The organism is Psychrobacter vallis, assembly GCF_904846715.1.
GTDB lineage: Bacteria > Pseudomonadota > Gammaproteobacteria > Pseudomonadales > Moraxellaceae > Psychrobacter > Psychrobacter vallis.
In genome coordinates this window covers 1-115,343 of sequence record NZ_CAJHBU010000001.1, presented here as the reverse complement: position 1 = coordinate 115,343, position 115,343 = coordinate 1, and the positions used below count along the sequence as shown (strand labels likewise).

General features: G+C 43.0%; 99 protein-coding genes, 1 other RNA gene and 1 pseudogene (1 of these 101 running past the window's edge). 56 read left to right on the top strand and 45 right to left on the bottom strand.

The annotated features are described in order from the left end of the window. The 8 genes from miaA to radA form a co-directional block, all read left to right on the top strand. Nucleotides 1-906, top strand: partial view of a tRNA (adenosine(37)-N6)-dimethylallyltransferase MiaA gene (gene miaA / locus JMY02_RS00500; RefSeq protein ID WP_201594107.1) — the 3' portion only. It extends 276 nt beyond the left edge of the window; the window shows 906 of its 1,182 coding nt (coding positions 277-1,182); its start codon lies beyond the left edge, outside the window; its stop codon occupies nucleotides 904-906. A gap of 445 nt (nucleotides 907-1,351) precedes the next feature. Next, entirely contained in the window at nucleotides 1,352-1,879 is a 528-nt protein-coding gene (gene hfq, locus JMY02_RS00495) for an RNA chaperone Hfq (protein WP_201594105.1), read from the top strand. Nucleotides 1,880-2,113: 234 nt separating this feature from the next. After that, entirely contained in the window at nucleotides 2,114-3,106 is a 993-nt protein-coding gene (locus JMY02_RS00490; RefSeq protein ID WP_201594103.1) for a KpsF/GutQ family sugar-phosphate isomerase, read from the top strand. 36 nt (nucleotides 3,107-3,142) lie between these two features. Continuing rightward, complete coding sequence (locus JMY02_RS00485; protein WP_201594101.1) at nucleotides 3,143-3,709, top strand: KdsC family phosphatase; 567 nt, start codon at nucleotides 3,143-3,145, stop codon at nucleotides 3,707-3,709. Then, entirely contained in the window at nucleotides 3,706-4,290 is a 585-nt protein-coding gene (gene lptC / locus JMY02_RS00480) for an LPS export ABC transporter periplasmic protein LptC (protein ID WP_201594099.1), read from the top strand. Before JMY02_RS00485 ends, lptC begins: the two co-directional genes overlap by 4 nt. A 191-nt stretch (nucleotides 4,291-4,481) precedes the next feature. Beyond that, nucleotides 4,482-4,970 (top strand): lipopolysaccharide transport periplasmic protein LptA, encoded by a 489-nt coding sequence (gene lptA / locus JMY02_RS00475; protein WP_201594417.1) that lies wholly within the window; start codon nucleotides 4,482-4,484, stop codon nucleotides 4,968-4,970. Between the two features lie 192 nt (nucleotides 4,971-5,162). Continuing rightward, nucleotides 5,163-5,873 (top strand): LPS export ABC transporter ATP-binding protein, encoded by a 711-nt coding sequence (lptB, locus tag JMY02_RS00470; RefSeq protein ID WP_406947703.1) that lies wholly within the window; start codon nucleotides 5,163-5,165, stop codon nucleotides 5,871-5,873. A 332-nt stretch (nucleotides 5,874-6,205) separates the two neighbouring features. Then, nucleotides 6,206-7,642 (top strand): DNA repair protein RadA, encoded by a 1,437-nt coding sequence (gene radA / locus JMY02_RS00465; RefSeq protein ID WP_201594095.1) that lies wholly within the window; start codon nucleotides 6,206-6,208, stop codon nucleotides 7,640-7,642. Nucleotides 7,643-7,796: 154 nt separating this feature from the next. On the opposite strand, the gene JMY02_RS00460 is transcribed toward radA, so the two are convergent. Both JMY02_RS00460 and rodA read right to left on the bottom strand, forming a co-directional pair. Next, on the bottom strand, nucleotides 7,797-8,411 hold the full coding sequence (locus JMY02_RS00460; RefSeq protein WP_131656047.1) for a septal ring lytic transglycosylase RlpA family protein: 615 nt from the start codon (nucleotides 8,409-8,411) through the stop codon (nucleotides 7,797-7,799). A 734-nt stretch (nucleotides 8,412-9,145) separates the two neighbouring features. Beyond that, nucleotides 9,146-10,288, bottom strand: coding sequence for a rod shape-determining protein RodA (gene rodA / locus JMY02_RS00455; RefSeq protein WP_201594093.1), 1,143 nt, complete (start codon nucleotides 10,286-10,288; stop codon nucleotides 9,146-9,148). A 273-nt stretch (nucleotides 10,289-10,561) separates the two neighbouring features. Between rodA and JMY02_RS00450 the strand changes: the two genes are divergently transcribed. Both JMY02_RS00450 and JMY02_RS00445 read left to right on the top strand, forming a co-directional pair. Next, entirely contained in the window at nucleotides 10,562-11,539 is a 978-nt protein-coding gene (locus JMY02_RS00450) for a D-Ala-D-Ala carboxypeptidase family metallohydrolase (RefSeq protein ID WP_201594091.1), read from the top strand. 217 nt (nucleotides 11,540-11,756) lie between these two features. Further along, the gene (locus JMY02_RS00445; protein ID WP_201594089.1) at nucleotides 11,757-12,317 is read left to right on the top strand and encodes a hypothetical protein; all 561 of its coding nucleotides are present in this window, start codon (nucleotides 11,757-11,759) and stop codon (nucleotides 12,315-12,317) included. Between the two features lie 146 nt (nucleotides 12,318-12,463). On the opposite strand, the gene JMY02_RS00440 is transcribed toward JMY02_RS00445, so the two are convergent. The 3 genes from JMY02_RS00440 to JMY02_RS00430 all read right to left on the bottom strand — a co-directional run bounded on the left by JMY02_RS00440 (nucleotide 12,464) and on the right by JMY02_RS00430 (nucleotide 16,129). Further along, nucleotides 12,464-14,032, bottom strand: coding sequence for a M16 family metallopeptidase (locus JMY02_RS00440; RefSeq protein ID WP_201594087.1), 1,569 nt, complete (start codon nucleotides 14,030-14,032; stop codon nucleotides 12,464-12,466). A gap of 246 nt (nucleotides 14,033-14,278) precedes the next feature. Further along, complete coding sequence (locus tag JMY02_RS00435) at nucleotides 14,279-15,763, bottom strand: M16 family metallopeptidase (RefSeq protein ID WP_201594085.1); 1,485 nt, start codon at nucleotides 15,761-15,763, stop codon at nucleotides 14,279-14,281. 207 nt (nucleotides 15,764-15,970) lie between these two features. Next, nucleotides 15,971-16,129, bottom strand: a complete 159-nt coding sequence (locus JMY02_RS00430) for a hypothetical protein (protein WP_201594083.1) — start codon at nucleotides 16,127-16,129, stop codon at nucleotides 15,971-15,973. Nucleotides 16,130-16,835: 706 nt separating this feature from the next. Here JMY02_RS00430 and ftsY point away from each other — a divergent pair. Both ftsY and JMY02_RS00420 read left to right on the top strand, forming a co-directional pair. Then, on the top strand, nucleotides 16,836-17,888 hold the full coding sequence (gene ftsY, locus JMY02_RS00425) for a signal recognition particle-docking protein FtsY (protein ID WP_406947702.1): 1,053 nt from the start codon (nucleotides 16,836-16,838) through the stop codon (nucleotides 17,886-17,888). A 72-nt stretch (nucleotides 17,889-17,960) separates the two neighbouring features. Then, complete coding sequence (locus JMY02_RS00420) at nucleotides 17,961-18,533, top strand: methylated-DNA--[protein]-cysteine S-methyltransferase (RefSeq protein ID WP_201594081.1); 573 nt, start codon at nucleotides 17,961-17,963, stop codon at nucleotides 18,531-18,533. A gap of 256 nt (nucleotides 18,534-18,789) precedes the next feature. On the opposite strand, the gene JMY02_RS00415 is transcribed toward JMY02_RS00420, so the two are convergent. Beyond that, a complete protein-coding gene (locus JMY02_RS00415; protein WP_201594079.1) occupies nucleotides 18,790-19,539 on the bottom strand; it encodes a YebC/PmpR family DNA-binding transcriptional regulator in 750 nt (249 codons plus the stop codon). Between the two features lie 317 nt (nucleotides 19,540-19,856). On the opposite strand from JMY02_RS00415, the gene JMY02_RS00410 reads away from it, so the two are divergent. Next, on the top strand, nucleotides 19,857-20,687 hold the full coding sequence (locus JMY02_RS00410; RefSeq protein WP_201594077.1) for an ion transporter: 831 nt from the start codon (nucleotides 19,857-19,859) through the stop codon (nucleotides 20,685-20,687). Between the two features lie 49 nt (nucleotides 20,688-20,736). Here JMY02_RS00410 and JMY02_RS00405 read toward each other — a convergent pair whose 3' ends face one another. Both JMY02_RS00405 and aroQ read right to left on the bottom strand, forming a co-directional pair. Continuing rightward, the gene (locus JMY02_RS00405; RefSeq protein WP_201594075.1) at nucleotides 20,737-22,038 is read right to left on the bottom strand and encodes an ABC1 kinase family protein; all 1,302 of its coding nucleotides are present in this window, start codon (nucleotides 22,036-22,038) and stop codon (nucleotides 20,737-20,739) included. Between the two features lie 180 nt (nucleotides 22,039-22,218). After that, nucleotides 22,219-22,755: a type II 3-dehydroquinate dehydratase gene (gene aroQ, locus JMY02_RS00400; protein WP_201594072.1), complete on the bottom strand. Its 537-nt coding sequence runs from the start codon at nucleotides 22,753-22,755 to the stop codon at nucleotides 22,219-22,221. Nucleotides 22,756-23,195: 440 nt separating this feature from the next. On the opposite strand from aroQ, the gene JMY02_RS00395 reads away from it, so the two are divergent. After that, nucleotides 23,196-23,411 (top strand): cold-shock protein, encoded by a 216-nt coding sequence (locus JMY02_RS00395; protein WP_011513806.1) that lies wholly within the window; start codon nucleotides 23,196-23,198, stop codon nucleotides 23,409-23,411. Nucleotides 23,412-23,672: 261 nt separating this feature from the next. Next, nucleotides 23,673-24,827: a DEAD/DEAH box helicase gene (locus tag JMY02_RS00390; protein ID WP_201594070.1), complete on the top strand. Its 1,155-nt coding sequence runs from the start codon at nucleotides 23,673-23,675 to the stop codon at nucleotides 24,825-24,827. A 215-nt stretch (nucleotides 24,828-25,042) separates the two neighbouring features. Here the strand turns inward: JMY02_RS00390 and JMY02_RS00385 are convergent, their stop codons facing one another. The 8 genes from JMY02_RS00385 to ilvA all read right to left on the bottom strand — a co-directional run bounded on the left by JMY02_RS00385 (nucleotide 25,043) and on the right by ilvA (nucleotide 31,675). After that, the gene (locus JMY02_RS00385) at nucleotides 25,043-25,897 is read right to left on the bottom strand and encodes a sulfite exporter TauE/SafE family protein (protein WP_201594067.1); all 855 of its coding nucleotides are present in this window, start codon (nucleotides 25,895-25,897) and stop codon (nucleotides 25,043-25,045) included. A 21-nt stretch (nucleotides 25,898-25,918) separates the two neighbouring features. Further along, nucleotides 25,919-26,215 (bottom strand): cbb3-type cytochrome oxidase assembly protein CcoS, encoded by a 297-nt coding sequence (gene ccoS / locus JMY02_RS13600; protein ID WP_227678345.1) that lies wholly within the window; start codon nucleotides 26,213-26,215, stop codon nucleotides 25,919-25,921. Nucleotides 26,216-26,343: 128 nt separating this feature from the next. After that, nucleotides 26,344-27,054 carry a YdcF family protein gene (locus JMY02_RS00375; RefSeq protein WP_227678344.1) on the bottom strand — a complete coding sequence of 237 codons (711 nt, stop codon included), beginning with the start codon at nucleotides 27,052-27,054 and terminating at the stop codon, nucleotides 26,344-26,346. A gap of 79 nt (nucleotides 27,055-27,133) precedes the next feature. Then, complete coding sequence (gene murB / locus JMY02_RS00370; RefSeq protein WP_227678362.1) at nucleotides 27,134-28,240, bottom strand: UDP-N-acetylmuramate dehydrogenase; 1,107 nt, start codon at nucleotides 28,238-28,240, stop codon at nucleotides 27,134-27,136. 128 nt (nucleotides 28,241-28,368) lie between these two features. Beyond that, nucleotides 28,369-28,866 carry a low molecular weight protein-tyrosine-phosphatase gene (locus tag JMY02_RS00365; RefSeq protein WP_201594061.1) on the bottom strand — a complete coding sequence of 166 codons (498 nt, stop codon included), beginning with the start codon at nucleotides 28,864-28,866 and terminating at the stop codon, nucleotides 28,369-28,371. A gap of 231 nt (nucleotides 28,867-29,097) precedes the next feature. Continuing rightward, a complete protein-coding gene (locus JMY02_RS00360; RefSeq protein WP_201594059.1) occupies nucleotides 29,098-29,520 on the bottom strand; it encodes an RNA-binding S4 domain-containing protein in 423 nt (140 codons plus the stop codon). A gap of 81 nt (nucleotides 29,521-29,601) precedes the next feature. Beyond that, entirely contained in the window at nucleotides 29,602-29,931 is a 330-nt protein-coding gene (locus tag JMY02_RS13680; RefSeq protein ID WP_265087928.1) for an excalibur calcium-binding domain-containing protein, read from the bottom strand. Between the two features lie 190 nt (nucleotides 29,932-30,121). Next, nucleotides 30,122-31,675, bottom strand: a complete 1,554-nt coding sequence (gene ilvA / locus JMY02_RS00350; RefSeq protein WP_201594055.1) for a threonine ammonia-lyase, biosynthetic — start codon at nucleotides 31,673-31,675, stop codon at nucleotides 30,122-30,124. A 403-nt stretch (nucleotides 31,676-32,078) separates the two neighbouring features. On the opposite strand from ilvA, the gene JMY02_RS00345 reads away from it, so the two are divergent. The 5 genes from JMY02_RS00345 (at nucleotide 32,079) to rpiA (ending at nucleotide 35,902) form a co-directional block, all read left to right on the top strand. Beyond that, the gene (locus JMY02_RS00345; protein ID WP_201594053.1) at nucleotides 32,079-32,447 is read left to right on the top strand and encodes an ArsR/SmtB family transcription factor; all 369 of its coding nucleotides are present in this window, start codon (nucleotides 32,079-32,081) and stop codon (nucleotides 32,445-32,447) included. A gap of 88 nt (nucleotides 32,448-32,535) precedes the next feature. Next, a complete protein-coding gene (gene arsC, locus JMY02_RS00340; protein WP_201594413.1) occupies nucleotides 32,536-32,943 on the top strand; it encodes an arsenate reductase (glutaredoxin) in 408 nt (135 codons plus the stop codon). Next, entirely contained in the window at nucleotides 32,930-33,721 is a 792-nt protein-coding gene (gene arsH, locus JMY02_RS00335) for an arsenical resistance protein ArsH (RefSeq protein WP_227678343.1), read from the top strand. Before arsC ends, arsH begins: the two co-directional genes overlap by 14 nt. A gap of 68 nt (nucleotides 33,722-33,789) precedes the next feature. Then, nucleotides 33,790-35,100, top strand: coding sequence for an arsenic transporter (locus tag JMY02_RS00330; protein WP_201594051.1), 1,311 nt, complete (start codon nucleotides 33,790-33,792; stop codon nucleotides 35,098-35,100). A gap of 142 nt (nucleotides 35,101-35,242) precedes the next feature. Next, a complete protein-coding gene (rpiA, locus tag JMY02_RS00325) occupies nucleotides 35,243-35,902 on the top strand; it encodes a ribose-5-phosphate isomerase RpiA (RefSeq protein ID WP_201594409.1) in 660 nt (219 codons plus the stop codon). Nucleotides 35,903-36,170: 268 nt separating this feature from the next. Here the strand turns inward: rpiA and argF are convergent, their stop codons facing one another. From argF to dnaB, 3 genes are all read right to left on the bottom strand, one after another. After that, on the bottom strand, nucleotides 36,171-37,094 hold the full coding sequence (gene argF, locus JMY02_RS00320) for an ornithine carbamoyltransferase (protein ID WP_201594049.1): 924 nt from the start codon (nucleotides 37,092-37,094) through the stop codon (nucleotides 36,171-36,173). A 184-nt stretch (nucleotides 37,095-37,278) separates the two neighbouring features. After that, nucleotides 37,279-38,388 (bottom strand): alanine racemase, encoded by a 1,110-nt coding sequence (gene alr / locus JMY02_RS00315; RefSeq protein WP_201594047.1) that lies wholly within the window; start codon nucleotides 38,386-38,388, stop codon nucleotides 37,279-37,281. Between the two features lie 191 nt (nucleotides 38,389-38,579). After that, complete coding sequence (gene dnaB, locus JMY02_RS00310) at nucleotides 38,580-39,983, bottom strand: replicative DNA helicase (RefSeq protein WP_201594045.1); 1,404 nt, start codon at nucleotides 39,981-39,983, stop codon at nucleotides 38,580-38,582. Between the two features lie 304 nt (nucleotides 39,984-40,287). Here dnaB and pdxA point away from each other — a divergent pair, with 304 nt between their 5' ends. The 4 genes from pdxA (at nucleotide 40,288) to JMY02_RS00290 (ending at nucleotide 44,281) form a co-directional block, all read left to right on the top strand. Then, nucleotides 40,288-41,373: a 4-hydroxythreonine-4-phosphate dehydrogenase PdxA gene (pdxA, locus tag JMY02_RS00305; RefSeq protein ID WP_201594043.1), complete on the top strand. Its 1,086-nt coding sequence runs from the start codon at nucleotides 40,288-40,290 to the stop codon at nucleotides 41,371-41,373. A gap of 124 nt (nucleotides 41,374-41,497) precedes the next feature. Beyond that, the gene (locus tag JMY02_RS00300) at nucleotides 41,498-42,262 is read left to right on the top strand and encodes a hypothetical protein (RefSeq protein ID WP_227678342.1); all 765 of its coding nucleotides are present in this window, start codon (nucleotides 41,498-41,500) and stop codon (nucleotides 42,260-42,262) included. Nucleotides 42,263-42,452: 190 nt separating this feature from the next. Continuing rightward, nucleotides 42,453-43,316, top strand: coding sequence for a 16S rRNA (adenine(1518)-N(6)/adenine(1519)-N(6))-dimethyltransferase RsmA (gene rsmA / locus JMY02_RS00295; protein ID WP_201594041.1), 864 nt, complete (start codon nucleotides 42,453-42,455; stop codon nucleotides 43,314-43,316). 128 nt (nucleotides 43,317-43,444) lie between these two features. After that, a complete protein-coding gene (locus JMY02_RS00290; RefSeq protein ID WP_201594039.1) occupies nucleotides 43,445-44,281 on the top strand; it encodes a symmetrical bis(5'-nucleosyl)-tetraphosphatase in 837 nt (278 codons plus the stop codon). Between the two features lie 330 nt (nucleotides 44,282-44,611). Here the strand turns inward: JMY02_RS00290 and JMY02_RS00285 are convergent, their stop codons facing one another. The 8 genes from JMY02_RS00285 to JMY02_RS00250 all read right to left on the bottom strand — a co-directional run bounded on the left by JMY02_RS00285 (nucleotide 44,612) and on the right by JMY02_RS00250 (nucleotide 59,025). Further along, nucleotides 44,612-47,053: a site-specific recombinase gene (locus tag JMY02_RS00285; protein ID WP_201594037.1), complete on the bottom strand. Its 2,442-nt coding sequence runs from the start codon at nucleotides 47,051-47,053 to the stop codon at nucleotides 44,612-44,614. A gap of 266 nt (nucleotides 47,054-47,319) precedes the next feature. Continuing rightward, nucleotides 47,320-49,104 (bottom strand): acyl-CoA dehydrogenase C-terminal domain-containing protein, encoded by a 1,785-nt coding sequence (locus JMY02_RS00280; RefSeq protein ID WP_201594035.1) that lies wholly within the window; start codon nucleotides 49,102-49,104, stop codon nucleotides 47,320-47,322. Nucleotides 49,105-49,429: 325 nt separating this feature from the next. Then, nucleotides 49,430-51,223 (bottom strand): acyl-CoA dehydrogenase C-terminal domain-containing protein, encoded by a 1,794-nt coding sequence (locus JMY02_RS00275; RefSeq protein WP_201594033.1) that lies wholly within the window; start codon nucleotides 51,221-51,223, stop codon nucleotides 49,430-49,432. Between the two features lie 390 nt (nucleotides 51,224-51,613). After that, complete coding sequence (locus JMY02_RS00270) at nucleotides 51,614-53,326, bottom strand: putative bifunctional diguanylate cyclase/phosphodiesterase (protein ID WP_201594031.1); 1,713 nt, start codon at nucleotides 53,324-53,326, stop codon at nucleotides 51,614-51,616. A gap of 58 nt (nucleotides 53,327-53,384) precedes the next feature. After that, nucleotides 53,385-54,260, bottom strand: a complete 876-nt coding sequence (locus JMY02_RS00265; protein WP_201594029.1) for a 16S rRNA (uracil(1498)-N(3))-methyltransferase — start codon at nucleotides 54,258-54,260, stop codon at nucleotides 53,385-53,387. Between the two features lie 209 nt (nucleotides 54,261-54,469). After that, on the bottom strand, nucleotides 54,470-55,318 hold the full coding sequence (locus JMY02_RS00260; RefSeq protein ID WP_201594027.1) for a methylenetetrahydrofolate reductase: 849 nt from the start codon (nucleotides 55,316-55,318) through the stop codon (nucleotides 54,470-54,472). A 13-nt stretch (nucleotides 55,319-55,331) separates the two neighbouring features. Next, nucleotides 55,332-56,756 carry an adenosylhomocysteinase gene (gene ahcY, locus JMY02_RS00255; RefSeq protein WP_201594025.1) on the bottom strand — a complete coding sequence of 475 codons (1,425 nt, stop codon included), beginning with the start codon at nucleotides 56,754-56,756 and terminating at the stop codon, nucleotides 55,332-55,334. Nucleotides 56,757-57,084: 328 nt separating this feature from the next. Then, nucleotides 57,085-59,025: a TonB-dependent receptor plug domain-containing protein gene (locus JMY02_RS00250; protein WP_201594023.1), complete on the bottom strand. Its 1,941-nt coding sequence runs from the start codon at nucleotides 59,023-59,025 to the stop codon at nucleotides 57,085-57,087. Nucleotides 59,026-59,415: 390 nt separating this feature from the next. Here JMY02_RS00250 and JMY02_RS00245 point away from each other — a divergent pair, with 390 nt between their 5' ends. Beyond that, nucleotides 59,416-61,377 carry a mechanosensitive ion channel family protein gene (locus tag JMY02_RS00245; RefSeq protein ID WP_201594021.1) on the top strand — a complete coding sequence of 654 codons (1,962 nt, stop codon included), beginning with the start codon at nucleotides 59,416-59,418 and terminating at the stop codon, nucleotides 61,375-61,377. Nucleotides 61,378-61,428: 51 nt separating this feature from the next. On the opposite strand, the gene JMY02_RS00240 is transcribed toward JMY02_RS00245, so the two are convergent. From JMY02_RS00240 to JMY02_RS00220, 5 genes are all read right to left on the bottom strand, one after another. Next, a complete protein-coding gene (locus JMY02_RS00240; protein ID WP_201594019.1) occupies nucleotides 61,429-62,061 on the bottom strand; it encodes a DNA-3-methyladenine glycosylase family protein in 633 nt (210 codons plus the stop codon). Nucleotides 62,062-62,181: 120 nt separating this feature from the next. Then, complete coding sequence (locus JMY02_RS00235) at nucleotides 62,182-62,913, bottom strand: Smr/MutS family protein (RefSeq protein ID WP_201594017.1); 732 nt, start codon at nucleotides 62,911-62,913, stop codon at nucleotides 62,182-62,184. A 69-nt stretch (nucleotides 62,914-62,982) separates the two neighbouring features. After that, complete coding sequence (gene trpC, locus JMY02_RS00230; RefSeq protein ID WP_406947701.1) at nucleotides 62,983-63,852, bottom strand: indole-3-glycerol phosphate synthase TrpC; 870 nt, start codon at nucleotides 63,850-63,852, stop codon at nucleotides 62,983-62,985. A 78-nt stretch (nucleotides 63,853-63,930) separates the two neighbouring features. After that, a complete protein-coding gene (trpD, locus tag JMY02_RS00225; RefSeq protein WP_201594013.1) occupies nucleotides 63,931-65,052 on the bottom strand; it encodes an anthranilate phosphoribosyltransferase in 1,122 nt (373 codons plus the stop codon). Between the two features lie 95 nt (nucleotides 65,053-65,147). After that, on the bottom strand, nucleotides 65,148-65,771 hold the full coding sequence (locus JMY02_RS00220; protein WP_201594011.1) for an anthranilate synthase component II: 624 nt from the start codon (nucleotides 65,769-65,771) through the stop codon (nucleotides 65,148-65,150). Between the two features lie 662 nt (nucleotides 65,772-66,433). Here JMY02_RS00220 and glnA point away from each other — a divergent pair. Continuing rightward, nucleotides 66,434-67,843, top strand: coding sequence for a type I glutamate--ammonia ligase (gene glnA / locus JMY02_RS00215; protein ID WP_201594009.1), 1,410 nt, complete (start codon nucleotides 66,434-66,436; stop codon nucleotides 67,841-67,843). A 208-nt stretch (nucleotides 67,844-68,051) separates the two neighbouring features. Next, a complete protein-coding gene (locus JMY02_RS00210; protein ID WP_201594007.1) occupies nucleotides 68,052-68,786 on the top strand; it encodes a DUF4124 domain-containing protein in 735 nt (244 codons plus the stop codon). 277 nt (nucleotides 68,787-69,063) lie between these two features. Here the strand turns inward: JMY02_RS00210 and JMY02_RS00205 are convergent, their stop codons facing one another. Further along, nucleotides 69,064-69,777 (bottom strand): SIMPL domain-containing protein, encoded by a 714-nt coding sequence (locus JMY02_RS00205; RefSeq protein WP_201594005.1) that lies wholly within the window; start codon nucleotides 69,775-69,777, stop codon nucleotides 69,064-69,066. Between the two features lie 261 nt (nucleotides 69,778-70,038). Here JMY02_RS00205 and ffs point away from each other — a divergent pair. From ffs to msrB, 13 genes are all read left to right on the top strand, one after another. Beyond that, nucleotides 70,039-70,135: signal recognition particle sRNA small type (gene ffs / locus JMY02_RS00200), an RNA gene on the top strand. A gap of 211 nt (nucleotides 70,136-70,346) precedes the next feature. Further along, the gene (locus tag JMY02_RS00195) at nucleotides 70,347-70,943 is read left to right on the top strand and encodes a LemA family protein (protein ID WP_201594003.1); all 597 of its coding nucleotides are present in this window, start codon (nucleotides 70,347-70,349) and stop codon (nucleotides 70,941-70,943) included. 40 nt (nucleotides 70,944-70,983) lie between these two features. Then, a complete protein-coding gene (locus JMY02_RS00190) occupies nucleotides 70,984-73,896 on the top strand; it encodes a M48 family metalloprotease (RefSeq protein ID WP_201594001.1) in 2,913 nt (970 codons plus the stop codon). Nucleotides 73,897-74,136: 240 nt separating this feature from the next. Beyond that, entirely contained in the window at nucleotides 74,137-75,018 is an 882-nt protein-coding gene (locus JMY02_RS00185) for a hypothetical protein (protein WP_201593999.1), read from the top strand. Between the two features lie 115 nt (nucleotides 75,019-75,133). Then, nucleotides 75,134-76,279 (top strand): 3-phosphoserine/phosphohydroxythreonine transaminase, encoded by a 1,146-nt coding sequence (serC, locus tag JMY02_RS00180; RefSeq protein ID WP_201593997.1) that lies wholly within the window; start codon nucleotides 75,134-75,136, stop codon nucleotides 76,277-76,279. A gap of 248 nt (nucleotides 76,280-76,527) precedes the next feature. Next, the gene (locus JMY02_RS00175; RefSeq protein WP_201593994.1) at nucleotides 76,528-77,421 is read left to right on the top strand and encodes a LysM peptidoglycan-binding domain-containing protein; all 894 of its coding nucleotides are present in this window, start codon (nucleotides 76,528-76,530) and stop codon (nucleotides 77,419-77,421) included. Between the two features lie 445 nt (nucleotides 77,422-77,866). Next, the gene (locus JMY02_RS00170) at nucleotides 77,867-79,654 is read left to right on the top strand and encodes an extracellular solute-binding protein (protein WP_201594405.1); all 1,788 of its coding nucleotides are present in this window, start codon (nucleotides 77,867-77,869) and stop codon (nucleotides 79,652-79,654) included. 77 nt (nucleotides 79,655-79,731) lie between these two features. Then, nucleotides 79,732-80,511, top strand: coding sequence for a hydroxyacylglutathione hydrolase (gene gloB, locus JMY02_RS00165; protein WP_201593992.1), 780 nt, complete (start codon nucleotides 79,732-79,734; stop codon nucleotides 80,509-80,511). Nucleotides 80,512-80,565: 54 nt separating this feature from the next. Next, nucleotides 80,566-81,633, top strand: a complete 1,068-nt coding sequence (yejB, locus tag JMY02_RS00160; protein WP_201593990.1) for a microcin C ABC transporter permease YejB — start codon at nucleotides 80,566-80,568, stop codon at nucleotides 81,631-81,633. Then, entirely contained in the window at nucleotides 81,633-82,706 is a 1,074-nt protein-coding gene (locus tag JMY02_RS00155; protein ID WP_201593988.1) for an ABC transporter permease, read from the top strand. The genes yejB and JMY02_RS00155 overlap by 1 nt, the downstream gene beginning before the upstream one ends. Before the next feature lies 1 nt (nucleotide 82,707). Further along, nucleotides 82,708-84,378, top strand: coding sequence for an ABC transporter ATP-binding protein (locus JMY02_RS00150; protein WP_201593986.1), 1,671 nt, complete (start codon nucleotides 82,708-82,710; stop codon nucleotides 84,376-84,378). Between the two features lie 327 nt (nucleotides 84,379-84,705). Then, nucleotides 84,706-86,016, top strand: coding sequence for an iron-containing alcohol dehydrogenase (locus JMY02_RS00145; RefSeq protein WP_201593984.1), 1,311 nt, complete (start codon nucleotides 84,706-84,708; stop codon nucleotides 86,014-86,016). Nucleotides 86,017-86,179: 163 nt separating this feature from the next. Further along, nucleotides 86,180-87,400, top strand: coding sequence for a peptide-methionine (R)-S-oxide reductase MsrB (gene msrB, locus JMY02_RS00140; protein WP_201593982.1), 1,221 nt, complete (start codon nucleotides 86,180-86,182; stop codon nucleotides 87,398-87,400). A 205-nt stretch (nucleotides 87,401-87,605) separates the two neighbouring features. On the opposite strand, the gene folE is transcribed toward msrB, so the two are convergent. Next, the gene (gene folE, locus JMY02_RS00135) at nucleotides 87,606-88,202 is read right to left on the bottom strand and encodes a GTP cyclohydrolase I FolE (RefSeq protein WP_200861771.1); all 597 of its coding nucleotides are present in this window, start codon (nucleotides 88,200-88,202) and stop codon (nucleotides 87,606-87,608) included. A gap of 326 nt (nucleotides 88,203-88,528) precedes the next feature. Between folE and JMY02_RS00130 the strand changes: the two genes are divergently transcribed. Together JMY02_RS00130 and JMY02_RS00125 are read left to right on the top strand one after the other, a co-directional pair. After that, a complete protein-coding gene (locus tag JMY02_RS00130) occupies nucleotides 88,529-89,335 on the top strand; it encodes an enoyl-ACP reductase FabI (protein ID WP_201593980.1) in 807 nt (268 codons plus the stop codon). 109 nt (nucleotides 89,336-89,444) lie between these two features. Further along, nucleotides 89,445-90,140 carry a YoaK family protein gene (locus tag JMY02_RS00125; RefSeq protein WP_201593979.1) on the top strand — a complete coding sequence of 232 codons (696 nt, stop codon included), beginning with the start codon at nucleotides 89,445-89,447 and terminating at the stop codon, nucleotides 90,138-90,140. Nucleotides 90,141-90,213: 73 nt separating this feature from the next. Here the strand turns inward: JMY02_RS00125 and JMY02_RS00120 are convergent, their stop codons facing one another. Beyond that, entirely contained in the window at nucleotides 90,214-90,378 is a 165-nt protein-coding gene (locus JMY02_RS00120) for a hypothetical protein (protein ID WP_201593977.1), read from the bottom strand. A gap of 386 nt (nucleotides 90,379-90,764) precedes the next feature. Here JMY02_RS00120 and JMY02_RS00115 point away from each other — a divergent pair, with 386 nt between their 5' ends. From JMY02_RS00115 to hrpA, 5 genes are all read left to right on the top strand, one after another. Next, nucleotides 90,765-92,186, top strand: a complete 1,422-nt coding sequence (locus tag JMY02_RS00115; protein WP_201593975.1) for an SLC13 family permease — start codon at nucleotides 90,765-90,767, stop codon at nucleotides 92,184-92,186. 131 nt (nucleotides 92,187-92,317) lie between these two features. Further along, entirely contained in the window at nucleotides 92,318-93,112 is a 795-nt protein-coding gene (locus tag JMY02_RS00110) for a metallophosphoesterase family protein (RefSeq protein ID WP_201593973.1), read from the top strand. Between the two features lie 84 nt (nucleotides 93,113-93,196). Continuing rightward, nucleotides 93,197-93,790, top strand: coding sequence for a DUF1543 domain-containing protein (locus JMY02_RS00105; RefSeq protein WP_201593971.1), 594 nt, complete (start codon nucleotides 93,197-93,199; stop codon nucleotides 93,788-93,790). Nucleotide 93,791: 1 nt separating this feature from the next. Continuing rightward, nucleotides 93,792-94,109 carry a hypothetical protein gene (locus JMY02_RS00100; protein WP_201593969.1) on the top strand — a complete coding sequence of 106 codons (318 nt, stop codon included), beginning with the start codon at nucleotides 93,792-93,794 and terminating at the stop codon, nucleotides 94,107-94,109. A gap of 352 nt (nucleotides 94,110-94,461) precedes the next feature. Further along, the gene (gene hrpA, locus JMY02_RS00095; protein WP_201594403.1) at nucleotides 94,462-98,595 is read left to right on the top strand and encodes an ATP-dependent RNA helicase HrpA; all 4,134 of its coding nucleotides are present in this window, start codon (nucleotides 94,462-94,464) and stop codon (nucleotides 98,593-98,595) included. Between the two features lie 135 nt (nucleotides 98,596-98,730). Here the strand turns inward: hrpA and JMY02_RS00090 are convergent, their stop codons facing one another. Beyond that, a complete protein-coding gene (locus JMY02_RS00090; protein ID WP_201593967.1) occupies nucleotides 98,731-99,060 on the bottom strand; it encodes a hypothetical protein in 330 nt (109 codons plus the stop codon). Between the two features lie 155 nt (nucleotides 99,061-99,215). Between JMY02_RS00090 and JMY02_RS00085 the strand changes: the two genes are divergently transcribed. Then, the gene (locus JMY02_RS00085; RefSeq protein WP_201593965.1) at nucleotides 99,216-99,359 is read left to right on the top strand and encodes a hypothetical protein; all 144 of its coding nucleotides are present in this window, start codon (nucleotides 99,216-99,218) and stop codon (nucleotides 99,357-99,359) included. 26 nt (nucleotides 99,360-99,385) lie between these two features. Here JMY02_RS00085 and JMY02_RS00080 read toward each other — a convergent pair whose 3' ends face one another. The 3 genes from JMY02_RS00080 to JMY02_RS00070 form a co-directional block, all read right to left on the bottom strand. Further along, nucleotides 99,386-100,249: a hypothetical protein gene (locus JMY02_RS00080; RefSeq protein ID WP_201593963.1), complete on the bottom strand. Its 864-nt coding sequence runs from the start codon at nucleotides 100,247-100,249 to the stop codon at nucleotides 99,386-99,388. Nucleotides 100,250-100,374: 125 nt separating this feature from the next. Continuing rightward, nucleotides 100,375-100,836 (bottom strand): DMT family transporter, encoded by a 462-nt coding sequence (locus JMY02_RS00075; RefSeq protein ID WP_201593961.1) that lies wholly within the window; start codon nucleotides 100,834-100,836, stop codon nucleotides 100,375-100,377. Nucleotides 100,837-100,841: 5 nt separating this feature from the next. Continuing rightward, a complete protein-coding gene (locus tag JMY02_RS00070) occupies nucleotides 100,842-101,276 on the bottom strand; it encodes a DMT family transporter (protein WP_201593959.1) in 435 nt (144 codons plus the stop codon). Between the two features lie 97 nt (nucleotides 101,277-101,373). Between JMY02_RS00070 and JMY02_RS00065 the strand changes: the two genes are divergently transcribed. Beyond that, complete coding sequence (locus JMY02_RS00065) at nucleotides 101,374-102,309, top strand: LysR family transcriptional regulator (RefSeq protein WP_201593957.1); 936 nt, start codon at nucleotides 101,374-101,376, stop codon at nucleotides 102,307-102,309. A 249-nt stretch (nucleotides 102,310-102,558) separates the two neighbouring features. Beyond that, nucleotides 102,559-103,068, top strand: a complete 510-nt coding sequence (locus JMY02_RS00060) for a BLUF domain-containing protein (protein WP_201593956.1) — start codon at nucleotides 102,559-102,561, stop codon at nucleotides 103,066-103,068. 94 nt (nucleotides 103,069-103,162) lie between these two features. Here the strand turns inward: JMY02_RS00060 and JMY02_RS00055 are convergent, their stop codons facing one another. Continuing rightward, nucleotides 103,163-104,101 carry a DMT family transporter gene (locus JMY02_RS00055; RefSeq protein ID WP_201593955.1) on the bottom strand — a complete coding sequence of 313 codons (939 nt, stop codon included), beginning with the start codon at nucleotides 104,099-104,101 and terminating at the stop codon, nucleotides 103,163-103,165. Between the two features lie 80 nt (nucleotides 104,102-104,181). On the opposite strand from JMY02_RS00055, the gene JMY02_RS00050 reads away from it, so the two are divergent. Beyond that, on the top strand, nucleotides 104,182-104,865 hold the full coding sequence (locus JMY02_RS00050; protein WP_021815323.1) for a DUF421 domain-containing protein: 684 nt from the start codon (nucleotides 104,182-104,184) through the stop codon (nucleotides 104,863-104,865). A 130-nt stretch (nucleotides 104,866-104,995) separates the two neighbouring features. Here JMY02_RS00050 and creD read toward each other — a convergent pair whose 3' ends face one another. From creD to pnuC, 4 genes are all read right to left on the bottom strand, one after another. Continuing rightward, nucleotides 104,996-106,588, bottom strand: a complete 1,593-nt coding sequence (gene creD / locus JMY02_RS00045; RefSeq protein ID WP_201593954.1) for a cell envelope integrity protein CreD — start codon at nucleotides 106,586-106,588, stop codon at nucleotides 104,996-104,998. Between the two features lie 160 nt (nucleotides 106,589-106,748). Further along, nucleotides 106,749-107,273 (bottom strand): TIGR00645 family protein, encoded by a 525-nt coding sequence (locus tag JMY02_RS00040; RefSeq protein WP_201593953.1) that lies wholly within the window; start codon nucleotides 107,271-107,273, stop codon nucleotides 106,749-106,751. Nucleotides 107,274-107,314: 41 nt separating this feature from the next. Beyond that, on the bottom strand, nucleotides 107,315-107,923 hold the full coding sequence (locus tag JMY02_RS00035) for an AAA family ATPase (protein WP_201593952.1): 609 nt from the start codon (nucleotides 107,921-107,923) through the stop codon (nucleotides 107,315-107,317). Next, complete coding sequence (gene pnuC / locus JMY02_RS00030) at nucleotides 107,874-108,635, bottom strand: nicotinamide riboside transporter PnuC (RefSeq protein WP_201593948.1); 762 nt, start codon at nucleotides 108,633-108,635, stop codon at nucleotides 107,874-107,876. Before pnuC ends, JMY02_RS00035 begins: the two co-directional genes overlap by 50 nt. 303 nt (nucleotides 108,636-108,938) lie before the next feature. Between pnuC and JMY02_RS00025 the strand changes: the two genes are divergently transcribed. The 5 genes and pseudogenes from JMY02_RS00025 to dnaX all read left to right on the top strand — a co-directional run. Continuing rightward, nucleotides 108,939-110,084 carry a beta-ketoacyl-ACP synthase III gene (locus JMY02_RS00025; RefSeq protein WP_201593946.1) on the top strand — a complete coding sequence of 382 codons (1,146 nt, stop codon included), beginning with the start codon at nucleotides 108,939-108,941 and terminating at the stop codon, nucleotides 110,082-110,084. 261 nt (nucleotides 110,085-110,345) lie between these two features. Further along, complete coding sequence (gene prfA / locus JMY02_RS00020; protein ID WP_201593944.1) at nucleotides 110,346-111,437, top strand: peptide chain release factor 1; 1,092 nt, start codon at nucleotides 110,346-110,348, stop codon at nucleotides 111,435-111,437. 75 nt (nucleotides 111,438-111,512) lie between these two features. Beyond that, nucleotides 111,513-111,902, top strand: a complete 390-nt coding sequence (locus tag JMY02_RS00015) for a hypothetical protein (RefSeq protein WP_201593942.1) — start codon at nucleotides 111,513-111,515, stop codon at nucleotides 111,900-111,902. A gap of 51 nt (nucleotides 111,903-111,953) precedes the next feature. Beyond that, a complete protein-coding gene (gene lysS / locus JMY02_RS00010; protein WP_201593940.1) occupies nucleotides 111,954-113,486 on the top strand; it encodes a lysine--tRNA ligase in 1,533 nt (510 codons plus the stop codon). A 438-nt stretch (nucleotides 113,487-113,924) separates the two neighbouring features. Continuing rightward, nucleotides 113,925-115,179, top strand: a pseudogene (gene dnaX, locus JMY02_RS00005) (DNA polymerase III subunit gamma/tau); the annotation flags it as partial. A 58-nt stretch (nucleotides 115,180-115,237) separates the two neighbouring features. On the opposite strand, the gene JMY02_RS13760 reads toward dnaX, so the two are convergent. Beyond that, nucleotides 115,238-115,297: a hypothetical protein gene (locus JMY02_RS13760; protein ID WP_406947700.1), complete on the bottom strand. Its 60-nt coding sequence runs from the start codon at nucleotides 115,295-115,297 to the stop codon at nucleotides 115,238-115,240. Nucleotides 115,298-115,343 lie beyond the last annotated feature (46 nt).

The following is a 115,343-nucleotide window of genomic DNA, read 5'->3' as shown; positions in this document are numbered from 1 at the left end:
TTTGTCAGTGACGTTGCACGCTTGATTGACCGTTGTCACCAGAATGGCAAAATACCCTTGCTCGTGGGTGGCACCATGATGTACTACATGGCGCTACTGGATGGATTGTCTCCTGTGCCTGATAGTGATGACAGCGTGCGCGCGCGAGTTGAGCAGTGGCGACAAGAGGAGGGCATTGGTACATTATACGACTATCTCGGTAAAGTAGATTCAATCAGTCATCAGCGACTCAATGCCACCGATACCCAGCGCATCACCCGCGCTGTGGAAGTGTATCTGCAAACAGACATGCCAATAAGTGACTGGCAGCGCCAGCCCAAACAAGCATTGGCTCACAATCCAAACCAGCAATGGCACGCATTGGCGGTCATGCCCGATCGTCTATGGCTGCATGAGCGTATCGAGCAGCGTTTAGACATCATGTGGGATGAAGGTTTGGTGGATGAAGTCGTTCATTTACTTGAGCAGTATCCGTTGACACCTAACTTGCCTGCTATGCGCTGCGTTGGTTATCGGCAAGTATTAGAGTATTTGGTTCATATTGACCATCCAGTATTTTCCCAACCACATTTGGATAAAGCGCAATTTTATAGTGCCTTTGGCACGCTTGATGAGTCAGTCAATAAAAAAACAAAGTCAATTACCGCGTTGCAGACAGAATCTATCAGATCTGCGACTCAGACAGAGGCACTTGCTTGTCAGCAAATGCAAAATAAGGCATTATATGCTACGAGGCAGTTGGCGAAGCGCCAGCACACGTGGTTACGCAAAGTCATGCAATTGCCTAATACGCCTGTCGTAATGCCAATGGAATCTGATTTACGCAATAATAATAACTCTGTAAATAATACTCTGACGATACGAGATTTTTCTACCATGGTTCAAGCAAGAGAGTATCTGCAATAAAGGGTATCTACAATAAAAAATCATACTATTAGAAGTATTCTGTATAAAAAATGCGGTATCAAAAATCTAAGAAAATTTCATAAGCACATGAATAAGTAATGACAATTAGTTTCAAATGATGATGAAGATAGCTGTTATAATCTTACATCTATTAAAGCATTAGGCATAATGTCAGCCCAATTTCTACCTAATAGCTATTGCTTGATGGATATTTGTTGGCAAAAAATATTTATAAAACAAATCAATGAAATAAATAGTTACGTAATGACTGACAATAATAATTTATTCACGGTAAAGTGAGTCACTTAACAACGATAAGTGTTTATTTAGATACATTTTAAAAAGAAAACTTATTATTCTATCTACCTTTAGCCATTATAATTGAATCAACACTTAGAATAATTGGCGCTTAAAATATAACTATATAATATTTAGGAGAGATTTCATGTCAAAAGGACAAACTTTACAAGATCCGTTCTTGAATTCGCTGCGTAAAGATCGCATTCCTGTTTCTATTTTTTTGGTCAACGGTATCAAGCTGCAAGGTCAGATTGAGTCGTTTGATCAGTATGTGGTACTGCTCAAAAATACTGTCAGTCAAATGGTTTATAAGCATGCCATTTCAACTGTTGTACCAGCTCGTAACCCGCGAAGCAGCACAACAAGTACTGGTGCTCAAGCTCAAAGTGCCGCCCCAACAGGTTATCAGGGCAGTGGCTTTGAACGTGGTAGCAATCCTGCTGCTGGCGGCGGTTTTGAAGAGCGCGGTTTTGCGGCCAACCGTAGTGGTTTTAATCGTGGCGGCTTTAGTCAAGGTCAAGAGCGTGGTTTTGATCGCGGCAGTTTTGGTCAAGGTCAGGAACGTGGTTTTGAGCGCGGTGGTTTTGGTCAAGACCGTGGTTTTGAAACACCAGCAGAGAACACCGGCTTTGAAGACAAGTCAAACGATGACACTAATGATAGCAATGATTAAACATTAGACTGCATGATTGAGAATGCATCGTTGAGACATGAGTGATTCGATCAAGACCTGCTTCTATAGTGGGTTTTTTTTGTCTAAATAAATGTATGTAAAATCATTAGCTGACATAAAGTGTCAGGTCGGCTGTAATCACATTACTTGCTATAGCTTTGACGGATTATTATTAATATTAGGCATAGTATAGTAAAATACTATCTTGATTCATTATAAAAATAGAGTGGATTCATGAGTAATACCCAAATCAATTTGACCTATGAGCAGTTTATAAGTACAGCTATCGAAGCGATTAATACAGAGATATCAGCGTTGTCATTACTGACAGAGCAGATAGATGATAGGTTTGCGCAGGCTTGCGATATTATTTTGGCTTGCCAAGGTCGAGTCGTGGTCACTGGTATGGGTAAATCAGGATTGATTGGCCGTAAAATAGCAGCGACATTTGCTTCTACGGGCACGCCTGCATTTTTTATGCATCCTGGTGAAGCAGGGCATGGTGACTTGGGTATGTTGGTAAAAGGCGATGTATTGCTGGCAATCTCCAACTCTGGTGAATCAGATGAAATTAAAATGTTATTGCCCGTTGTCAAACGTCTGAATATACCGCTCATCAGCATTAGCCGTGATAAGCGCGGCATGCTACCCCATGCGGCAGACATTGTATTGACACTTGGTAAGTCGCAAGAGGCTTGTCCACTTAACCTTGCGCCAACGTCTAGTACCACAGCGACGTTAGCACTTGGCGACGCCTTGGCTGTGGCGTTGGTACATGCCCGCAACTTTACGTCAGAAGATTTTGCTTTGTCGCATCCAGCAGGTGCATTGGGTCGCCAGCTGCTGACGCGAGTTGAAGACTTAATGCATACTAATTATGATGAGTTACCTATCATTCATCAAAACGCACCGTTGCAAGAAGCGCTCTTTACCATGTCTGCTGGACGTTTGGGTATGACAGTGGTGATTGATGATAATGATAAGGTCGTCGGCGTGTTTACAGATGGTGACCTGAGACGCAATCTAGAAAAAGGCATTGATCTGCAAACGCCAATGCGCGACATGATGGTTCGCAATCCGCGCCACGTTAGTAAGGCCATGCGTGCGTCAGATGCGCTGAGTGTCATGAATGAAAATAGCATCAATCAGTTATTAATTATTGATGACGAGAATCATTTAGAAGCTATTATTACGGTACATGATTTGCTGCAAGCTGGTGTAAAATAGTCGCATAAAAAAACAGCCTTTAAGAAGAGACCACGGATGCAAGACTTAATCAAAAAAGCTGGACAAGTAAAGCTATTAGTAATGGACGTTGATGGTATTTTATCAAATGGTCAAATTATTTATGATGCCAATGGTACAGAGACCAAAGCATTCTCAGTTCATGATGGCGTTGGCGTCAAGTCTTTAGCGCGTTATGGTATTTTGACGGCAATTATAACTGGTCGTAGTAGTGCCATGGTTGATAAGCGTGCCGCAGAAATGGGTGTCAATTATGTGATACAAGGTCGCGATGACAAGTTAATGGCTTTTAACGAGCTGTTGTCTATCCTTGATCCAGCACTTGGTATCACTGCCGCTGATTGCGCCTATATGGGTGATGATTTACCAGATATCAAAGCGATGCAAACGGTGGGATTTTCTGCAACAGTGCCTAATGCGCACGCAGAAGTCATCAATCGCAGTGATATGATTACCACGCGTGCTGGCGGTACTGGTGCCGTACGTGAAATATGTGACCTTATTTTAAAAGGTCATGGTCACTATCAAGACTTTATCGCACACTACACGCTTGATGAAGCCAAAAATCAGGATGATTTGTCGTGAATACTCGTGTTTTAATCGTCCTCGCCCTGATTATTGCTGGTATTGCTGGCTGGTTTTTTCAGCAGCAAGGGGAAGTTGCGCCGCCCGTTAGTATGGAGACGACTGATGTCGATTATGAAGCGACAGATATCAAGGCCGTACAGACGAATGAGAAAGGTGAGACTGAGTATGAGCTCACCGCTGAATCTTTGACGCACAACCCAGAGACCAATTTAGACGAGATGTCAGGTATTACCATGAATTGGGAGCCGTCAGCTGAGCAGCGCTATCGTATCGAAGCGGGTAGTGCCGCTATTAGTCAGCAAACGGGCCAGCTTAGTTTGTCGGGTGGTTTTTCATTGGTCAGTGAAGGCAATAAAGGTGCACCTGACATTGAACCCATTAAGGTGACTGGGAGTACGCTCAAAGGCAATACCAAGTCAGGGCAGGTATATAGCGAAGAGCCTGTTAAGATTGAACAGGGTATGAATCGCTTTGAAGCCTCCAGCATGAAAGCGAACCTTGAAACAGGTGAGTATGAGTTTGGCCAAGTGGCAGTCGCCTTTACTCCAGCCGAACGCCAAGATAAAGCATTATTCTGATTAGCATTGCCTTTATTGACTATTATACTAAAAATACATGATGACACGCCCTAGCATGAAGTGCGCAAATCCTATTACCCCTTATACAACGAGTGATTTTTATGAAATATAAATCTTTGCCTGCTTTGCGCTCATCATTGATACGCTCAAATCTAATACCACACAGCTTGCGCCAATCACGTGCGTTGCCGATGGTTTTGCTGTTGGCGTTACCACTTTATAGCCATGCGTTACCATCAGATGCCAATCAAGAAATCAAGCTATTGGCTGACAAAGCCACTTATAGTGAGCGTACAGGCGTCACCAGTTACTCGGGCAGCGTCATTATCACTCAAGGTACGTTTAAGATGACCGCCGATAATATCACGGTCAATTTATCGCAGCAGCGCAGTATTAATTCTGCTGTCGCAACTGGACGCCCAGCAACCATGCAACAGGTTGTCACGCAAGAAAAAGGCTTAGCAAAAGGTCAGGCCAATAAAATTGATTACAATGCGGTGACTGGTATTGTTACTTTGACGGGCAATGCCAAACTGGTTCAAAACGGCGCAAGTTTTGCGGGTAACGTCATTCGTTATAGCCTAAAAGCAGGAGATGTTGAAGCCACTGCTGGCGGTAATCAGCGAGTAGAGCTGGTATTTCCGCCCAGTAATAGTAGCAGCCAAACTGGTATACGCTAAGCGGTGATACCGTTCATTTATCAGTATACGAATGTCTCTAAACCCCTTTATATGAAGACATTGATATGAAGGGGCTCGTATAAATATATCAGTGCTTGAATTTTGCAACAGTATGAGTCAGTTATGAGTGATAGTAAAAATATAGACCCCTTAGTAACCACCAATGAGACCTCGCCTATCGCACGCTTATCTATGCAAAATTTAGGTAAGCGTTATGGCAAGCGCTGGGTGGTCAAAGACGTCTCTTTTTCTGTGGAACAAGGACAAGTCGTTGGCTTGTTAGGGCCAAATGGTGCCGGTAAAACGACCAGCTTTTATATGGTGGTAGGGCTGGTCAATATGGATAAAGGACGTGTGACCCTAGGAAAAATGGATTTATCTAAATATGCGATGCATGAGCGTGCTCGTGCTGGTATTGGTTATTTGCCGCAAGAAGCCTCTATTTTTCGTAAATTGTCTATCGAAGACAATATTTTGGCTATTTTGCAAACTCGTAAAGAACTGAGTGCAAGTGAGCAGCAACAAGAGCTTGAAAAATTGATTGGCGAATTTCATTTAGAGCACGTACGCAAATCACTGGGTATGAGTGTCTCAGGTGGCGAGCGTCGCCGTTGTGAGATTGCCCGTGCGTTGGCCGCCGACCCCAAGTTCATACTATTGGATGAGCCTTTTGCAGGCGTTGACCCGATCTCTGTTGGCGATATTAAAGATGTTATCTTAACACTAAAAAATCGTGGCATCGGTGTGTTGATTACCGACCATAACGTCCGTGATACTTTGGCCATTTGCGAAAAAGCATATATCGTTTCAGAAGGCGCTATTATTGCTGAAGGCACTGCCTCTGAAGTCTTAGAAAATGAATTAGTGAAGTCTGTCTACTTGGGTAAAGACTTTCAAGTTTAATATTTAAGTACAGCCAGTACGTCAAAATATGTCTCGGGCTTATATCTACGTTGGCTACTGGTACAAGGCTTTTAATCAAATCCTCACGCTGGCAATTATGAGCTTTCTTTGATTTTGGTTTTTCTGATATGTACCAGTTTCAGATCACGATGTCATGTATCCATTTTACCCAGTATCGATCATAGCCTTACTCTTATCCCTTCTATAAAAAAAGGTCTGTCACCTTAAAGAGTGATCTGTCTTAAAAATGACGCCCAAATTAACGCTTATAAAGGCGTCACTATATTCTATAAAATCCCCTTGATTGAACACCTGAATAAGGCTCGTAAGTTATGGCAAAAAATAAGAGCAGTTATGTCTGTCAACACTGCGGCGCGCATTTTGGTAAGTGGGCAGGGCAGTGTACCGATTGCGGAGAGTGGAACAGCCTAGTTGAAGCACCAAATGTCAGTATGCCGCATCACAATAAAAGCACTGCCAAACCTAATGCCAGTCGACCCGCTACTCGTGGTGCTAATGCGCCAGCTGGTAATTATTCAGGCACTCATAGTGCTGTGATGCCGCTCAACGCAGTCAGCGTAACGCTAGACACGCGCTTGCCGACAGGTATCAGTGAATTTGATCGCGTCCTTGGTGGTGGATTGGTAGCGGGTTCGGTGGTGTTGATAGGGGGCGATCCTGGTATTGGTAAGTCGACTATTTTACTGCAGACAGCGACCAATATGGCGCGGGCAGATTCCTTGGCAGGTAGTGCGCTGTATGTGACGGGTGAAGAGTCACTCGCACAAGTTGCCATGCGTGCTAGGCGCTTAGATTTGCCTGCTGATAGGCTTCGAGTATTGGCCGAAACTAATGTAGAGACCATTTGTGCTGCGTTGACTCAAGAGCAGCCTGCCATTGCTATTATTGATTCTATTCAGACCATTTATACAGACGCGATTAATTCAGCACCAGGTGGCGTCAGTCAAATTCGAGAGTCGGCCGCGATTTTGACTCGCTATGCCAAGCAGACGGGCACCGCTCTTTTTTTAGTGGGTCATGTAACCAAAGAAGGCACGCTGGCAGGACCTCGCGTGCTTGAGCACATGGTTGATACCGTGTTGTACTTTGAAGGTCAGTCTGATTCTCGTTTTCGGATGATTCGCGCGGTCAAAAACCGTTTTGGAGCGGTTAACGAATTAGGTATTTTTGGGATGACAGATATGGGACTCAAAGAAGTTGCCAATCCATCTGCTATATTCTTAAGCCGTTATGACAAGCCTGTTGCTGGCTCTGTTGTTATGGTCAGCCGTGAAGGTACGAGGCCATTACTGGTCGAGGTGCAAGCGTTGGTTGATGATTCACAAGGACAACCAAGACGCATGGCATTAGGGTTAGATTTTCAGCGTTTATCGATGCTGTTGGCAGTGATGCATCGGCATGGGGGAATTCACACCAGTGGGCAGGATGTATATGTCAATGTGGTTGGTGGTGTCAAGGTCATAGAGACAGGGTCTGATTTGGCGGTGTTGCTCGCTTGTGCCTCAAGTATCAAAGAAAAAGCATTACCATCATCATTGGCGGTGTTCGGTGAAGTCGGGTTATCTGGCGAGATTCGCCCCGTACCCAATGGTCAGGAGCGTTTGAAAGAAGCAATGAAGCATGGATTTAAACATGCCATTATCCCAAAAGCCAATGCGCCCGCCAAAGACTCCCCGCAGTTTAAAGGTATCAATGTGATTGCTGTAGAACGTCTTGATGATGCGATTGAAAGCGCTTTTGAGTTATAAAATACGGTAATTGCTTACGACTCTCGTTTTTTATAGAGATAAAATCTCGATGCTTTTGTCAAATGAATAAGCTTGAGCCATAAAAAAGCGCCTAACTACTGAGTTGAGTTAGGCGCTTTTTATTTAATTTGGTAGCACGATAGCTGATTTAAAACTAAGGACCAGATACGCGTTCAATGGCAACGTTACCGACGCCTTTACTGGTAATACCTAGGCGTTTGGCAGCACCATAAGATAAATCTAACACACGGTTACCATGGAATGGGCCGCGATCATTAACTTTTACCACAACGCTCTTACCATTGGTCTTGTTAGTGACTTTGACATAACAGTTCAAGGGCAGTGAGCGATGTGCAGCAGTTAAGCCATTCATGTCAAATGTTTCGCCACTGGCTGTTTTGCGGCCATGAAACTGACGACCATACCAAGAAGCCAAACCAGTCTGCTTAAATTTGCTGACTGAGTTAGAGGCGACAGCTGTCAGGCGTTCTAATACATCTTCATCATTGCTAACTTGTGCGGTATCACTGGCTAACAGCGAGCTGCTAAGTGCTAATGAAGTCGGTTGTCGTGCTGATTTAACTAAGCTTGATGCACCATCATGTTGACGGCTAAGCTCACCAAGGACACGATCAATATGGGAGGCGTTATCTTGTGAAATCATCGCAAGAGAGGTTTTTGCTTCTGCAGCGTTCGCAGTAGTAGCGACTGCAGAGCCAGCAAATAATACTGCTGACATAGTAAGTAAACCAGATAAACGCTTATTCATAGATACCTCTATAACTTATACATTAAAACCTAACTCTAATAATGTTAGATTGAGTGTGACCGTATTAGACCAATCTAACCGTGTCTCGTACTCTAAAGCCCAATTATCAATCCGTTATCTATATAATGATTGATATCAAAATAAGGCTTTTGTAGATTTTAATATATGGTAATTTTTCATTACATTGTCATAAGTAAACAACGGTAATATAACCGGCGGTACTTATGAAACGCTCAAATGATATTGGTAGCGTGCACGATTTAAAATTAAATATGCGTGCCCCTGCATATTGTGTTCACAGACTTTCTAACATTGCTAAATCAATAAAGGTTTTAAAGACTGTTAAGTATTTATTTGTTATAAACCGTTAATTAAGTAGTGTATTTGAAAGTCTGAAATCTACAAGATGCTAACTATACGGCTAAGCTATAACCAAAATATAATTAAATGCAAAGTTTTTTAGCAGCTATGTACGGGTTATGTATCAAACTACAGTAAAACGAGGTTAACGCAATTATTTGTAAATAACAAGGACTAAAATATTTCCGTCCCAATTGAAGATGGCTTAATTTTAGCAAAGACGCTTCATATCTTAGTCTGAAATAATGAATGCTCCACGTTTTTTGTTTATTACATCTGAGTTATTTATATGAAACGGTGACTTAAGTAATTTACATTTAAAACATTGTTTGTTTAATTTAAGGGGTTGATTTAAGAGGTTTTTAGATTTTGAATTAGTTGGGTTTATGAGTATGAATGGACATCAGCAGCCCAAATCCAGCCATCAAAGTGACGATGGCAGTACCACCATAGCTGATAAAAGGCAAAGGCACACCAACCACAGGTAAAAGGCCACCAACCATACCGACATTGACGAATATATACACAAAGAAAGACATGGCGATGGCGCCTGCTAACAATCTGCTATAAACATCAGGGTGGGTAAAAGCAATATATAGTGCGCGCAGCAATAAACAGGAATAAATAAACATCAATAGCATCACGCCTAACAGACCGAATTCTTCTGAAAAAGCAGCAATAATAAAGTCTGTATGGCCTTCTGGTAGGAAGTGCAGATGCGATTGTGTGCCTTCCAGATAGCCCTTTCCGGTGAGACCGCCTGCGCCAATGGCTGTCTTTGACTGGATAATATTCCAGCCAGCACCTTGTATGTCCGCTTCAGGATTGAGCAGTGTTAAGACACGCGTACGTTGATAGTCGTGTAATAAAAAATTCCAAGCAATGGCGATAAGAGGCACGGCCAAAATTGCAGCAGCCGAAATCAATCGCCAAGAGAGGCCGGCTAAAAAAAGCACGAAAAGGCCACTGGCTGCGACCAAGATTGATGTACCAAGATCGGGTTCTTTGGCAATCAGCAAGACAGGGACAATGATTAATGCCAAGGTTATCGCGATGCTGGAAGCGGTGGGTGGTAGATCGCGTTTGGATAAGAACCAAGCACACATCATTGGCATGCCAAGTTTCATAAACTCTGAAGGCTGAACGCTGCCAAATCCTGGTAAGTTAATCCAGCGCTGAGCACCCATACGTACTTCACCGATGATATCGACCAAGACGAGTAGAATTAATCCCATTACATAAAATACCGGAGTAAAAGTGCGATAAATGCTGGGCGGTATCTGTGCCATGGTGAACATAACAGTAAACGCCACACCATAACTGACCATTTGGCGTAATACCATACCGACGTCTTGGCTGGCCGCACTATACAAAATGGTTAAACCAATGCAGCAGACTGTTAATAAAAGAAGGGTCAACCACGGGTCTATATGAACACGTTGCCATAGCGTCGGTGCATGACCTTGACCTAAGTGATGGCTCTGACGTGAGAAACGGTATTGCGGATTAGAGGACATAGGCAAAGGGTGTCTGACAATTGGCGTAAAAGAACATTGTGGTCTAAAAACATGATTTTAGAAACCGTAATTTTAGAAACCATGATACGGTAGCGATACTAATGAAGTGTCGCAGACAAAATAACATATAAGTAATAAAGTCACGTAATTATAAAAATTATAAGGATAAGTGTTAATTACGAATATTCTGCCTGCGATTAGAGGCGATAGTTTAGCCTGCTTGTCAAAAATTTGATAGTATCGATAAAACGTTTTTAGTGGTAGTTTCTTGCAATGATAAATACAAAAACCCCTAGCTATAGGCATATACACAAGCCTATTATTGCATTACTCCTGTGCGCCAGTAGTATCCCCATTCATGCCGCTATCATAACTGATAATAGTGAACGGCGTATTCAAATACGTCATGGTAGTAGCGCTGATAGTAGTAGCAATGCTTACATCAGTCCTTCTGCTACAAGTGGCTCGAATCACAGTTCAGGCGTTACGATGCTGAGCGGCGCAAATAATAAAAATGGCGATAGTATGCAGGGATTGATTGCCCAAAAACAGCGCGATTTTGCATTTGATGCCAGTCTGTCTATCGAAGAAAACAAAAAGGTCAACGTCAATCGACGAACGCCTGTTTATAATACGACTTACAGCAATAATAGATACAATACAGCGAGCAACACTTATAATAGCGCTGCCAGCGATGTTAGTAATATAGATTTTAATGCTTGGTTAAACCGTAATAGCTACCGTGCTCAGCAAGTGGCAGAGTATCAGCGTTATCTGATATCAAGAATTGGCGCACAAAATGTCCCACCATTGTCTCAACTACTGACCACTGCTCGTAGCTGGGATAAATGTGGCTATGAGCCTTATCAGCTACCACCGCAAGAGTTATGGGCAAACATAGTACCGACCTTACGTTTGTATAGTGAGCTTAAGCATCAAGGCGTTTTGCCTACCAGTAGTGAGATACGCTCAGTGTATCGCAGCCCTGGCTTAAATAATTGTGCGGGCGGTGCTGATAGCAGTAAGCACATGAATGGTAGCGCCATAGACATTTGGGTGCCGGAGTACGAAGACAATGTATGGCGGCTTAACACCATGCAAGACGGTCTGTGTCAATTCTGGCAATATCAGGGACAGGCTCATAATTTTGGTTTGGGACTATATTCTACAGGTGCCATTCATCTAGATACGGATGGTTATCGCAAATGGGGCTTTAATCATGCCAGTAGCAGCTCTTCCTGCCGTTATTAAACCATAGTCCTTATAATATAGTTAGAATATACTCAGGTAAATATAAAAGAGACACAGCCAGACCGATACAAATTTTCCTCAAGCGTAGCAGTTTGACGCATAAGTCATCAAAAAGTTTCTGGCAATGCCAAATTATGTTTTAATGATAAGTCTGTGATTCGGCTTTATATCATTTGATTTATAAAGTAAAAAATAGCGTTTATGATAAGTAGGATGTATGAAAAAGCGGTATTCAGAAAATGCTGATAAATTAAAAAAAGGGTTGCTGCGATCAAACAACACTTATGTGGCTTTATTCGCTTCCGTCTTTGTGGTTCTTTTATTTATCAGTGCGGTCAGTTCAGAGCCATCTTCTGAAAAAATTTTGCTGATGGAAGAGAAGTCTACGGCCCAATTTGATAAAAGATTGCAAAATGCTAAAGACATTGAAGAAAATATCATAAACTCTTATGCTAGGCTGGCAGGCAAGCGTTCTGACATTTGTCCAAAATTGATCCAAGAAGAAATAGGCCGTCAAGTTATTGAACGTAGCGCAGAAGTCATGGTAGATAATTATTGTGATTATTTTTTATATCCGCGAGAGGGTCAACAGATTTCGGTTAGCGTGAATGACAGTCAAATTGAAGCCTTGCTAATAGTACCGATGTTACATGACTTCGCTAATGGCAATTACCAAGTAGAATCTTACGACAAGCATGTGATTCGATTGGCCTATAAAGGCGTAACTTACAAACCCAAAAACCTCGTTTATGACGTCGCAGTAACTGTCGCTAGCTAAACGGCGACTCGTTTATTTATTGGCTCTGTTGTTAATGGTACTTATAGTGAATAAGGGGCAATGCTACTGAGCATTGCCCCTTATTTTTATGGAACTTATCATTCGTATAGTAACTGTAGTCACTTTTTACAGAGATTTCATCACCACTATTTTTTAGTTTTTTCGTCCTTCCAAGGATCGTCCTGACCAACAGTGACGATCAAAAAATCCTCAGGGTTTAGTGTATTGCGTAGGGTTTGATTGACGCCTGCTAGTGTTACTTGATCAATACGATCGATATAATCTGTCAAGTAGTTGTCTGGCAGTTGATAAAAATTCATCATGCCCAATAAGCCATTAATTCCTGTATTGCTCGCAAAACCCATAGGAAAGCTATTTTTGAGATTGTCTGTTGTCAGACGCATCTCGGTGCTGGTAATGCCTTTGTCTAAAGTGTCATTGATAATACCCAAACTGGCATCGATGGCAGCGCGCGCCTTGTCATTACGTGTTGCAAAACCAATCTGATAGGGGCCACGCGCTAGCATCGGATTCATAGAACCTGATATGCCGTAGGTATAACCAAGGTTTTGCCTGACCTCAGTCATCAATCGAGCATTAAAATTACCACCAGCCATGACCTCATTACCCACAGCAAAATTGGTTTGCTGCTGCTGATCCTTTGGGTTGGTAGCGCGTTTACTACCCAATTGACCCATTAAGATGGTTGTCTGCGTACTTGGAAACGGGATATGAATGTGCTGGGCCTGATTCAATGGTTTTGGCTCAGGTAAATTCACTGCGGGCTGACCAGTGGGTAGTTCATTGGTGATATTCTCAGCAAGTTTTTTTGCTTGGTTTAAGGTCAGATTGCCGGTCATCGCGATTGAAGCATTGGCTGCGACCAAGTAACGATTTTTAAAATCTATCAGCTGCTGTTTGTCGATACTTGGTACACTTTCAAGAGTACCAGCCGATGGGTGGGCATAAGGGTGCTCGCCATACAGAGCTTGATTAAAAGCAATGCTTGCTAGACTATTGGGATCTTGTTTTTGCTGCTGCAAACCGACCAATAATCGCGCTTTATTGCGTGCTAAAATATCGTCATCAAAAGCAGGTTCGCTGAGCATTTGCGTCATTAAGTCGATGGCAGGCAGTAGATGCTTATCGTCAGATAAGCTACGTAGTGAGACAATAAACATGTCCTTATAGGCACTGCTATTTAGATTAATACCTAAAGTTTCAACCGCCCGAGTAAACGCATTTTCATCTAAGTCTTTAGCGCCTTGTGTGAGCATGGTGGCGGTCATATTGGCAATACCGAACCCTTCTGTGCGTATGCTGCTATCACGAGCGCTACCAGCGTTAAAGCGCAAGTCGATATCGACAATGGGCAGTGTGGTCGTCTGTACAAAGCGTACTGGTACGCCAGATTGAGTTTTGAACGTTTGAATCGTTGGTACGGTGACTTTTAAGGGTGTGGTATCGTCAAGACTGGTCAGTTTCGATAATGCAGCAATGGGTGTACTCGTATCAACGGCCGCGGCAGACCCACGGTACTCCTCAGTATTTGTTGTGTCCGCCTGAGCGTTCATTGCCAACGTTGTCATACCTAACAAGATGCCAATATGGAGATAGGATGGCTTTTTAAAGGTTGGACTTGCTGTTGGCATTGCAATGAGCGTATTGTTTAAAGCGTTTTTTCTTGTTTGCAATAAATCACTGTGTTGAGTCATGGTTTTCTTCTTAGTAATGATGTCTTTATGATTGGCGCTTTTGATGAGTAAGTAATATCAAACCCAAAAATACGAATGGTATGTCAGACCTGTTTAACCTACTATATAGAAACGAGTCAGCGGGACTGGTATAATTTTTTGCAGCATCGAGCTGCGAAGGCACAGCAAGCCAGAAAAATTTATACCAGTTCAGCGTTGGGGTATAAAGTATCTGTTTTATTTAGAATCGACTATAACATCGCCTCATTATTTCTTTTTATCAGCTTGATTTTTGTGCGGTACGATATGCATTACTGTCAAATTGTCTTTTACCAGATACTGTTTGCTAGCAGCTTGTATATCAGCGATCGTCACGCCATCGAGTTTGGCTGGCAGCTCGGCAAGTAGCCTGTCATCAAGACCAATAGACTGTAGTGAGCCAATCATGCGCGCTTGACCTTCCATGCTGTCTTGCGCATAGACGAGACCCGTTACGGTATTGGTTTTGGCACGACTGATTTCATCTAGCGCAATCGGATCGGTTTTAAGCTTTTCTATCTCAGTGATGATCGCTTGCTGTGCCTGCTCTAAACTCACGCCTTCACGCGGCGTCGCCTGAATCAAAAACAGACCATCGCCACGATCTAACAAGTCATAAGAAGTACCTACTGTGGTCAGTAGACCTTGCTCACGTATCAATCGACTCTCTAAGCGTGCAGACAATCCGCCATCTAATACATCTTGAGCCAGCGAGAGTGCATAGGCCTGTTTTTCACCCGCTGTACCTGCTGTCACAAGGCTAGGTACGTTATAGCCCATTAATAACACAGGGACTTGCACCGCTTGTTCAGAGTCCACTTTCTGATAACCACGGAAACCTTTTTGACTGACCGCAGGACGTTTGGGCAAGTCACTTGGCGACAGTTCACCAAAGTAACGTTTGACTTGCGCCAATACCTCTGTTGGCTCGACATCACCCACGATGACCAAAGTGGCATTGTTGGGTGCATACCAAGTCTCGTACCAGTCTTTTAAGTCTGGAAGGGTAATAGATTCAAGCTCATTCATGGGGCCGATAACCGATTCGCCTTTAGGACTATCGGGCAGGGCAAGCAAGCGAAAGGATTCGTAAGCTTTGGCAAGGGGATTGTCGTCGGTACGTTGACGACGCTCTTCCATAACGACTTGATGCTCTTTAGCAAACTCTTTATCATCGAAGGTTAGGTTTTTCATGCGATCTGCTTCAAGCTCTAATGCTAACGGTAGGCGATTGGCTGGGAACAGCTCGTAATAACCGGTGTAGTCGTAGCTGGTAAAAGCATTGTTGACCCCGCCAAATTTGGCAATCAAGCGCTCATAGTCAGCGCTTGAAACGTCAGTAGTCCCCTTAAACATCATATGTTCAAGCAAATGAGAAATACCTCCTTTATCAGTGGGCTCATCGGTAGAGCCAACTCGATACCAAATCTGTGTCATAACCACTGGGGCGCGGTGGTCTTCTTTTACCACTATTTTTAGACCATTTTCTAACTGATATTCGTGTCGACCTGACATATCCATTGTTAATGCGGATGATGACTGAGTTTCTTTGGTCGTTTGATCTTGGTCTATTTTACTGTGGCTTAAGGCATTTTGAGTAGCTGCAGGCTTGGAATCTATCGTAGTGGTTTGGCAGGCGACAAGAGTAGTTGCCATGGCAAGCGCACAAGCAATACGCAGTGAGATAATCGGTAGTGGTAATGACGATGACATAGTAGGTTCTACTTATATAAAATGACAACTTATTACCAGACCCAAAAAATACGATTAGCGGCGTCAAACTCGTTTAGCCTACAATACGTAGTGCTGGTACTTGTTTTCCTTGCTACTCTGATTTTTGAGAGTGGTATTATAAATGGATGAGTGACTGTATCTGTTTGAACAATAGCAATATCAGATTTATAAAGGTTTAATTGGGCTTTATAAAGATGTCTGCGCCCCAACCATCACACTGGCAGTGGGCTTAAACTCTGGCGTGGTGCTGCACCCAGTCACGGATAGAACCGTTAGTAGTAGAGCCGCACTCATAGCGACTGTTTTTTTATCGTGTTTTTTACAATCATTGGCGAGCGTTGACATAGGGTGTTCCTAAAAAGGTAGTTATCAGATAATCCAAAATACGGTTATCGAACAAATAATAGATTGGCAAGTAGAACTTGGTAGAGTAGGCGAAGTTTGATATGTAGAAGGTCAGATTTTTGTGTCCAAATCTTAAGCGAAACTTTCTCAAATCATTATATCGACTTTCAAACTTATAAATTTTGACGCTACTCTGCTTTGCTAAGGGCTAAGCAAGACTCGAATTATGCTAAACTAGGCTAAAAATCGTCAGTCATTCCGATGCTCAAATATGATGATATATAGATTTATTCAAAATAAACAAATAACTGATCGTGATAACTTTTAGGGCAAGCTTATGAATAACCCAAATAACAGCAATCGTGTGGTCATCAATCTGGATGGCGATCTTGATGACTTGGATGATGATGATATTACCTTACCCAGTCTGACAGCGCAATCTGTGCCCATCATCGATGAGACTGAAAATGTTGGCGCAATCCATGACACAAACCTGCCTACTGATAAAAAAATGGCAGAGCCGCAAAAGAGCAACACAGTTAATCAAGATGCCTTAATTACGGATGCCTCAGACAATATCGCTTTGGGTATGCCCATTCAAGTAATAGAAAAGCAAAGTGTCTCTGAAAATTCATCTGAAAGCGCTTCGAGCGGTAAAAGTGCCGATACAAGTACTCATTCCAATACAGTCACTGCCGTTCCTCCTATGCCGTTGCAAGAGCAATTAGGGGATAGGCCAAGCGTCAGTCCAACCAGCAGTAGTACACAAAATTTAAATCATCATGAGTCAGTCATGCAATCACAAGAGTCTCAAGAGACTCAGAAAAAAGGCAGCTGGTTCAACCGTATGAAAACGGGGCTGAGTAAGTCACGTAAAAATCTGGCTGAAGGTATGGTTAGTATCCTTATCGGTGGCAAAGAGATTGATGATGAGCTGCTGGAGGAAGTTGAAGATCAGTTGCTGGTCGCTGATATTGGTGTCACTGCCACCAACCGTATTATCAAGAGTCTAACTGAACAGACAGCACGTGGTGATTTGATTTATGCCCATTCACTATATAAAGCACTACAAAGTGAGCTGGTTGATATTTTAACGCCAAAAGTTGCACCACTCGTGATTGATACCAGCAAAAAACCCTTTGTCATCCTAGTGGTGGGCGTCAATGGGGTTGGTAAAACGACGACCATCGGTAAGCTTGCGAAGCGCTTACAAGGTGAGGGTAGATCAGTCATGTTGGCAGCAGGTGATACTTTTCGCGCGGCTGCCACGGAGCAGCTACAGATTTGGGGTGAGCGCAATAATATTCCAGTCGTGGCACAAGGTCATGGTTCTGATAGTGCTTCTGTGATTTTCGATGCCATGCAATCTGCCAAAGCAAAAAACATCGATGTGCTGATAGCAGATACCGCTGGGCGTTTGCAAAACAAAACGCATTTAATGGCAGAGCTAGAAAAAGTAGTGCGTGTCATGCGTAAAGCCGATCCAAGCGCACCGCACGAAGGGATGATCGTCCTCGATGCTGGCACGGGTCAAAATGCCATTAATCAAGTAGAGTTGTTCAACAAAGTCGTACCATTGACAGGTATTACCATCACTAAGTTAGATGGTACTGCTAAAGGCGGCGTGGTCTTCAATATTGCCGAAACAACGGACGTACCTATTCGTTATATTGGTGTGGGCGAATCGATTGATGACTTGCGTGCCTTTAGTCCGAAGCAGTTTGTCGCCGCATTGTTTGAGACGGATGATAAAGAGTAGCGATATCGCTCGATAGTTGGTTTTAGTCGATGAGTAAGTCTTAAAAATCTAACGATTTAAAAGGAAAAAGTCATGATAGTCACCACCGCAGCTTTTGGATCGAACCAGTTAACGTTAATTGCGAGCATCAATCAACATAGCAGTCCTAAGCTGGTTGAGGTCAACTGGCTGCTGGCAGGTAACTCTTGGCATAGCTCAAAATCTATTTCCAAACTTAAAAAACACTATCATCTTGTTGATAAGAGCTTTACGTTCATAAGTAAAGAAAATTTAAGCAAAAATGAACCGGCTCAGGCTCTATTAATAGAGGCTATAGAACAGTTGGACGAGTATTTTAAAGGTGATCGTCAAGCGTTTGACTTAGCCTTAGATCTGTCTTTGGGTACGCCGTTTCAGCAACAAGTATGGCAGGCATTGCAAGACATCAAGCATGGTCAAACCATCAGTTATGCAACGCTGGCACGAAATGTGGATAATCCTAAAGGCTTTCGCGCGGTTGCAAATGCTAATGGTAAGAATCCTTTTAGCATTATCGTCCCTTGTCATCGAGTTATTGCTAGTGATGGTAAGCTTGGTGGCTATACAGGTGGTCTGGATAAGAAAGAATATTTATTAGCGCTTGAAGGGGCACAGTACAGAACTTAGTGTAAAGAACCTGTAGGATATACTAGATTAAATGTACAGCGTTATAGTTAATTCACTTTAAAAAGGTTACAGTTCTACTGGTGTGAATTTTATGAAGCCTCTGTCGGCGTAGGCACAGCAAGCGAAGAAAATTTATACCAGTAGAATAGAATGAACGTATGTACCACTGTTATTCTGAATTGACTATAATAGACGCATAAAAAAGACCAAACGTTAAAAACGCTTGGTCTTTTTTGTCGCGAATAAACGATGAAAATCATTGCTCAAGCTGAGCCATCACCTCATCTGTAAAGTTTACATTGCTATAAACTTCTTGCACATCATCTATGTCTTCTAGCATATCGATCATTTTCATGATTTGTTGTGCATCGTCGACATCATTGATTTCAGCAATGGTTGATGGTGACATCGTTACTTCGGCATTGTCAGAAACAAGGCCAGCAGCGTTGAGGGCGTCTTTGACATGACCGAAATTTTCCCATTCAGTGATGACAAGTAATGTTTCCTCATCGTTTTCGATATCAAGCGCGCCTGCATCTAATGCAACAAGCATAACGTCATCTTCTAGGCTAACATCATTGAAGGTGATTTCACCGCGCTTATTGAATAAGTAAGCAACCGAGCCTGAGGTGCCAAGATTACCCTCATTCTTAGTAAAAGCGTGGCGTACTTCGCTGACGGTGCGATTGACATTGTCGGTCATGGTTTCGACCAGTACGGCGACGCCGCCGATACCATAGCCTTCGTAGCTAATCTCATCCATATTTTCAGTATCACCGCCACCCGTTCCACGATCGACCGCACGATTAATCGTGTCTCGAGTCATATTGACTGACAATGCTTTTTCGATGACGGCTCGAAGACGTGGGTTCTTGTCAGGATCTGGGTCGCCTTGCTTGGCAGCAGAAACAATTTCACGAATAATTTTGGTAAATATTTTACCTTTTACCGCATCCTGACGGGCTTTGCGGTGTTTGATATTTGCCCATTTTGAATGGCCTGCCATATAATATCCTTAATTTTTGCGTACTATTTGTTATGCTTAAAAAATCGTTAACAACAACCTTCAGTGCGCGATCATGTATTTTTATAATATAATTACTCTGTCTGCTCAAGGTAATAGAGCTATCTATACGTTAACGATTTTTATGTTGTTGAGAGTGCTTTTTTGCTACACTGTGGCAGATTATAGATTGTGTTCGCTGTAGTAAGTGAGCAATATTATAAACCAGTTTTGTGTGTTTTAACCAATTTGGCCTCATTCATCGCATTTTAAGTCATTGAATGCTATCAAGCCATTCATTTTATGAAGTTACGGATTCTATGAAGCAAACAAGCGCTGAAGCCATCACACACTTGCGTAACCGCATTCATATCATTATCGAAGGTACAGATACCCGCTCGGGTAAGCTTTTTGATATTGTATTGCTGATCGCGATTTTGACCAGCGTAGGCGTGGTCATGCTAGATAGTGTATTGTATGTGCGTTTGCAATATGGAACGATATTTTTTTATGCAGAATGGTTTTTTACCATTTTATTTACTATCGAGTATGTTTTAAGGCTGTTTTCGGCACCCAATCGTATTCGCTATATTTTTAGTTTTTTTGGCGTTGTAGATTTACTATCCATATTGCCCAGTTACTTGAGTCTCATATTTGGCGGTGTTCAATATCTCATTGTGATACGTGTTCTACGGATTTTGCGTGTGTTTCGAGTCCTTAAACTCAAAGGTTACATGCAACAAGCGGGTTTTTTGGCGTCTGCCCTTAAAACCAGTCAGCAAAAGATAACGGTGTTTTTCTTATCGCTGGTTCTCTTAGTGACTATTTACGGCTCAATCGTCTATGTGGTAGAGGGGCCAGAAAATGGTTTTACCAGTATTCCGATCTCTATATATTGGGCGGTTGTGACCTTGACCACCGTAGGGTATGGCGATATTTCGCCAAAAACGCCATTGGGTCAGGCCATTGCAACGATGGTTATGATTACAGGTTATGCCGTTATTGCTGTGCCAACGGGTATTTTTACCTCAGAGTTAACACGTAATATGCGTCCACAGCTCAATCCAGTCACTTGCCCAAACTGTGGTAAGTTCGGGCATGCGTTAGGGGCGGAGTTTTGTGATCGCTGCGGGCACGCTTTACACATCTAGCAGCTATTAATGGCTATTCGTCGGCACAAGCATCTATTTTTTATACTTCTTATACTTCAATGTACTCGTCAACGAGTGGGGACAAGTCAATCTTAACGCCCAGATTGACCAAATTCCAATACTGTCCTGATATGGTGCGATCTAGCATCATGGTCGTGGCAGAAGGTTGAAATTGACCAAAATATTTTAAAGAGACACGCATTTGTGCAATGGCTTCGTGATGTACCTGACTGCTGCCAAAATCAAAAGCACCGTCTTGATAAGGCTCAATGGATAACGGTTTTAGCCCGATTGATATCCATTTTTCATAAAACTCTCCAGGAATATTTTTATCATCATCACGGCGAATATCTAGGGCGATCAAATCTTGCTCAAGTGCGGTCACATCGCCTTTGAGAGCATGTTTTGCAAAGCGCCGAAACAGTTGAACTTCGCTGTCACTATAACTGCGAATGCCACCAAAATCATAAGCGACTACGCTGCCATCCTTGCGAAAGGCAAAGTTACCTGGATGGGGGTCACAGTGCATACGGTACAGGCCAAATAGTTGTCCTGCGGTAAAGTGAAACAGACGCTCTGCTATTTTTTGTTTGATCTCATTGTCCCACGTCGCAGCGACGGTCAGCGTCTCTCCCATCTCTTCAGTCAATGTTAAAATTCGTTTGGAAGAGTGGCTGCTAATCACTTTAGGGATGATAAGCCCTTCGTCTTCTGCATGAAACGTACCGAACACTCGTAAGTTATGCGCTTCTTTAGTGTAGTCCAATTCATCATGCAGGCTTTGACGAATCTCATTGAACAATTGCTCTTGTAGCTGTTTGTTCATATTGAGCACGCCAGCGATTTTCAAAGCCATTCGTACTTGTTTAAGGTCGCTATCACAGTTTTCATCAACATCGGGATACTGTACTTTTACTACCACTTTTTGGCCAGATAGCAAGACGGCTTTATGCACTTGACCAATAGAAGCGGCGGCAAACGGTGTTTCTTCAAATTCTTTGAACAACTCTGTCACAGGCGCTTTTAGCTCACGTTCGATTTGCGCCCGTATCTGCGCGTATGGCATGGGCGGTGCATCTTTTTGTAGCTTTTCTAACGCGCTTGCCACTTCAGGCGGAAACACATCTTTATACTGAGAAGCAATTTGCCCCACTTTCATCACTGCGCCTTTCATTTCCCCCAGCGTTTCGGCTATCTGAATACCCACGTCTTGCATCAGCTCGGAGCGCGCTTTCAACCTTTTTTCTTCGTCACTTGAGAGATGTTTAAATGAGTTTTTGGCAGCTTTACCGGCAATACTTGCTGTCATGCCAGCTAGTTTCATAAAGCGCTTTCCAGACGATTTTGCCATTCATATCACCTTATAGTGGGTTGTTTGCTCAGCCGTAATTCTAGTATCTTAATCAAATGATTGCTGTTTAACTAGTGTGCTGATGATAAAGCATATTTTATATGATTTAGTTTTTTTTATTTTTTAACCGATAGCGAACAGTCGTTTCAAAATTACAGCGTCAAGATTTACCATCTATTGTCAGTCACTCGTTTTGATAGCGTAAATATTCTCAAGCCAATAGCCCAATGCCATGTCATACCCCATATGTCCCAAGCCACAAATGACACCGACGGCGATATCGCTCAAATAAGAATGATGGCGAAAAGACTCACGTGCATGAACATTGGATAAGTGTACTTCTATAAAGGGTTTTTGGGTGGCCAATAGCGCGTCACGTAAAGCAACCGAGGTATGGGTGAATGCGGCAGGATTGATGATAATAGCATCTACTTGTGCGGCTGACTCTGCCAATAGTCCATAATGTTGAATATCATCTACCAGCTTACCTTCATGATTTGATTGTATACAGATCAATTCAATACCGTTTATTGCTGCACGTGCAATGAGGCGTTTTTCAATGTCTATAAGGGTTGTATGCCCATAGATTTCAGGCTCACGTTTGCCCAGTAGATTTAAATTGACGCCATTAATCAGCAACACCTTGCGCGTGAGTGCCTTAGCAGTTATTTGAGTAGATGTTTTTACGGCTGATGCGGACTGAGAAGGAGTCGTCATAATGATCTCTATAGGTATTAAACAATAGGGGTGATATATACTTGATGGCAAGGCAGGGTTGTACCTCTTTTCTTTAAGATCAACTATATGATAACAGCTTGATGATAAGGTTATAAAAAAATTACATGAAAAATGAGCCTAAGCGTAAAAAACCATGTTAAAACTCTTTATGTTGCTAAAAACCCATGCTATGATATTTTTTAAGCAATAATTATTGCAAGTTTGTTACTATTGCAATAAAAGACCGATATACAAAAACCTAACTGGGTTTTTAAAGGTGACTGTTTTCTTATAACAGTAATCTGTTATAAAGGTCATGTATGAGTAATCTTCGTTAGGATAGCACTCTTAAGTTTTTGATTTCATAATCTTAGATCCCGTTTGTATGCAATGTTGCAAAGGAATTTGGGGCTAAGCGGACTTTTTTAGGAAGTAATATTATGTCAGCTCGTGAGCAAGGTATCGTGAAGTGGTTTAATGACTCAAAAGGCTTTGGTTTCATTCAACGTGACAGCGGAGAAGATATTTTTGTCCATTTTCGCGCAATTCAAGGTGATGGTTATCGTTCTTTGAAGGATGGCGAAAAAGTCGAATTCAGCGTTGTGGAAGGCGATAAAGGTCTTCAAGCTGAAGAAGTCAGAAAAGTAGAAGAGTAATCTATCCAGTCTTAGAGCGGTTTAGCTATAACGTCTGTATACGTTACTGATATACTACCGAGTCAAGCTCGTCTTATCTTACCTGTGTTGCGTAAAAACCAGCAGGTGAGTGGGTGTCGGGTTTGGCTTTTTTATGCTTGTATATTTATCAGCTATATAGATTTCATATTATTGTCTTTATTGATTAGCCAATACCAAGGTGTATCGAATACTCTGTCATAATCGATAAAGAATAAGCGATTTATTTAAAAGGATATTTTTTTGAGTAATTTTAAGACATTCACTGATTTGCCACTTTCGGCACCGACCTTACGTGCTGTCAATGATCTAGGGTTTACAGAATTAACCCCCATTCAAGCACAAATATTGCCACACACATTGGCAAATCAAGACGCTATCGGTCAAGCGCAAACAGGGACTGGCAAAACAGCAACGTTTTTATTGACGATTATGGAAGCCTTACTTAAACGTCCTTTTGGTGATGATGAAGAGCGCTACTTAGGTGAGCCACGTGCGGTGGTGATGGCACCCACTCGTGAGCTTGCCCAGCAAATATTTGAGGATTGTATTGCCCTGACCAAATACACGTCGCTACATAGCGTTTGTATTATGGGGGGCACCAATTACGAAACTCAGCAGCACGAGCTTGAGCGCCAATATGTTGATATTTTGGTAGCGACCCCGGGTCGGCTGATTGATCTTGCCAATAAAGGCATGGTTTATCTAGATCGAGTGGAAGTGCTGGTATTGGATGAAGCTGACCGCATGCTTGACATGGGTTTTATCCCAGATATCAAGCGTTTAGTAGGCAGAATGCCATCAAATACAGACCGCCAAAGCTTACTATTTTCGGCCACTTTTAACCAAGATGTAATGAATCTTGCTTACCGCTGGTTGCATGAGCCGCAGTTTGTCGAAATTGAGCCTGAGCATAAAACCAGTGAGCTGGTCGATCAGCATTTTTACTTATTGACAGAAGATCAGAAGCTAGAAGCCCTACAGCGTATTATTAGCGATACTGCAGTGGATAAAGTAATCGTATTTGCCAATCGTAAAGACCAAGTCAAACGTCTTTATCATAAGCTGCGTCAAGCCCATAAAATTGTAATGTTATCAGGTGACGTTATTCAACAAAAACGTGAAAAGTACTTACAGCGTTTTAAGGATGGTCATGCGTCTATCTTGGTGGCGACAGATGTAGCAGGTCGCGGCATTCATGTCGATGATATCAGTCATGTGGTTAATTATACTTTGCCTGAACAGCCAGATGATTATGTGCACCGCATTGGTCGTACGGGTCGCGCTGGACAGACAGGCATTAGCATCAGTTTCGTTAGTGAAGATGATGCCTTTAACTTACCCGCATTAGAGAAGCATCTAGAGACCAAGTTCACGCTTGAGCAGTGGCAAGAGTAGTGATTTCTACGACGTTAGTGCGGCTATATAGTTAGAATACTTTAAAGTCGCACCAGCAGTACGTGTTGTATCGATATTAATTTTTACCGACATTATTTTTTACCGACTATAGTGTATAGCTGAAGAAATGATAAAAGCCCTTAACATCAGAAATGATATTAAGGGCTTTTTTGCGAAGAGAAGATCTAGGATTTACACTGAGAGTCTATAAACAGTTATTGAGAATGAGACATAGAGGTCGTGTCATCACCCATATCGTGCATACTATGATCCATCGTATTGTCCATAGCTGGTGTCATGTCGTGATTCATGTGGTTCATATCATGAGCGGTATCTTCGTCTGCCATCATAGCAGAATGGCTGCTATGATCCATTTGTCCACTGCCATGTCCACTGTGCATGCCAGACATCATCATAGGTACGGCGACAACCGCTAAACCAGACAGTACCATAATAGCGCCATTAAGCTGTCTTAAGCGAAAACGCCCAATCTTATCACGCAACCAGCCAACGGCTTCGTGCGTGGCAACCAGCATCGGCACCGTGCCTAAGCCAAAGACAAACATGAGCGCCGCACCATTTAAAGGATTATGAGCGACCACTGCGATCAGTAAAGCGCCATAGACCAATCCACAAGGTAAAAATCCCCAAAGTAGTCCAGCAGTGAGTGCACGTGGGAACGTATTTAATGGAAATACTTTTTGACGAAGTGGGCTCAGATATTGCCAAAAACGCATACCAAAGCGCTCAAGCTTATTTAAAAATGGAGCGCCAAGCATGGTCACACCGACAAATACTAACACCAAGCCCAATAAGATACGTGGCGTACTGTTGCCTTGCATTAATGGCGCTAGCAAAGTCGTGCCAATAAGTCCGGCGACCAAGCCCAATAACGCATAGCTGGTCAAGCGCCCCAGATGATAGGTAGCAACGAGCGCACGGCGTTTGGCTGGACTGACGTCTTTCATCGATAGGCCAAATGCCGTTACAAGGCCGCCGCACATGCCCAAACAATGCGGTGAACCAAAAAAACCCATCAGTAATGCCGCAACGAGTAAGGCTGTGGTCATAGGGGTGTCTCCTAATGAAGGCTAGATTTTTGAGTTTTTATCTACATGAGAATCATTGATGGATTCTCTGTCAGCTGTACGGGCTTGGCTAACTGTTTCAATGTCAGTAGCCACTATGTGGTCAGCCTGCGGAGTGGGCGGGGAGTGCTCATGAGCTTGTATGTTTTGTCGACGCTCTTGACGATCATCCAATATAATACGCTGTGACGCATTGTCCAAATCTTCAAATTGGTTTGACTTTACGGCATATCTTACGGCCCAAATAGCCACCACAAAAAGCATGAGACTTAATGGGATTAATAAAAATATACTGAGCATGGTCACTCTCTTAAATATCAGTTTCTTCTATCATTATACACTCATTGCCACTGCAATAACGGCTTGCAGCGATAAAAGCCCAGTAACAAGCACTGGTAGAATATACCTATACAAGATGACATTCAATCCTACTCATCTGGAGTCTTCGCTGCATTGCCCCTAGGCGTTAACAACTGTTGTGAGGTGATGTCTTTGGCATAACGACAATCTACTTGCGGGCGTATTACATCACGTAAATAGGCGGCAATTTCATAAACGGCACGCCGTGAATGACTTAAGTTTTGCGCAGGTTTCATCCAGTCACGGCTGACGGGTAAAGGAGCTGCAAGCGGCGTGCTATTGATACCATTTAACGCAAATTGTCTACGTGCACGCGCCATGTGGTAGCTATCGGTAATGAGATAAACGTGACGCAGTGGAATACGTTTGGCAGTGAAACGCGCATTTTCGCAGGTATTCATACTGGCGTTTTCGCTTATTAATCCGTCGATACCATGCTCTATAAGCCATTGACTTAACCATGGCGCTTCAGCACCGCTTAGTACGATGGGCAGTGGTAGATCGTGATAAGCACTAGCAGCAGTACGGGCGCGATTGAGACTATAATCATTGAGAATGGTTTGATTGTTATGATCATTGGTGAGTCCGCCACCCAATACCACGTAAGCGGTAGGCGGTGAACGCATTGCTGTGGCGGGCACGTGCGGTAAAGGCAAGAGGCTAAATAAATAAACAATAACTTGAGAAAATAGCGGCGTAAATAAGCTAATAAGCACTAAAATAATAGCCGTTGAGCCAAGTAAAAAAGTAATATTAATGATATGAAAGACCCTCATCATGCGCTCAGCTGACCGTAAATAGTACTGCCATAGTCGCCTAGATAATGGTCGTTTAGACCCTGACTGTGATTTTGACGGTTTACGCCACATGCTCATCATGTCCAATAGAGCCATCGGCATTTACCCAAACTGGCTCACGCGATAACTGAACGCCAAATTTTTCACAGACAGTATCAGCAATATGTCGTTGGGCACTTGCCACATCATCTTGGGTGGCTTGATAAGGTGTGTGATTGGTCAGTACTAGTGCTTGCTGCTGATGCGTGACAATCGGGGCTATACCGCCACCTTTCAAACCCGCTTGCTCAATCAGCCAACCTGCGGCAACCTTCACCATCGCATCAGGCATGGGGTAACCAACGATAGCAGGATACGTTATTTGTAGACTCGTAAACTGTTTTTGAGAAATGATAGGGTTTTGGAAAAAACTGCCACAATTAGGAAGTTGCTTGGGGTCGGGCAGTTTTTGCTGACGAATACTGATAATCGCCTGCATGACATCGGCAGGAGTGACTTGCTGGCGTCCTTTCTCTTTAGCATAGCGTTGAGCTACTGTTTGTACATCACCATAACTGGCGAGAATTTTGTTTGGATCGGTATGTAATCTAAAGCCCACGCAGCTAATTAACCATATATTAGGCGCGCGTTTAAATATACTATCGCGATAGCCAAACTGACAGTCTGCCGTGGTTAAGTGATGCCACGTCTTGGTTGGTAGATGGTAGGCACGTACATACTCTAAACAGTCCTCTAATTGGACACCATAAGCGCCGATATTCTGAACAGGTGCTGCACCAGTAAGACCGGGTATCAGTGCAAGGTTCTCCAGTCCGTACCAACCTTGACTGACAGTATACACCACCAAGTCATGCCAATTTTCGCCTGCCATTACTTCAATATCGACATAATCATCAGTTTGCGTAATTAAATTGATACCGCGCATCTGCGGCTGCAAAACAATCGCTTTTAACTGGGCTGGCAATAATACGTTGCTACCGCCAGACAACACAAATAACGGCAAATCAGACTCTGTACCTTCTGCATGACTTGCCATAAAAGTATCAAGCTGAGCCTCATCAGTTAAAGTGATGACAGCGTCAGCGACACAAGCCAATGCCATGGTATTGTTATGTGCTAAATCGATCAATCGCTTGGGTAATAAACGCTCGGGTAAATGAGTTGTCATGTTAGATTGAGCACTAGAATCAAGGCGTAAAGGGGAGGTCATAACATAGCCTATATGGCAAATAAATCATGCAGTATTTATTATAAAGGATGCAAAATATAAAAGTAGCAAAAAGATAGATTATATCATTAGCACGCTTTCCAGCTTTCAATCCAAGCTTGTGCGCTCGACTCAATACGCTCAATCACTTCTTCAAAATCGTCGCTATCACCTTTATAGGGATCTGGCACATCGTCCCCGCCATAGGTTGGATCTTCTTCACTAAACAAAGCCAGTTTTGCCAAATGGTCTTCTGTGTCTGCCAAGCTGTCTTTGATGGCTTGTAAGTCAGCTAGATTCTGCGAATCCATTGCCAAAATGAGATCAAAATTACGAAAGTCATCGGCATTTACTTGTCGTGCGACCAGCTTATTGATTTGATAACCGTGCGATTTTGCATGACGCTGCGAGCGATCATCAGGTGCGCGCCCAACGTGCCAGTCACTTGTCCCTGCTGAATCTACTTTAATGGATAATCCAGCAATCGCTGCTTGTTGACGGAATACTTCCTCAGCAGTGGGCGATCGGCAAATATTGCCTAAACAAACCAATAATACAGACGATGGCGTACAGGTTTTCATCAGCATAACATGACCTTTTATAACAAAAAAACATGCCATAAAAAACCAGCGTGGTGTGGCTTCTATCCGCATGCAATCGATTGAATAAATCAGATGGCAGAGTAACGGTTAACGCCTTGAATGGCAAGGGCATAGGCTGAACAATATGGTCATTTGATGGCTAATACCAAAAAATAAGATTGGCTGTGGCAAACTCGCTCAGTCTACAAGGCATCGTACGTGCACTTGTCTCTCTTGCTACTCTTGGTTACTCTTAAAACGTTGAAAATCGCGGCGTTCTTTTTTATTGGGCTTATTGTCAGGGCGGGCAAGATTGGCAAGTTTGCGCTGCTCGGCATAATAAGCGCGGCGCACTTCGCTCTCCTTGGTCTCTGAATACAACACTTGGGCAGCGTCAGCATTACCACGTTGGGCAGTTAGTGCTTCGACGACGACTGTTTTTTCCGTCATTGCGGTGGCTGAGCCTTGGCGAATGGTCAGCTCATCACCGACTGAAATCTCTTTGCTGGTTTTGACACGGCTACCACCATAATGTACCCGTCCACTTTCGATGGCTTGCTTGGCAAGGGTGCGCGTCCGGTAAAAACGCGCTGCCCACAGCCATTTATCAAGACGAATTTTAGCTAACGCTTGATTGTTATCATCAATATTGTTTTTCATAAGAGTCACTCTGCATTCGTTTTTATAATAAATAATATTAGGGCATATTTAATATTTGCAAATAGATTTTATGATTGTGGTTTAGTTACACCACTGCTGTTCACAAGGCACACCGTCGTGGTTGCCGTCCATTTTGGTATTAGGACAGTGGTTGCTAAAATAAGTGGCTTCTGCACAAGAAGTCATTTGTGAGCAATGCTGTCTGCCATCACAGACAAAGCTTGGCGCGGCTGGCTGTGTACTTATTACTGGTTTTACCACCGAGGTTGATGCTGTCTCTAGATTGGAATCAACGTCAACGTATGTTGGTGGTATATTATCAACGTCAATAGACGTGAAGTCAGAAACAGTTGAGTTATCAGTCGCAACATTAATGGTAGCATTATTTGTTGAGCTGTCAGGTTGAAGCACCTTATACCCTACAAATACTAAAACTAGCAACATTATGATAATCAATGTGTTTTTCATAACTGATCAGTGCCTGTTGGTAAATGCTGAAAGCCCATAAGTGCCGAAAGCGCACCGTTGTCATCAATTCATTAGTAGCAGTTGTTTAATTGATTAAAAAACTGCTACTAATGATAATTTATACTTGCGCGGCCTATTTCAAAAACAACTGATAGCCAATATTGTCATTGAGCATGGTGCAGTCATAGCCAATATCGAGTAGCGCGTCTTGTAATTGACGAGAATTGCCTTCAGAGGCCTGCAAGCCTACCAACACGCGACCTTCAGCAGCGCCATGATTGCGATAATGGAACAAGGTGATATTAAAGTCGTCACCCAGTTTTTCTAAGAAAGTTAATAAAGCACCTGGGCGTTCTGGAAAAACGACTTTCAATAATTGCTCATTTTCGATATGAGCATGACCACCAATCAAATGACGAATATGCGATTTTGCGATGTCATCATCGGTGAGATCATGGGCTTCATAACCGTCGGCTGCTAACTGTTGGCTGATGGTTTGTCGCTCTTTTTCACCTTCTTTTAAGGCAATACCGACGAAGATGGCCGCCGGCTCCATAGAGTCAGGAGATTTTTTGCTATCAGCGCGGTAGTTAAATTCCGTGATGTTGCGGCCATGTAAGCTACGGCAGAAGTTTAAAAAAGCACCCGTCTGTTCAGGGATTGTCACCCCAAAGATCGCTTCTTTTTTCTCACCAATTTCGGTACGCTCTGCGATATAACGCAAACGGTCGAAGTTCATATTGGCACCACAAATGATGCCGACGCAGTTTTTGCCTTGCAGATTGTGCGCCTTGATATATTTTTTCATGCCAGCCACTGACAAGGCACCCGCAGGTTCGACGATACTACGGTTTTCTTCAAAGATGTCTTTGACGGCGGCACAAACTTCATCATTGGTACAAGTAATGACGTCAGGCTCGACCACAGGGCCTGAGTGATCGCTTTTTTGCATACGTACCACGTCAAAAGGCAGATCGCCAATCTGTGCCACTGCCACACCATCAACGAACAGTCCGACTTGCTCAAGCTTGACGCGCTCACCTGCTTCAAGCGCCGCTTTTAAGCAGGCAGATTGGTCTGCTTCTACAGCAATGACTTTGACATGCGGGGCAACTTCCCCCAAAAATGCTGCGACACCAGAGATGAGACCACCGCCGCCAACTGCAACAAAAACATAGTCCATGTTACGCCATTGCTGGGTTAGCTCTAGACCAATAGTACCTTGTCCCGCAATGACCAATTCGTCATCATAAGGCGGAATGAAGGTCAAGCCTTCGCGCTCAGCGCGGTCGATGGCATAGCGATTGGCTTGGTCAAAGCTATCACCATGCAAATCGACGTTACCACCAAGGGCTCTAACCGCATCTACTTTGATGTCAGGTGTGGTGGTTGGCATGACAATGATATTATTGAGTGATAATTTGCGGGCAGAGTAAGCGACGCCTTGCGCGTGATTGCCAGCTGAGGCACAAATCACCCCACGTGCTTTTTGCTCATCGCTCAATTGGCTAATACGGTTATAAGCACCGCGCAACTTAAAGGATTTGACGGGTTGTAAGTCTTCACGTTTGAAGCGAATGTCATTGGCAAAACGTTGGGTCAACTTGGGTGCCGCTTCAAGTGGTGTTTGAATAGCAACGTCATAGACGGTGGCTTGCAAAATGGCTCGTACCCAATGTGACAGCATAGTAATTCCTAAACAAAATGTAGATGAATTTAAAAAGTATAGTTAAATGTAAAAAATGAAATAGATTAGCCTATGCTGATTTTGCTTGTCTTGCAAGATGCAATTGCAGTTTTTATAGTGATTTGATGGTTTGATGAGCGGTATTACTGCTGACGTTCTTTTATTTTGAACTGACTATAGTGAGTTCAGTATAAAAATGAGTCAGCGGGACTGGTATGAATTTTTCGCAGCCTCTGTCTGCGAAGGCACAGCAAGCAAGGAAAATTTATACCAGTTCAGCGTTGGAATATAATATATCTGTTTTATTTAGAATCGACTATATAATTGAAAATGTGCTAAATTTCTTATAAAAGTTTTGTCTAAAAATCTTGAGTTATTTCCATATGTCTGTATTATTGGACATATGGAAATAACTACTGCTATCGCAAGCTTTGCTGCGCTCTCTCAAGATACTCGTCTAAAAGCCTTTCGGTTGCTGGTCAATCAAGAACCTGATGGCCTGCCTGCGGGTGAAATAGCGCGTCAACTGTCCGTGCCGCACAACACGATGTCAGCGCATTTGTCTGTGTTGGCACGAGCAGGGTGGGTGGTCTCAAAAAGGCACAGTCGGCAGATAATCTATCGCGCCTCGCTATCCCATATGGAAGCTGTGGTTCAGTTTTTATTACAAGATTGCTGTGCAGGACACCCAGAATTGCGTGCGTCGTTGCTTGACAGTTTGAGTGGATGCGAAAGCACGTCATCCAATTGCAATATAGTTAGGTCAACATAACTAAAATAAATTTCATGCCCAATAACTATATTTATCAAACAGACGAAATGTATAAACCAAACGAAATCCATAAAATAAAGAGGTCATGATGAAACCATTGATTTTTCACAATCCTAACTGCGGTACCTCTCGTAATACCTTAGCCATCATGAAAGCGTCAGGTGAGCACCCAGAAGTGGTGGAATATCTTAAAACCCCACCAGCTCGTGAGTACTTGGTTGAGCTATTGGCAAAAATGGCAATCTCACCAAGAGCGCTGTTACGCAGCAAAGAGCCGATCAATGATGAACTGGGTTTGGATGATTCCAATATTTCTGATGATCAAATCATTGACGCGATGATTGCACATCCGATTTTAATCAACCGTCCTATTGTACTCACTGACAAAGGCGCAGCATTATGCCGTCCCTCAGAGCGTGTGTTTGAGTTATTAGAAAACCCTGTAAGCAGCTTTACGAAAGAAGATGGAGAGGTTATTCATCATGCCAAACCCTAAAGATCAAATAGCAAAAGCAAACCTTGGATTGACTGACTTGGAATCAGTAGCGTTAGAAAGTATAAATTTTAATGATTTACCCAATATTGACCCAAATCACATACAACCGATTGATATTGAATCCTTAATTGGTGTAAGTGATCCGCGTCATCCACCCAAGATATTGGTTTTGTACGGTTCTTTGCGTACGCGCTCTTTTTCTAAACTGGCGGCCCAAGAGGCCAGTCGTTTACTACGTTGGTATGGCTGCGAGGTAAAAATATTTGATCCCTCAGGTTTGCCGCTGCCTGACGATGCAGACGCCGAGCATCCTAAAGTGCAAGAGTTGCGAGAATTGGCGCAGTGGTCAGAGGGCATGCTTTGGGTCAGTCCAGAACGTCATGGCAGTATGACCAGTATCATGAAAGCACAAATTGACTGGATACCCTTGTCACTTGGTGGTGTGCGTCCAACGCAAGGTAAAACGCTCGCTGTGATGCAAGTTAGTGGCGGCAGTCAGAGCTTTAATACGGTCAATCAGTTGCGTATTCTCGGGCGTTGGATGCGCATGATTACCATACCCAATCAATCGTCTATTCCAAAGGCTTTTTTAGAGTTTAACGACGACAATCGTATGGATATGTCTCCTTTATATCTGCGTATTGTTGATGTCTGTGAAGAGCTAGTAAAGTTCACATGGCTCACGCGTGGGCGCTCTGCCTATCTGACTGACCGTTATTCAGAACGCGTAGAAAGCGCCGAAGCACTCTCGCACCGCGTCAATCAAAAATCGATTTAGTCTCCTTGCCACATTTGAAGGTTAAGATTGGCCAGACTAGATTGAGTCTGCTCAAATAAAGGTGTTCAATGCTTGCATTTATTATTTTTATTGTAACGTTGGTTTTGGTGATATGGCAGCCGAAAGGATTGGGAATTGGCTGGAGCGCACTTGGCGGGGCATTGGTTGCTTTGGCTTTTGGTGTGGTGCAATGGTCTGATATTGGTGTCGTTTGGGATATTGTTTGGGACGCGACCTTTACCTTTGTGGGACTTATCATCATCTCACTCATTTTGGACAGAGCAGGGTTTTTTGGGTGGTCAGCCTTGCATGTGGCGAGACTGGGTAATGGGCAAGGGCGCTTACTGTTTCCTATGATTGTGATTTTGGGGGCGTTTATCTCGGCATTTTTTGCCAATGATGGCGCAGCCTTATTACTGACGCCCATTGTCATTGCTATCTTGCTACGTCTTAAGTTCTCACCACCCTCTGCGCTGGCTTTTATCATAGCCACTGGTTTCATTGCTGATACCGCGAGTCTGCCATTGGTGACGTCGAACTTGGTGAATATCGTCAGTGCCAACTATTTTGATATTGGCTTTGGGCGTTATGCAGCGGTTATGGTGCCCGTTAATATCGTCTCTGTTATCGCGACGTTGGCAGTGTTGTGGGTGGTATATGCCCGCCACATTCCAAAACAGTATTCAATGGATAATTTGAGTACGCCATCATCTGCTATCGAAGACCCGTTGGTTTTTAAGGCGGCGTTTCCGTTATTGGGCTTATTGCTTATTGCTTATTTTTCCACTGAGTCATTAGGTATTCCTATTTCTTTGGTCACTGGCGCTGCGGCGTTGCTGCTCATGGCAATCGCTGGTCGCTGGTGGCAAGGCGGACGCGGTGCTGTTGTCTCTGTAATTGATGTGGTACGTACCGCACCTTGGCAAATTGTCTTGTTTTCCATCGGTATGTATTTGGTTGTTTATGGTTTGGGCAATGCTGGCCTGACCGAGTATGGCGCACAAGTCTTGAATTGGCTGGGACAGCAGGGCATTGTTATTGCAACGTTAGGTACAGGGTTTTTGTCTGCTATCGTGGCGTCTGTTATGAATAATATGCCGTCGACGTTGGTAGGGGCACTCGCCATCGATAGCGCACAGGTGCCCGACGCGACTAGAGAGCTGATGATTTATGCCAATGTGATTGGTAATGATTTGGGGCCAAAGTTTACGCCTATCGGTAGTCTTGCGACCTTATTATGGCTGCATGTATTGGCCGAAAAGGACTACAAAATCAGCTGGGGGCAGTATATGAAAATTGGGTTACTCATTACGCCACCAGTATTGCTCGCCACACTGCTCGCCTTAGTATTTTGGCTGCCGTATCTATCTGGACTTTAAAAAATTGATAGGATGGCTAACTATTAGAATAGGGATTACGCTGACATCCGGTGAAGTCATCGGTTATAATAGCCGCGCATTTTACTTCTTTTAGCCTTTTACTTCTTTTAAGACGATACGTTTATTTTACCAAGGATTTATGATGAGTGATCAGCAAGCCCAAAAGCAAGCCGCCGCCAAAGCCGCGTTAAACTATATCGAAGATGATATGATACTTGGCGTAGGGACGGGTAGTACGGTCAACTGTTTGATCGAGTTGTTGCCGACACTCAAGCTTGCTGGCGCAGTTGCAAGCTCACAGGTGACAGAAGATAGATTGCGGGCACTGGGTATTGAGATAGTCGATTTGAACTTTGCAGGTACGCTGGATGTTTATATCGATGGCGCTGATGAAGTCAATGCGCATCTGCAATTGATAAAGGGCGGCGGCGGTGCACTCACTCGTGAAAAAATCGTGGCGGCCGCATCAAATAAGTTCGTGTGTATGGTGGATGCCAGTAAAAGTGTCGAGATATTAGGTCGTTCTTTTCCAGTGCCGATTGAGGTGTTACCACAGGCGCGCTCTTATGTGGCGCGGCAATTGGCGCAATTGGGCGGCGAGCCAGTTTACCGTGAAGACTTTGTCACGGATTATGGTAATGTGATTCTTGATACGTATGATTTGGATGTCAGTGATCCAGTAGCGCTTGAAAAAACACTCAACAATATCGTAGGCGTAGTCTGTAATGGTATTTTTGCTGCCAATCAAGCGGATGTATTGCTCAAAGCCAGTAGTAACGGGGTAGAGACATTGCTCCGTTAATCGATGGCTAACGGTTGGATAAACACAAAAAAGGCAGACCACATTATATGTGATCTGCCTTTTTTTATTTGCTGCTGTTTGTTTTTACAACACTATTTTCAGATCGCAATTTTAAAGCAGACAAGATAAATTCAGTAACGCACTACTGGTAAAATTTTTCTTGCTTGCTGTTCGCAAGCATGACAGAGGCTGCGAAACTTCTCGTTTAAAGATAAGCATACCAGTAGCGCTTTCTTCTTTTCAAAACGAATTGATAACAGTTACTCGGTTAAGCTGGTAGCTTAATTTTATCTTTTAACAAAAACTCCATCAAGGCTTTTTGCGCATGTAGGCGGTTTTCTGCTTCATCCCACACCACTGAACGTGGATCATCCAACATGTCATGTGAGATCTCTTCACCGCGATGCGCAGGCAGACAGTGCATAAACACCACTTCAGGATCGGCTTTGTCCAATAATGAAGGCGTTACTTGATAAGGAGCAAAACGGCGAGCGCGGGTATTTTGTTCAGACTCTTGCCCCATACTTGCCCACACATCGGTGACAATTAAATGGGCGTCTTTTGCCGCATCTTGGACGTTTTCGACCAAGCTGACGCAATGAGAGAAACGTTCCATCAGCTTTGGGTCTGGCTCAAAACCATAAGGCGCGGCCACACGTAGCTCGAAACCAAACTGATGGGCCGCCTGCATAAAGGATGAGCACATGTTGTTGCCGTCACCGACCCATGTCACGATTTTGTTTTCGATACTACCGCGATGCTCATAATAAGTCTGCATATCAGCAAGTAGCTGGCAAGGATGAAATTCATCTGTCAGCGCGTTGATAATAGGCACGCTGGAATATTTGGCAAAGGTCTCGACTTTTTCGTGACCAAAGGTACGAATCATGATGATATCAACCATACTGGAGATCACACGAGCTGAATCTTCTAACGGTTCGCCGCGTCCAAGCTGAGTATCATTTGGCGATAAAAAGATAGCACTACCGCCAAATTGACCCATGCCAGTTTCAAAAGAAATACGCGTGCGGGTAGAGGATTTTTCAAAAATCATACCAAGCGTACGGCCAACAAAGGGCTGATATATCTCGCCCGCATGTTGCATCTTGCGCAATTCGCTGGCACGTTTGATCAGAGTTTCTAGTTCTTGTTTGGTTAAATCAGATAAGGTCAAAAAATGGCGCAAACTCATAGTAATCCTAGCAGTCAATCGCAGTCAGTGAAACGTTATCATTCTTCAATAGCATCGCATTAGTGCGCATACTGGGGTGACAACAAACTTTTAGTATAGCGCAATTACTTCCAATGTAAATGTCCAATTTATAAGATTGGTCAGTCAGTTACGCAAGTAGTGATTTCTCTGTATCTGACAAAGATTATGCTTGTATGCGTTTTGGGCGCATGGTCAGGCGACACAATAACTCATAGCTAATGGTGTCGGCATGTACGGCCACCTCATCAATGTGCGGGGCATCACCCCATAACATTACCTTACTATCTAATAAGACTACGTCCTCTGGTACAGTGCTGACATCAATGACCACCATGTCCATTGCCACGCGTCCAATTACAGAACAACGGTAGCCTTGATTGCTGTCAGTATCGATGACAGTGACGTAAGCATCGCCAGTGACCACGCGTGGGTAGCCATCTCCGTAGCCCACGCTCACTAAAGCCGTTTTGGTATCTTGCTGTGCTGTCCAGCGACTACCATAACCTATCGAGTCATTGGCGCTGACCGTCTGTAATGCGATAATCTGTGCGCTAAAATTCATTGCTGGTTGCAAGTCTAACTCATGCGCGCTTTTATCAATGACCGGTGAGCTACCATACAGAATAATACCGGGACGTACCCATTCATGATGATGCTCTGAGAAATTAACAGTGCCAGCAGAGTTGCACAATGACCCTTGAATATCAGCGCTAATGGTTTCTCGCAAAATGGTTAACACGTCCGTGAATCGCTGTATTTGCTTGGCATTTAACGGATGCGTGCGGTTATCAGCATTGGCAAAATGCGTCGCTAGTATCAGCTGATATCCTGCCTCGTGTAGACGCTTGGCTGCTGTCATAACACCTTCGGCGTTAAAGCCTAGGCGATTCATACCTGTATTGTATTTTAGCCAAACCACACGGGTCGCACTATTAGCTGGTGGTATATTGTCTAGTGCCCACTCTAACTGCGGCTCATGATGTATCACACAGCTGACATCGTGTTCGATGGCTTGTTGCCATTCATCAGCGGTAAATGCGCCTTCTACCAAACCAATGGTTTTTTTCCAGCCCAATTGTCTGGCTTCTAGTGCTTCTATAAAGGTAGCAACGCCGATACCATCGGCTTGTTGCAATGCAGGCAATACCGCCGCGACCCCATGACCATAAGCGTTGGACTTTACCATGGCAAGGACTTTGGCCTGTGGTGCCATTTTTTTAACTTGATTAAGGTTGTGAGTGATGGCTGTTGGTTTGATAGTAAGGGTACGCATAATCGCCTTCTTTATTAGCAAAATGTCGAAATTAGCAGAGCTATGGAATGATAGTATGAAAGCATAAAGCCAGTGGTACATCAATCACGCTGATGTACCACTGGCTGTTTTTATAAAAAATTTTCTTATCAGTATTCTTGGCTCGGCTCAGATATGAGCGTTGCTTTTGGCTAGGTATGTATTAGAGCGTATTACTCATCATTCTCAAAACTGACGCCTTGATAGTATTCTGGCGTTAGGTTGATAAAGCGAGTATATTGCCCTTCAAAACCCAAACGTATGGTACCGATAGGGCCGTTACGCTGTTTACCAATGATGATTTCGGCCACGCCTTTGTGGTCTGAGTTCTCATTATAAACCTCATCACGATAGATGAACATAATCAAATCGGCATCCTGCTCAATCGCCCCAGATTCACGCAAATCCGACATGATCGGGCGCTTATTAGGACGATTCTCTAGACTGCGGTTCAGCTGCGATAAGGCAATGACTGGACATTCAAGCTCACGCGCCAGCGCTTTTAAACTACGAGAAATCTCAGAAATTTCTCCGACACGGTTGCCATCTAGGTTCGGTACTTTCATCAACTGTAGATAATCGACTATGATTGCACCTAGACGACCATCGTGGTTTTTGGCGATACGGCGACAGCGTGAGCGCATCTCAGACGGAGGCAGGGCAGTACTGTCATCGATATATAAGTGCTTAGACTGCAAGTGTTGAATGGCGTTCATCATTTTTGCCCATTCATCTTCGTTCATTTGTCCAGAACGCAAATGCGTTTGATTAATCGCGCCCCATGAAGATAGCAAACGCATGACAATGGACTCTGCTGGCATTTCCATCGAAAATACCACCACTGGCAAGTCTTCATTAAACAACACGCCTTCTGCCAAGTTCATGGCAAAGGTGGTTTTACCCATAGAAGGACGGGCGGCCACGATGATTAAATCGCCTGCTTGTAGACCTTGAGTTTTGTTATTCAGCTCAGCAAAGGGCGTTTGTAAACCAATCATGCCATCGGGATTGGATTTTAGCTCTTGGATTTTATCAATCACATTGGTCAATACCGAGGTAATACCAACAGGGCCACGCTGCTCTGCGCGTTTATTGTGCTGCTCATTGATACTGAATATCTTGCCTTCAACGCTGTCTAAAATGTCGCTGACCGTCTGGTCTTTTGGATTGTAGGCAAGCGATAGCATCTCATTGCCAGTGGTAATCAGCTGACGCAAGGTTGATAGCTCACGGACACGCTGCGCATAAGCGGTGAGGTTAAATAAGGTTGCAGGACTTTGGCTCAAAATATCCGCCAAATAACTGTCACCGCCTGCGCCTTTCAGCAGTTTTTGCGCTTCCAACCAGTCATGAACCATGACGGTATCATAAGGCTCATTGACCGCCGCCAAATGCGCAATGGCATCGAAGATGTACTGGTGACGTCCTGCATAAAAATCGTCTTTGGTGACGATGTCTGCAATCTTGTCGTACGCCTCTTCAATACTCATCAAAGACGCCAGCAATGCCTTTTCGATATCGATATTGTGCGGCGGTGTTTGATTGAGTAAGTCGTCAGTTTTGTCGGTATCTGCCATGAGTGCCTAGTGAGTCAAAAGTCAGTATAAAGTATAAAAAGTTACTTGCTGTACACAGGTATTTTAGGAATGGTATCGCACAATCAACGCCCTTCATTATTACGACTCTACGAGAGCAGTATAAAACGGGGTCTCAGGGTGTATCAGTAAATGCTACAATCAAAGGCGAAAGTTTAACATATTATGTGCTTTTTTTAGATGCACTGAAAAACTAAATTTGGAACGATAGGTTTTTATAGATTGAGAAATCATATACAGTCAATCTACCATGAAATAAAATCATAAAAATAAAGGTGTCGCTATTATGCAAAAAAAACAACCGCTATTAATCACGACGGGTGAGCCAGCTGGTATTGGTATGGACATTGTACTGATACTTGCGGCAGAGGGTAAGTTACAAGATTTTGCTCGTCCAATATGGGTTACCGCTGATGCTAAAGCGATGCAAACCCGTGCAGATGAGCTTATTGCTGCTGAGGTGTTAAACGTTTGTCCACCTTGGCAAACAGTAGATATAAATATAGAAGCTGATAATTTTTTAGAACATTTGTCACAGCAAGGCGCTGACGATAACCATGCTTTTATTTTGTTAAATGTACCTTGTGCGGCGTCCGTAATCTCAGGACAAATCAATATCAGTAACTCAGCGATGGTAGCAAAACAGCTAGAAATTGCCCATCAGCTGGCAACCGACAAAACAGTAGCGGCTATCATCACGGGACCACTACAAAAATCAGCGTTGATAGATGCTGATATTAAACTGCCAGATGGCACCATGTTTAGCGGTCATACTGAGTTCTTTATGCAACAAAGTGGTTGTGAAAAAGTGGTCATGATGCTCGCCAATCCAGTTATGAAAGTCGCGCTTGTCACCACCCATTTGGCCTTAAAAGACATTCCTGCTGCTATTACGGCGGACAATGTGCGTCAAACCGTGCAAATCGTCGTCGATGATATGCGTGAGAAGTTTGGCTTGAGACAGCCACGCATTTTGGTCTGTGGTCTCAACCCGCATGCAGGCGAGGGCGGGCATTTAGGCGTCGAGGAAATTGAGATTATCAATCCAGTTTTACGAGATTTCATCGATGTGGGTGTAGATATATCGGAGGCGATGCCAGCTGATACTTTGTTTACTTCCAGACATTTATCAAACTGTGACGCAGTGATTGCCATGTATCATGACCAAGGCCTGCCAGTGCTCAAGTCACACGGTTTTGGCGATACCGTTAATCTAACACTGGGTCTGCCGTATATTCGTACGTCGGTCGATCATGGCACAGCGCTTGATTTGGCAGGACGTGGCGGCGCTAGTGCCACTAGCTTATACCAAGCGTTATTGATGGCAAATGAGATGGCAGATAGATCGCTTGTCGATATACCTTTTGCATAAGGCGGTGCATTATGGGTATTTTTTACATAGTACTTGATAATTTTAGTACCAATAGTGATAATCTTCCAAATTAATGTCTACTTATATTACAGAAGAGGTCAATATTAATTTATTGAGTTAGTCAATGTTTATTAAAGAATTAAGCCAAATCATAACCATAATATTATCCCTGCCTATTATTACTTTTTGTGGTGAAGGGCTTCGCAAAAATCATATTGGAGATTTGGGCGGTGTTCCTGTTGATATGCCTAAAAACCTTGTGCATTTTGTTGCGTATGACGGCGACCCTACGTTTGGTAACAAACGTGAGCATCCAAAACCCATGCGCACTTATGACTCAAAAATCAACAGTTTCGGTTTTGATCTGCGTTATACCGACAATACTATGCTAGATACGACTAATAAAGCCCTTAAGAGCGCTTATCGTAGAGACCATAAAAGAAACTTAGGAGATAATCCTTGGGTATCGGTCAGCGTCCACTCAGGCGACAGAGTGACTGTTCCTAATCCTGTTCACCGTATCGGCTATGGCACCATTAGTGCAACTGACGTAAACCCTGTCTATCAGTATGAGCCGCTTAACGAGATTCAATTTGGACTGGAAATTTATGCGCAACCAGGTATCGACCCAGCTACTAATAAACCGTGGCGTGAGGACAGATACGCAAAAGATGTCTTTCTTAGGCGAGATAAAACAGGTCAGATCATAACTCATATAGAGTGCTCTAATAGAGACGTGCCAAGACCACCTTGTACCCAATTTTTTGATCTAGGACTACAGAGGAACCTATCTATCGAGGCGCATTATTCTCGCTACAATCTTGCTGATTGGCAAAAAATTGAAAACCTAGTCAAACAACAAATTTTAAGCTTTCAAAAGCCACCATAGAGACGCTAGAGAAAATGGTTTGAGAAAAAAATTATTGTATCGACTGCACTAAAGTATGCGTGCTCTACCGATAATAATATTTCAAAATACAGCCAAATTATGAGCTGTGTTATAATTCGCTTTTATAAAAGCAGCGCCTTGATGCCATAGTGCTCCCGACCATTTATCATTGATACTTTAAGACTCTTTTATGTCCAAAACTCCGTTTGATGCTCAAACTATTTCTAACAGCTTAAAAGCTGCCAAACACCAACCGCGTAAACGCTTTGGTCAAAACTTCTTACATGACCGTAGTGTTATCCGTGAGATTGTTGAGAGCATTCGTCTAGAGCGTGATGACAATTTAATCGAGATTGGCCCCGGTATGGGCGCGCTGACGGAGCCATTATTGGCAGAAGTGGAGGCGATGACAGTGGTGGAATTGGATCGTGATCTGGCAGACAGTTTGCGTATTCGTATCGGTGCCAACAGTCATCCAAACTTTACGATTATCAAAGACAATGCGATGCATGTGGATTATCGTGAGCTATATAGCGAAGAGCGCGGTAAGCTACGCGTGGTAGGCAATCTACCTTACAATATCTCTACGCCAATATTGTTTCATTTGCTCAGTTATGCCGATGTGATTCAAGACATGCATTTTATGTTGCAAAAAGAAGTGGTTGAACGTATTACGGCTGATGTCGGTAGCAAGACCTATGGTCGTTTGTCTGTCATCATGCAATATCACTGTGACACAGATTATTTACTGACCGTACCTCGCGGTGCCTTCAATCCACCGCCAAAAGTGACCAGCGCTGTGTTTCGACTGACGCCGCATCTCAATAAGCCAGTCGTGGCAGAAGATGAAGACTATTTTGCCATCGTCGTGCGCGAGACTTTCAATCATCGCCGCAAGACGCTACGTGCTATTTTTAAAAAATCGACATTGTTACCGACGCTTAGCGAGGATGATTTCGCTGCTTGCGGTATTGATCCACAAGCCCGTCCTGAGACATTGAGCGTGAAAGATTTTGCGAATTTAAGCAATCATGCGCGTCATTTAGACGTGTAATCAGTTTTGTTCGAAAGTTTATCCGAGCATTACGGTATTTTTTAGATTGAATCAACTAGCGCATAAGCTAATAGCTATTGGTTTTGACATTGCTTGTCTTATCATTACATCTACACCATTGAGGTATTATGAGTTTTCGCCATCAGTATGTCATCGGTGACTTGCAAGGCTGTCATGCTGCATATCGCCAGTTGCTAAAGTCGTTGGATTTTGATCCCAATCAAGACAAGCTATGGTTCGCTGGTGATTTGGTGGCACGTGGCGAGGATTCATTAAATACGTTGCGTGATGTCAAAGCCTTGTGTGAGCAAGGTGCAGCCGCAACCGTACTTGGTAATCATGACTTAAATTTATTGGCTGTGTGGCGCGGTGCGACCAAAATCAAGAAAAAAGATAGGACCGCACCGATTTTTGTTGCAGATGATGGTGATGAGTTACTGGAATGGTTACGACATCAGCCAATACTGGCGTATCCTGACGAGCATACGGTGCTGGTACATGCTGGCATTCCACCGCATTGGAGTATTGAGGAAGCCGCGAATTATGCACAGCAGTTAGAAACGCAGCTACAAGGCAGTTTGGTGCAGCTTGATCGGTTGTTGCCGAATTTATACAGCAAAAAAGCAGATGACTGGCATCCGGATATCAATGGTTTTACCAAGATGCGTGCGATTGCCAATTATTTTACGCGTATGCGCTTGTGCAAACAGGATGGGTCGCTTGAGTTTGGTTTTACAGCAGGGTTAAACGAGCCGATGCCGGAGGGGTTTTTGCCTTGGTTTGAATGGCAAGTACCTCGTACACGTAAGATATTGTTTGGTCATTGGGCGGCGTTGCAAGGCGAGGTTGACTTGCCTTATGCTCGTGCGCTTGATGGTGGCTGTGTTTGGGGCAACTATTTATTGGCTTACAGATTGAGTGACGGTAAAGTAATAACGTCAAGTGCGCAGTGCCCAAAACCATAACGAACAATTAAAAAGTGACGTATTAGGGCGTGCCCTAGAGCATGTTTATACATTCGACTCGACCCTAAGGCCTGTCCTCAATTCAATCGATAATCATCTAAATGGACTAAAAATGGCTAAATTTTGCCAAACTGCGTCAAATAGCGCAGGTAATATCTCGATATTATCTGCGCTATTTTCCTTGTTTGACGGCAATTTATTTCATTTTTATCACCATTTTTGAAATGAGGACACGCCCTAGTAACTCTGTCAGTACCATGGTCGAATCTTCAATCACATCTTTATGGTTTTAGAGACCACACCACTCCTCAAGCCACCAAGACTGTCCATTTAATTGGGCAGTTTTGGTGGTTTTGGTGGTTTTGGCAGTGGTGTTTTGACATCACCAGTCGTTTTGCTATCAGGAACGCTAGGATTTTGCTCATCACCATTGATATCACTATTATCGTGGTCAAAGGTGTTCAGCGTTTTGGTCTCTTTATCATACTGAATATCATCGGTATAAGGCATGCTATTTAATTCTGCATCAACCAGGCCATCATCAAGGTCTACGACCTTGTCTGAAGAAGTCGGAGGTTGTGTAGCGTCTTTTTCTGGATGATTGTCATAGTATATATCGGTGCTCGTTTGCCCGCCTTGCTTAGATTCAGGCAGTATTCTAACATCAGACAAGCGCCTTACCACGTAATTACTGGGTAAGGGTTTTCCACCTTTTTGCGCTGAGGTATCATCAAATATCATGTGTCCTTGGCTATCGATACGGGCGTACTTCATGGGTTTGTCACGTGGCCAAAAAAAGTCAGAAGGATGGCTAATAATGTGACTAAACACGAGCTTTGTTAGGCGTCCCCATTCGAAGAAACGCACTTCTTTAGAGCGTAACGCGACAAACAATGCCAGTGAGAAGCTAACGACCAGGTTGACCATACCAATCAGAGCCACGCCAAGCAGGGATAATAAAATAATATTCCAGCTCATTTGGTCAGCAGATAGATTGAATAAACCGTGTGCTAAGTTTGCCGAGGCAAAAGCAATATGTCGAATATCAATCGGCAGCCCAAATATGAAGCCAATGGTGGCCGTACTTCCTAGAAAAACCCCGAATAAAAAGTTGCCCATGATAGCGCCTAAGTTGGCTTCTACAAAGTCGCCCAAACGCTTGAGCCATGAAGGTGGCAATATAGCCTTCAATAGCCTATGACGCTGAATACGCGCGCCCACATGGTTATAGACGGCTAGGTTGTCATAGTAACCGGCAATCAGACCAGACAAAAACAAATACACACCAGCAATGGCGGCATGGGGAAGTGCTAGTGAGTGAAATGGGTCAAGATCATGAAGCAGATGTCCGGCTCTGTCAGGATCAATCATCGGCGTGCCTGTATACTGCAACCATGCAAAAGAGATCAAAAGAGCAACAGGGATTGCCATCATGACGTTACCCATAATGGCAATAAATTGAGTACGTAAAATATCAACGACCAATTCTGAGAGCTTGTTCAACTGATGGGATTTTTTACCAGAACTCTCAGAGATGGTAGAGGCAATCGCCGCTGCTGTCATAGCTGGTTGTTTGGTCGCCACTGTGCCACGAATCACATGAATGAATACAAAGCCCAAACCATAAATCATGCTATTAAGAAACGCTCGTCCTATCGGTGCAAGGGCCAGTTCATATGTCACTACTTTGGTAGTGGCCATAAAAGCGATGACAAAGCCGCCAATCGAGGCTTTTTTAAACATTTTCCGATAGCCCGCTTTATCAGTACTGATATAATGCTCACCAACGCGGCTGGCATTTTCTGTAACTTTACGGGAGAGCAATTTGGTATTGTTATCGATTAGATAAATAATGCTATAGCGCCGATTGGCAGTGGTAATCAGCGTTTGTATCAGCTCAATTATGGCGTTGTCACGCTTTTGATCATTCTCTGTCACCAGTTCGGTGAGAATACGTATGCGTTGTAAACTTTGATCCAAACGCAGCATCATATTGGTTAAACGAATAGAGATACCAGTTTTATAAATACGTTTGCGTACGGTGGCAACGATGTCTTCGCACTGATCAATCATGACCAACAAAGGTGCAGGATCAACTGCATTTTCGGGGGTGATATCGGTTAACGTATCAAGCTCATGCGCTTGTCTATATTGATTGACAAATAGCACTGCTTCTTGATTTTGAGCAACAAAAGACGCTGAGTAATTCAGTATTTGGGGATAAGACTCCATCAAATCGGGATGTAAGCCAATACCGCTGATACGATAAGATAAAATAATAATAGCGTTTAAAATACTGTTTTTGGCAGTGGCGACTAAGTCTAAGTGCTTTTCATCTACTTTAAGTAAGACAACCAGCTCATCCCATTTTTCTTTTTCGATATTGGCAAGCCAGCGTTCATCAGAACGCTTGTTAAATAAATAACCGACCAGCTCAACGACTGAATCTTCTTGAGGTAACAGCGGTAAAAACCGATGACCAACCAAACGGCGTAAACTGATGAAAAACCCCTGATCCGACATGATGCCAGTATCGGTATAAAGAGAGATTTGACGGTATTGGATAATCAGTCTTAAGACAAAGCTAGATAGCCCATCTCCGTATTCTGGATGCTGATGCAGGATATCAATCAGTGATTGGATGTTTTCATTGGCTAATTCAGGCTCCTTTTCACTCGCTCGTAGCTCATCTATTAAGCGTTTAAGTACCGCCGCATCGGGTACATCACTTAGGGCAGTAATCTGCTGTAAAATGCGTTTTAATTCTGACACATCGCATCCTTTATTATGGTTGTTTCAAGCGTTTTTATTACCCAATAATAGTCATGGTGTAATTGGTTATAGTGACCAAAACGGCTAAAAATCGGTAATATGTAATGTTTTAATTTGATCAGAGGAACACTTCGTTTTGTGCTATTTTAATCGTAACCATGCCTCAATAGTTAATTATTTTGTTAGCAGTTATTTTGACAAAAAAAAGGACAGTTACGTAACTGTCCTTTTCATTAAAGTAATTATAATATTATGGTGATGAGGGCCTAGCTGGCAGGCACATCAAAGTAGTCCAGATCAAAATTCATCATCGGATCACTACCAGCTTTAACCATTTGTGCGTGAGCATCAATACGTGGCAAGACACGACCGACGAAATAATCCGCAAGCTTGGCTTTGTTGGTATAAAAATCACCTTCTTTACCATGTGCTGCTTCAACCATTAATGCAAACATGTATGAATAAGCGAGGTAGCCGAAAGCATGCATGTAATCGACGGCACAGCCGTTGATCTCATTTTTACGATCACCAATATTACTCAGAACCGTGTTGGTTAAGGTTTCAATCGTATCGGCAGCATCTAGCGTGGCTTGTTTGATACCATGATCTGCCTGCATATTGCTAACGAAATCACGAATCTCGCCCAAGAAATGCGTGACATATTTACCGTTGTTACGAGCCACTTTACGACCTAATAGGTCAAGGGCTTGAATACCATTGGTGCCTTCATAAATTTGCGCAATACGGGTATCGCGAACGATTTGCTCCATACCCCATTCGCGGATATAGCCATGACCACCAAAAACTTGCTGGCAATCAACCGTGGCTTCTAATGCTTTATCCGTCAAAAAAGCTTTGGCAACGGGCGTGAGTAGCGCCACACGAGCGGCCGCTGCTTGTGCTGACTCAGGATCGGTACTAAATTTCTCTTCGTCAAGGTTTTTGGCGACATACATGGCAAAGCAACGAGACGCTTCTGTATTGACTTTAGCATTCAATAGCATACGGCGCACATCAGCGTGATGAATAATAGCATCAGCGGGTTTTTCTGGGCTTTGCAGTTGTGTATCGCTACGGCCTTGACCACGGTCGTTAGCATAAAGCGCTGCGTTTTGATAAGCAAGCTCAGAACCGCCAAGACCTTGTAAGCCCATAGTGACGCGCTCATAGTTCATCATGATGAACATTGAAGCCAGACCCGTGTTTTCTGCGCCTACCATCCAACCTTTAGCACTATCAAAGTTCATCACGCAAGTAGCAGAGGCTTTGATACCCATTTTGTGCTCGATTGAACCAACTGCTAGGGTATTGCGCGCGCCCAAGCTACCATCTTCATTGACCAAGAATTTTGGTACTACAAATAGCGAAATACCTTTAGAGCCTTCTGGTGCATTAGGCGTCTTTGCCAATACCAAGTGAATGATGTTCTCAGTTAAATCGTGCTCACCGCCAGTGATAAAGATTTTGGTACCAGAGATATCGTAGCTACCATCATCGTTAGGCACGGCTTTGGTTTTAATGATACCTAGGTCAGTACCCGCATGTGGCTCTGTCAGACACATAGTACCAGCCCACTCGCCGTTGTACATTTTTTCTAGATACGTTTGTTTCTGTTCTTCAGAGCCAGCCGCGTTTAGGCAAAGTGTCGCCCCAACGGTCAGGTTAGGGTAGAGAGCAAACGACTGATTGGCCGTAAAGATCATCTCTTCAGTCAGCATGGTGACCATTTTTGGAAAACCTTGGCCACCGTATTCTGCATTACCACTTAAACCGACCCAGCCTGATTCAGCGTACTGCTTGTAGGCTTCTTTAAAGCCAGTAGGGGTTGTGACGACGCCATCACCTTCAAAGGTTGCGCCTTCTTCGTCGCCACTGCGGTTGATAGGTAAAAGAACGTTTTTTGACAGTTTTGCCATTTCTTCCAAAATCATATCGACCGTTTCCATGTCGACATGTGCCAAGTTTTCGTTGCTTTGCCAAAATTCTGGCGCTTTGAACACATCATTTAAGATAAAGCGCATGTCATTAAGAGGGGCATTATAAACAGCCATAAACATTCCTTTGGTTTAATTGAATAAAATGGGCGTTGTTAAGATTATCAACTGTTTTTTTTGAGGTAATCTTAGCGATTCATAGCCAAAGTTTAACAAATAAGCGGGTGAGCGAGTGTATTTCTTCGTGAATTGTGCGTACACCAAAACTTAGCAATCGCTATTGCAGAGCCGTTGCTATCAGAAGCTACAAAAAAGTTATCCCAGTCTCGCTGACTCTCTTTTATATTGACCTGATTATATAAGTAGCCATACAAAGCAAATCGGCAACATACCGAAGTATATTGCCGACAGAAATATCGTGCTAGAAATTTGAACCTTTTAATTAAAAGGCGAACTGCTCAACATCCATGCTCATGTACGGCTCGACACCCGTGCTGATACGCTGTGCGTAAGTCGTCGTACGTGGTAATAGCTTGGTAAAGTAGAACTGTGCCGTTTTGAGTTTGGCATCATAAAAGGCGTGTTCGCTGTTGCCTTTAGCAATTTCGGTTTGAGCGATCAGTGCCATACGTGCCCATAAATAAGCTTGGGTCACATAACCACTAAAGTACATGTAATCAACGGCTGCACCGCCAACGGCTTCTGGATTTTCAGCAGCTTGCTTGCCAATTTCAGTGGTCAATTCGCCCCATTGTTTAATGTGGTTGAGAAGGGGCGTAATAAACTGCTCCATGGCTTCATTGTCTTTATTGTCATCACAGAACTGCTGAATCACATTGGTAAAGTTGACCAGTAATTTACCTTGTGAGCCCAACACTTTACGGCCAATCAAATCTAGCGATTGGATCTGAGTGGTGCCTTCATAGATACAAGAAATAGTCGTATCACGGACGTTCTGCTCTAAACCATACTCCGTACAAAAACCACTACCGCCTAATATCTGTACGCCGTGACCTGCCGCTTCTAGTCCAGTTTCGGTCAAGAATGCTTTACCAATTGGGGTTAGTAAAGACAGCATTTGGTTGGCATATTCTTGTGCCTCACCTTCGCCTTTAGCGACGGTATCAGCGAACTGAGACATATAACCGATAAGAGCACGTCCACCCTCGGCAAAGGCTTTGGTCGTCAATAACATATCACGGACGGCAGGGTGCACAATGATAGGATCTGCAGGTTTTTCAGGCGCTTTAGTGCCGTCTAAAGAGCGAAATGCTAGGCGATCTTTTGCAAACGCTAAGCCACCTTGAAAGGCAAACTGAGCCGCGGTAACACCTTGAATCGCTGTACCAATACGTGCCACATTCATAAAGGTGAACATCACATTCAGACCGCGATTTTCTTCACCGATCAAGAAGCCAGTCGCCCCGTCGTAGTTAATGACACAAGTGGCTGATGCTTTGATACCCATTTTGTGCTCAATGGAGCCACAAGAGACAGCATTACGCGCGCCTAAGCTTTGATCGTCATTGACCATAAATTTAGGTACAACGAACAAAGATAAGCCTTTGGTACCAGCAGGTGCATTTGGAAGACGAGCCAAAACAATATGAATAATATTGTCAGACATATCGTGCTCGCCCGCTGAAATCCAAATTTTGCTGCCCTTGATGTTATAAGTGCCGTCATCGTTGGGTTCAGCTTTGGTACGAACCAAGTTCAGATCAGAACCACACTGCGGCTCGGTCAAACACATCACACCTGTCCAGTCGCCCGCTATCAAGTTTGGCAGATACTTTTGTTTTTGTTCATCCGTACCATGATGTTCAAGCGTTGCCATGCAACCCTCTGATAGACCAGGGTACATACCAAATGACCAGTTGGCCGTGCCGATAATTTCGGAAATAGCGGAATTGAGTGACATTGGCATGTTTTGACCACCAAACTCCTCTTCGGCGGTTAAAGAGGTAAAACCAAGCTCACAGTACTGTTTGTAGGCTTCTTTAAAGCCTTTAGGCGTGGTTACTTCACCGTTGCTAAAATGACAGCCCTCAGCGTCACCGCTTTGGTTGAGAGGCGACAGCTCGTTTTCAGCAAAGCTTGCAGCCGTTTCTAGGTAGCTGTCTACGATGTCCGCTTCAACATGAGCGTAATCATTCATGGTTTGATAATGAGCAGTACTGTCCAAAAGCTCATGCATGACAAATTTGATATCGCGTAGGGGTGCTTTATATTGCATAACGTCCTGTCCTTTTTAGAATATAACCGATGATGGTCAATGGTGAGTATATGCTGCGCTACTATCTGGCGCCCAGCGTATTCCACTTGAATCTAGCGAACCCAAATACACGATAGGCAGTAACGCCGATTGACCAAATGATTGATTACATAAAATAGTATTGAAATAAATGGCGATTGTCAGAGTCGGCTTGAGGCTTGATAAGCTCTAACAAATTCACTATAAAAGATAGGCTTTCGTAGGCGATTATACAAGTTTGGTGACAGCACTGATAAGTCATGAACCCATCTTGCATCGGCTATACAATCAACGTTAGGCGCTTAACGCGACTGCAAATAACGCTATGAAAACACAAACGATATGGGTTAGTAGGTGTCAGTTAAGCGGGGTTTATTTGGGAGCGTACTGCTGAATCAGCATCTCAGTGGCAATATCGACAGGCACAGGTTTGCCCAGCCAATAGCCTTGACCATGCTGACAACCCATCGCCAATAGCAGGTCGCGCTGCTGCTGGGTCTCGATACCTTCAGCGATTACTTGCATGTCGAGGGCAACGGCCAAGTCTAAAATGGCTTTTACAATGGCATGCTGGGTACGGTCAGTCTCGATATTAGTGATAAAGCTTTTATCGATTTTAATAAAATCAAACGGATATTCTTGCAGGTAACTTAAGGACGCATAACCCGTACCAAAATCATCTAAAGCCAGAAAAACACCTAGCTCTTTGAGCGAATCAAGTTGTTTTTTGACGTTAGCGTGGCGCTGAATTAAAGAAGATTCAGTCACTTCGATATGTAATTGCTGCGCGTAAATATTATGCTGTACTAGCAGACTTTTCACCATTTTAAAAAAGTCAGGATGACTAAATTCAGCGGCGTCAGCATTGATACAGATGTGCTGACAAAAGCCTTGTTGTAGCCAAATAGATAACTGCTGGGTAATTTGAACAGCCATTTGTGAGAACAGCTCAAACGATAGCTTGTGAGTGAGAATAGCATCGATAAAATCTATCGGTTTTAGCAGCCCGCGTGTTGGATGCTGCCAGCGTACTAGAGCTTCAAAACCAGTGATAATGCCAGTAGCCAGTTCAAATTTAGGTTGGTAATACGGTATAAACTGGCCTTCAGTTGCCGCGACTCTAAGCTCAGCCTCTAACTTTAAGCTGCCAGCGGTGGCTTCGTCAATATCTGTATGATACCAGCAGATATCGTCACCACCTTGCTGGTTGACATAATGTAGCGCTTTTTCGGCTTTGATTAGTAAGCCATTCAACGCGTTATCATTGTCAGGAAAATAACTAACACCGACGGAAATACGGCAATAAATATTGGCTTTTGTCGCCGCGTTTTCGTCCAAAGAGAAAGGGCGTTCACACATTTGCATTAAGCTATCTAGCTGATGACGTATCATATTGGCATCGTTACACTCAAATGATAAGGCAAAATCATTGCCACCAAAGTGAGAAAAACACTGTAAATTATTGAGCTCGAGGTTTTTGATGCGTGTGACAAACTTTTCTATTAAAGTATCGATGCCATCAGAGCCCAGTAGGCTTGCGAGGTGGCGATAACGATCAATATTGAAGCGCACTATAATGACGTCTAGGTAGCTGTCTAATAGTAAGTCACTGGTTTGACTCAAGAATACTTTACGATTGGGTAAGCCGGTCAATTGATCATAGTTGAGCAGGTGCGTCACCTTTTTTTGGTCTTTGATGGCCGAAGACACATCACGTATCATGCCGACGTAATAAGTAGCATTCTCGATACAAATCTTGCGATACGTCATATGACATTCAAGTATCTGTCCGTAGCGATTGGGCATAGAAAAATTATTTTCATAAAAACCACGGTTATCTAAGTGATTGATGATATCCGCTAAAATAGCCCTTTCTTCTTCTGATAAAAACTCTGCTGCATATATACCAAGTGGTCGCCCAAGTATAAATGACTCGCGGTAGCCAATCATCATCTCATAACTGGCATTTACCGACAGATAGCGTAAATTGGCGTCTAAGATAAAAATGGCATCATCCAGTTGCTCGCACAATTTGGCCAGTAGTTGCTGCTTGGCTGCGACTGAAATAGGAGCAAAATTAGGCATGATGAGACTCACAACATCAGAATAAAACAGTAAAATTACGTCTGTGGCGTTTGGACAACTAATTACTCAAAGCATGGAGTGTCGCCAATGCGACCACTGGTGCAGTCTCGGTACGTAAAACTCTTGTGCCAATTTGCCACGGCTCAAAACCAACCTCTGCTGCTTGTTGGCATTCATCGACGCTAAGTCCTCCTTCTGGGCCAATTAATAGCTCAATATAAGCGGTTTTTTGTCTTAGGACTGCTGGTAGCGACTTAGGCATAGCAGGTTGTCCTGCGGCTGGTACGCTCAATTGCATACGTAAGTCGGCTGTCTGCTGTAATATTTGATAATAAGAATCTAGACTGAGCATGGATACAATAGGGTTCACAGCCATTTCTCTGTTCGATGGCTTATTGTCTACATTGCTTAACCAATCATGGATCGATAAAGGCGCAATAATAAGTGGTGGGCGATTCAGTCCGCATTGCTCACAGGCGGCAATTGCCACTTGTTGCCAATGCGCCAGCTTTTTTTCGACTTGTGCTGGCTTTAGGTTGACTTCGCCATGATGACTACTCAGCAGTTGGATTGCAGTAACGCCAAGCTCGGTCGATTTTTGGATGGCGTAGTCCATTCGCTCACCACGACTCATCACTAGGCCAATCTTAGTAAAGACAGTAGTAGTACGATCATCAGCTACATGTGCAAGTAAAGTCGCAGTGGCGTGTTTTTTACTGATGGTTTGTAGTTGTACTTGATACTCACCGCCGAATCCATCAAATAATACACCTTTATCGCCAATATTGGCTCGTAATACACGGCACCAATGATGGACGATATTCTCTGTCAATTCCAGACTGGCACCGACAGACAAGGTGTTAAGTTGAGGGTAGATGGCGTGTTTTCCATCATTTATGTCATTACTACTGGTGTTATAAAAGAAACGTCGCACAGTCGCTTAGTCCTATATTTTAAATAACAATATGTTTAAATATCTTAGCAGAATATCGTTTGAGAGGGTAAAGGTATTATCGTTGATAGACCGTGCGTCACATTTATTACTATTATTTTTACATGACTGATAAATAATAAATAATGGTAGCAATAAAAAACTGGCGCTCCTAAGAACGCCAGTCATTGAATAGTCAGAATGTTACTGGTTTAAGCCGTCAATCCCAAAGCCTCAACCAAGCGTTTATTTGGCTCCACTTTATTCATGCTATAAAAATGCATGGCAGGGACGCCCTCACTAATGAGACGCTCACACAGACGATAGACAATGTCAAAACCGAACTCACGGATGGCTTTACGGTCATCACCAAAATCAGATAGCTGCTTACGTACATAGCGAGGTATATCAGCGCCACAGCTATCAGCAAAGCGTATAAGATTGCTAGAATTGGTGATTGGCATGATACCAGCGACCAAAGGCTTAGCGACGGTATCGATACCACGTTTCTCTAAAGTGTCGCGCAAATACAGATAGCTATCGGCATTATAAAAAAACTGCGTAATCGAAGCATTCGCCCCAGCTTGATACTTATTGACCAAATTATCGACATCAAACGCAAAGCTACGCGCTTGTGGATGCATCTCAGGATAGGCAGCCACTTCGATATGAAAATGATCGCCTGAGTGTTCACGAATGAACTTAACCAAGTCTACGGCAAACGGTAGCTCACCCATGCCAACCTGACCTGATGGTAAGTCACCACGCAGTGCTACCAAACGCTTGATACCCAAACCTTTATAAAGATCGAGCAATTCGGCGATTTCACTTTTGTCATCACCAATACAAGACATGTGCGGCGCAATGTCAGTATCCCCGCGTGCGCATAAGGCTTGTACGATATCCAAAGTGCGGCTACGGGTTGAGCCACCAGCACCATAGGTTACCGAAAAATAAGCCGGTGATAGCTTATTTAACTCATCATAAGTGCTCAGTAACTTATCGTGCCCTTGCTCAGTTTTTGCAGGGAAAAACTCAAAGGAGAAAGCCGGCTTAGTCACAGTCTGACTCCTTTTAGTATTTATAAGCGTCAGGTTTGAATGGCCCTTCGACAGGCACGCCCAAATATTCAGCTTGTTTTTCGGTCAGCTTGGTCAAAGTACCGTTAAAGCCTGCAACCATAGCGGCAGCGACTTCTTCGTCTAGTTTCTTCGGTAATACTTTGACGTACAAGTTGTCAGTACGTGTGTCAGCTGGCAAGTCGGCGAATTTTTCTTCGAACAGATACATTTGAGCCAATACTTGGTTGGCAAATGAGCCATCCATCACGCGTGATGGGTGACCAGTAGCATTACCTAGGTTAACTAGGCGACCTTCAGCAAGCAAAATCAGATAGTCGTTTTCATCGTCTGAGCGGAAAATTTGATGAACTTGTGGCTTGATTTCAACCCAGCGCCAGTTGTCACGCATAAACTGAGTGTCGATTTCGGTATCGAAGTGACCAATGTTACAGACCACTGCACCAGGCTTCAACGCCGCTAGCATGTGTTTGTCGCAAACATGATAGTTGCCCGTCGTGGTAACAATCATATCTGTATCTTCAAGCAAGCGAGTATTGATGTTGTCTGCGCCGCCCGTATTGTCGCCATTGATGTAAGGTGACAGTACTTCAAATCCGTCCATACAAGCCTGCATGGCACAGATTGGATCAACTTCTGAAACTCGTACGATCATGCCCTCTTGACGTAAGCTCTGAGTAGAGCCTTTACCTACATCGCCATAACCGATAACTAAAGCACGGCGACCTGCAAGGAACATGTCAGTGGCACGCTTGATAGCATCGTTTAAGCTATGACGGCAGCCATATTTGTTGTCGTTTTTAGATTTGGTAACAGCATCATTGACGTTAATGGCAGGAACTTTTAGCGTTCCTTTATTTAACATCTCAACCAAACGGTGTACACCAGTGGTGGTCTCTTCTGAGATACCATGAATGTTATCAAGCAATTCAGCATATTCATCATGAATCAATGCGGTTAAATCGCCGCCATCATCCAAGATTAAGTTTGCGTCCCAAAGCTGTCCTGATGCTTCGCCGCCCACATGTACTTGCTGGCGCAGACACCACTCGTACTCTTCTTCGGTTTCGCCTTTCCAAGCATAAACAGAGATACCAGCAGCAGCAATAGCCGCAGCAGCGTGATCTTGGGTTGAGAAGATATTACATGACGTCCAGCGTACTTCAGCACCTAGCGCGACTAGTGTCTCGATAAGAACCGCAGTCTGAATCGTCATATGAATACAGCCAGCGATTTTTGCGCCTTTTAGCGGTTGGTCGGCTTCGTAGCGACGACGCAAACCCATGAGGGCAGGCATTTCAGCTTCAGCAAGGGTGATTTCACGGCGGCCGTAATCAGCGAGGCTGATGTCAGCAACTTTATAGTCAGTGAAAGAGGGGTCGATCGTATGGGCAGATGGGGTGTTAGACACTGCGTCCATAATATGCTCCTATCAGTGGTTAATTTATGATAAAAAGAATAAAAACGCAGGTGCCGTTATTTGCGCTGTTGACGACCTATAAGGGCAGCCAACAGTTAACCGAGCCTAACATAAGGGTTGAATAGTGGAGTTTTGAATACACAATCCATGATTCATACTTATGGCGCAACACCTCTCGGAGGTCGTTATTGTAATAGATGGAGCCTAGCTTGTCACCTATTGGATTATGTCAATGATAGCATATGTAGTTTGCAGCTTTGACAGGCATTAAAAAGGCCATCGATTGATGACCTTTTATTATTAATGATAAATACTTGTTTCTATAATTCTAGAACCAGTTATAGGTTAGTGAGGTAAAGTAGTTGATACCGTCAGTAGCGTACTCTGTACCGAACTGATTAGACAAAGTATAGTCTTCATCAGTCAGGTTATCGACACGTAAGTTAGCACGAAGATTAGGTTGAATGTAAATACTGCCACTTAAATTAACTAACGTATAACTGTCTAACTTGGTTTGGTTGGTTGCGTCAGAGAATCTATCGTCAGTATGTTTAGCCTCAAGGCGTACATCAAAGGTAGGTTGCTGATAACCAACATAAATTAAACCGCTATTTTGAGGACGATAGACAAGGTCATTATTATAGTTGGTGCTATTGGCTGTTTTGTTTTTAGCGTCTAAATAATCATACCCTAAACCAAATAAAAATGAATCGACAAGCCAGTCTGACGTAAGGCTTATTCCTTTTATTTGTGCCTCACCTGTATTAGTGTTGCCACCAATCAAGTCTTCTACATCTGTATGATAGCCAGTAAGGCGTGAAATTTGCTTTCCTTTATTGTACTCTACGAACACTTCAGTGTTTTTACTGGTTTCAGGCTTCAAATCTGGGTTGTTATAACCAGGATAGTATAAATCGTTAAAGGTTGGTGCGCGAAAGCCTGTAGCATAGCTGGCGCCGATTCGCACACCATCCAATGGGCGCACAGCAGCGCCTACGTTATAGGTACTTTCGTTACCATATTGGGAGTTATCATCGACGCGGTAATTGGCTTGTAAGTCGTAATAAGATTCTGATAGTTGATAGCCAACAAAAGCACTTTTGACCGTTCTGTCGTCAGGATCATAAGCGGTTTGAACTGCAGGAGCAGGAAAGCCTGAAAAATCTAAAACGTCTGAAGCATCTAGTTTTTGAGATAACCATTCAGCACCGACAGTAACAGTACCCGGTTGCGCATTAATCTGACTCTCTAAACGTGCCTGTTCTTGAGTCGTATCAAATTGGCTACCATCTTGATAATTAATAGAGTTATTATCATGAGAAGTCAGTTTATCAATACTCTGACCATAACTAAGCTTCGTAACGGTCAATGGCGTTTGATGTTGAATAAAAGCATTGGCACTGCCATTTTTCTGATCTGAATACGCATTTGGAAATGTATTACCGGCAGAGTCAATATCAGTTGTAGAGTCAGAATATAAGGCACTTAGCCCTGCGCTTAAAGAGTTTGAAAGCTTATGCTGCAACCCTAAACTGGCATTGGTAGATTTAAAGCCATCATCGTCAGCGTTGTAATCAAAAGAATTACTATTGGCAATCGCGTTAAAACCGTCTGTTTTGTTGCGACTGACACCTAAGCTCAGTGACGAAGTATCGTTTTTAAGCTGACCGGTTACACCTACTTGGTAATGATTGTGGCTACCGTAACCGATTGTAGTAGAAACATTAGATTGTTCTACATTGCTGCCTTTAGTGAAAATCTGAATGACACCGCCCATGGCGTCAGATCCATAAATACTAGAGCCTGAAGCGCCGTATAAAATTTCAATACGGTCAATTTGGTCTGCAGATAAGAGATTTAATGACGGCGTTCCTGTAGAAATAGAGCTGTAGCGAATGCCATCAATTATTACAAGGACTTGTTTGCTATCATAACCACGCATATAAAAGTTACTAATAGTTCCCATGCCGCCACTTTGACTGATATTAATACCAGATTGATTCTTTAATACATCAACCACTGTCTGACCCTGATAACGCTGTAACTCTTCTTTATCGATTACACGCGTTTGTGCGATAACATTACTGGTTTTAGTTGGCGTACGCGTAGCGGTGACGACAATTTCATCAAGCTCGACTTTTGGTAGCGCATTATCGCCGGCCACCGTTAAATCATTGGTGGCTGCTGTCGCGCTAACGGCAACCATACCAAGCGCGCTTAAAATACACAATCGAAGATAGGCGGCCGAAGATGAACGTGATAAAACCATATTGAATTCCAAATTAATCAAATAAAAAAGTTACAAAGGCGAAAGTTATGACGCTAAAAATTACAAAAAATAATAACTGAATAACACGTCGCTATTATCTACAAAAGCGCCTTACTTATAAACCAATTTAACCTAATGTTTCTTCACGATAAGCTGAGTGGTTTTCATGATGAACGTCTTTTAAACGCTCAAAAGCTTTTAAGGTGATTTAGGTGAATAATCTGTTACCTATGCTGACATCATGATAGTAAAAATTTGAGACACAAACGGCTAAAACAGACGATGATAAAAACCCATAATCAAAAGCACTGCGGTGATAAATAATTGCTATTATAGTGCCAAGTTTTATTCATATTTGGTTGTACTATTCATAGAGCTAAGAGGTTTGTTTTGTCTATTGAGCGTAATCTGATTTCCAATACTAAATCATCCTTATCATATCCAAGCCGCAAAATACCATTAACGATAGTGGTATTTTTGCTGGCGATGATGTTGAGCCTATTATTGCCCAATCATGCCTTTGCTGCTGAAGTGGGTGCACTTGGTGGGGGTGACAGTAATAATGAAGAATCAGCAAGTACACCAATACCTGATTCGTTTGGGCGAGATACGCCGCGGCATACGGTACAAGGATTTATCAGCGCGCTGGGTGAAAATGATTATCTGCTGGCGAGTAATTATTTAAACTTAACAAAGTCTGATAACCCAACGACTATTGTACGGCAGTTTAAACAAGCGCTGGATGCGGGCGGACGTTTTCAGCCTGATTTGCAAATCAGTAATAATCCTGAGGGCAATCTGACCGACCAATTACCACCCAGTCAAGAAAATGTCGGTGTAATCAATGTTGGCGAAAAAAACGTGTCATTGATACTAGAAAGGGTCGTATCAGATTCAGGTGAGCAGTACTGGCAGTTTTCGAGTGACACACTCAGCTCAATACCAGAAGTGATCGAAAACACCGAGCCAACTTTGGTTTCTCGTTATACGTTTGAATCGTTAGAAGGCAAAAAGATTTTTGGCTATGAAATGGTCGACTTGGTCGCTGCATTGATTATGATGGTTAGTAGTCTTGTGCTCACTTATATCATGGTATGGCTGCTGTATCATCTATTACGAATTGTGTATCCTCGCGTACGGGGTGTACCATTGCCGCTGCCTGACAAGGTGATACTGCCAATGGCTGTGGTCACTATGGCATTAATACTGTCTGAGGTGATGGTTTATGCTGGTGTGTCTGTCACGCTGCGTGAACCGATCAATCGTTTTACAGATATTGCCTCTTGGGTGGCGACAACGTGGCTACTGTTACGAGTCATCGATGCCGTATTTACTCGAGCGGTAAACCTCAGTTATAAGAAAAACTACACTGAACGCGTCTCAATTTTGGGACTCATGCGCAAGGTCGTCAAAGCGCTGCTATTGATATTTGCCGTCATTGTTATCTTTGGTAATCTGGGTTTTGATTTAACCACAGGTATTGCAGCTTTGGGTGTGGGTGGTTTGGCATTAGCACTTGGTGCGCAAAAAACCATTGAAAACCTTGTCGGGAGTGTCGTTGTGGTCGCCGATTCGCCAGTACGAATAGGGGACTATTGTAAATTTGGCACGTACGAAGGCACCGTCATTGATATTGGTATCCGCTCATCACGTGTGCGCACTTTGTCACGAACTATTGTCACGGTACCAAATGGCGATTTTTCATCGATGCAAATTGAAAACTTCACCTCGCGTGATATGTTCCGCTTTTTTCATCAGTTATACATTAAGCGTACTGCTGATATTGACGTGGTCTTTAAGATGGTAAAAGACTTAGATGAATTTATCGGTGAGCACTATTTGACCAATCAAGAATGGAATCAGGTCAATATCTTAGAGCTGCGACAAGACTGCTATGTCATTCAGTTGCAGGCCTATATTAATGCCAATGGTATTACTGAGTTTTATGATAAACAGAACGTTTTATTTGTTGATCTGTTAAATGAAGTGGCAAAATACAAGGTCGAGCACGCGCTACCAACGCAGCAGCTTATTCTCAACCGAGATGAGCATCATATGGAAAACGATGTCGAAGATACAGCTACTGATGAATCGGTAGCGGATACGTCAAATGCTGACGATCTTGATACCGCTGACAGCGCTGATAATGCCAGTCAGAATACTGTAAATTTAAACAAAGAGAGTGACAGCACTGAAGATGATAACAACGTTAACCAATCAATAGCTGGCTCAGACAAGCGTAAAAAGAGTAATACCTTCACAAAGCTAAGGAATAAAAGCCGTATGTTAAAGAAAAGCACTTTTAAGCACACAAAAAAGAAGTTAGGTTTTTCTATATGGAATCAGCCTTAATAGAATAGGGCAGATTAAGTAGAATATTTAGATAAACACCAAGCCCTAATTCTATAAAGGTACTGCGGTCTTATTGCGTAATAAGCCATAGTATGACCATAGCAACAGGCTGGCAGCGCTACGATGTGGTGACCAGTCTTGGGTGAGGTGCTTTAGTTGTTTGGGTGTTGGTCGCTCAGCCAAATCTAGCAAATTCATCGCTGCAACTTTAATCGCTAAATCATCGACAGCCAGTACATCTGCTCGTTTTAATGAAAACAATATATACATCTCAGCTGTCCAGCGGCCAATACCAATGACGGCGGTTAGTGTTTTTATTACCTCTTCGTCTGGCATGGATTCTAGGGCGACAAAGTCGATATCATGCTCCACCAATGAGCGAACATAACGCGTTTTTTGTTTAGACAACCCTTGTGCCCGCAAAGTCTCATCTGTCGCTTTGCGCATTGCCTGCGGAGTTGTTAACTTTGCATCCACCAAGCGCTGCCAAATACTGGCGGCGGCGGCCACAGACAGCTGTTGACCAACCATCGCTCTCATTAATTGCTCAAAGCCACCAATATTATGTCTGAGACTGGGCATGCCAACTTGACTGTAGACAGCAGCAAATCTTGGCTCAATAGCAATTAATGCTGTAATGTGCGCCTCTAACTCTTGAGAGTTTTCTATGGTGTGTATGCTCATGATAGAGTTGCCTTATTTATTATTTATTCGCGTCATTTATTCGTGTTAGTAATCAGATAAATACTTGCATAAAAAAGGACTGCTTATGTGCAGTCCTTTTTTAGTTTAAAACAGTAATAACTATTCGCCATCAGTTTTAGGCTTTTTAAGCAGTACCAGTACGGCACCATTGCCACCGTCTTTTGGCGGTGCAGAGCAGAACGCCAGTACTTCTGGTAATTGACGTAACCAACCATTGACACACGTTTTTAGAATGGCTTCGCTACCTTTACCGTGAACAATTTTTACCATGGTTTCATTGTTTTGTTTCGCTTGGCTCAGTAATTGCGTCATGGCATCGCGCGCTTCTTCGATAGTGCAGCCATGAATATCTACCGCATCATACCAACGTAGATTGCCTTTTTTGAGTTGATCGAAAATCTTGTTTTGTAAGGTTGGCTGTTTGTAGGACAAATATGCTTCGCTAGCGACAGGATTCAGTAGCGCTTGCATATCTGACAAGCCTGCGCCCAAATTGCTGGCCTCACTGCCTTGAGCCGACGCGCGTTTCGATAACGTCGCTGCATCAGGTTTGCGTGCTTTTGCAGCGCTGGCAGGAGAGCGGACGTTTTTGTCTTCAAGTTGATTGACACCGTGCATCGCTTGCATAAACAGCACTTTATCATCATCAACATGTTCACTGTCTAACTGTTTCACTGTTTTTTTGACTTGTTTTTGGGTCGGTAGTGAGACAGGCTCGGTGGGCTTTTGATTGTCGCCTTCCGGTGAGATGGTGTCACGTCCTTTGCTCAGTTGGCCTTTTAGCTCTTTGAGCTGGTCTTGCATTTCTTTTGAAAATAGAGAGTTTGACATAAAAGTTAACGTATCGTTGGTTGATGAATGAATGATTTTATACTTGAAGCCTGTGCTATGTCATATACTTTACTCGTCTGCTGCGACGCCCGCAAGTAAGGATTGTAACGCTTGTCCAGGGTGATCGGTCTTCATAAACTGCTCACCGATCAAAAAGTGCCGAATATCGTGATTTAACATCAGACGAATATCATCGCTGCTATGAATACCGCTTTCGGTGACGATAAGGGGCTGTGGTGCGGTATTGTCGGCATCAGTCATTAATGCTGCAATGAGCGTATTTTTTAGATCAAGTGTGGTTTGTAGATCGACATCAAAGGTATTTAAATCACGATTATTGATACCATAAATATTATGCTCTGAGCGGGGCAGTTGTAGAGCGCGCTCAAGCTCAGTTTTGGTATGTACTTCTATCAGCACATCCATTCCTAATTCGATACTGAGCGCATGCAATACTTGTACTTGCGTGTCATCCAAGCAAGCCATGATTAACAATATACAATCGGCACCCATCAGATAAGATTGATAAATTTGATACTCATCAATCATAAAATCTTTACGCAATATCGGCAGACTCGCGGCATTGGCGGCCTGAATAAGATAGCTGTCATCACCCTGAAAATACTCACGATCCGTCAATACGGATAGGCAACTGGCACCGGCTTTCTCGTATTGCAGTGCGAATAAGGCAGGCGCAAAATTGTGATTGATAACGCCCTTAGAAGGCGAGGCTTTTTTGATCTCAGCAATGATGCCGATACCGTTTTTGTAAGAATTGGCAGCTCGTAGGGCAGCAGCAAAACCGCGACGAGGGTTGTTGTCAGCCGCTACTTGCGCTTGCAAGTCTTTGAGAGACACTATGTCACGAGCCGCTTTTACTTCTTGTATTTTGGTTGCGACAATGCGTTGTAACACGGTAGGAATCGCTGTATTGGTCATGGTCATGAGGGTATCCGAATATGGTTAAATATCAATAGATAACAATGGCTAGATTTACGCATTAATAGTGGTTATTTATTAACCTTTGGCTGATAGCTGTTGCGTATATGTCGCTAAAGACTCAAGTTTGCTTAAAGCATCGCCATTTTGAATAATTTGTTGTGCGCGGCTCACGCCATTAGGATAATTGCTGGCAAGTCCTGCGGTATATATCGCAGCACCTGCATTTAATGCAATCATGTCACGCGCTTTGAGGACCGAGCGGTCAGTGGTCTCTGATCCTGATAAAGCCGCACGAATTAGCTCAAGACTTTGCGCTGGAGAATCGACATCGAGACCGATGAGTGTTTGAGATTCGATCCCCGCATCTTCTGGCATTATTTCATAAACGGAGATTTCGCCGTCTTTTAGCTCAGCGACCGTGGTAGACGTGGCAAGGCTGATTTCATCTAAGCCGTCTTTTGCGCCAACGACCATGACATGACGTGCGCCCAAGTTTTTCATCACTTTAGCGATAGGCTCGCAAAGCTGAGCGGTAAAAACGCCAATAACTAAGTTGGGTGTGCCAGCAGGGTTGGTTAATGGCCCTAAAATATTAAAAATTGTACGTGCTTTTAACTCACGGCGTACAGGATTGGCATAACGCATCGCGCTGTGATGATTGGGTGCGAACAAAAAGCCAACGCCTTGATTTTCGATACAGTCTTTCGCTTGTTCGGGTGTGAGCGCAAGACTAATACCCGCTTGCTCCAGTAAGTCTGAGCTACCAGATTTGGTAGAGACACCGCGGTTGCCATGTTTGGCAACTTGCGCACCAGCTGCTGCCGCAACGAAAGCCGAGGCAGTAGAGACGTTAAATAAATTGGCGCCATCACCGCCCGTACCAACGATATCCACCAGATGATCGCAATTATTAGGCGTGATATTAGCTGCTAAAGCGCGCATGGCACTGGCTGATGCAGTGATTTCATCGATAGATTCGCCTTTCATGCGTAATCCCGTCAAAATAGCGCCCATCATGGCATCGCTACACCGGCCTTGCATGATAATAAGCATGACTTGGTACATCTCATCAAAGGTGAGATCAATGTGTTGAAAAATTCTACCCAAGGCGGTTGTTAGTAACTGATGAATGTCTTCATCAGACAGTTGCGCTATGTTGTCTGGGGTTTCAGTTGTTTTTATAGTGACGGCATTCATTATCATCTCGCTTTATATTTTTATGTGTTGTATGGGTTTTAAATAGATTGGCTTTTAAGTTGCTCTTATGCTTAACGATGTATTTTCGTAAACCATTAACCTACTTGCGGTAACTTGTCTGAAGTTAGTACTGCCAAATGATGAGTCTGCAGAAAATTATTGAGCAGCTGATAACCGGCTTCACTTAAAATAGATTCAGGATGAAATTGCACCCCTTCAATGGCAAACGTATTGTGACGAATGCCCATGATTTCTCCGATACTGCCATCAATATCTTGAGTCCATGCGGTCAGCTCCAGACAGTCGGGCAGAGTGGTCTTATCAATGACAAGCGAATGATAGCGCGTGACTTGCGAAGGGTTGGGTAGTCCGGCAAAGGCACCAATATTCTTATGATAAACGGCTGATAAGCGCCCGTGCATGATTTCACTAGCTTTGACCACTTGTCCACCAAATGCTTGTCCAATCGCCTGATGACCCAAACAAATTCCTAATATTGGAATCACGCCCTTAAAGGTGTCAATAACTGCTAGCGAGATTCCAGCACGATCAGGATTGCAAGGGCCGGGGCCAATGACGATCACGTCGGGGGCCAATGTTTTGATTTGTTCGATGGTGGCTTGATCGTTACGCCAGACGGTGATGTCTTGCTGTAATTCACCGAAGTACTGTACGATATTGTACGTAAAGCTGTCGTAATTATCGATCATCAAAATCATTGGTGGTCTACTTATTGAGGCGATTGGATAACGCCGTTATCTTACCACTATTCTGCTATCTATCAAATGTAGAGGGTAGGCTATATAGATAAGGGTGAAACAAAAATACATTTTCTTTTATATTGAACTAACGGTATAAACGCTAGTAATGCACTAAAAAAATACAAATTCTGATATTGATGCACTTATTTAGTGCATATTTATTATAGAACATCACTGTTGATGAGCAATAAATGAACAGCTAAGCATTTTAAAATCATTCAACCATATAGGTGATTGTCTTATAAATAATTGAAAATATTAACGATTAATACGATAGCGGTTTTATAAAATGTCATTTCTAAAAGATTGGCATAGGCTTTGCAGCATTGCATCCAAGTGTGCTTACCGCTGTAACATGATTCAAAAATAATTGTTAATAAATGGCTGAAGAGTTCAACATCAAGCGTTATATATTGTTAGAATTAATAAGATGACTATTGGTTCAATTACCGCTATGCTTTAGTAGAGCATCTTGAACAATAGCATTGACAGTGCTAATAATAAGTATGATATTGAATGCGCTATTTGGCTTCATAAGCACATCTCACATTCTTATAACCAGAAAATTGCATCAATAACTTTAAATCGCAATAACCTGATCAACACAACGGAGACTATTTATGTCGAACAAACTACTAGACCTTATCAAATCCTCTAATGCTAAATGGGTCGACTTCCGCTTTACCGACACACGCGGTAAAGAGCAGCACATCAGTTTCCCAGCGCATAGCGTTGACGAAGAAGTCATGGAAGACGGTAAAATGTTTGATGGTTCTTCTATTGCAGGCTGGAAAGGTATCGAAGCGTCAGACATGATTTTACGTCCTGATCCAGAGACTGCTTTTCTCGACCCATTCTTTGATGCGGTAACAGTGGTAGTGACTTGCGATATTATCGAGCCATCAACTTTGCAAGGTTATGATCGTGACCCACGTTCTATCGCGCGCCGTGCCGAAGAGTATTTGAAGTCTACTGGTATTGGTGATACTGCCTACTTCGGTCCTGAGCCTGAGTTTTTTGTATTTGATGATGTAAAATGGTCAATTGACATGTCAGGCGTCAGTCATAAAATCACGGCGGAAGAAGCGGCTTGGTCAACAGGCGAAACTTACGAGTGGGGCAACATGGCACATCGTCCACGTGTCAAAGGCGGCTATTTCCCAGTACCACCAATCGATAGCTCGCATGATATGCGTGCTGTGATGTGTGAGCGTATTGAAGAGATCGTCGGTGCAGGCAGTGTGGAAGTACATCATCATGAAGTGGCTTCTTGCCAGTCTGAAATCGGTGTGGCGTTCAATACCATGGTACGTAAAGCCGATGAAGTTCAGCAACTAAAATATGTGGTTCATAACGTGGCGCATCAGTTTGGCAAAACCGCGACCTTTATGCCTAAGCCAATCGTTGGTGACAATGGTTCAGGTATGCATGTGCACATGTCTATCTCAAAAGATGGCGTAAACACGTTCTCTGGTGATGAGTATGCTGGCCTGTCTGAAACTGCATTGTACTTCATTGGTGGTATTATCAAGCATGCTCGTGCCTTGAATGCGATTACCAATCCATCGACCAACAGCTACAAGCGTTTGGTGCCACATTATGAAGCGCCAATCAAACTGGCTTATTCAGCGTCTAACCGTTCAGCGTCTATCCGTATTCCACATGTGAGCAGCCCTAAAGCTGTACGTGTTGAAGCACGTTTCCCTGATCCAACGGCGAACCCATATTTGGCTTTTGCTGCGCTATTGATGGCAGGTCTTGACGGTATTCAGAACAAAATGCATCCGGGCGAAGCCGCAGACAAAAACTTGTATGACTTACCACCAGAAGAAGAAGCACAAATCCCAACAGTTGCTGAAAGCTTAGATGTGGCGCTACAGGCTCTACGTGACGACCATGAGTTCTTGTTAAAAGGCGATGTGTTCACTAAAGACATGCTAGAAGCATTTATCGCATTGAAAGAAGAAGAAGTACAACGTCTGAACGTGACGGTACATCCAGTTGAATTTGACATGTACTATAGTTGCTAATTGCTAATTGCTATTTAGCATAAAAAGTACTGTGATGAATCAAGACCAGCCAAGTAAACTTGGCTGGTTTTTTTATGGTTAACAATCACTTATTTAAAGTGGTTGAAAACGTTTTTTGTACAATCATTACTGCTTTCAGAGCAAAATTGTCGCATAATGATTGATATAAAAACACATCAACGCTAGACAATGAATGGATTGACTGCACATGACTGTATTATCGAAATCAAGTTTTTCAAAAACCAATATAAAAGTAAGCTTATTGTTTGCTGCGATTGTTAGCACAGCTAGCTTTTATACGGTTACTGCAAACGCTGCGCCTATTTATAAAGTCGTTGATGAAAAAACAGGTCAAGTAACTTTTACGGATCGGCCACAAAGCTATGAGCAACAAGCTGATAAGCAAGTGAGTCAGTTGGCTATTACCACAGGCAATGAAGCAAATAGATCGAGTAGCAATAATACCCGTAGCAACGGTACAAGCAGCTCGTCATCAAATATGTCGCAAACTGCCGCTGTGGCTGTTACAAGCACTGAATCTCGGACAGCAGTGAATTATCAACTGGCTATCATTGAGCCTAGCGAAGAACGTGCTTATCGCCGTCCAGCACAAAATATCAATGTAAGCGTGCAGGTAAAACCGGCTTTGCAAGCAGGCGATAGTATTGGTATTTATCTTGATGAGAATGAAGTTGCGCAAAGTCTAAGCGCCTCGATTGCAACGGTTGATATCTTACCGGGTGAGCATACTGTAAAAGCAGTAATTAAAAATGAGAAAGGTCAAGTGTTGCAGCAAGTGGCACGTACTATTTATGTGATTCAAAATAATACAACGATACAAAATAACAAGAAAATTGCTAAGCAGCTTTTGGCTTATCAAAATCTGCCATGGCATCAAAAAGTTCTGTTGAAATTGCGGCAAAAACAAACTGCCACGCCCTAGTACAGTGAGTTTGGTATAAAAATAAGTCAGCGGGACTGGAGTAAATTTTTTGCCGCCTCTATCTGCGAAGGCACAGCAAGCAAGAAAAATTTATACCAGTTTCGCGTTCCAATATAATGGTTCTGTTTTATTTAGCATCGGCTGTATATCCAAATAAAAATGCAAGCACCAATATGGTGCTTGCCTTTTTTGATACGAATAGACTAATTTTTGTCTACACACATCAATTTTTAAATAATGTCGTTTTTTAGATATAAACAATATCATCTAAACAATGTTATTTGGTCAGCTCAATGGTGCCATTGGCCGTTACTGAAATGGTGCTGTCACCTGACTGAAAATTTTGACTTGGCACAGCATCAGCAGATTCCGCTTTCATACTCATGGCGCTATACATAGGACGTGGATAGTTACTGCCTGTGTTTAAGTTGACATTAACTACACGATAACTGCGAGCATCCCAAGCACGAGTGAGATTTTTAGCTTGCTGCTGAAAGGCGCGAGAAGCGTCGGTCATCAGTTTTTGTTCGATCGCGTCTTTTTTGGCTTCTGAGACACCAAAAGTTAGATTGTCCATGACTAAGGTTGATTGTAAATCTGCAATGAGCTGGCTGGTTGCAGCAAAATCTGTACTTTTCAGATCTATATTTGCCTGTCCCGTCCAGCCAATGATTTTGTCATTTTTGTCATAGCGGGGGTAGGTGCTCTGCTGTCCGGTGCTGACTGTGACGCTAGGGTAGCGTTTAGCAATTTTCATCGCATTGTTGATGGTAGTGTTAAGAGTTGTGGCTAGGGTTTTCGAATCCGTGGCCTGTGCTTTTTTATACAAGCTGGCTCGTACCTCATCGTTTTGAATGTCTTCTTTTACTTCTGTTTGAAAAGTAAGTTGGTCATACCCTGTTGTCTCTGCATGCGCACTGCCCATGACGGCTGTCAATAAAAGGGCTGTGCCTGTCGCTAGCGCTACTTTATTAAGTAATGTCGTTTTCATGTTGTTTCCTCAGTGAATATTTATAGTTTTAAATGAGTTGTCTCCAAATAAAACATCTCTTTATATGGAGACAAACCCTAGAAGCTGGTCATTTTATTTGTTGTGTGCCCAGCTTCACTCACTAAAATAGCAAAATTTAAAAGCGTTGCTGTGAGAATTTTGTCACTTAGGTTACTATTTGTTTTGTGTTCTAAAACAAATGCTTTTATAAAAGGGGTTGTAATACTGAGAAATTCTTGTATAATTTGCAACTGGTGGCTCCATTGGTAGCCTCGCAACATTGTTCTATGAACCCCGCCAGGACCGGAAGGTAGCAACGGTAATAGTTATAATGTGTGCCGAGGATGTGCTTTTGGAGTCGCTTTTTTTTGCCTAAAATTTGACAACTGTCTCAACAAATAATTAAAAACGCTTGCGTATTGTATTAAGCCCTTCATTGTAAAGGGCTTTTTTTTGTCTAATATTTTATCCAATTCTGATATTTTATCGATTAATATCGGTTAAAATACAATGTAATTATCTTTATGAAATCTAACCTCAACACGCCCTAAATGCTTTGGAATGGTATTATGAAAATTTTCGTTTGGCTGTTTATTATATTTGTCATACTAGCCGTTGTGTTTGGGGTATCGATATTTAATAAACTGGTACGCGCTCGCAATCAGGCAAAAAACGGCTTTGCACAGATAGATGTACAGCTTAAACGTCGTCATGATTTGATTCCTAATTTGGTTGAGACGGCCAAGCGTTATTTGACGCATGAACAAGAGACGTTGACACGGGTGATTGGCGCACGTAATCATGCCCAAAGCTTACAAGATTCAAGTTCACATCAGCCAGATTCGCTTGAGCATATGGCGCTATTTGCCAAGGCAGAAGGCATGTTGTCCAAAGCCTTAGGGCAGTTCTCAGCTGTCGTGGAAGCGTATCCTGAGCTAAAAGCAGACAGCATGATCAAAGATCTGATGGATGAGCTGACCAATGCAGAGAACCGCATTGGCTTTGCGCGTCAGCATTATAATGACAGTGTCATGTTTTACAATAATGGTCGCGAAGTATTTCCCAACAATCTCATTAGCAGCACTTTTGGGTTTCGTCCTTTAAGTCCCTTGGTTTTTGAAGATAGAAAGGTGATTGCTCAAGCTCCCATCGTCGATATGAGCTGATACTTATATGTATGTGGTTATTTTTGGGTCAGAAAATTAGATGGATTTTTTTGGTGAACAGCGAACCCGTACTCAACGCAGCTTGTTGCTTTATGGGTTGTTTTTTTTCATTGTCTTTGCCCATATGGCGGTGGCGCTCGCTGTCATGGCGCTGCTGCTGACACTATTTACTGGCGGCATTTATCATTGGGTATTGATACTGGTCATGGTATGGACGGTGGCTAGCTTTGTCGCTGGTAGCTTTTTAGAATATCGTCGTTTAAAGGCAGGCGGTCGTGCTATTGCCCAGCGAGTCGGGGCAGTGAGATTATTTATTGATCGCAGTCAAGAGGCTTGGGAGCAAAGCCGCGGGATTGCCCATCAGCATGAGCCTATACAAAAGGTTCATTATAGTTCACGTCATATAGCGGTACGTGATGAGCGTGATTTTCCGCCTGTTTATCGTCGTTATCATGAGATTGCCCAGCAGTTAGCCATTGCTTCGGGTTTGAGTATGCCAATCTTGTATGTACTGCCGGATGAGCAAGGGATTAATGCTTTTGTGGCGGGACGTCATAGCCAAGATATGGTGCTGGTGGTAACGCAGGGTGCACTTGATAAACTTTCTGATGAAGCGCTTTATGGGCTTATTGGTCATGAATATGGTCATATTTTGCATGGTGATGCGGCGTTCAATCTACAGCTGATGGTGGTGCTAGCAGGCTTGCAGTTGCTGTATGACTGGAGCGATCCTATCAATAACATCGGCGTTAGCCATCAAGACAATCAAAACCTTTATTTAGATAAATCAGTCAAACGACAGATGCCTTTGTCACAGCACACTGTTGACAGTCAAGCACGTCATATTGAAGCGCAAACAGCAAGCTTTACGACATATAGCGAGTGGGTAAACTACTGGCAGACGCAATCGCAAAAGTCAGAGTCACAAGCCAAAAGCCAGTCAATGTGGCTACAGAATAGCCCCGTCATTGATCGACAAGCGCCTCGTAGTATTTGGACATTGCTTTTACATGGGTTAAGTTTCTCAAGTATGGCAAGTGCTCAACTGATTAAACACAGCTTTAACCGTGAGCGTGAGTTGCTGGCCGATGCGACCAGTGTGCAGCTTACGCGCTCGCCTGCCATTATGAAGACGTTACAAGCGATTCATCAAGATTCTCTTGGCTCGCGTTTAACCAATATCGCTGATATCAATGGGCTCAGTCATTTCTTTTTTGCCAGCAGTGGAGCGGATTTGGGCGATGTGTCATGGTTCGCCACTCATCCCAGCTTGGCTGAGCGTATGAGTGCCATTAATGCTCACGCTTACCAGAGATTTGCAGTACAAGTCGCTAAAGAGAAGCGTTTGAATCAACAAAAAATCAAAGAGATATATGAGCAGCGCCGACTGGGTGATTGGGGAAAGGTAAAAGAAAATAGCCTAAGTAATATTACAAAAAGTGAAAAACCACTTCACAAATCATCATCCAATATTGATAAAAACAATCACTCAGAAACAGGGCTTGAGTTTGTCATAGAAGAAGACATCATTATAGAAGGGCGTTTGCAAATAAAGCCGAAAGAGCAAGGCACTCGTAAACGGCTACAGCCGTGGCAAGCCCAGCTTGATAAGGATTTGCCGTCCGCAACCTTAATAGATACCAAGGATATTCAGACAGTTTCATTACCACATTATGTGCTCAATCACAGTCATCATCCGCTAGGGGCACAAGCCTTGATTGAGGCAGTGATGCTATGTCATCAAGGACACACGCTATCAACGGCAGTGAGTTATGATTTGGCAGATATTTGGCATGGAATGCTCACTGACAGCATTGATAATCATACTGATGCTGATATTCAGCCGACCAATATCGTCGTCAGCCATGAGAAAATTTTACCGCATACCATAGACTCTCAATTATTAGAGATGGTAGCTAATATGGATCGTCGCTTGGACAGTGCTCTGTTTGCGTTGGCAGTAAAGCAACTAAGCCAACATGATCTCTCCGAAAGCACTATCAATGAATTACGCTCAAAACATGAAAAAGATCATAGCAACCAAAGTCATCAGCACTATAGCCAGCAAGAAAAATGTCGTCAGATGCTCATGCGCTATCAGCAAGGCATAATTGAGTTGTTTCAGAGGCAGTTAAATGCTGATTTAAGCAAATATTTTGCTGATGAGGTGATAAGGGAACGAAGTTGTACTGACAATCAAAAGCCAGTGTTCACTCATTCAGAGGATAAGGCATCTCACATACCTTCGATCTTATCATTATGGCAAGCAGTGCATTTACAGCAATTATTACCCATACTATCTACCGTATTAAATGACAAACATTCAATTATGCCAGCGCCATGGCAGCAAGCATTGCAAGCTGATAGGGATACTATCTACGCCCAGCTTGATCCTTCAAATCAGGTATTCATGAGTCTCGATAATGCTAAAAAGTCGATGCTCATACTATTGGCCTATCGTTTGGCAAAAGATAGAAAAGGTCAGATGGTATCTGCGCTTGACAGCTCGGTACTCAGCTACAATGATATTAGTATGACGCACTACATCGTCGACTTGAGACGCCATGCGCGTTTGATTGATATTGAATTGACAGCAGTTAGCGATGCCAATTTACAATGGCTGCTATTGACAGCGCAAAGCTTAAATAGCGTGCAGCTATTGGCGGTGATTAACGCTGTGCCTATCTTGCAACCGTTTAGAACAGAGAGCAAGCGTAAGGATAATTATCGAGAGAGGCAACAGAGCAGTTGTCAAATAGATTATAATGACTGCGTAAACAGTAGCCATGTTGATAATGTCACTATTAATAATTCTTATGCTTATAATAACTATCGGCAGTGGCTGAGCACATTGCATACGATGATGTTACACGATACGATAGTCAGTCAAGATGAATACGATTGCCTGCTTTTATTGTCAGAGCGTTGGCTAGGCATTCGGCAGCTTTTTTGATCGACTGGATTGCCGCATTATAATGTCGCATAGTCACTTTTTTATAGTGGATACTAAATAAAAAGTATAACCATTGTGAAGTGCTGCTAGAATAAATTTTCGTAGCATCGAGCTGCGCAGGCACAGCACGCAAGAAGATATTATTCTAGCAGCGCTATACTCATATTATAGTAGATTGACGATAGTATCGCCTATAGAAATTTGTAAACCCCTTTGAAACAAGTAGGACAGCAGACACGCATGAGTGATATTAAAGACCCACTAATGGTATTACAGCAGCGTATGCAGCAGCGTCAAATTTTAGCGTTGATGGGTATTAATCAGTGGGTACAGCCACACTCAGAAACCATGAATATCGCAGACATCGCGGCTCCTGTCGCGACCCATATGACAACTCAGCCTATCTCCTCTGATATGAGCGCCGAACAACCAAGTGTTGACGCTCTAAACAGGGTTTTCGAAAATAGTGATGTCTCAAACAATGATATGTCAAATATTCAGTCTATGGACTTGGTATCGGGCACAATGGATGATGAAATTGATAGCGCTTATGAGAATGAAGCTAATGACAGCGATAATAATGATATTGATGTCAATAATATTGACCTACAGCATCACAATCAACCAAGTCCAGTAAGCTATCATTTTGATACGAGTACTTCTGCTGCCGCGCCTGTACTAAACGCAGATATAGGATTACAGCAAGCAACGGCCTCTGTTGAACAAATTCATGCTGCCGAAAGTCACTATGACCATACCCTCAAAGTAACCCCTTTTGATTTGCAAGGCGGCCGCTATGACGATTGGGTGGTTTTTGTTGATATCCAAGCACTCAACCATGACAGTCAAAAGTTATGGCAAAATATCACGCAAGCACTATCAATAACCTGTGAGACAACGTCGTTCCCCATCTGTGAAGGTATGGACACAGCTGAACTTGCCAATGCCAGCCTTGCCGGTTATGTGTTCAAAATAGGGAGAAGTGAAGAGATAAAAGTCGCTGCATTGACGACGCTGCCTGCCGGACTTGAGCATCCTAATCTTACGACTGTGCCCACATTAGACGAGATGCTCACAGATAGTAGTATAAAGCGTCAGTTTTGGACGCAGCTCTCTGATTAAAAGTCGCACTCATTAAATATAAGAAGAATAGTAATACCTGATTTAACCTGTTTCAATAATTAATTTTTCAGTATCAATTCACAACGATGACCCCGTCACATCTAGGATAATAGCCATGTCTACAAACCCAGTATCCATAAAAACAACACCAACTTTCAATACTTCAGCGCCCAATCGCTTACCCAATTTTTCAGCGGGACCTGCTACGATACCGACTGCGGTATTATCACGTGCTCAAGAAGAGTTACTTGACTGGCAAGGGAGCGGTATGTCGGTGATGGAAGTGAGTCACCGTAGTAAAGAGTACCTAGCAATTACTGAAAAAGCCGAAGCCAAACTGCGCTCATTGATAGAAATTCCAGACAATTATAAAGTGTTGTTCTTACAAGGCGGTGCTAGCCTACAGTTTTCCGCGATTCCGTTAAACTTATTAAATGGTGGGCGCGCAGATTATTTGACGACTGGGACTTGGTCGGATAAAGCCATCAAGGAAGCGAAGCGTTATGCCAATCTAGGCCTTGGTGAGATTAATATGGTCGCAACTGGTAAAGACAGTAACTTTACCGATGTGCCGGCGCAAAGCGATTGGAACCTGAGCGATGATGCGGCGTACTTCCATTACTGTGCCAACGAGACCATTCATGGTCTACAAATTTTTGAGCTACCACAGGTCAATGTACCGCTCATCGTCGATATGTCATCGTCCATCCTATCACAGTCGATTAATGTTTCTAAATTTGGTATGATTTATGCAGGCGCACAGAAGAACATTGGCCCTGCTGGACTGGTTATTGTGGTTGTCCGTGAGGACCTATTGGGGCGAGCGAGCGAGTGGTGTCCACTGCTGCTGAATTATAAGCATCAGGCCGAAAAAGAATCCATGTCGAATACACCAGCCACTTATTCTTGGTATCTAGCAGGATTGGTTTTTGATTGGATAGAAGAGCAGGGCGGTGTCGCTGCTCTTGGAAAAATTAACCAGCAAAAAGCAGATCTTCTTTATAAGACCATTGATGATAGCAGTTTTTATAGTAATCCTGTTGCCACTCAGTACCGCTCTATCATGAACGTACCATTTACTTTAGCAGATAGTAGCCTTGATAAAGTATTCTTAGAAGAGTCAGCCGCGGCAGGTTTGATGAACCTAAAAGGCCACCGTGATGTTGGCGGTATGCGTGCTAGTATTTATAATGCCGTGCCTCTTGAGTGGGTACAGCAATTGGTTGACTTCATGATAGCGTTTGAAAAGAAATATGGCTAAGGGCGTTGCTGTTTTAATATGGCTAAGGGCGTTGCTGTTTTAAACAGTTATTGACTCAAAGTATCTTATCTGGCCTTTTACAGTTAACTTTTAAAATTAAGACAAATACAGCCGTATTTGTCTTAATTTTTTGACTAAAAAACACTACTTAACTGTTTATTAAATTTTTACTAAAAATTATTTTTATTAGATATGGCAAGGATAGTAATGATCAGGAGAAGGCTTTGAAAACATCGAAGACGACTAAGATGAATAAGACAAATTGGGCTTGGTGTCATAAGTATGGGGCGCTATTAATAGGAGTGTTATGCTTTAGTCAATCCCATGCCTCAACTCACCATGTAGTGGAATCGGGTGAAACGCTCAGTGGTATTGCCAAGCGCTATGGTGTTTCGAAAACTGCATTGATAGATGCTAATGGTTTAACAGCCAGTATGATAAAGATAGGACAGGTTATTGATATACCAGAAAAAGGAACGCATCATAATATATATAAAGTAAAAGCAGGTGATAACTTAAGCTATCTTGCCAAGAAATATCAGATCGACATTACTGAGCTGGCACGTGTGAATAAGTTGAGTCCAGATTCAGGACTGTTGATTGACAGCACGCTTATTATTCCGTCTAAATTGTTTGCCGTCAATAATACCGCCAAAACAGCGAATATAACAACCAAACTTCAAACCAGTAATGTCGTGCAGTCTAAACCTGCAAAACAAATCGCGATGTCCTCTACTACTACAAATTACCAAAAGCCTGTCAGACACCAGATTAAGTACGGCGAAACCCTTTCCATCGTTGCCAATAAGTATAAGGTGGACGTGCAAAGCTTGGCGCGCGCCAATAATATAGGGATCAATGACACGTTATATTTTGGCAAATATTTAGTCATACCCACTACTGAAAGAGCGAACACGCGCCGTGTCATCAGTAACAATAACACGACCAAACCAGTAGCAACGCCCAGTACGTATACAGTACAACCCGGCAATACACTAATGGGTATTGCTAATAGATACAATACGGACTTTATGCAAATTGCTAAGCTCACTGGCATATCACCCTATGATGCGTTGGCGATAGGTCAGAAACTTACGCTGCCAAAAGGGGCAAACATAAGGGCAGAAAGTGAAGGTTATTAATCTATAACACATAGACACGTTGTCTCATACGTATGATCGTAGTCAAGTCACTTTGAAAGCCTGATCTCATAATCTAATTGATGACACGCCCTAGTAAATGACTAGGTTAAAAAAGCGAAATTTGTTATGATAAAAATTTGTCATAAGACCATGTTGGTCTGTATGCAAGGTTATTATAACGACAATGATGATAAAAACGCTTTTGTCCTATGGCTCACGTTTTGTACTACGCTCACCTTCAAAGCGTGTAGAGCGTAGTACTGTAACGCCTTTAGAAGCCGGAGTTCCCCAGCCTCAGCTGCATACCTTGTACAACAAACCAATCTGCTCTCAGAACAAGTGGTTCATATCAACAGTACTTACACCCGCACCATCTATATTAACGCTGTCTAAGCCTGCACAGCACCAGCTTATATTATCTATCGTTTTATGGACGGGTATCAGCATGGCTGGCATGTCAGCTGTTATAGCCGCGCCCATTACAACGACTGCGCTTGGTCATAACAGTCCTACTGAGTATATAAGTGCGCCTTATATGCCTTACGCCAATCCAAATGCACCAAAAGGTGGCACACTCTCATTAGATGCACGCGGCACCTTCAATAGCGCCAACAAATGGATGACGACTGGCGTGGCGATGGTTGGCACTGACTATTTGTATGATACTTTGATGACTGGCTCATTAAACGAAGCATTTACCATGTATCCGCAGTTGGCAAGTAAGGTCACCTACGATCCGGATGACACCAGCTGGATTGTTTATCATATAAATCCTGCTGCCCGTTTTTGGGATGGATCGCCCGTGACCAGTAGTGATGTCAAAGCGACATATGACGCGATATTAACCAAAGGGCCGATGTACATTCGCAGTTATTTGGGGGGTATCCAAAAAGTACAAATTATTAACAAGCAACAAGTAAAGTTTGTTTTTGCATCCGATGACAATAAAGAGATCTTACTAACTGTCGGGCAGTTTCCAATATTTGCCAAGTCGTCTATCGATGCCGATTTTGAAAAAATAACCCTGACGCCACTGATGGGCAGTGGGCCTTATAAGCTTGGCCGCGTCGATGCAGGTCGTGCCGTCAGCTACGTGCGTGATCCCAACTATTGGGGACGCAATTTGATGGTCAATCGCGGTCGTTATAACTTTGATATGATTAAGTTTGTGTATTATCAAAGTGATGAGATTGCTTTTGAAGGGTTTAAATCTGGTCAATATCGTTTTCGCCCCGAAAATAAAGCCTCTAATTGGGCGACGGGCTATAATTTCCCAGCCGTCAAGGCTGGCATGATTCGGAAAGAAGCAATAAGCAGTAAAAACCCAGTGCCGATGCAAGGTTTGGTTATGAATATGCGCCAGCCCATCTTTCAAGACATTCGGGTTCGCCAAGCATTAACGGCGGCTTATGACTTTGAGTGGATGAATAAGACATTATTTCATGGTCAGTATGAGCGCTTGCAAAGTTTTTTTCATGGCTCGGAGCTTGCGGCAACAGGGACGCCATCTGCTGCCGAGATGAAGGTGCTCAGTCCATTGCTCTCTCAGCTTGAGCCGATTCAACGTCAGGCGGTATTGGCCAAATGGCAATTGCCAACCAGTGATGGCAGTGGATTTAATCGTCAAGGGTTGTTAAAAGCGCGGCAGTTATTGCTAGATGCTGGGTTTTATTATGAAGCTATGAAGCTGTATCAACCGAATGGCAAGCGTGCGCACATTGAGATTCTGATGACAGGCGAAACCGTCGGTCGCGTATTGCTGCCTTATATCCGCAATCTCAAGCGTTTGGGCTTTGATGCGACACTGCGGCAAGTGGATGGCCCGCAATACTATGAGCGGATGCGCACTTTTGATTATGATATGGTGGTCGATGTGTTTGCCCAGAGCCTATCACCGGGCGCAGAACAGTTCGGATTTTGGGGCAGCGACGCCGCTGACCAAGTTGGCAATAGAAATACGGTCGGTATCAAAAATGTGGTGATTGACAGGGTAATAGAAAAGCTGGGTAGTGCCAAAAACCGCCAAGAGATTGTTCTTTATACTCAGGTGCTAGATCGCTTGTTGCGCGCAGGCCATTATTTGGTGCCGCTATACGGTAAATCTGGCACCAATGTCGCTTACTGGGATCAATATCGTCATACCGAAACCTTGCCTACCAACGCTGTCGGTATTGACTATTGGTGGACAGATAAAGAAGCAGAAGCACGTGTCAATCAGTACTTAAAAAAGTAAGTAAGCATCATTTGTAATCTATAAACATTTGCATAAAAAGCACGAGCAATAAAGACAACTACCGGTAAGGATTTTATATGACTATTCGTATTCACCCGATTAAGGCATTTAATGACAATTACATTTGGACATTGATTAACGAAAATAATAAACAAGCGATTGTCATTGATCCAGGTCAAGCTGAGCCTGTCATTGCTTATTTAGAAGAGAATGAATTAGAGCTGACCTCGATTTGGACCACTCATCATCATCATGATCATATTGGCGGTGTTGCGGAGTTACAAGAATCTTATCCCATGACGCATCTGGTTGCACATGCTGAGCATAATGTGGATGAAGATCAAGCGATAAAGGACGGTAGCACGGTAAGTGCATGGGGCTGTGCGGCACAAGTGTGGGATGTGTCGGGTCATACCGCCAGTCATATGGCCTATGTGTTAGATATCGATGGGCAAAAACATTGCTTTTGTGGCGATACTTTATTTAGTGCAGGCTGTGGCCGTGTGTTTACGGGTACGATTGAGCAATTGCATGAAAGCTTTAAGCGTTTAAACAGCTTGCCAGCTGAGAGCTTACTGTATCCAGCGCACGAATATACCGCCAGTAATTTACGTTTTGGTTTGTCTATTGAGCCTGACAATGAGGAAATGCAGCAGGCATTACTACAAGCAGCAGAAAAAACAGCACAAGGCATACCGACACTGCCTGTTACCTTAGAGCATGAGCGCATGATAAATGTATTTTTGCGTACGCAACAGCCGAGTGTGATAGCTGGTGTTAAGTCTAAAATGAATATCGTCGACGATCAGCCATTGACGGTGTTTACAGCCCTACGTGAGCTTAAAAACAACTTTTAAGTGGTCAATTATACCTTTCTTTGTCAAATGTCTTTATTTTAGGAAACCGCCATTATGGGTCGTTATATCTTAAAAAGGTTATTGCTGATATTACCGACGCTTTTTTTGATATTGCTGGCAAACTTTGTGATCGTACAAGCAGCCCCCGGCGGCCCAGTTGAACAGCAGCTGGCACTTATCGAGCAAGGGGCAAAAGACAATGCGCTTGCCGGTAATATTGGTGCAGGTAGTGCTGGCAGCAATAGCACCTATCAAGGAACGCGCGGCTTATCGGAGGAGATGGTCGCCGCGATCAATGCCCAGTACGGTTTTGATAAGTCTGCGCCTGAGCGTTTTTGGCTCATGTTAAAAAACTATGCTCAGCTGGATTTTGGTGAGTCGTTTTTTAAAGGGCAATCGGTGACAGATCTGATTATAGAAAAACTCCCGGTTTCCATCTCACTTGGACTGTGGAGTACGCTGCTTATTTATATAATCGCCATTCCACTTGGGGTGTATAAAGCCATGCATCATGGCTCAGGCATCGATAAAGTCACCGCTATGCTCCTCGCTATTGGCCATGCGATACCAGTATTTGTCTTTGCGGTCATATTATTGGTATTTTTTGCTGGTGGCAGCTACTGGAATATTTTCCCACTGCAAGGATTGACCTCTGAGAATTTTGATCAATTAAGTGCCATTGGTAAGGTCAAAGATTATTTTTGGCATTTGGCCTTGCCGCTCTTAGCGAGTACAGTTGGTGGCTTTGCTGGTTTGACGTATTTGACCAAATTTAGTTTTTTAGAAGAATTGGGTAAGCAGTACGTGCTCACTGCGCGCGCCAAAGGGTTGGGTGAGCGTCAGGTTTTGTACGGGCATGTGTTTCGTAATGCGATGTTGATTATTATCGCGGGTATTCCAGCAGCTATCGTCGGAATTTTCTTTGCTGGGAACTTTCTGATTGAGATTATCTTTAAATTAGACGGCTTGGGATTGCTTGGCTTTGAGGCCATTCAGCAACGTGATTATCCAGTGATATTTGGCACGCTATTTATTTTTACATTGGTAGGACTGCTATTACAGTTAATCAGTGATTTAAGCTATCACTTAATTGACCCCCGTATTGATTTTGAGGGACGCTAATGTCAAGTCATCCATTATCCTCAACGTCACCTGCCGTTTCTGTACAGAAAAAGCGTCGTTTAAATCCTATTTGGCAGGCACGTTTACAGCGCTTTCGCCAAAATCGGCTCGGGGTGATATCGCTGTTTGTGTTTGTGGTGATATTTATCATTTGTATGGCCGCCAATGTGATTGCCAATGACAAACCCCTGTTGGTGCAGTATCAAGATGATTATTACTTTCCTATCTTAAAAGCTTATCCTGAAACGACTTTTGGGGGCGTCTTTGAGACTGAAACCAATTACAAAGACCCTGCGGTGCAAGCCTTAATCAATGATCAGGGCTATTATGTGATGCCGCCCATTCCGTTTGCCGATCAAACGCCCAATGTTGAGCTGGGTATGCCTTATCCAGCGCCGCCCAATAGTCAGAATTGGCTGGGTACGGATGATTTGGGTCGCGATGTGCTGGCGCGAATACTTTATGGCATGCGGGTATCATTATTGTTTGGTCTGGCCTTGACGCTGGCGGGTGCTTTGATTGGTATTATCATTGGGGCGATACAAGGTTACTATGGTGGTTGGGTAGATTTAGCCGGACAACGCTTTATGGAAGTGTGGGGCGGTATGCCGCAGCTATTTATGATTATTATCTTGGTGAGCTTATTTAGCCCTAGTATCACCATGCTATTTGCCATGATGCTGTTGTTCGGTTGGATGGGATTGGTCGGTTTAGTGAGGGCGGAGTTTTTGCGTGCCCGTAATTTTGATTATGTCCGTGCAGCACGTAATCTAGGAGTGTCGGACAGTCAAATTATGCTTAGACATATTTTGCCCAATGCGCTGGCCTCCAGTTTGTCGCAACTGCCATTTATTCTCACTGCTAACATTATAGCCTTAACGGCGTTAGACTTTTTGGGGTATGGCTTGCCGCCTGGCTCACCGTCGCTGGGCGAGCTGATGGTACAAGGAAAAAACAACCTTGATGCCCCTTGGTTGGCATTATCAGGGTTCTTTAGTTTAACTTTTATTTTGTCATTGCTTATCTTCGTTGGCGAAGCACTACGTGATGCGTTTGATCCGAGGCGCTCTTAATATGACCAAGATTATGGTACAAGATAACAGTCTAAAAGAAAGCCATAGCAAGGCATCACATAAGCTCATGCTGACCGTGGATAAGCTCAGCATCACTACTGTCACAGGCGCCCAACTGGTTGATGAGCTGTCTTATGAACTCAGACAAGGACAAACCTTGGCCATCGTTGGTGAATCAGGCTCCGGCAAATCAATTGCAAGTCTGGCGCTGTTAGGTTTGCTGCCAGATAGTTTGCTTATTAATGGTGATGTGCAGCTGGCAAGCTCAGCAGGAATGGCGGCACTACCAATAGCAAATGATAGGCTGCGTAATGCTGCATTACGTCCGATTCGCGGGCAGCGCATTGGCATGGTGTTTCAAGAACCGATGACCGCACTCAACCCATTACATACGGTTGCCAAGCAAATCGCTGAATCACTGCGCCTCAGTGGTGTACCCAAAAAGCAATGGCGAGATAAAAGTATCGCTTTGCTAACAGATGTCAACATCACGGATCCTGCTGATAAGCTAAAACGCTATCCTCATGAGCTATCTGGTGGTCAGCGCCAACGCGTGATGATTGCCATGGCATTGGCACAGCAGCCTGATATATTAATCGCTGATGAACCAACGACTGCGCTTGATGTCACTTTGCAGCATGAAATACTTGAACTATTAGAGGATCTCAAACGCCAGCATAATATGGCGATGATACTAATCAGTCATGACCTGAATCTGGTCAGGCGTTATAGTAATGAGGTCATCGTGATGCGTCAAGGACAGACGATCGAACAGGGACAAACATCCGCTATATTTAGTCAGCCTAAAGCGGAATACACGCGTACGCTTATCAAGCAAGAGTTTGGTCAAGCATTAAACCGACCAGACAATAATGAAGATAAACAAACAAGCGTATTGCAAGTAAATCATCTTAAAGTACAGTTTCCGATTGAAAAAAGCTTATTTGGTAGCACCAAACGTTGGTTCGATGCGGTCAAAGACGTCAATATGACGTTACAAAAAGGGCAGGCATTGGGTATTGTTGGTGAGTCAGGCTCTGGGAAAACGACAATTGCGCTTGCGCTCAGTCAGTTACTCAGTAATCAAGCACAGGTGAGTGGTCAGATAGTAGTCAATGACCAAGAGATATCTGCATTGTCAAAAAGCGAGTTACGCCAGTTCCGCTCGCAGATACAAATGGTTTTTCAAGATCCATTTGCCAGTATCAATCCGCGTATGACCGTTATGCAGACCATTGAAGAAGGGCTACTGGTACAAGGCGTCGATAAAGCAGCCCGTCAGCGAGCAGTGATAGACAGTTTGGCCACCGTGCATTTGCCAGCTGAGTTTGCGCAGCGTTATCCGCATGAGTTGTCAGGTGGGCAGCGTCAACGTGTGGCATTGGCGCGCGCACTTATCATGAAGCCAAGTCTCTTAATATTGGATGAGCCTACCTCTGCGCTTGACAGTACCACGCAGGTAACCGTGGTCAACTTACTCCGTGAAATTCAAGAAAAACTGCACGTCAGTTATGTCTTTATCAGTCATGATTTAAAAGTAGTACGAGCATTATGTCAGCATATTATGGTGCTCAAAGACGGCATGTGCGTAGAGTCAGGACGTACCGAAGATATTTTCAATAACTCACAACATCCGTATGCCAAGCAGTTATTGCAAGCGAGTATGGTTTAGGGCGTGTCTTCAATCTGAACGATAGCGACTAAATGGGTTAAAAATGGCTAAATATTCGCCAAACTGCGTCAAATAGCTGGATAATACCCCGATATTATTAGTACTATTTTCCTTGTTTGGCTTCAATTTACCTCATTTTTATAACCATTTTCAAAATGAGGACACGCCCTAGTTTATTCACCATAAAAAATGTCAAACCATAGCCGTTCATAATAATAGCGACATACTAAAAATGGCAGTGGTACAATAAGTTTGGGCAGTCATCATTTGCTCATTAAAATGATCGTCATTGCTGTTATTCACATCACTAAAAAGGATTTTATGCCCATGAAAAAACAAACAAGCATTGCTAAATTGATGAGTACAGATGGATTGCAGCACGCAGGTTATTTGGCCGTTGCCAAAACTCGTGCCAAAGTGCTAAAAGTATTTTCTTACGTGATACCTATTAGAAGACCTATGTTATTTGTCGGCGAGACTTCTTGTGAAGAGCTATGCGACATGCTCATTAGTGAAGGCAATACCAATGTGTTTATCGTCACTGACGCGGTACTAAATAAGCTGGGTATACCTGCCAAAGTCACTGATTATCTAGACACAAAAAATATCAGCTACAAACTCTATGATGGTGTGATGCCAGACCCTACTTTTAAGGTAATCGAAGAAGGACTGCGCCAATCTTTAGAGGCTGAGTGCGATTCGATAATCGCTATTGGCGGCGGCTCGGTGATTGATGCCGCTAAGATGATTGCTATGTCACAAGGCAATAACTGTCAACCTAAACAGCTCATTGGTATTCTGAAAGCAAGAAAGCCTTCAGTACCTTTATATTGCGTTCCTACCACTGCAGGGACTGGCTCAGAAGCCACGCTGGGCGCGGTCGTATCAGATGATACAACCCATCAAAAATCTCTGTCTATCGACCCACGAATGGTACCACTAGCAGCGGCTATCGACCCTGTCATTATGAAAGGAATGCCGGCGCATATTACGGCAGACACTGGTATTGATGTATTGACACATGCATTAGAAGCGTGGATGAGTGTAAACGCTAGCGTCGAGACAGATTATTATGCAGCCTCTGCGGTCAAATCTGTCATGCACTATTTACCATTGGCTTATAAAGATGGCGGTGATCTAAAAGCTAGAGAAGAGATGGGTATTGCAGCACATTATGGTGGTATCGCCTTTAACAAAGCTGGTCTTGGCTATGTACATGCGATTGCTCACCAATTGGGCGCGTATTATAGTATTCCGCATGGTCGCGCTAACGCTATTGTGTTGCCTTATGTACTTGATGTAAACCGTGACGCCAGCAAAAAAAGATTGGCGTCCTTGGCCAAAAAAACTGGCATGATAAAAGAGGGTCAAACTATTGGTAGTGACAGTAACATAACCGACGATTTTATCACTCAAGTACGTTATTTGATTAAAACTCTAAATATTAATCCGACTGTCAAAGGTATGAAAACTAGTGATTTTGATAGCATTGCCAAAGCCGCTGCCAAAGAAGTCAGTGATACTTATGCGGTGCCAACTTATTTATCAGCATCTGAGATAAAAGAGATTTTAATAAAAATTAAGCAGGCAAGTGACGAGCAGGTAGATCAAGCTAAAAATAGCGATAAGGTCGCATAACTGTTTTATCGAATTACATTATGCAACATACAAAATAAAGTCTATTATCCAAAGGATAATTGGCTTTATTTTTTTGAACCGTTCAATATATAACAATTTAGGAATATTTCGGTGACACCTAACGGTTACGATGACTACATGACATTACTTTTAGGAGCTTTTTATGACACACCAATTATCAGTGAGTTATAAGTTACAGGCCAAAATTGTTGGTATGGTCATCATAGCGAGTAGTGTTCTTTATGCTGGCTGTACCGCCACCGAAAGTACTTCTATTGTGGAAAATACTTCCATTGATAATCCTTATGCGCCTACGGATCCCAATTTGGCTGTAGCTACGGTTGCTGGTGGTTGTTTTTGGTGTGTGGAAGCTAGTTATGAAAAAATACCTGGTGTTGTTGAAGTGGTTTCAGGCTATACAGGTGGTCAGTCCACCAATCCAACTTATAGTACCGTGTCAGCGGGTAGTACGGGTCATACTGAAGCGGCACAAGTATATTATGATCCAACGAAAATTACCTACAATGGTATCGTTCAGGCATTGTGGCGAATGGCAGATCCTACCGATGATCAAGGTCAATTTGTAGACCGCGGGACGCAGTATCGTCCTGCAATTTTTTATAACAATGCGCAAGAAAAGCAGATAGCGGAAGCTGCTAAGCAATCGTTACAAGACGCTGGTGTCTATGATAAGCCAGTCGTGATTGAGATTGTACCTGCCAGCACTTTTTATCCAGCAGAAGAATATCATCAAGATTATTACAAAAAGAACCTACTGCGCTATAAGGCTTATACTTTCAATTCTGGTCGCTATCAGTTTATAGAAAGTGTCTATGGCAAAAACTACGAGCTGGATTTTAGTCAATTCAAGCCTACTACGGCCACTGGTGAACAAGTAGCATCGAGCAATGCGCCAATCATTAATGCTAGCTCAGGATTCAATCCAGATACTTTTGTGAAGCCGACGCAGGATGAGCTAAAGAAATCACTCAGTGACATTCAATACGAGGTCACTCAAAAAGACGGTACTGAGCGCGCTTTCGATAATGAATATTGGGATAATAAAGAGCCTGGTTTATATGTTGACGTGATCTCGGGGGAGCCACTATATTCTTCTCGGGATCAATACAAGTCCGGAACTGGTTGGCCAAGCTTTACTCGTCCATTGAGCGCTGATAGTGTGGTTGAAAAGGAAGATCGGGGAATATTTGGCACTCGTACAGAAATTCGTAGCCGCTACGCTGATTCACACGTGGGTCATGTGTTTGACGATGGGCCAGCACCGACTGGCAAGCGTTATTGCATGAATTCAGCAGCGATGCGTTTCATTCCACTGGCGCAAATGGAGGCAGAAGGCTACGGTAATTGGGTTGATGAAGTATAGTCGTCCAATTAAACCTTGTTATATCAAACCAAAAAATACGATTAGCCGTGTCAAACTCGTGTAGCTTACCTGCGTAGTACAGGCGCTGGTTTTTCTTGCTACTCTGATTTTTGGGATTGGTATGAATCACGGCTACGTTGAACGATGCGCATAAAAAAAGGATACCTAAGTATCCTTTTTTCTTTATTTATTGTTTTTTAAAGCGTTAAAACGCTGGTTGACGTCTAGGTATCGCGCTCAAAAACTCAGTGCGCGCCTGATTATCATGGACAAACTCGCCCAGCATTGATGTCGTACGGGTGGTGGAGTGTTGCTTATTCACACCGCGCATCATCATACACATATGCGCCGCATCCATCACTATGGCAACACCGCGGCAGCCAGTCACATCCATGATGGTTTGGGCGACTTGATCGCTTAAATTTTCTTGAACTTGTAAACGACGGGCGAACATATCGACAATACGGGCAAATTTTGATAACCCCAATACTTGACCGTTGGGCAAATAACCCACGTGCGCGACACCATGAAAAGGCAACATATGATGTTCGCACAACGAATAAAATTCAATATTTTGTACCAATACTAGCTCGCGATTGTTCGATGGAAAGAGGGCATCATTGACGACTTCGTCCAAGCTTTGATGATAGCCTTGGGTCAAATGAGCAAAAGCTTTTGCGGCACGCAGCGGCGTCTCTGCAAGACCAGGACGTTCTAAATCTTCGCCAGTTGAGAGAATCAATTGACGATATGATTCGACGCTTTCTTGGTAATCTGATGTTATGATTGGGGTGTTACTCATAAGTTTGGCAGCCATCCAAAATGTGGGTGTAGCTTAACGCTAAATCCTATTATATAAGGATTCTTATAAAAATTGTGCAAGCTGGAAGGGCTGTGATTATACTTGAAATCTGCTGAACTTCATACTGCTGTGGCGAGCAGTTGAGTGTTTAATCGATATTAAGCGCTACGGTAAGTGAATAGAGTTTACGACTGTTTACTTAAATGAATTCGTGTATAATGTTATTTTTTAATTTGTATTTGGTCATTACGTGATATCTATCATATCTGACCATGCTAGATCATTTTATAATTCAAATAATCTTGTTCGATTCAAAAGGAAACACTATGCTACTGCAAGGACAACGGTTTGTCGTAACTGGCATCGCAAGCAAACTTTCTATCGCTTGGGCAATCGCTGAAGCGCTACACCGTGAAGGCGCATCATTGATTCTGACGTATCCAAACGATAAAATCAAAAAACGTGTGGATATGGCAGCAGAAAAATTTGAAGCGGATTTGGTATTAGAGTGTGACGTCGCATCGGATGATTCTATCGCTGCTTGCTTTGAGCAAGTGACTGCGCATTGGGGTGATGGTATTGATGGTGTGGTACATGCCATTGGCTTTGCACCAATGGATCAGCTGGATGGCGATTTTGTTAACGCGACGACTCGTGAAGGCAGTCATATCGCACATGATATCTCAAGTTATAGCTTTGTCGCGTTGGCAAAAGAAGCGCGTGCGTTGCTTGCGATGCGTCATGGTTCTATGTTGACATTGACTTATGAAGGCAGTATTTCAGTATTGCCAAATTACAATGTCATGGGCATGGCAAAAGCCAGTCTTGAAGCCAGTGTTCGCTATCTTGCGACTTCTATGGGCGGTGAGGGCATTCGTGTCAATGCCATCTCGGCAGGTCCTATCCGTACGCTTGCTGCTAGTGGTATCAAATCATTCCGTAAGATGCTCGATATCAGCGAAAAAATTGCGCCATTACAGCGTAATGTTAATCAGATGGAAGTAGGTAATGCGGCTTTGTTCTTACTGTCACCATGGGCTTCTGGTATCACAGGTGAGATTATGTTTGTTGATGCAGGTTTTAATACTGTTGCCATCAGTGAGCAGTTAATGATGCTCGATGAGCCGAAATAATGGTTCTTGACTATTGATCGTCTAGCGTGAGACACAAGGATGGCAGCCAATAGGCTGTCTTTTTTGGTTATACTGGTTGCTGTTTTGAGACGACTCTTAGGTGGCAGATGTGATAACCAAATTACCAAGATGGATATTGTGGGGCGGTGCAGTACTGGCCTTTAGTGCAGGCTGTGTCAATACGGCAGCGTTAATGGGTTTTGCCAATTTATCGGTCTCGCATGTCACTGGTAATGTAAGCTTATTTGCAGCGGCTATCGCTTATTTAGATGCCCGCAGTATCTTGTATATTGGTGCGCTGTTATTGTCTTTTTTGGCAGGAGCAGTATTGAGTGGTTTTGTCATAGGACAAGTCTCATTGAAATTAGGGAGCCGCTACGGACGCGCCCTATATATGGAAGCAGCACTGCTGTTGATTAGCTATTGGTTATATCAGCAGCATGATTATTTGGGACAGCTAGCAGCAGCGATGGCATGCGGATTACAGAATGCTATGGTGGCGACTTATAGTGGGGCCGTTATTCGTACCACTCATTTGACAGGGCTAACGTCAGATATGGGTGCTGCCATTGGTAATTGGCTGGCAGGTCGACCTATCAGTAAACCGACACTAGGGTTTCAGGCCATTATCTGGTATTGTTTTTGTGGGGGCAGCACAGTAGGAGCATTTTTATTTGCCAAAGTCGGTTACGAAGCTTTATTTGTACCGATTGCTATCGTACTGACAGCAGCATTTTTATATAACCATGCTTCAGATCGCTTACCAGAAAAAAGGGTGCCAAAACGTGAAAGGCACTCATCATAGTGATAAGCGCCTTTCGTATTTTGTCTTAACCATTACGCTGATGACGACTGTCCCTTAAGTTTGAGGCAAAACGTTACTTTTTGCCTTCCTCTTTATGGTCTTCGTGTTCATGCAAACCTTCCATCATATCAAGCGCAGAGTCATCGGTACGCTGCTGGTCTTTTTTGGCCAAGCCATCTTGATTGATATCTTTTGGTGCCATTTTAGTGGTTGAGTCTGTTTTGTTTGCGTCTGTCATAAAGTCATTCCTTTTGTTTTTATTGATGATTTTCTATTTGATCTTTCGATTATGTGGCATCAGTTTTTGCTTGTATAGTCCCAAATGATGAATGTTTAGAGGCTTTATGTAATTTTTATCAATTAGAGTCTTCATACAAAGCGGTGAGAGAGCCATTGTTGAAAAATAAAACAAAGTCTAGAGGTGATTACTGTTAAGGAATTAAACAGATATCTTAAAAAAACTGATAAAGATGTATTCATATAGATGTATTCATGTATAAGTTATTCTGATATGATATTTTCGCGCGTAATGTTCACTATATGAATATCATGATGTCTTATAACAAGTGTGTGTTGCAATAATTTTCGACTTCATACTCACTCTGAATGCGATAAGGATAATTTATGTCAGAGAAAAAACTGGATAGCCATCTGCCTGATGATGGTAACGAGTATTTATTTACGGATACATTCCCAAAGGGAACGGGCAAGGGACTGATCGTAGTCGCAATTGCGGCAATTATTAGTTTTATTATTTATAGTGTATTGCCATTTGAGGTCAGTGCCAACAAAGGGCTAGCATTGTTGTTCTTTATTGGTGTGCTATGGCTCACTGAGGCGATACACGTCACTATCACGGCGATCTTAGTGGTTGTGGTTGGGACATTAATTGGCATTCCTGATTTTAATGCTGAAGTAGGTCTGCAAAGCTTTGCCAGCCCCATTATCTATCTCTTCTTTGGTGGTTTTGCATTGGCTGCCGCGCTACATGTGCAGAAATTGGACAAAAAAATTGCGCTAAAGATTTTGTCGATGTCAGGTGGCAAACTAAGCACGGCTGTATTTCTGATATTTGGGGTAACGGCGTTCTTATCGATGTGGATATCGAATACCGCTACGGCCGCGATGATGTTGCCATTGGCGCTCGGTATTTTGACGCAAGTTGACCGTGAAAAAGATCGTGGTACGTTTGTCTTTGTATTATTGGGTATTGCGTACTCGGCCAGCCTTGGTGGTTTAGGTACTATTGTTGGTTCGCCGCCAAATGCTATCGCGGCAAAAGCACTGGATATTGCCTTTGTCGATTGGATGAAGTTTGGTATCCCCATGATGTTGGTGCTACTGCCACTATTATTGGGTGCGATGTATTTGTTCCTCAAACCAAACTTGAATCGTAAGATTGTACTGATTGATGATGAGCCTATTGCTTGGAATAAGCCGCGTGTGGTGACCATTATTGTCTTTATCGTCACAGCATTGAGCTGGATACTCTCCAAACAAATCGGCGCAGCACTGGGAATCGATGACACTGATGCTATTGTTGCTTTATTAGCAGCGGCAGCAGTAGTTAGTCTGGGCTTGGTATCGTGGAAGCAAGTATCCGATAATACCGACTGGGGTGTACTCATGTTATTCGGTGGTGGTATTGCGCTATCGACAATTTTAAAGGTGTCGGGCGCATCTTTAGTATTGGGTGAAACAGTCGCAAATGCGCTATCTGCTGCACCGATCATCGTTGTCATGATTGCAGTATCAGCGTTTATTATATTTTTGACTGAGTTTGCTTCTAATACTGCTTCGGCCGCGTTACTTGTACCAGTATTTGCGGCGATTGCTGAACAAATGGGTCTGCCAACTGAAGTATTGGTCATGATTATTGGTATTGGTGCTTCTTGTGCCTTCATGCTACCTGTAGCAACGCCGCCAAATGCAATTGTGTTTGGTACAGGACTTATCAAGCAATCTGAAATGGTACGTACGGGTGTGATACTGAATATCATTTCTACGTTTGTCGTTGGGCTTTGGGCTTACTTTTTCTTATTGTAAACACGTTTTTTATTAGAATTTCACAGTTAAATAAAAACCCGACTCCTCACGACTGTTGAGAGATCGGGTTTTTTATTTGCTTTTATTCTTAGGCGGTGTATAAGATAGCTATTTGTTAGGAAGTGAAAAATATGGCGTACTCTAATAATAAAGACTTTAGTACAATCGCTGCCATTTCAGACATTCACAGCAATGTCTTTGCTCTTGAAGCAGTACTAGCTGATATCAAACATCGTAAAATCGATCAAATTGTTAATCTTGGTGATATTTTATACGGGCCAATTGCTCCTAAAGCTACCTATGAGCTGCTAATGGCATATCAAGATCACATTATTACCATCCGTGGCAATCAAGATAGGCAAATTTATGAAGCTACTACGGTAGATATTACCAACAATTCAACGCTGGGATTTATTGTCGAAGATTTGCCGCAAGAGGCGGTTGAATGGATGCACTCTTTGCCATTTGATTATCAATTAAGCGAGGATGTTTACCTTTGCCATGGGTCACCAACCGATGACATAGTCTATCTACTAGAGGATATAGAAACGGGCGAGCCAGCAGTCCGTAGCGATGCGACTATTCTGTCATTACTCAATGGTATAGAGAGCGACGTGATTGTATGTGGTCATACGCATATCCCGCGTACAGTTAGACTGTCATCAGGGCAGATGGTCGTCAATACTGGTAGCGTTGGTTATCCGGCTTATGAAGATGATTTGCCGATTGTTCATAAAATGCAAACCTATTCTCCCCATGCCAATTATGCGCTTATTAAATGTTTAGAGACCAAGCAGGGAAAACGCTGGCAAACTGAACATATTAAATTAGCCTATGACCATGAATCAGCGGCTAGACTAGCGTTAAAAAATGGTCGTAAAGATTGGGCGTTTGCTCTAAGAACGGGACGAGTATTGTCTGTATGATACTGTTAAAATATTTTCGGACAAGGCGACAAAGGCCATAAAATAAATACTATCTATGATGGTTTCTAATAAGGACTGCGTAATATGCTAACGCTATATATGGTTCAACTTGGCGGTCGCCCCAAAGGCCGTTTGATTGAACAGCACGATATTTTTTTTGGCGTTGCCAATCATGTCAGCGGGCTAATAGCGGATATTAATAGTCACTGGCCTGAAGTAAAAAATAAGTGGCATATTGACTCGTACCGAGCGATTACCAGAGTTGATAATTATATTATTCGTCTGGTTGAGTCAACTAACCGAACAGAGAATAATTCACATCTAAAGTTATTTTTTATCAACTTAGGTGGCTATCAGCAGGGCAGCTTTGAAGAATTTCATTACAAATTACTTATTGTTGCCACCAGTCAGGCAGACGCTATTAAACAAGCAAAACAAAGCGCGTTTTATAAGCAGTTTACGTTTAAAGATAAAGACTCACCCTTCAATGCCGCCTCGCATATCGATGATAAGTTTGAGGTCGACATAGATGAGATATACAACGTAAACGATCTTATCTCGAACGCTCAGCTTTTGATTGAGCCTATTTGCGATGCAATTAATGACAGTATCAGTACTAGTGAAGATAAAGAATACGTGGGATACTTGAGTATTAAGAATTTAAGGAAGTTATCGTAATATGTCACTAGATATGTACTACAAAATTGGAATGATTCGCAAAAGGCGCTGCCAAATCTCTGATGAGATATTACCCACCTTTTATCAAATTCACGATAATGTTAACTTTCCACAATTGACATGGTTAATTGACAATCTTTATGATAATCCGCAGATTCAACCTGAAACAGCTAGAGCTTTAGCTAATGAGATGGTAGCGTTTGAAAAACTAATACTTTCGTTACATCTTCCTTTTCCTAGGCTGGCACTACAGAAAATACATACCTTTTTTGAGGGAGCGGCTACTAGCCAACAGGTTATTTATACCAGTAGTGACTGACTTTATTGTTTAGGCCATTTATTTAGCTTTGAATGTATGTAACTCAATGCTAATAACCAGGCTACTTCATTTAATACTATTTATTAAATCTAAGAAAGATATTTTATTGCCCAGTGGTTGTGGAACAAAATGTAGGTTCGCAACCAAAAATAACCCGCTTGAATCACACTCAAATTACCCCCATAATCTAAGCACTTTCAAATAATAAATAGCCTAAGTAAATATGCCCAATACTTCCAAGAATAACACTTCAGAAAAATCTACCATGGCGGATAATCACGATACAAATGAGTCAGCGCTACAAGACTATGAGCATTCAGTGATTGAACCAAATAATGAAAGAATATCTTCGATAGATGATACTGCTGATTTGCCAGTGCTTGCCAAAGACAGCTATTTACTGAGTCGTCTTGAGCGAGAGTTAGCACGCGGCGTTGTCGCTAGCAAAAAGTCTAATAGCAATGGTAAAACCAATGACATACTCGCCAAAAAACGTGCTCAATATGACAAAATAAAATCCCGCTCTCAGCAAACAGTACAAGCACGTATCGATAGTATTCCAAATGATTTACCTGCCAAATTAAATTTGGATCTACCAGTTAGCCAACGTGCCGATGATCTCATACAAGCCATCATTGATAACCAAGTCATCATTGTCGCGGGTGAGACAGGCTCTGGTAAGACAACGCAATTACCCAAGCTGGCAATGCTGGCAGGTCGCGGTATCACAGGGCAGATAGGGCATACGCAACCGCGCAGATTGGCTGCTCGCAGTGTGGCAAACCGTATTGCAGAAGAATTGGGCGAACAATTGGGTAATACGGTTAGTTTTAAGATTCGTTTTAATGAACAAGGCACCGCGCAATCTGTCGTTAAACTCATGACTGATGGTATCTTGCTTGCCGAGTTAGGCCATGATCGTTTTTTGAGTAAGTACGATACCATTATCATCGATGAAGCTCATGAGCGTAGTTTAAACATTGACTTTATCATGGGTTATCTCAAAAAGTTACTGCCCAAACGTCCCGATCTAAAAGTCATTATCACCTCGGCGACATTGGATACCAAACGCTTTAGTGAATACTTCAGTCGCTACGATACCAAGCTAAAACGTCAAGTTCCTGCACCTATCTTTAATGTCGAAGGACGTAGCTTTCCGGTAGAAGTGCGTTATCGTCCGCTGACTGATGAGCCCGTAAACAGCTCAGACGATGACAGCTACGACGACTTTGAAGAAAACCTACCTCGTGCGGTGGTTGCGGCGGTCGAAGAATGTTTTGGTGATGCCCAAAGTAAAGGTCATGCCGACCAAGCGGATATCCTCATCTTTGCTGCCACCGAAGCTGAGATTCGTGAGCTACAAGAAGTGCTTGAACGCCATGGCCCCAAGCATACAGAAGTACTGCCGCTGTTTGCACGGCAGACTTACGAAGAGCAGCAGCGTATCTTTCAACCGTCAGGTCGTGGTCGGCGTATCGTGATTGCGACCAACGTTGCTGAGACCGCGTTGACGGTGCCGGGCATTCGCTATGTGATTGATTTGGGTTTTGCACGAATTTCGCGTTATTCGTATCGCTCGCGCGTGCAGCGTTTACCGATTGAAGCGATTTCACAAGCTGCGGCCAATCAGCGTAAAGGCCGGTGTGGTCGTGTCGCACCCGGTGTATGTATTCGTCTATACAGTGAAGAAGACTTTAGCGGTCGTCCTGAATTCACAGAGCCTGAGATTCTGCGTACAAATTTGGCCTCGGTTATTTTACAGATGGCAAATTTGCGTTTAGGCAGTGTCGATGACTTTGCATTCATTGAGCCACCTGATAGCCGCTTGGTAACTGATGGACATAAATTGCTCGATGAATTGGGCGCAATTACAGCCAATAACGAATCTGCGCCTGCCAATAAGCCCAAAGCCAAAAAAGGACTGGATCACCTGCGTCTGACCGCGACCGGACAGAAAATGGCACGCATGCCAATCGATCCAAGGCTAGCACGTATGCTGGTTGCGGGTTCTGATTTTGATTGTATTCGTGAAATGCTCATCGTTGTGGCAGCGCTTGCGGTACAAGATCCCCGTGAACGTCCAGCCAATAAGCGCACCCAAGCGGATCAAAAGCACGCTGTCTTCCGTCAAGATGACTCTGATTTTTTATTCTATTTGAGCCTATGGAAAGCCTTATTTGAAAAAGACGAAGAGGGTAATAAGCTGTCTGGTAATCAACGTAAGCAGTTTGCGAAGAAAAACTATTTGAGCTTTCCGCGGGTGCGTGAATGGCATCAGACGCATCGACAACTGGTGCAGATGGTTACTGAACTGAATCTGACCGATGTAAACGAGACAAAAATTGCTGATAAAGGCACGGCCATAGAAAGCATGACCAGCGATCCTACTGCGATTGATGATGAAGAATTGCGAGCCGTTAAGTATGCCAATTTGCACCGAGCATTGTTAACAGGGTTGCTGTCCATCATTGCACACAAAACTGAAAATCGCGGCGAGTACTTGGCAGCTCGTCAGCAAAAAGCCAAAATATTCCCAGCCAGTACGGTATTTAAACAAATACCACCTTGGGTCATGGCGTTTGAGATGGTGGAAACCTCGCAAGTATTTATGCGTACCGTTGCCAAGATTGAACCAGAATGGATTATCTCAGCGGCAGGTAACTTGTTAAAGTATCACTACTTTGAGCCGCATTGGTCGAAGAAGACTGGCCGCGTCAAAGCCTATGCTCAGATCAGCTTGTTTGGTCTTATTATTATCAGTAAGCAGTTAACCAATTATGAGCAAGTCAATCTCAGCGAGTCACGGGAAATCTTTATCCGCGATGGTTTGGTAACAGGGAATTTAGGTCGGCAAGCGCCATTTTTACAGCATAATATGGACAAAATCGCAGATATTGAGCGCATTGAAGATAAGTTGCGTCGCCGCGATTTGTTGGTTGACGAAGAGTCACTGTATCAGTTTTATGATAAAAAAGTCCCTGAACACATTGCTAGCCGTAAAGCCTTTGAAGACTGGCGTGCTGACGTTGAAAAAACCGATAGCAAGCATCTATTCTTTACCGATGAGGACGTCTTAAACAGCCAAGCCCCGACCACAGGCGATTTTCCGGAAGTGTGGAAGTTAGGTGATCTAAAATTACCACTACGCTATGTCTTTGATCCTGCGAGCGATGACGATGGGGTGACCATTCGTGTGCCACTTGCCGCATTACCGCAATTAGATGCGATTGAGCTGCTGTGGGGCGTGCCCGGTTGGCGTTTTGAGCTGGTATTACAATTACTCAAGTCATTACCAAAAGATATTCGCCGTCAGATTGTACCGATTCCTGATACGGCCGATAGCTTGTTTGATGAATTGCAGCCTGCTGGTGGTCAAGGTCTGTTGAAGCAGCTTTGCCAAGCGCTAAATCGCCGCGGTATTATGTCAGTGACGTCAGAGAGCTTTAACCCATCGGCGATTGACCGTTACTTACAACCACAAATCTGTGTGGTCGATGATAAAAACCGTATCATCGAAAAAGGTCGTGATTTGCAGACGTTACAGATTCGTCATGCCTCAGAAACCAGTCAAGCTGTGACCGAGCAACAAGGGGTGCATACAGAATTTCCTGAGCATTTCGCCTTTAGCAAAAACCATCATAGTGCAGGCGTCGTGATGAAGCAATTTGCTGCGCTCGTTGCTGATGAGGCAGGTGCAGCGGTATCAATTCATCAATATACGGACGTCAATGCAGCATTGCAAGCGCACCGTATTGGTGTCTTAACCTTAATCAAAAGCAAGCTTGGTGCCAAGAAAAAGCAGCTGACCAGTCAAATTGACAACATATTCAAGCTGGCATTTGCGCCACTCGGTGATATGGAAAAGCTTAAAACCATCGTCATTGATGCGGCATTAGATGCGGTGCTTGAAGAACATTATGTGTTATTCGATCATAGTATGGATTTACCTGAAAGTGCCGATAGTATGGCAGTCGGTTTGGCAGAGGAGCTGCCCTTTACGCCAGAGGAATATCAGCAAACCTTAGAAGTGGTGGCTGGCAACTTCTTATTGACGGGACAAAGCGTGATAAAAACGCTCAAAAACGTCTATACCCGCTGGCAGCGTATCCGCCAAGGGTTATTGATGCTTGATCGTGAGATATTCGGCGAATCTATCGAAGATATTGAAGATCAGTTAGAAGATTTGCATTTGGCTGATTTTGTTTATCGAATGGATTATAGCCACTGGCAACAGTATCCGCGCTATCTTGAAGCGTTAGAGATTCGCCTTGAGCGCCTCGAGCACAATCTGGATGCTGATCTTGATGGCGTTTATGCGCTGGATTTACATATGGAGCGGCTGGCAGGGCGTGCGGACAAAGAAGCCATCAGTGAATATCGCTGGATGGTGGAGGAGTACCGTATTCAGCTATTTGCGCAACCGATGAAAACCCGTATGGCAGTATCGCCCAAACGTCTCAGTAAAATGTGGGATAAGGTGGGTTAAAATCAGAAAGTATTTTTGATTTTTTAGGCTGGATTGGTCATTGCTAATCCAGCCTTTTTATTTGAAAAGATTAAAATGGGTCTGATATTCATAAATAGTTTCTGTCAGTGTCATGGTCGAATGTTCAAACTTGCTCTAATGACTGATATGCTCTGTCAGCACGCCCACGCTATAAAATATAAATCCAATCACAGTGAGTGCCACGATAAATGGTGTAAATACCCAAATGACAATATTAATCAACATTGAAAGTAATAAGCCATTGAATAATACATTTTTTGATGTAAAAAAATCTGTCATCGCATCGATGGCACGTTTAGCGATGGGAAATAATAAAGTGCTGAGCGCCAGCATATAAAGATACTTGCTAAAGCTTGGATCACTCATAACCACCATAAAGTAAAATACTAAGAAAAAAGTGACCGCTAAAGCCCAGCATTTGAGAGTGTAGCTTAAATACATCATGTCGGTTCCTCCATAATTCTTCTTATGAGCGTGCATAGAAAAAAGAGTACCTCTTTATATTCTAAATATCGAATATAATATATGTTATATTATGAATGTATGCATTAAGTCAACTGTTTTTTTCTTTTTATCCTTATTGTGGCTAACGATAATCAATGGAACAAGACCGAGACATCAGTAGTGATAAGATTTATAAAAATGTGACTGGCACTAAAGTAGGAAAAAAAGACAATAAAAAATCCAGTGTTAGACGTTTTATGCAAACATCTAACACTGGATATATGGTGCCTTTAGCCTAAAACGAATACACTGGGCAAATGGCGGATTAGCTTTCTAATTGATCGATCATACCTTGGTATTTCTCTTTTTTCTCAACAAGCTTACTGCGTTCTTCTTTTGCATTAGGCACTGATTCTTCAGAATCTTCCACCTTTTTATCAAAGGCCTCTAATTCAGTATCTACACCAACTAAAAGTTTGTTTAGTAATAATGCAACTGCCTTTTCAGAAACCCCATGAGTCATACCAGAAGCTTCAGACTTAAGGTCGTCTTTAAGCTTAGCAGCCCACTGATAAATATTGGCTACCGTAGCACTGTACTTGTCATCTTTATCAGACTTATCGCTGTCTGATTTGTCATCATTAGCATTATCACTATCGGATGACTTGTCAGATTTATTGTCATCTGACTTATCATTTTTGTCAGACATAAAGTCATCTTTGAGTTTAGTAGCCCATTGATAGATATTGGCTATCGTCACGCTCTTATCAGACTTGTCATCTTTATCAGACTTGTCATCTTTATCAGACTTGTCATCTTTATCAGACTTGTCATCTTTATCAGACTTGTCATCTTTCTCAGACTTGTCATCTTTATCAGACTTGTCGTCTTTCTCAGACTTGTCATCTTTCTCAGACTTGTCGTCTTTCTCAGACTTGTCGTCTTTCTCAGACTTGTCATCTTTCTCAGACTTGTCGTCTTTCTCAGACTTGTCGTCTTTCTCAGACTTGTCGTCTTTCTCAGACTTGTCGTCTTTCTCAGACTTAGCCTCTTTATCAGACTTAGCCTCTTTATGATCAGAATGATCGTCATCCAAAATGACATCATCACCCTTTACAACTTCTACAGACGTGACAGGGCTGTTCTTACGGGTTTCTGGTGATTCATTTTCTACGTTATTATTTGACATGATTTATGACCCTTTTTAAATTATTCATTGAAATATATCAATAATTGATACTAAGCCAGTCACTTCTTTTATTCAGTATCTTAATGTAAATAAAGGGCCTAAAATCGTAATATTTAACCATATTACTACGCAATTTTGGGTTTAGACTTACTACTAGAGTGAATGAAGTAAAGGGCAATCGCCAGACAAATCAAAGCACTGATGCGACTGCCAGAAAGGCTAATTGCCTCATTTCCCAACCAACCAAAGTTATCAATGAGTACACTCATGCTCAGCTGCCCAAAAATAACGGCCACGGTTGCGACAGCAGTACCAATACGTTGTACTGCAACTACCATAATGACAATATAAGGAACGCCGCACAACGCGCCCAAAAGCTGCCATTTCGGTACATCCATCAGTGTAACAGGATGATTTGGTTCAAAGAAGAAAATAAGTAAGGCCGTTACGACAGCGCCTACAGAAAAGGTTAAAAACGCACTTTTGAACACGCCCACGTTGCCGCCAAGACGACCATTTAACGCTGCTTGAACACTTAAAGTAGCGCCGCCAACTATTGCTAATACAATCATCAAAAAAAGTGTCATTTATTTTACCCCTTTGCCATAAAGAACAGTGCTGCAATAATAAAACATAAAGCAATAATTCTTCTCTTATCTATCTTTCTTTCTGTGGTGCCAAATAGACCGTAATGATCGATTATCAAACTCTTAGATACTTGTCCTGCAAGTATGCCAATCATGGTCATCGCCACCCCAATGACAGGCGTCACCACCGTTAATATCACAACGTAAATAGGCCCTAAAATGCCACCCACAAGCAATAAAGGCGGCTGTGAAAAGAAGGAGGGGCTGTCTCGTGGACTAAAAAACAACATTAAAAAGAATGTCAGAGCTGCACCCACACCAAAAATAGTCAGTGTCGCCCATAACTCGCCAACTTGACTGCCTAAAGGGCCAAGTAGACCTGCTTCCACAGACAGACCCATGCCGCCTAACACAACTATAAGTACCAATAATATTTGCATGAAAAAATCCTTAATGAGCAATAGCGCGTAGTCTACAGCAGCTTGTGCTCACGAAAAACGCTATAATGTGGAAATGACCTTTGCATAAGTTGCACAAATGAATACGGTAGATAGCATCAGCATAAAAACCTTACTTTTTTACATCAGTGTTTTTCATGCTCAGAGTTTTTCGGTGGTGGCTCGAAAAGAAGGGGTGTCGGCATCCAAAGTGTCGCGTATTATCAAGCAACTAGAAGACTCGTTGGGGCAACAGCTTTTTTATCGTAATACCCGTGCCGTCATTCCAACTGAAGCGGGTCGCGTGTTTATGATCTATGCACAGTCCATGACCGAAAGCATGGACGCGGCAAAAAAGGAGTTGCAAGATAGGACATTAGAGCCGGGTGGGTTACTAAGAATCAATGCTCCCGTATTTTTTGGCCAACGACACATTGCACCTTGGCTACCACAGCTTAGTGCTCAGTACCCCAAATTACAGATAGATTTGACGTTGACTGATGACTTTATTGATCCTCATCATGATGCGACAGACGTTATTTTTAGAATTGGAACTTTGAATGACTCGGCCTTTCATGCACGTATTTTTGGCGAGCAAACCTATCATCTTGCCGCGACCGCAGAGTACATCAATAGACATCCTGAATTACAAACGCCTGCGGATTTGATCGACCATCAGTGTTTGGTCTATAAGGGCTCGTCAGGAGCAAATCGTTGGCTCTTTAAGATGAAAGGTGAGGAATGGACATCTTACTTAGCCCCTGCATTATTAATGTCGAATAACGCAGAAGCCTTATTGGTGTCAGCGCTCAAAGGTATGGGGATTGTATTGTTTCCTGATTGGCTAATTGGTGATCATTTAAAGGACGGTACATTAGTGAAATTACTGCCCAATTATAATACCGCCGTGAAAACAACACCCCAACATATAGCGGCTATCTATCCCAACACACGTCACGTTTCACTAAATGTTAGAACATTGATTGATTACTTTGCGGACGTGTATGGAAATCCGCTTTATTGGCAGCTGCATTAAAAATAATCATTGGTACAGTCATATAATATTTGGATGGATTCTTATAAAAAAAGGATTGGTATATTGGTCGATGTCTGTCGTCATTGTTTGCAGTGTTACTGCAATAGACTTGATAAAAAGAGAAAAATTCGTTAAAACTTATTAAATAGGTTTTATAAAATGCTCAAATGCAGAATGAGTTAGCCTTGTCGTGATCAACTATTTGATACGTTATTTAATTAAATTTTAGCCAAGCCACGGGAGATTTTTATGGAGCAGTCTGAGCCTTTAACAAAAGGAGCCTCAAATATGCCTCAAGGCGAGCATATTATTTTACGTTTGACTTATGTTAGCCGTCATAACGCGAATAACAAAAGTGTTGAAGTGACCCGTATCCTTGCACAAGCACATAGAAATAATCAGCGCAATGGTATTACCGGTGCTTTAGTAATCAGTGAAGATTATTTTCTCCAAAGTATTGAAGGTCCAAGACCTGTTATTAATGAGTTGTTGAGAAAGTTATTCAAAGATGAAAGGCATTTTTCGTTACAAGTTATAGAATGTAATGAAGTTGAACAGCGACGCTGGGGTAAGTGGTCAATGAAGCATCTAAGTCTCAGCGATCAGGATAGAGAATACGTGCGTAAGTTTTCGGTAGGCACCAACTTTGATCCTTATCTAATCAATAGCGCACAAATCATAGAGTTTATTGAGATATTATCAAGAATTGAAGAGGAAAAAGAAAAGCATAAGTCTGAAACAAAACATCGTAGTTTTTGATATGGCAGTTTGACTGAATGTTGTTGATAAGGGTGAATTGATCGTTTATTGCAAGGGCAATAGACAAAACTGTTGTTGTCGAGTATTAGTCGGTCTACATTATTTTTTTAGTTGATGCTATCGGTACTTTTTTATTTAAAATAAATACCAAAACAGCGCCTAAGATGACTGCGCTTGCTACAACGAACCGCATCGTTAATGGCTCAGATAGAAATACCACGCCGAGTGTCGCTGCAAGCACGGGCACGCACAGTTGTACAACGGCAGCTTGTGTGGTTTTTAATAAAGGCATTGCGGTATACCAAATACTGTAGCCCATGCCAGAGGCGATCGCCCCTGACACAGATGCTAGTACTATTCCCTTGGTTGTTATATGGTCTAAACTGAAATTATTGATGGCTACATCACCCAGATAAATTCCTACAAATGCCAGTATCGGAATCGCTGTTAGACTTCTAATAAAATTAAAACCTGTGGCTCGTAGCGGTGACACGCACGATTTACCGCGTATACTGTACACGCCCCAAGCCACACCACTCATGACCATGAGTGTCGCAGCCATCAGTGAAGGGACAGCGGCTGAAGGTAGCATTAAATAAATAAATCCTATTACTGCTACGATAAATGCCATCCATTGCAAAGGGCTTAATTGCTCTTTTTTGTAGATACCCCAACCAATCATAGTGAGCTGAACAGCTGAAAATAGAATCAACGCGCCTGTGCCAGTGTCAAGTGCCACATAAGCAATCGAAAAGCACAATGCATAAACTACCAAGCTGATGCTGCTCAACCAGCTGCCTTTATCGTTTAAAATGGCCTCCGTCGAGATGATACTACCAAGCTCTGCTGCTTGACGCCGTAAGTGGTAAGTATGGATTGTCATGATAATACCCAGACAGGCGGCAGCACTTAAGAGCCGAATGATGGTAAAGCTCCATGCATCTATATACCCCTCTGCCAATGCCATTCTACAAAACAAAGAGTTCGCGGCAAATGCAACCAATGCAATGACGGTATAAAGCGTGGCTTTCAAAATAATTCCTACAATTGGTAAGTGATTTTTCGCATAAAATACGCGAACTTTTTCTTAAATGATACATAGGAAACAAAAATATGGATTGGGCAAGTATTTTTATTTACGACACGACTTGGGCGTTTGCCGTTGAAATTTTAATACGTGTCATAGTGATGTTCGTGCTGATTATTACGTGTTTACGGTTCACAGGCAAGCGCGGTGTCCGTCAACTGTCTATCTTTGAGCTGACGATTATTTTATCTCTAGGATCTATCGCTGGTGATCCTATGTTTACTGAGGACTTGCCGATTATTCAGGCAGTGCTTATTATGAGTATCGTTATCTTCCTTTATCGTTTGTGCACTTGGGCTATGACGAGTTTTCAGGCGTTTGAAAATCTTTTGGAGGGTCAATCGCTTTATATTGTAGAGGAAGGTAAGCTGGTACTTGATAAGATTAAAAAAGGCAAAATGTCACATGATGAATTTTTTGCTGAAATGCGCCAACAAGGTGTTGAGCATCTGGGGCAAGTGCGTACTGGACTGTTAGAGACAGATGGTAACTTTAGTGTCTTGTTATATGCACCTGAAAAAACTCGCTATGGCATGCCGCTTTTCCCCAAACAATATCAGCCAGTCGAAAAGATAGAGTCAGGGGTTTATTACGCGTGTATGCATTGTGGCTATGTGGATCATATCTCTGAGCCCGACCAGCTCTGTGAACGTTGTGAGAACAACTGTAAAGAATGGGCGAAGGCGTTAAATAGTCAGATTGTTAGATGATAATGAATGAGATGATAGCTATATTGAATTATCTATGAGTAGATCGAGCGGTCTTATGTTGGCAGTTTTAGCCAATTATACCAACGTAAGACAGCCCTAGACTAAACGTCTTTAACATACCCTAACTGAGTTAGGCAATTTTATACCAATCAATTTTACGAGTCATGACCATCACGCAAGCGAGTAGGACAAAACAGAAGACAGCACCAAGCAATAAATTCATATCTTCGGTGGTTAATATACCGAAAAACGACGCATACAATCCTGCCAGTGTGAAAGTAAAAATCGCCGCTCGCTTGACGCCGCCCAGTACATAATAAGCATACCAACCAATGAGCCCAACACACGCGCTGGCAGCAATGGCATATGCTTTCCAAAAGACAATTTGCTCAGCAAGTGGTAATAGTAAGACATAGAAAACAAACAGCGCACAACCGACCAACAGATATTGAATAGGGTGGATGCGGCTAGATTTAATGACTTCGAATAAGAAGAAAGTGCCAAATGATACTAAGATTAATAATAAGGCATATTTCATCGTTCGTTCAGTTTGTAAATACACGTCATTAGGCTCAGCAAAACTCACACCAAAGCTGTTCAGGCGCACGTTTCTATAGCTATCAGGTATGGCATTACCTTCTGCTGTGGAAGCGCCTTCTATTGCTGTAATCGCATCATCAGAAGCCATTGACTGGCTGTTGCTATCGAGAGTGGCTTGACTGGTGACAATACATCGGTTGTTAGCGAGCCTGACACACTGCGACAAATCTTGATTGTTGGCTATTGTTAAATACTGATTTTGCCAACTGGCTTCAAAACCTTTAGCAGTGAGTTTTTTGGCAGTAGGAAGCGCCTTACCAATAAAGTTTGGCGCATGCCAATTACTGTGCATCGTTAAGTTAAAGTTTTGTCCAGTCGGCACGGTGTTTACATTGCTAATACCAGCTAACGGTAAATCAATGACGATTTCTGTACTGGTTAGTGACTCGCTAGCACTGTTCGTAGCAAGGGTGTCATTGCCATTCTGCTGGCTCGTTATGTTTTTTACTGAACGCTGTAATATATCTTGCGGAATAGCTACTTCTACATAGGTCAGATTTTTCAGCAGTGCTGTCTGAGGGTAGGTCGCTTTTATCGGTTTTTTATCAATGGTCACCGTTGGCAGAGTCGCAACGCCGCGCAGATCTGATACTGGAATAATCAATTTTGCTGCATTCCAGTGAATGATGGTTTTTTCTGGCTTTGTGTTATTTTTATTAGCGGGTGTACTGACAGAACCTTGTGTGTCACTAGTCGTGCTCGTATTGTCATATAAGCTGCTGATGGCTTGATCAAATGTATAGCGTTGGTCAAATGTCAACGCACCATCATAACTGGTCGCATGATAGATGCCACGTTTGTAGGTATCAGTGCTGACTTCAAGATCTTGTATGGCTTGGGTCTGACTGGCAAAGACAATTTCATTTTTTGAGTAGGATGGTGCACATTTATTGGTTGTTTCTAATGCTGCAATCTGGCATTCAGGCGTAATTGTGGTAGGAATGATGATAAATGGAGTGATGACTTCTTGCGGATTGACGTGCTGCTGGGCAATTTCTTTGACCACCGACGCAGCATAATTTTGTCGTTCGTAGATGACCGAGCCAATCATACCGAGACCGATGGCAAAAATAATACAAAGCCCGGCGATGATGGACAATTTAGTCAATAGTGTTTTTTGCATGAAAGCTCCTCATATGAATCTTTAGTCCAAAACTGTGTATATAACAGTCAGTAGGTTCAAAGAAGAGCATAGAGGAGGAATGAAGAAAAAATATGTAAGAACGATGGAGAGTATGTGGAAAAATAAGCCTTAGTATTTTCTGATATTAGTATTTTTAGCATCAGTGCTTTTTAGTATCGCCAACCACTTTATCCATTATTGCAAACAGTAAACCAGATAAGACAAAAGTCATATGGATAATCACCTTCCACATTAGTTTGTCCGCTTCTGCATCGCTCAATTCATCAGGAATATCCATAAATGATTTTAAAAGATCAATAGCAGAAATAGCGACGATGGCACCAATGACTTTTAATTTGAGACCAGAAAAATCTACTTTGCCCATCCAGCTAGGTCGATCAACGTGATCGCCCGTGTCAATTTTTGAGACAAATATTTCATAGCCACTAAATATGATTATTAATAATAAACTGGCTACTAAGGAGAGATCGACTAATACCAGTATATTAACAATAACATCTGATACAGAAGCGTTCACTACAGTAGTGAACATCATGAATGTTTTTTGAACGAACTTTATAAATAATAAAATAATTCCTAAGACCAGCCCTAAATAAAAAGGTGCTAATATCCAGCGGCTGTTAAAGATGGTTTTTTCTAAGTAGCGTTCAAGGTTTTTTAGCATGGATATCTCTTAAGATTTCTAAAAATAAAAGGATAAATTGTCTACTTCACAGATGATATATTAGCCATTTCAGCAAGCCATTCAATCACTTGTTGTACGCGCTCGTCTCTATCACCACCTATGCGATGAAACGGCTTTTGGTGACGGGTCAGCTGATTTTCAAAATAAGCACTGATTTCATCACGTTGATGGGGACTGTCACGCAGGTCATCTGCCACCCATGGGACATCAACGTGAGTCAATAGTATCAGATCATAATGATGCGCCAATGCTGCATGAGTTAACGCTTTTGGGCAGTCGCCATAATACCAGTTGGCGTAAACCATCAGCTCAAACAGACTGGTATCACAAAACAAATAATGGTTGTGATCGGTTTTAGCTGCTTGCTCAGCGAGTTTGTTTTCTAAATCAATTTGACCTTGCGCAATAGGAAGTAAATCTTCCCACGTACAGGTCAATTGCTCGTTATCCCATTTCGTTTGTAGGTAAGTACGCATGTATTCTGAAACCCAAGGGCTGCCGAAATGGCTCGCCAAATCACGGCACAGCGTGGTCTTGCCAGTACTTTCTGCCCCTAATATCGCCACATTGACGACAGATTTAGGCGTATGCTGGATGAGATTGGAGGCGATAGCGACGTTGCCATTCATAATAAGCCCAGATTGCGATAAAAGTAAAAACGATATATTGTAGCGCGGTAAAGGTGAGGCCTTTATAAAAGTACAAAGGGACGGAGATAGCATCGGCAATTATCCAAAGTATCCAATGCTCAATTTTACGCCGCGCCATGAGCCACATCGCCATTAGGAATAAGGCAGTAGTTAGCATATCGGTATAGTCAACCCATGTAAATAAATGCAGACCAAGGGTCGCACCATCGAAGCTAAAACCATTATTAATCACTGGCCGAAAGTAATAAACGCCCGCGACAAAGGCGATAGTCGCCGTGGCTAGAGCTGCTAATATCGGTATGTCTTTTGCATTTAGGTGAGCCACCTCAATAGTAGGTTGGGTCTCCACGCCTGTTGCTGGCTGGTTTTTCTGTTGTCCAGTTGGATTGATATGATCTTGATATTGCTCACATTCTTTATCTTTTTGACTTTTCGACCAATTCACCCAGCCATAAATGCTCATGACGGTGTAATAGGCATTGATAAACATGTCACCAAACAGCTGCCATTTCCATAACAGATAAACAAAAATAGCGGTGCTGACTAGGCCAATAGGAAAGACCAAAATATTGGTTTTGCTTGCAAGCAGGACGCTTGCCACACCGAATATGACCGCAATTAACTCAAGCACTATGAATAGGGTAGAATAATCAGCATATTGACCAAATAACCAGTGAACAAGTTCTATCATTACATTCCCAAATGTGAGCATCGATTGTATTTAGTAGAAAATAGTATTTAGCAGAAATCAGGCGAGTTGATGGTCACCGAACCGTACTAATTATAACGTAGCTGTCCCAAAATGAAGACATTCTTTGCTTATTTTTCACAGCAAACAGATTATTTGTAACAAACTATTAGAAAAATAATAATATTCAGGCATAATAAAGGCACTGATTTTTAGTTTACAGTTATTCACTGAAATCAAACGACTGTTATTTTCCCATATTTATGCTTATCCCAAGCCCTATAGTAGTAGACAAGGAAGCTTATCATGACGACTTGTATCACAGGCACTGGCCTGTATATTCCGCCTTACAGCATTAGTAATGAAGAATTGGTAGAGTCATTTAACCAGTATGTTGAAAATTATAATGAAAAGCATGCTGATGAGATAGCAGCAGAGACTGTTACGGCACTTCAACCTTCATCAGCAGCCTTTATCGAAAAGGTATCTGGTATCAAATCACGTTATGTGATGGAAAAAGACGGTATTTTAAACCCTGAGATTATGGCACCCGTTATTGCTTACCGTAATTTGGGCGAAGAGCTGTCTGTCATGGCAGAAATGGGTGCTGCAGCGTTGAAAGACGCACTGGCTGACGCAGGGCTTGAGGCCAATGATTTAGATGGTATTATTCTTGCTTGTTCAAGCTTTCAGCGCACTTATCCTGCCGTTGCCATCGAAATTCAAAATGAGATTGGTATGGTCGGCGGTTTTGCTTACGATATGAACGTCGCCTGTAGTGCGGCAACTTTTGGTCTATCACAAGCGCATGGTTCTATCGTGTCTGGTCTTGCCAAACGTGTCGCTGTGGTCAACGTTGAGATTACCTCAGCGCATCTAAACTGGCGCAATCGTGATAGCCATTTCATTTTTGGTGATGCAGCGACGGCTTCTATTGTTGAAGATTTAGATACGCCAAGAGGCTATGAAATCCTTAATGCTAAGCTATTTACAGAATTTTCGACAAATATCACCAATGAATATGGGTTTATGGATCGATCAGAGTATTTGGCAGCGCAGACTGAGATGTATGCTGATATCAATGAACCTGTTACACCTAAGTTATTTTTGCAAAATGGCCGTAAAGTCTTCCGCGAAGTCTGTCCAAAAGTATCAGAGATTATCACCGAGCATTTGCATGAGAATGAACTGCAAGCCAGCGATGTGAAGATGATGTGGCTACACCAAGCCAATGCCAACATGCTTGATCTGATATTGCGTACAGTAGTTGGCAAAGACGCAGATAAATCAATTGCGCCAAGCGTTATTGCTGAGTTTGCCAATACCAGCTCAGCCAGCCCGATGATTGTTTTCCACCGCTATAAAGATGAGTTGGCATCAGGTGATTTGGGTGTTATTTGCTCGTTTGGCGCTGGTTACTCAATCGGCTCGGTACTGGTTCGTAAAGTTTAATTTTTATCCTAAATTTTTTGTAGTAACCAAAATAGCTAAGAATGTTCTTAGCTATTTTTTTGTGCCAGTATTTTTTGATGAGTAGCGTGTTATAAACATAAGATGATAGGGATAACAATATGTCGGTACAAAGAGAGGTGCGAGGTTTATGCTAGCCCGATTACCCACAATAACGACAAGATTGCTCAGAGGTTTTAATTTACCCCGAAAAATTTGCTATAATCACGCTCTTATTCCTCTTATCTAATTAAAAGTCCTTTTATGAAAGAATCCTTACGCCTGCGTTTAGACCAGATGGTAGACCGTTATGAAGAGGTCACCGCCTTATTATCAGATCCTAGCGTCATCAGTGATAATAATAAATTCCGTGAACTGTCTGTCGAACACAGCGACTTGATGGACATCACTACTTTATGGCAGAACTATGTGCGTGCAGAAACGGATCAGGCCGATGCAGAGGCCATGCTAAAAGAAGCCTCAGATCCTGACATGAAAGAGATGATGATCGAGGAGATTGATAACGCACGTGATACCATCGTAGAGATGGAAGAAGCGCTCAATCTCATGATGCTACCAAAAGACCCCAATGATAAAGTCCCTGCATTTTTGGAGATTCGTGCTGGTACAGGCGGTGACGAAGCGGCAATCTTCTCTGGTGATTTGTTCCGTATGTATCAAAAGTACGCACAGACTCAGGGCTGGACGGTGGAAGTGCTGTCAGCCAGTGAGGGTGAGCACGGTGGTTATAAAGAAATTATTACTCGCGTCTCGGGTAATAGCGTCTATGGTCGTCTCAAGTTCGAATCTGGTGTGCACCGTGTCCAGCGTGTGCCTGAAACTGAAAGCCAAGGCCGAGTTCATACGTCAGCCTGTACCGTCGCTGTCATGCCTGAAGTTGAGATTGATGATACGGTTGATCTTAACCCAGCAGACATTCGTTTTGATACCTTTCGCTCATCAGGTGCGGGTGGTCAGCACGTCAACACCACGGACTCAGCTGTACGTTTGACGCACATTCCCACCGGTACCGTGGTAGAGTGTCAACAAGAACGCAGCCAACACAAAAACCGCGCCCAAGCCATGAAAATGCTGGTATCCAAAATTCAGCAAGTTAAGGTGCAAGCGCAGGTTGATGCCGCCGACACCATACGTCGTGATTTGGTAGGTAGCGGCGATCGTAGTGAGCGTATTCGCACTTACAATTTCCCGCAAGGGCGTATGACCGATCATCGAATTAACCTAACGTTGTACAAGCTCGATGCTATTATGGAAGGCGACTTGGATGAGATCCTTGATGCGCTATTGCGTGAGCATCAGGCTGACTTGATGGCCAGTATCGGCGGTGACCAGTAATATGTTATTAGTGAGTGCAGCAGCAAAAACCAGTATTGTCCTAAATCGATCCATATTTTACCTGTGAGCACTATTATGAATAATCGTCTAGCTTTATTTTTTATGGGTTTGTTTTCTTTATTGTTTATATCTGCCTGTCAGACACCAGCAATGACTAGTGAACAAAGCGACGCCACCTATCCCTCCAAAAGCGTAGAGATGCTGGCAAAAGAATGCCTTGCAAAAGGTGGTAAGTACACCAAAGAAGGTAGACTACAAGCATATCGCTGTGTACAGCAGTTTTCAGATGCCGGAAAATCTTGTAGTGATAGTTCTGAATGTCAAGGCAAATGTACCAATTCGGATACTGCTATTGAGGCTGGCACGGCAAACGTAAAAGGAACGTGCGCGGCCAATGATAGCCCTTTTGGTTGCAGTCAAACCATTGAAGGTGGCGTTGCTAAAGGATTTTTGTGTGTAGATTAATCTTATAAATTTTTAAATATAAAAACTAACTTATCAAAATTTGAGAGCGTTATGTCAAAAGCCAATAATCAAAATCAAGACCAAACTCCAGTACAAGATACCAATGAGCTGATTGCACAGCTGCAAGCCAAGCTAGACGATATCAGCGCGTCAGGTAAACAGCCGTATCCGAATACATTTAAACGTACGGATTATGCGCAAGATTTACAAACGGCTTTTGATGGCGTCTCAAAACAAGAAATCGAAGAAAAGGCTGCTAATGGCGAAAAAACACAAGTAAACGTAGCGGGTCGCGTCATGCTCAACCGTGGATCATTTATTGTGATTCAAGACATGACGGGCCGTATTCAGCTATATGTGGCACGCAAAGAGCTTGATGACGAGACGCGTGCGAGTATTAAGTCACTAGATTTGGGTGACATCGTTGGGGTGTCAGGTTATATCGGTCGCTCGGGCAAAGGCGATTTGTATGTGCACATCGAAGAGATCAGTCTTCTGACCAAATCCTTACGTCCCATGCCGAATAAGTTTCATGGTTTGGCTGATGTGGAAGCTCGGTACCGCAACCGTCATCTTGATTTGATGACCAATGAGACGACGCGTGATACGTTTATGATTCGCAGTCAAGTCATCAGCGGTATTCGCAAGTTTATGTTGAACGAGCGCTTCATGGAAGTCGAAACGCCCATGATGCATCCTATCCCAGGTGGCGCGGTAGCACGTCCGTTTGTGACCCATCATAATGCCTTAGATATGCCGCTTTATTTACGTATTGCACCTGAGCTTTATCTCAAACGCTTGGTCGTTGGTGGTTTTGAAAAAGTATTCGAGATTAACCGTAGTTTCCGTAATGAAGGCGTATCGACCCGTCATAACCCTGAATTTACCATGATTGAGTTTTATCAAGCGTATGCTGATTATCATGATTTAATGGACTTGACCGAGCGCTTATTTAACGAGTTGGCGATGGATATCTTGGGAACCACTGAGATCACTTATCAAGAAGAAGCCATTAGCCTAAAAGCACCATTTGCCCGCCTGTCTATGTCGGATGCGATTGCAACCTATGCAGAAAACTTTGATATGGCGCGTATCAACGATCGAGAGTATCTAGCAAAGTACGCAGCAACAACCCTTAAGCAACAAGTCAAAGATGTCTTTGGTGTGGGCAAATTACAGACCATTATTTTTGAAGAAACCGCTGAGCATCAATTACGCCAGCCAACTTTTATTACTGAATATCCAGCAGAAACGTCACCATTGGCACGCCGTAGTGATGACAACCCTGAGATTACCGATCGCTTCGAGCTGTTTGTCGGCGGTCGTGAATTGGCTAATGGCTTTAGCGAGCTTAATGATCCAGCAGATCAAGCAGAACGCTTCCGCGGGCAAGTTGCTGAAAAAGACGCGGGCGATGATGAAGCCATGCATTTTGATGAAGAGTACATTGAAGCATTGTCTTATGGTTTACCGCCGACGGCTGGTGAAGGTATTGGTATTGATCGTCTAGTGATGCTATTAACCGACTCTGCTAGTATTCGTGATGTAATTTTATTCCCACATATGCGCCGTAAACATGACTGATAATTAGTCAGTCTTTAATCAAAATGGCTTGTTGTTCGTGAGATAAGCTATTATAGAATCAGTAAGAAGTCAGACGAATGCGCTGGCTTTTTGTTAGGGGCTGTATAGAATTCACAAATAGGCACTGCTGATCGCTAAGACTGTTCCAGACAAGGCGTAAGTCGATGATAATGTTAATACCTTAGCGAGACTTACAACACCGTATGGGACAGTTTTAGCATCAGCCCCACTCATAAAAACAGGGGACAGGACTCTTTTTTGCCGCTTCTGTGTTAAAAATAGCCGTATAGAATGACTATACTTACTATTTTTACCTTCGAACCGCCTAAAAAATAGTCTCTGTCAGTGCCATGGTTGAATTCTATACAGCCCCTATAATAAGCATTCGAAAAATATACTTAAAATACGCACTTTAACTACTTGGCACAATGGATCGCTATGTCGCAGCAATATCAGGTTTTGGCTCGCAAATATCGTCCCAAAAACTTTCATGAGTTGATTGGGCAAACGCATGTCTCGCAAGCGTTGATTAATGCGATTGATTATAATCGTTTGCATCATGCCTACCTTTTTACTGGGACGCGCGGTGTGGGCAAGACGACGATTGCGCGTATTTTATCTAAATGTTTGAATTGTGATACGGGTATCACCAGCACGCCTTGCGGTGTGTGTGATAACTGCGTAGCCATCGATCAAGGGCGTTTTATCGATCTCATCGAGATTGATGCGGCCTCTCGTACCAAAGTTGAAGACACACGCGAGCTGCTCGACAATGTGCCTTATGCGCCCAGCCAAGGGCGTTATAAAGTATATCTCATTGATGAAGTGCATATGCTGTCGACTCATAGCTTTAATGCGCTACTAAAAACGCTAGAAGAGCCGCCGGAGCATGTGAAGTTTCTGCTTGCGACGACTGATCCACAAAAATTACCAATTACCATTATATCTCGCTGTTTGCAATTTGTGCTGCGCCCGCTGCCGCAAACGCTACTTAGCGAGCATTTGGCAAACATCCTTACCCAAGAGCACGTCGCGTACACACAGCCTGCGCTTTGGCAGTTAGCCAGTGCAGCAAAAGGCTCGGTACGGGATGCCTTGTCATTGACCGATCAAGCCATTGCTTTTGGCCAAGGAGCGCTGGATGATGCTACTGTCAATGCGATGCTTGGTCTGATTGATGCCGCGGATTTGGTGCGTTTAATTACAGATATCTATAACCATGACAAATCTGCCGTCGCCGCTCATATTGAGCAAATGCGGGCGCAGATGGTCGATGCCACCAGTATGTTTGATGGACTCGCTGAGCTATTACATCAATTGGCTTTGACTCAATTATTGCCTGACGTTGCCCTCAATGTGAATGAGGCACAGGCACAAGATATCAATGCGCTTGCACAGCATATCAGCCCTGATGTATTACAGCTCTATTATGAGATTGTTGTGCAAGCCCGAGAAGGCGTAAAGCTTGCCAGTACGCCAATGCAAGCGCTCGAAATGTGTATTTTGCGTTTATTGGCCTTTCGTCCGTTACCTGTAGACGAAATACTTAGCCCTACCTATGAGCATTCTGGTTCATCTGAAAAAACACCAGCGATAGAACATACGCCTTCTGCGCCGCAGCCTTCAAACGTTCAGACGCATCTGGCTTCAGTGCCACCATTACAGCCTTATGATATCGATTATCAAGCCCAAAGCAATGAGGCGTTGAAAAATGCCAACTATGATGATAATGAATCAAGCATAGATCAGGTTTATAGCCAAAAGCCTGAACCGATTGTTGAGCCTGAACCGATTGTTGAGCCTGAACCGATTGTTGAGCCTGAACCGATTGTTGAGCCTGAACCGATTGTTGAGCCT

Coding starts and splice junctions, on each gene's coding strand:
- hfq (WP_201594105.1), top strand. CDS start 1,352: ATGTCAAAAGGACAAACTTTACAAGATCCGTTCTTGAATTCGCTGCGT.
- JMY02_RS00490 (WP_201594103.1), top strand. CDS start 2,114: ATGAGTAATACCCAAATCAATTTGACCTATGAGCAGTTTATAAGTACA.
- JMY02_RS00485 (WP_201594101.1), top strand. CDS start 3,143: ATGCAAGACTTAATCAAAAAAGCTGGACAAGTAAAGCTATTAGTAATG.
- lptA (WP_201594417.1), top strand. CDS start 4,482: ATGGTTTTGCTGTTGGCGTTACCACTTTATAGCCATGCGTTACCATCA.
- lptB (WP_406947703.1), top strand. CDS start 5,163: ATGCAAAATTTAGGTAAGCGTTATGGCAAGCGCTGGGTGGTCAAAGAC.
- radA (WP_201594095.1), top strand. CDS start 6,206: ATGGCAAAAAATAAGAGCAGTTATGTCTGTCAACACTGCGGCGCGCAT.
- JMY02_RS00460 (WP_131656047.1), bottom strand. CDS start 8,411: ATGAATAAGCGTTTATCTGGTTTACTTACTATGTCAGCAGTATTATTT.
- rodA (WP_201594093.1), bottom strand. CDS start 10,288: ATGTCCTCTAATCCGCAATACCGTTTCTCACGTCAGAGCCATCACTTA.
- JMY02_RS00450 (WP_201594091.1), top strand. CDS start 10,562: ATGATAAATACAAAAACCCCTAGCTATAGGCATATACACAAGCCTATT.
- JMY02_RS00445 (WP_201594089.1), top strand. CDS start 11,757: ATGAAAAAGCGGTATTCAGAAAATGCTGATAAATTAAAAAAAGGGTTG.
- JMY02_RS00440 (WP_201594087.1), bottom strand. CDS start 14,032: ATGACTCAACACAGTGATTTATTGCAAACAAGAAAAAACGCTTTAAAC.
- JMY02_RS00435 (WP_201594085.1), bottom strand. CDS start 15,763: ATGTCATCGTCATTACCACTACCGATTATCTCACTGCGTATTGCTTGT.
- JMY02_RS00430 (WP_201594083.1), bottom strand. CDS start 16,129: ATGTCAACGCTCGCCAATGATTGTAAAAAACACGATAAAAAAACAGTC.
- ftsY (WP_406947702.1), top strand. CDS start 16,836: ATGCCGTTGCAAGAGCAATTAGGGGATAGGCCAAGCGTCAGTCCAACC.
- JMY02_RS00420 (WP_201594081.1), top strand. CDS start 17,961: ATGATAGTCACCACCGCAGCTTTTGGATCGAACCAGTTAACGTTAATT.
- JMY02_RS00415 (WP_201594079.1), bottom strand. CDS start 19,539: ATGGCAGGCCATTCAAAATGGGCAAATATCAAACACCGCAAAGCCCGT.
- JMY02_RS00410 (WP_201594077.1), top strand. CDS start 19,857: ATGAAGCAAACAAGCGCTGAAGCCATCACACACTTGCGTAACCGCATT.
- JMY02_RS00405 (WP_201594075.1), bottom strand. CDS start 22,038: ATGGCAAAATCGTCTGGAAAGCGCTTTATGAAACTAGCTGGCATGACA.
- aroQ (WP_201594072.1), bottom strand. CDS start 22,755: ATGACGACTCCTTCTCAGTCCGCATCAGCCGTAAAAACATCTACTCAA.
- JMY02_RS00395 (WP_011513806.1), top strand. CDS start 23,196: ATGTCAGCTCGTGAGCAAGGTATCGTGAAGTGGTTTAATGACTCAAAA.
- JMY02_RS00385 (WP_201594067.1), bottom strand. CDS start 25,897: ATGACCACAGCCTTACTCGTTGCGGCATTACTGATGGGTTTTTTTGGT.
- ccoS (WP_227678345.1), bottom strand. CDS start 26,215: ATGCTCAGTATATTTTTATTAATCCCATTAAGTCTCATGCTTTTTGTG.
- JMY02_RS00375 (WP_227678344.1), bottom strand. CDS start 27,054: ATGATGAGGGTCTTTCATATCATTAATATTACTTTTTTACTTGGCTCA.
- murB (WP_227678362.1), bottom strand. CDS start 28,240: ATGACAACTCATTTACCCGAGCGTTTATTACCCAAGCGATTGATCGAT.
- JMY02_RS00365 (WP_201594061.1), bottom strand. CDS start 28,866: ATGCTGATGAAAACCTGTACGCCATCGTCTGTATTATTGGTTTGTTTA.
- JMY02_RS00360 (WP_201594059.1), bottom strand. CDS start 29,520: ATGAAAAACAATATTGATGATAACAATCAAGCGTTAGCTAAAATTCGT.
- ilvA (WP_201594055.1), bottom strand. CDS start 31,675: ATGCTGTCACATTGGGTACGAGCCATTTTGCAAGCCACCGTCTATGAC.
- JMY02_RS00345 (WP_201594053.1), top strand. CDS start 32,079: ATGGAAATAACTACTGCTATCGCAAGCTTTGCTGCGCTCTCTCAAGAT.
- arsC (WP_201594413.1), top strand. CDS start 32,536: ATGAAACCATTGATTTTTCACAATCCTAACTGCGGTACCTCTCGTAAT.
- arsH (WP_227678343.1), top strand. CDS start 32,930: ATGCCAAACCCTAAAGATCAAATAGCAAAAGCAAACCTTGGATTGACT.
- JMY02_RS00330 (WP_201594051.1), top strand. CDS start 33,790: ATGCTTGCATTTATTATTTTTATTGTAACGTTGGTTTTGGTGATATGG.
- rpiA (WP_201594409.1), top strand. CDS start 35,243: ATGAGTGATCAGCAAGCCCAAAAGCAAGCCGCCGCCAAAGCCGCGTTA.
- argF (WP_201594049.1), bottom strand. CDS start 37,094: ATGAGTTTGCGCCATTTTTTGACCTTATCTGATTTAACCAAACAAGAA.
- alr (WP_201594047.1), bottom strand. CDS start 38,388: ATGCGTACCCTTACTATCAAACCAACAGCCATCACTCACAACCTTAAT.
- dnaB (WP_201594045.1), bottom strand. CDS start 39,983: ATGGCAGATACCGACAAAACTGACGACTTACTCAATCAAACACCGCCG.
- pdxA (WP_201594043.1), top strand. CDS start 40,288: ATGCAAAAAAAACAACCGCTATTAATCACGACGGGTGAGCCAGCTGGT.
- JMY02_RS00300 (WP_227678342.1), top strand. CDS start 41,498: ATGTTTATTAAAGAATTAAGCCAAATCATAACCATAATATTATCCCTG.
- rsmA (WP_201594041.1), top strand. CDS start 42,453: ATGTCCAAAACTCCGTTTGATGCTCAAACTATTTCTAACAGCTTAAAA.
- JMY02_RS00290 (WP_201594039.1), top strand. CDS start 43,445: ATGAGTTTTCGCCATCAGTATGTCATCGGTGACTTGCAAGGCTGTCAT.
- JMY02_RS00280 (WP_201594035.1), bottom strand. CDS start 49,104: ATGGCTGTTTATAATGCCCCTCTTAATGACATGCGCTTTATCTTAAAT.
- JMY02_RS00275 (WP_201594033.1), bottom strand. CDS start 51,223: ATGCAATATAAAGCACCCCTACGCGATATCAAATTTGTCATGCATGAG.
- JMY02_RS00270 (WP_201594031.1), bottom strand. CDS start 53,326: ATGCCTAATTTTGCTCCTATTTCAGTCGCAGCCAAGCAGCAACTACTG.
- ahcY (WP_201594025.1), bottom strand. CDS start 56,756: ATGGACGCAGTGTCTAACACCCCATCTGCCCATACGATCGACCCCTCT.
- JMY02_RS00250 (WP_201594023.1), bottom strand. CDS start 59,025: ATGGTTTTATCACGTTCATCTTCGGCCGCCTATCTTCGATTGTGTATT.
- JMY02_RS00240 (WP_201594019.1), bottom strand. CDS start 62,061: ATGAGCATACACACCATAGAAAACTCTCAAGAGTTAGAGGCGCACATT.
- JMY02_RS00235 (WP_201594017.1), bottom strand. CDS start 62,913: ATGTCAAACTCTCTATTTTCAAAAGAAATGCAAGACCAGCTCAAAGAG.
- trpC (WP_406947701.1), bottom strand. CDS start 63,852: ATGACCAATACAGCGATTCCTACCGTGTTACAACGCATTGTCGCAACC.
- trpD (WP_201594013.1), bottom strand. CDS start 65,052: ATGAATGCCGTCACTATAAAAACAACTGAAACCCCAGACAACATAGCG.
- JMY02_RS00220 (WP_201594011.1), bottom strand. CDS start 65,771: ATGATTTTGATGATCGATAATTACGACAGCTTTACGTACAATATCGTA.
- glnA (WP_201594009.1), top strand. CDS start 66,434: ATGTCGAACAAACTACTAGACCTTATCAAATCCTCTAATGCTAAATGG.
- JMY02_RS00210 (WP_201594007.1), top strand. CDS start 68,052: ATGACTGTATTATCGAAATCAAGTTTTTCAAAAACCAATATAAAAGTA.
- JMY02_RS00205 (WP_201594005.1), bottom strand. CDS start 69,777: ATGAAAACGACATTACTTAATAAAGTAGCGCTAGCGACAGGCACAGCC.
- JMY02_RS00195 (WP_201594003.1), top strand. CDS start 70,347: ATGAAAATTTTCGTTTGGCTGTTTATTATATTTGTCATACTAGCCGTT.
- JMY02_RS00190 (WP_201594001.1), top strand. CDS start 70,984: ATGGATTTTTTTGGTGAACAGCGAACCCGTACTCAACGCAGCTTGTTG.
- JMY02_RS00185 (WP_201593999.1), top strand. CDS start 74,137: ATGAGTGATATTAAAGACCCACTAATGGTATTACAGCAGCGTATGCAG.
- serC (WP_201593997.1), top strand. CDS start 75,134: ATGTCTACAAACCCAGTATCCATAAAAACAACACCAACTTTCAATACT.
- JMY02_RS00175 (WP_201593994.1), top strand. CDS start 76,528: ATGAATAAGACAAATTGGGCTTGGTGTCATAAGTATGGGGCGCTATTA.
- JMY02_RS00170 (WP_201594405.1), top strand. CDS start 77,867: ATGGCTGGCATGTCAGCTGTTATAGCCGCGCCCATTACAACGACTGCG.
- gloB (WP_201593992.1), top strand. CDS start 79,732: ATGACTATTCGTATTCACCCGATTAAGGCATTTAATGACAATTACATT.
- yejB (WP_201593990.1), top strand. CDS start 80,566: ATGGGTCGTTATATCTTAAAAAGGTTATTGCTGATATTACCGACGCTT.
- JMY02_RS00155 (WP_201593988.1), top strand. CDS start 81,633: ATGTCAAGTCATCCATTATCCTCAACGTCACCTGCCGTTTCTGTACAG.
- JMY02_RS00150 (WP_201593986.1), top strand. CDS start 82,708: ATGACCAAGATTATGGTACAAGATAACAGTCTAAAAGAAAGCCATAGC.
- JMY02_RS00145 (WP_201593984.1), top strand. CDS start 84,706: ATGAAAAAACAAACAAGCATTGCTAAATTGATGAGTACAGATGGATTG.
- msrB (WP_201593982.1), top strand. CDS start 86,180: ATGACACACCAATTATCAGTGAGTTATAAGTTACAGGCCAAAATTGTT.
- folE (WP_200861771.1), bottom strand. CDS start 88,202: ATGAGTAACACCCCAATCATAACATCAGATTACCAAGAAAGCGTCGAA.
- JMY02_RS00130 (WP_201593980.1), top strand. CDS start 88,529: ATGCTACTGCAAGGACAACGGTTTGTCGTAACTGGCATCGCAAGCAAA.
- JMY02_RS00120 (WP_201593977.1), bottom strand. CDS start 90,378: ATGACAGACGCAAACAAAACAGACTCAACCACTAAAATGGCACCAAAA.
- JMY02_RS00115 (WP_201593975.1), top strand. CDS start 90,765: ATGTCAGAGAAAAAACTGGATAGCCATCTGCCTGATGATGGTAACGAG.
- JMY02_RS00110 (WP_201593973.1), top strand. CDS start 92,318: ATGGCGTACTCTAATAATAAAGACTTTAGTACAATCGCTGCCATTTCA.
- JMY02_RS00105 (WP_201593971.1), top strand. CDS start 93,197: ATGCTAACGCTATATATGGTTCAACTTGGCGGTCGCCCCAAAGGCCGT.
- JMY02_RS00100 (WP_201593969.1), top strand. CDS start 93,792: ATGTCACTAGATATGTACTACAAAATTGGAATGATTCGCAAAAGGCGC.
- JMY02_RS00090 (WP_201593967.1), bottom strand. CDS start 99,060: ATGATGTATTTAAGCTACACTCTCAAATGCTGGGCTTTAGCGGTCACT.
- JMY02_RS00085 (WP_201593965.1), top strand. CDS start 99,216: ATGGAACAAGACCGAGACATCAGTAGTGATAAGATTTATAAAAATGTG.
- JMY02_RS00080 (WP_201593963.1), bottom strand. CDS start 100,249: ATGTCAAATAATAACGTAGAAAATGAATCACCAGAAACCCGTAAGAAC.
- JMY02_RS00075 (WP_201593961.1), bottom strand. CDS start 100,836: ATGACACTTTTTTTGATGATTGTATTAGCAATAGTTGGCGGCGCTACT.
- JMY02_RS00070 (WP_201593959.1), bottom strand. CDS start 101,276: ATGCAAATATTATTGGTACTTATAGTTGTGTTAGGCGGCATGGGTCTG.
- JMY02_RS00065 (WP_201593957.1), top strand. CDS start 101,374: ATGAATACGGTAGATAGCATCAGCATAAAAACCTTACTTTTTTACATC.
- JMY02_RS00060 (WP_201593956.1), top strand. CDS start 102,559: ATGGAGCAGTCTGAGCCTTTAACAAAAGGAGCCTCAAATATGCCTCAA.
- JMY02_RS00050 (WP_021815323.1), top strand. CDS start 104,182: ATGGATTGGGCAAGTATTTTTATTTACGACACGACTTGGGCGTTTGCC.
- creD (WP_201593954.1), bottom strand. CDS start 106,588: ATGCAAAAAACACTATTGACTAAATTGTCCATCATCGCCGGGCTTTGT.
- JMY02_RS00040 (WP_201593953.1), bottom strand. CDS start 107,273: ATGCTAAAAAACCTTGAACGCTACTTAGAAAAAACCATCTTTAACAGC.
- JMY02_RS00035 (WP_201593952.1), bottom strand. CDS start 107,923: ATGAATGGCAACGTCGCTATCGCCTCCAATCTCATCCAGCATACGCCT.
- pnuC (WP_201593948.1), bottom strand. CDS start 108,635: ATGATAGAACTTGTTCACTGGTTATTTGGTCAATATGCTGATTATTCT.
- JMY02_RS00025 (WP_201593946.1), top strand. CDS start 108,939: ATGACGACTTGTATCACAGGCACTGGCCTGTATATTCCGCCTTACAGC.
- prfA (WP_201593944.1), top strand. CDS start 110,346: ATGAAAGAATCCTTACGCCTGCGTTTAGACCAGATGGTAGACCGTTAT.
- JMY02_RS00015 (WP_201593942.1), top strand. CDS start 111,513: ATGAATAATCGTCTAGCTTTATTTTTTATGGGTTTGTTTTCTTTATTG.
- lysS (WP_201593940.1), top strand. CDS start 111,954: ATGTCAAAAGCCAATAATCAAAATCAAGACCAAACTCCAGTACAAGAT.